This window comes from Corallococcus sp. CA053C (assembly GCF_003611675.1).
Lineage (GTDB): Bacteria > Myxococcota > Myxococcia > Myxococcales > Myxococcaceae > Corallococcus.
Map to the genome: position 1 here is coordinate 1 of NZ_RAWA01000004.1, position 81,957 is coordinate 81,957.

General features: G+C 70.3%; 68 protein-coding genes. 32 read left to right on the forward strand and 36 right to left on the reverse strand.

Translation table 11 applies throughout. The features are described 5' to 3' along the window. The 4 genes from hrpA to D7V97_RS01075 form a co-directional block, all read left to right on the forward strand. The coding region (hrpA, locus tag D7V97_RS01060) for an ATP-dependent RNA helicase HrpA (RefSeq protein ID WP_233582442.1) at positions 1–3,669 on the forward strand (3,669 nt) is incomplete at its 5' end. Positions 3,670–3,830: 161 nt separating this feature from the next. Continuing rightward, on the forward strand, positions 3,831–4,658 hold the full coding sequence (locus D7V97_RS01065) for a hypothetical protein (RefSeq protein WP_120608701.1): 828 nt from the start codon (positions 3,831–3,833) through the stop codon (positions 4,656–4,658). A 332-nt stretch (positions 4,659–4,990) separates the two neighbouring features. Beyond that, positions 4,991–5,368: a hypothetical protein gene (locus D7V97_RS01070; RefSeq protein WP_147444629.1), complete on the forward strand. Its 378-nt coding sequence runs from the start codon at positions 4,991–4,993 to the stop codon at positions 5,366–5,368. A 93-nt stretch (positions 5,369–5,461) separates the two neighbouring features. Further along, positions 5,462–6,274, forward strand: a complete 813-nt coding sequence (locus tag D7V97_RS01075) for a hypothetical protein (RefSeq protein WP_147444630.1) — start codon at positions 5,462–5,464, stop codon at positions 6,272–6,274. Between the two features lie 58 nt (positions 6,275–6,332). Here D7V97_RS01075 and D7V97_RS01080 read toward each other — a convergent pair whose 3' ends face one another. Next, positions 6,333–6,740 carry a WD40 repeat domain-containing protein gene (locus tag D7V97_RS01080; protein ID WP_368668861.1) on the reverse strand — a complete coding sequence of 136 codons (408 nt, stop codon included), beginning with the start codon at positions 6,738–6,740 and terminating at the stop codon, positions 6,333–6,335. Here D7V97_RS01080 and D7V97_RS01085 point away from each other — a divergent pair. Next, entirely contained in the window at positions 6,654–7,448 is a 795-nt protein-coding gene (locus tag D7V97_RS01085) for a hypothetical protein (RefSeq protein WP_120608704.1), read from the forward strand. The two genes, D7V97_RS01080 and D7V97_RS01085, sit on opposite strands and share 87 nt — an antisense overlap. Positions 7,449–7,540: 92 nt before the next feature. On the opposite strand, the gene D7V97_RS01090 is transcribed toward D7V97_RS01085, so the two are convergent. Further along, positions 7,541–8,062: a hypothetical protein gene (locus tag D7V97_RS01090; protein WP_233582443.1), complete on the reverse strand. Its 522-nt coding sequence runs from the start codon at positions 8,060–8,062 to the stop codon at positions 7,541–7,543. A gap of 486 nt (positions 8,063–8,548) precedes the next feature. Between D7V97_RS01090 and D7V97_RS01095 the strand changes: the two genes are divergently transcribed. Continuing rightward, positions 8,549–9,175 (forward strand): TetR/AcrR family transcriptional regulator, encoded by a 627-nt coding sequence (locus D7V97_RS01095; RefSeq protein ID WP_233582444.1) that lies wholly within the window; start codon positions 8,549–8,551, stop codon positions 9,173–9,175. Positions 9,176–9,218: 43 nt separating this feature from the next. Here the strand turns inward: D7V97_RS01095 and D7V97_RS01100 are convergent, their stop codons facing one another. The 7 genes from D7V97_RS01100 to D7V97_RS01140 form a co-directional block, all read right to left on the reverse strand. Then, entirely contained in the window at positions 9,219–10,001 is a 783-nt protein-coding gene (locus D7V97_RS01100; protein WP_158623236.1) for an SDR family oxidoreductase, read from the reverse strand. A gap of 135 nt (positions 10,002–10,136) precedes the next feature. Continuing rightward, positions 10,137–10,964, reverse strand: coding sequence for a hypothetical protein (locus D7V97_RS01105; RefSeq protein ID WP_120608707.1), 828 nt, complete (start codon positions 10,962–10,964; stop codon positions 10,137–10,139). Between the two features lie 1,075 nt (positions 10,965–12,039). Then, positions 12,040–12,729, reverse strand: coding sequence for a tyrosine-protein phosphatase (locus D7V97_RS01120; RefSeq protein ID WP_120608709.1), 690 nt, complete (start codon positions 12,727–12,729; stop codon positions 12,040–12,042). Positions 12,730–12,745: 16 nt separating this feature from the next. Beyond that, positions 12,746–13,129, reverse strand: a complete 384-nt coding sequence (locus tag D7V97_RS01125) for a hypothetical protein (RefSeq protein ID WP_147444631.1) — start codon at positions 13,127–13,129, stop codon at positions 12,746–12,748. 89 nt (positions 13,130–13,218) lie between these two features. Next, entirely contained in the window at positions 13,219–13,992 is a 774-nt protein-coding gene (locus D7V97_RS01130; RefSeq protein WP_120608711.1) for a M57 family metalloprotease, read from the reverse strand. A gap of 10 nt (positions 13,993–14,002) precedes the next feature. Beyond that, positions 14,003–14,785: a serine protease gene (locus D7V97_RS01135; RefSeq protein WP_120608712.1), complete on the reverse strand. Its 783-nt coding sequence runs from the start codon at positions 14,783–14,785 to the stop codon at positions 14,003–14,005. Positions 14,786–14,788: 3 nt separating this feature from the next. After that, on the reverse strand, positions 14,789–15,559 hold the full coding sequence (locus tag D7V97_RS01140) for a zinc-dependent metalloprotease (protein WP_120608713.1): 771 nt from the start codon (positions 15,557–15,559) through the stop codon (positions 14,789–14,791). A 366-nt stretch (positions 15,560–15,925) separates the two neighbouring features. Here D7V97_RS01140 and D7V97_RS01145 point away from each other — a divergent pair, with 366 nt between their 5' ends. The 8 genes from D7V97_RS01145 (at position 15,926) to D7V97_RS01180 (ending at position 23,785) form a co-directional block, all read left to right on the forward strand. Next, the gene (locus D7V97_RS01145) at positions 15,926–17,104 is read left to right on the forward strand and encodes a DUF6068 family protein (protein ID WP_304988496.1); all 1,179 of its coding nucleotides are present in this window, start codon (positions 15,926–15,928) and stop codon (positions 17,102–17,104) included. Between the two features lie 135 nt (positions 17,105–17,239). Further along, complete coding sequence (locus tag D7V97_RS01150; protein ID WP_120608715.1) at positions 17,240–17,455, forward strand: hypothetical protein; 216 nt, start codon at positions 17,240–17,242, stop codon at positions 17,453–17,455. 45 nt (positions 17,456–17,500) lie between these two features. Further along, a complete protein-coding gene (locus tag D7V97_RS01155) occupies positions 17,501–17,722 on the forward strand; it encodes a hypothetical protein (protein WP_120608716.1) in 222 nt (73 codons plus the stop codon). A 36-nt stretch (positions 17,723–17,758) separates the two neighbouring features. After that, the gene (locus D7V97_RS01160) at positions 17,759–17,980 is read left to right on the forward strand and encodes a hypothetical protein (RefSeq protein ID WP_120608717.1); all 222 of its coding nucleotides are present in this window, start codon (positions 17,759–17,761) and stop codon (positions 17,978–17,980) included. 48 nt (positions 17,981–18,028) lie between these two features. Beyond that, positions 18,029–21,016 carry a DUF1611 domain-containing protein gene (locus D7V97_RS01165; protein ID WP_120608718.1) on the forward strand — a complete coding sequence of 996 codons (2,988 nt, stop codon included), beginning with the start codon at positions 18,029–18,031 and terminating at the stop codon, positions 21,014–21,016. Next, on the forward strand, positions 21,016–22,815 hold the full coding sequence (locus D7V97_RS01170; RefSeq protein WP_120608719.1) for a peptidase domain-containing ABC transporter: 1,800 nt from the start codon (positions 21,016–21,018) through the stop codon (positions 22,813–22,815). The genes D7V97_RS01165 and D7V97_RS01170 overlap by 1 nt, the downstream gene beginning before the upstream one ends. After that, entirely contained in the window at positions 22,812–23,099 is a 288-nt protein-coding gene (locus tag D7V97_RS01175) for a hypothetical protein (protein ID WP_147444633.1), read from the forward strand. Before D7V97_RS01170 ends, D7V97_RS01175 begins: the two co-directional genes overlap by 4 nt. A 5-nt stretch (positions 23,100–23,104) precedes the next feature. Further along, complete coding sequence (locus D7V97_RS01180) at positions 23,105–23,785, forward strand: S8/S53 family peptidase (protein ID WP_233582448.1); 681 nt, start codon at positions 23,105–23,107, stop codon at positions 23,783–23,785. Between the two features lie 16 nt (positions 23,786–23,801). On the opposite strand, the gene D7V97_RS01185 is transcribed toward D7V97_RS01180, so the two are convergent. Together D7V97_RS01185 and D7V97_RS01190 are read right to left on the reverse strand one after the other, a co-directional pair. Beyond that, complete coding sequence (locus D7V97_RS01185) at positions 23,802–26,432, reverse strand: carboxypeptidase regulatory-like domain-containing protein (protein ID WP_120608722.1); 2,631 nt, start codon at positions 26,430–26,432, stop codon at positions 23,802–23,804. A gap of 104 nt (positions 26,433–26,536) precedes the next feature. Beyond that, complete coding sequence (locus D7V97_RS01190) at positions 26,537–27,436, reverse strand: hypothetical protein (RefSeq protein ID WP_120608723.1); 900 nt, start codon at positions 27,434–27,436, stop codon at positions 26,537–26,539. A gap of 132 nt (positions 27,437–27,568) precedes the next feature. Here D7V97_RS01190 and D7V97_RS01195 point away from each other — a divergent pair, with 132 nt between their 5' ends. Continuing rightward, positions 27,569–27,757 (forward strand): hypothetical protein, encoded by a 189-nt coding sequence (locus D7V97_RS01195; protein ID WP_120608724.1) that lies wholly within the window; start codon positions 27,569–27,571, stop codon positions 27,755–27,757. Between the two features lie 85 nt (positions 27,758–27,842). On the opposite strand, the gene D7V97_RS01200 is transcribed toward D7V97_RS01195, so the two are convergent. After that, positions 27,843–28,607, reverse strand: a complete 765-nt coding sequence (locus D7V97_RS01200) for a hypothetical protein (RefSeq protein WP_147444634.1) — start codon at positions 28,605–28,607, stop codon at positions 27,843–27,845. Between the two features lie 175 nt (positions 28,608–28,782). Beyond that, positions 28,783–30,705 carry an SPFH domain-containing protein gene (locus D7V97_RS01205; RefSeq protein WP_199728664.1) on the reverse strand — a complete coding sequence of 641 codons (1,923 nt, stop codon included), beginning with the start codon at positions 30,703–30,705 and terminating at the stop codon, positions 28,783–28,785. Between the two features lie 52 nt (positions 30,706–30,757). Between D7V97_RS01205 and D7V97_RS01210 the strand changes: the two genes are divergently transcribed. Continuing rightward, positions 30,758–32,194: a sigma 54-interacting transcriptional regulator gene (locus D7V97_RS01210; RefSeq protein WP_158623237.1), complete on the forward strand. Its 1,437-nt coding sequence runs from the start codon at positions 30,758–30,760 to the stop codon at positions 32,192–32,194. Between the two features lie 9 nt (positions 32,195–32,203). Here the strand turns inward: D7V97_RS01210 and tam are convergent, their stop codons facing one another. From tam to D7V97_RS45250, 3 genes are read right to left on the reverse strand one after another with little or no spacing between them, the layout of a single operon-like run. Beyond that, positions 32,204–32,974 (reverse strand): trans-aconitate 2-methyltransferase, encoded by a 771-nt coding sequence (gene tam / locus D7V97_RS01215; RefSeq protein ID WP_120608727.1) that lies wholly within the window; start codon positions 32,972–32,974, stop codon positions 32,204–32,206. Positions 32,975–33,030: 56 nt separating this feature from the next. Then, positions 33,031–33,513 (reverse strand): hypothetical protein, encoded by a 483-nt coding sequence (locus D7V97_RS45245; protein WP_199728665.1) that lies wholly within the window; start codon positions 33,511–33,513, stop codon positions 33,031–33,033. Further along, positions 33,510–33,917, reverse strand: coding sequence for an NAD(P)H-binding protein (locus D7V97_RS45250; RefSeq protein ID WP_199728666.1), 408 nt, complete (start codon positions 33,915–33,917; stop codon positions 33,510–33,512). Before D7V97_RS45250 ends, D7V97_RS45245 begins: the two co-directional genes overlap by 4 nt. A gap of 147 nt (positions 33,918–34,064) precedes the next feature. On the opposite strand from D7V97_RS45250, the gene D7V97_RS01225 reads away from it, so the two are divergent. Beyond that, positions 34,065–34,637, forward strand: a complete 573-nt coding sequence (locus D7V97_RS01225; protein ID WP_120608728.1) for a cupin domain-containing protein — start codon at positions 34,065–34,067, stop codon at positions 34,635–34,637. 15 nt (positions 34,638–34,652) lie between these two features. Next, the gene (locus D7V97_RS01230) at positions 34,653–35,117 is read left to right on the forward strand and encodes a GyrI-like domain-containing protein (protein ID WP_120608729.1); all 465 of its coding nucleotides are present in this window, start codon (positions 34,653–34,655) and stop codon (positions 35,115–35,117) included. 32 nt (positions 35,118–35,149) lie between these two features. Here the strand turns inward: D7V97_RS01230 and D7V97_RS01235 are convergent, their stop codons facing one another. From D7V97_RS01235 to D7V97_RS01250, 4 genes are all read right to left on the reverse strand, one after another. Further along, positions 35,150–36,607: an ADYC domain-containing protein gene (locus D7V97_RS01235; protein ID WP_233582445.1), complete on the reverse strand. Its 1,458-nt coding sequence runs from the start codon at positions 36,605–36,607 to the stop codon at positions 35,150–35,152. 191 nt (positions 36,608–36,798) lie between these two features. Beyond that, positions 36,799–41,172, reverse strand: a complete 4,374-nt coding sequence (locus D7V97_RS01240; protein WP_120608731.1) for an SUMF1/EgtB/PvdO family nonheme iron enzyme — start codon at positions 41,170–41,172, stop codon at positions 36,799–36,801. Beyond that, the gene (locus D7V97_RS01245) at positions 41,169–43,010 is read right to left on the reverse strand and encodes a sigma 54-interacting transcriptional regulator (RefSeq protein ID WP_199728667.1); all 1,842 of its coding nucleotides are present in this window, start codon (positions 43,008–43,010) and stop codon (positions 41,169–41,171) included. The genes D7V97_RS01240 and D7V97_RS01245 overlap by 4 nt, the downstream gene beginning before the upstream one ends. A gap of 309 nt (positions 43,011–43,319) precedes the next feature. Continuing rightward, on the reverse strand, positions 43,320–45,026 hold the full coding sequence (locus D7V97_RS01250; protein WP_120608732.1) for a PA14 domain-containing protein: 1,707 nt from the start codon (positions 45,024–45,026) through the stop codon (positions 43,320–43,322). A gap of 101 nt (positions 45,027–45,127) precedes the next feature. Between D7V97_RS01250 and D7V97_RS01255 the strand changes: the two genes are divergently transcribed. Both D7V97_RS01255 and queD read left to right on the forward strand, forming a co-directional pair. Beyond that, positions 45,128–45,658 carry a hypothetical protein gene (locus D7V97_RS01255; protein ID WP_120608733.1) on the forward strand — a complete coding sequence of 177 codons (531 nt, stop codon included), beginning with the start codon at positions 45,128–45,130 and terminating at the stop codon, positions 45,656–45,658. An 87-nt stretch (positions 45,659–45,745) separates the two neighbouring features. Then, positions 45,746–46,129 carry a 6-carboxytetrahydropterin synthase QueD gene (gene queD / locus D7V97_RS01260; protein ID WP_120608734.1) on the forward strand — a complete coding sequence of 128 codons (384 nt, stop codon included), beginning with the start codon at positions 45,746–45,748 and terminating at the stop codon, positions 46,127–46,129. Positions 46,130–46,133: 4 nt separating this feature from the next. On the opposite strand, the gene D7V97_RS01265 is transcribed toward queD, so the two are convergent. The 3 genes from D7V97_RS01265 to D7V97_RS01275 all read right to left on the reverse strand — a co-directional run bounded on the left by D7V97_RS01265 (position 46,134) and on the right by D7V97_RS01275 (position 49,023). After that, positions 46,134–46,841: an SDR family oxidoreductase gene (locus D7V97_RS01265; RefSeq protein ID WP_120608735.1), complete on the reverse strand. Its 708-nt coding sequence runs from the start codon at positions 46,839–46,841 to the stop codon at positions 46,134–46,136. Further along, entirely contained in the window at positions 46,834–47,331 is a 498-nt protein-coding gene (locus D7V97_RS01270) for a 6-carboxytetrahydropterin synthase (RefSeq protein ID WP_120608736.1), read from the reverse strand. The genes D7V97_RS01265 and D7V97_RS01270 overlap by 8 nt, the downstream gene beginning before the upstream one ends. A gap of 72 nt (positions 47,332–47,403) precedes the next feature. Further along, positions 47,404–49,023 carry an NADP-dependent glyceraldehyde-3-phosphate dehydrogenase gene (locus tag D7V97_RS01275; RefSeq protein WP_120608737.1) on the reverse strand — a complete coding sequence of 540 codons (1,620 nt, stop codon included), beginning with the start codon at positions 49,021–49,023 and terminating at the stop codon, positions 47,404–47,406. A 209-nt stretch (positions 49,024–49,232) separates the two neighbouring features. Between D7V97_RS01275 and D7V97_RS01280 the strand changes: the two genes are divergently transcribed. From D7V97_RS01280 to D7V97_RS01295, 4 genes are all read left to right on the forward strand, one after another. After that, on the forward strand, positions 49,233–51,362 hold the full coding sequence (locus D7V97_RS01280; RefSeq protein ID WP_120608738.1) for a von Willebrand factor type A domain-containing protein: 2,130 nt from the start codon (positions 49,233–49,235) through the stop codon (positions 51,360–51,362). A 12-nt stretch (positions 51,363–51,374) separates the two neighbouring features. Further along, positions 51,375–53,225 (forward strand): HAMP domain-containing sensor histidine kinase, encoded by a 1,851-nt coding sequence (locus D7V97_RS01285; protein ID WP_120608739.1) that lies wholly within the window; start codon positions 51,375–51,377, stop codon positions 53,223–53,225. Continuing rightward, positions 53,222–53,929, forward strand: coding sequence for a response regulator transcription factor (locus D7V97_RS01290; RefSeq protein ID WP_120608740.1), 708 nt, complete (start codon positions 53,222–53,224; stop codon positions 53,927–53,929). The genes D7V97_RS01285 and D7V97_RS01290 overlap by 4 nt, the downstream gene beginning before the upstream one ends. 136 nt (positions 53,930–54,065) lie before the next feature. After that, a complete protein-coding gene (locus D7V97_RS01295; RefSeq protein WP_120608741.1) occupies positions 54,066–55,931 on the forward strand; it encodes an SBBP repeat-containing protein in 1,866 nt (621 codons plus the stop codon). 45 nt (positions 55,932–55,976) lie between these two features. Here the strand turns inward: D7V97_RS01295 and D7V97_RS01300 are convergent, their stop codons facing one another. Further along, positions 55,977–56,756, reverse strand: a complete 780-nt coding sequence (locus D7V97_RS01300) for a hypothetical protein (protein ID WP_147444635.1) — start codon at positions 56,754–56,756, stop codon at positions 55,977–55,979. Positions 56,757–57,352: 596 nt separating this feature from the next. On the opposite strand from D7V97_RS01300, the gene D7V97_RS01305 reads away from it, so the two are divergent. The 4 genes from D7V97_RS01305 to D7V97_RS01320 all read left to right on the forward strand — a co-directional run bounded on the left by D7V97_RS01305 (position 57,353) and on the right by D7V97_RS01320 (position 63,449). Continuing rightward, on the forward strand, positions 57,353–58,480 hold the full coding sequence (locus tag D7V97_RS01305) for a sensor histidine kinase (RefSeq protein WP_147444636.1): 1,128 nt from the start codon (positions 57,353–57,355) through the stop codon (positions 58,478–58,480). Next, on the forward strand, positions 58,473–59,294 hold the full coding sequence (locus D7V97_RS01310) for a LytTR family DNA-binding domain-containing protein (RefSeq protein WP_120608744.1): 822 nt from the start codon (positions 58,473–58,475) through the stop codon (positions 59,292–59,294). Before D7V97_RS01305 ends, D7V97_RS01310 begins: the two co-directional genes overlap by 8 nt. A gap of 168 nt (positions 59,295–59,462) precedes the next feature. Next, positions 59,463–62,645 carry an Ig-like domain-containing protein gene (locus D7V97_RS01315; protein WP_147444637.1) on the forward strand — a complete coding sequence of 1,061 codons (3,183 nt, stop codon included), beginning with the start codon at positions 59,463–59,465 and terminating at the stop codon, positions 62,643–62,645. A 57-nt stretch (positions 62,646–62,702) separates the two neighbouring features. Continuing rightward, positions 62,703–63,449, forward strand: a complete 747-nt coding sequence (locus tag D7V97_RS01320) for a type 1 glutamine amidotransferase domain-containing protein (RefSeq protein WP_120608746.1) — start codon at positions 62,703–62,705, stop codon at positions 63,447–63,449. 58 nt (positions 63,450–63,507) lie between these two features. Here the strand turns inward: D7V97_RS01320 and D7V97_RS01325 are convergent, their stop codons facing one another. Genes D7V97_RS01325 through D7V97_RS01335 form a run of 3 tightly spaced genes read right to left on the reverse strand, consistent with a single transcriptional unit; the run spans position 63,508 to position 64,760 of the window. Continuing rightward, positions 63,508–63,876: a hypothetical protein gene (locus tag D7V97_RS01325; protein WP_120608747.1), complete on the reverse strand. Its 369-nt coding sequence runs from the start codon at positions 63,874–63,876 to the stop codon at positions 63,508–63,510. Then, positions 63,873–64,109, reverse strand: a complete 237-nt coding sequence (locus tag D7V97_RS01330; protein ID WP_120608748.1) for a hypothetical protein — start codon at positions 64,107–64,109, stop codon at positions 63,873–63,875. The genes D7V97_RS01325 and D7V97_RS01330 overlap by 4 nt, the downstream gene beginning before the upstream one ends. A gap of 3 nt (positions 64,110–64,112) precedes the next feature. Beyond that, positions 64,113–64,760, reverse strand: a complete 648-nt coding sequence (locus D7V97_RS01335; protein ID WP_120608749.1) for a hypothetical protein — start codon at positions 64,758–64,760, stop codon at positions 64,113–64,115. 215 nt (positions 64,761–64,975) lie between these two features. Between D7V97_RS01335 and D7V97_RS01340 the strand changes: the two genes are divergently transcribed. Continuing rightward, positions 64,976–66,178: an RICIN domain-containing protein gene (locus D7V97_RS01340; RefSeq protein ID WP_120608750.1), complete on the forward strand. Its 1,203-nt coding sequence runs from the start codon at positions 64,976–64,978 to the stop codon at positions 66,176–66,178. Between the two features lie 112 nt (positions 66,179–66,290). Further along, positions 66,291–70,451: an Ig-like domain-containing protein gene (locus D7V97_RS01345; protein ID WP_147444638.1), complete on the forward strand. Its 4,161-nt coding sequence runs from the start codon at positions 66,291–66,293 to the stop codon at positions 70,449–70,451. Positions 70,452–70,459: 8 nt separating this feature from the next. Here D7V97_RS01345 and D7V97_RS01350 read toward each other — a convergent pair whose 3' ends face one another. The 7 genes from D7V97_RS01350 to D7V97_RS01380 all read right to left on the reverse strand — a co-directional run bounded on the left by D7V97_RS01350 (position 70,460) and on the right by D7V97_RS01380 (position 76,882). Then, positions 70,460–71,524 (reverse strand): HEAT repeat domain-containing protein, encoded by a 1,065-nt coding sequence (locus D7V97_RS01350; RefSeq protein ID WP_147444639.1) that lies wholly within the window; start codon positions 71,522–71,524, stop codon positions 70,460–70,462. Positions 71,525–71,579: 55 nt separating this feature from the next. After that, entirely contained in the window at positions 71,580–71,993 is a 414-nt protein-coding gene (locus tag D7V97_RS01355) for a hypothetical protein (protein WP_120608753.1), read from the reverse strand. A gap of 3 nt (positions 71,994–71,996) precedes the next feature. Then, positions 71,997–73,562 carry a hypothetical protein gene (locus tag D7V97_RS45255; RefSeq protein ID WP_199728668.1) on the reverse strand — a complete coding sequence of 522 codons (1,566 nt, stop codon included), beginning with the start codon at positions 73,560–73,562 and terminating at the stop codon, positions 71,997–71,999. A gap of 82 nt (positions 73,563–73,644) precedes the next feature. Next, positions 73,645–74,028, reverse strand: coding sequence for a VOC family protein (locus D7V97_RS01365; protein ID WP_120608754.1), 384 nt, complete (start codon positions 74,026–74,028; stop codon positions 73,645–73,647). A gap of 34 nt (positions 74,029–74,062) precedes the next feature. Beyond that, on the reverse strand, positions 74,063–75,550 hold the full coding sequence (locus D7V97_RS01370; protein WP_158623238.1) for an alpha/beta fold hydrolase: 1,488 nt from the start codon (positions 75,548–75,550) through the stop codon (positions 74,063–74,065). A gap of 49 nt (positions 75,551–75,599) precedes the next feature. After that, entirely contained in the window at positions 75,600–76,166 is a 567-nt protein-coding gene (locus D7V97_RS01375; RefSeq protein WP_120608756.1) for a DNA-3-methyladenine glycosylase I, read from the reverse strand. A gap of 11 nt (positions 76,167–76,177) precedes the next feature. Beyond that, positions 76,178–76,882, reverse strand: coding sequence for a bifunctional 2-polyprenyl-6-hydroxyphenol methylase/3-demethylubiquinol 3-O-methyltransferase UbiG (locus D7V97_RS01380; RefSeq protein WP_158623239.1), 705 nt, complete (start codon positions 76,880–76,882; stop codon positions 76,178–76,180). Between the two features lie 116 nt (positions 76,883–76,998). Between D7V97_RS01380 and D7V97_RS01385 the strand changes: the two genes are divergently transcribed. After that, positions 76,999–78,654, forward strand: coding sequence for an FAD-binding dehydrogenase (locus D7V97_RS01385; RefSeq protein ID WP_120608758.1), 1,656 nt, complete (start codon positions 76,999–77,001; stop codon positions 78,652–78,654). Between the two features lie 23 nt (positions 78,655–78,677). On the opposite strand, the gene D7V97_RS01390 is transcribed toward D7V97_RS01385, so the two are convergent. Beyond that, on the reverse strand, positions 78,678–79,145 hold the full coding sequence (locus D7V97_RS01390) for a GFA family protein (protein ID WP_120608759.1): 468 nt from the start codon (positions 79,143–79,145) through the stop codon (positions 78,678–78,680). A 156-nt stretch (positions 79,146–79,301) separates the two neighbouring features. Here D7V97_RS01390 and D7V97_RS01395 point away from each other — a divergent pair, with 156 nt between their 5' ends. Continuing rightward, positions 79,302–81,239, forward strand: a complete 1,938-nt coding sequence (locus D7V97_RS01395; RefSeq protein ID WP_120608760.1) for an alpha/beta fold hydrolase — start codon at positions 79,302–79,304, stop codon at positions 81,237–81,239. 18 nt (positions 81,240–81,257) lie between these two features. Here D7V97_RS01395 and D7V97_RS46580 read toward each other — a convergent pair. Further along, positions 81,258–81,957 (reverse strand): zinc-binding dehydrogenase (locus D7V97_RS46580; protein WP_120608761.1); only part of this gene is annotated, 700 nt, incomplete at its 5' end.

Sequence of the window (81,957 nt, forward strand, 5' to 3'; positions counted from 1 at the left end):
ACCCTGCACTTCCCCCCCGAGCTCCCCATCTCGAGCCGGGTGGAGGACATCACCGCGGCCATCACCGCCCATCAGGTGGTCATTGTCGCGGGGGCCACCGGATCGGGGAAGACGACGCAGCTGCCGAAAGTCCTGCTCGCCATGGGACGCGGCCGCCCGCGCCAGATTGCCGTCACCCAGCCCCGGCGCATCGCCGCGACGAGCGTGGCGGCGCGCGTGGCTCGCGAGCTCGGCACGGAGCTGGGCACGGACGTCGGCTACCAGATTCGCTTCGAGGACCGCTCGTCCCGGCGGACGGCCGTGAAGTTCATGACCGACGGGGTCCTGCTCGCGCAGATTCACAGCGACCCGCTCCTGAGCCGCTACGACACGGTCGTGCTCGACGAAGCCCACGAGCGCAGCCTCACCATCGACTTCCTGCTCGGGTGGCTCAAGCGCATCCTCCCCAGGCGCCCCGACCTCAAGGTCGTGGTGAGCTCGGCCACCATCGAGACCGAGCGCTTCTCCCAGTTCTTCGGCGGGGCTCCGGTCATCCAGGTGGAGGGCCGTACCTTCCCGGTGGACGTGCTCTACGAGCCGCCCCCCGAGGACGCCGAGCTCGCCGACGCCGTCGCCGATTCGGTGGCGAACGTGCTCTCACTCGACCCGGACGGCGACGTCCTCGTGTTCCTCCCCGGGGAGCGGGAGATCCGCGAGACCGAGAACGCCCTGAACGCGCGCAAGCTGCGCGGCACGGTGGTGCAGCCCCTGTATTCGCGCCTGTCGGCCTCCGAGCAGTCGCGCGTCTTCGCCACCCTCCCCGAGCGCCGGGTCATCCTCGCCACCAACGTCGCGGAGACGTCCGTCACCATCCCCGGCATCGTGTACGTCGTGGACACGGGGGTGGCGCGCCTGTCGCGCTACGACCCGCGCTCGGGCACCACGCGCCTGCACATCGAGCCGGTCTCCCAGGCCAGCGCCGACCAGCGCAAGGGGCGCTGCGGCCGCGTGCGCGAGGGCATCTGCGTGCGCCTCTACGACGAGCCAGGCTTCACCACGCGGCCCGCCTTCACCGACCCGGAGATCAAACGCACCGGGCTCGCGGGGGTCATCCTGCGGATGAAGTCCCTCGGCCTCGGTGACGTCGAGGACTTCCCCTTCCTCGACCCGCCCCAGCCGAAGGCCATCGCCGAGGGCTGGCGGGTGCTCGAGGAGCTCGGGGCCGTCGAGGGCAAGGAGCGCACCTTGACGCCGCTCGGGCACCAGCTCGCGCGCTTCCCGGTGGACCCGCGCATCGCGCGGATGATTCTGGCCGGCGCCGAGTACGGGTGCCTGGACGAGGTGCTCATCGTCGCCGCGGCGCTCAACCTGCAGGACCCGCGCGAGCGGCCCCGGGAGCTCGCGCAGAAGGCGGACGAGTTGCACCGGCGCTTCCGTGACGAGCACTCGGACTTCACGGGGCTGCTCAAGCTGTGGGCGTTCGTGAGCGAGGCCGAGGGCCGGGGGACGTCCCATCTGCGGCGCGTGTGCCGGGACAACTTCCTGTCCTTCCTGCGGGTGCGCGAGTGGCGGGACGTCCAGCGCCAGCTCGAGGAGACCGTCCGCGAGCTGCGCCTGCCGCGCAAGGGCCGGGGCGCCCCGGCGCGCGGGGAAGTCCTGCACCAGGCGCTCCTCACCGGGCTGCTGTCCCGCATCGGCCAGTGGAATCCAGAGCAGCGCCACTTTACAGGCGCGAAGCAGACGCGCTTCATGGTCCACCCCTCGTCGGCACTCGGGAAGAAGCCCCCTGCCTGGGTGATGGCGTTCGAGCTCGTGGAGACGTCCCAGCTGTTCGCGCGCACCGTGGCGAAGCTCGACCCGGAGTGGCTCGCGGCGGCGGCCCCCCACCTGCTCAAGCGCAGCTACTCCGACCCGCACTGGTCGGAGAAGTCCGCGCGCGCCATCGTGAAGGAGAACGCGACCCTCTTCGGGCTCCAGGTCTTCAAGGAGCGCCCCGTACCCCTGGCCAACACGGACCCCGCCGAGGCACGGCTGATGTTCCTCGAGCATGCCCTGGTGCGCGGCGAGTACCGCACCCGGGGGGCGTTCCAGGAGGAGAACCGCGAGGTGCTCGAGCGCGTGGCGCGCCTGCGGGACAAGGCCCGGCGCAGCGAGCTGCTCGACAGCGAGGCGCTGCTGACGTTCTTCGACGAGCGCGTCCCGGCGGACGTGACGGACGGAGCGGGCTTCGAGGCCTGGCGCCGCAAGGCCGAGGCGGCCGACCCCGACGTGCTCATCCTCACGATGGAGGATGCCCTCTCGCACGACCCGGGCCTGTCCCCGGCGCACTACCCGGATGCCATCACCCTGCACGGCGCGTCCGTGCCGGTGACGTACACCTTCGACCCCTCGGCCGACGACGACGGCATCACCCTGAGCGTGCCGCTGCTGCTGCTCGCCCAGCTGGTCCCGGGTGAGCTCGACTGGACCATCCCCGGGTGGCAGCGGGAGAAACTCACCGCCCTGCTCGAGCAGGTCCCCCGCGCGCAACGCAAACAGCTGGGACCATTGCCGGACCTGGTCGACCGTCTCGAGAAGGAACTGGTGCCCTTCCGCGGGCCGATGCTCCCAGCGCTCGCGCGTGCGGTGTCCCGGCTGTGCGGCGTGGACGTGCCCGAGGAGTCCTTCCGGGCGGATGTCGTGGCGCCGTACCTGCGCATCACGCTCCGGGTACTCGACGAGCGGGGAAAGGAGCTCGCGCGCAGCCGCGACGCCGACGCGCTGCTGGAGCAGCACGGGGGACGTGCACGGGCGGCGCTGCGCAGCGTGGCACCGACTTCGGACTGGGAGCGCAAGGGGCTGACCGCCTGGACCTTCGGCGAGCTGCCCCCCGTGGTCACCCGGCGGGTCGGCGGGCTCGAGGTGCGCAGCTACCCCGCGCTCGTCGACCGGGGCGCTGCCGTGGACCTGGTGCTGCTCGAGACCTCCTCCGCTGCCGACGCGGCCACGCGCACGGGGGTCCGCCGGCTCCTGATGCTCGCCGCGCGCGGACACGTGGCCGTCAGCGCCGCGCGCATGCCGCTGCCCTTCCCGTCCCTGGACGGCGCGCCGCCCGCGCGGGGCCAGGCCGATGCCTTCCGGGCGCTCGTCCTCGCACGCAGCGTCGACGATGCGTTCAAGCTCGCACCGGGTGCGCCGCTGCCCCGCACGAAGGCGGCCTTCGAGGCCCTGGTCCAGGAGGGCTCACCGCGCATCGAGCAGGCGGCCCGGGACTGGGCGAACGCCGTCGTCGTCACCTCCGCGGAGCTCGCGGAGACGCTCGCTGCACTCAAGGCAGCATCCAAGGGACCGAGCGGCGCGGCGGCCGTGCGGGACATCCGCTCGCAGCTCGGGCAGCTGTTCCCCGCGAAGCTCATCGAGTGGATCCCCTTGATGCGCCTGCTGAACTACTCGCGCTACCTCCGCGCGGCCCAGGCACGGCTGTCGCGTGCGGTGGCGAACCCCGCCAAGGACGCAGGGAAGGCCGCGCCCTTCACCCCCCTGTGGGAGGCCTTCCTCGCCAGGTGCGCCACCGTGCGTGACCAGGAGGCGGCGCAGGAGCTGCGGTGGGCCTTCGAGGAGCTCCGCGTGGCCATCTTCGCTCCAGAGGTGACGACGCCCGTGTCGGTGACGGTGGCGAAGGTCGGCGCTGCCCTCGCGGCGCTGCGCTAGAAGCGGGTAACTGCGCGTCCTGATCAAGGGTTTCCCATCTCCCTGCCTGCGGGTTCGAGTCCCGCTCCCGGCACACCCTGCATCCGATGCCCTCCAGACGACGGCCCCACCCCTTGCCACCGGGTGGCCGGCAGGGGGATGACTGTCGGCAGGAGTGCCCCATGTCCCAGCAAGCCCACCGCCCCGCGCCACCCACCGCCGACGAGACGACCGACGCGCCCGAGCCCGTGGCCGCGGAGACGGCGGAGGCGTTTCCCCCACTCGCGGCCCTGCTGGCCCAGGTGAAATCACCTGGGATGGTGCGCGCGGACATCGACGCGCTCATCGCGGCGATGGGCCGTGCTCCCACCGCGGACGAGTCGCTCCGGGAGCGGGCGGACCTGCTGCTGGGATTGATGTCGCGCGACAATCCCGTGGGCAAGTACCGGGGGGAGAACTGGACGACGGTGCGTCAGGCGGCCAAGGCCGCCCTGCTGGCCCTGGGGTATCCGTACGCGCTGGAGCTGCCGCCCGAAATGGTGGAGTCGTACCCATCCGCGCCCCCCGTCGACGACAGCACACGTCCGGGACCGGGCCCCGGTGCAGGAAGCGTCGTCGTCACGTTGCTGTCCTCGCTGTACCAGACGGGCCTCTTCAGCCTGCTCGTGACGTTCACCGGCGCCAGGCGGATCGACTGGGACTCCCCACTGGAGCAATCCCTCATCCTCGGGATGGTGGGGGTGTGGCTTCCCGCGCTGTGCTCCTTCCTTGGCCACAGCCTGGGGAAGCGATGGCTGCAAGTCATTGGCGCGGTGGGGCTGTGGTTGCTGTTCGCCGGATGGGGACTGGCGAGCCTCGCGGGCACGGCCTCCTTGGGCCCCGGCAGCCTCCTGCTGCTGCCCTGGCACCTGGCACTGTGGGCCGCCATCGTGATGCGCCCGGTCCCGGAGAAGACGGAGACCGGGGAAGCAGTTCCCACGGATCCTCCAGCGCCCACGCCTGAATCCTGACCGCGGCCCCAGGTGCGTCACGCGGCCCGGGCCGCGCTGTGCTCACTGTTCGGCCGCTCGAGTGCGGTAGAAGGCGGACATGCCGCCTCCGTGGACGCCTGACCGGCGTATTCCACATCCCGCCCTGGAGCACCTGGAGCGAAGACGCCGTGGAACCTCGTGAGGTTTGCCCGAGGCACCAGGCACCAGGGACGCCAGGCGACGCAGCAACTCCAACCCGGTGAAGAGCAGGTGCGTGGTGCCGTCCGGCAGCGGGCGCTTCATCGAACTACACCGCCGCCAACAATGTCTTCGATGCCTGGAGCGCCGCGGTGTACCCGGGAGGCAACAACGTGGGGCTTCTCTTCACCGATCCGACCCTGCCGGGCATCAACCTGCCCTACTCCCCTTACGTCCTGCCGAACAACGCGCAGTATGGAGGCAGCACGTGTGTCAACGTCGGCGCGGGCACCACGGGCCAGTTGTTCAAAGGCCCGGTCTCGAACTTCAACGGGACGCCGCCCGCCGGGTACGTCGACACGTACGCCGTCTCACCGGTGCTGTTCGAGGTGGGCGATGAAGGCGGTCCGGCATTCCTGAGCCCAACCACGGGAATGACGCACTACCTCATCGGCGTCAATGCGCGCGGTCCCAATGGCGAGAGCCTCATTTCAAGGACCGACGCTGGCGTGGCCACCTGGATTGCCAGCCAGGTCGCCGCCCACCCGTAAGCGTGCATGGAGGAAGGGAGCCGAGAGCCACAATGGGTCGCTCACCTCCGCGCCGGCTTGACTTCGCAGCAGGCGTGCGTTTCGGTCCGCGCCATGCTCCCTTCATCCCCAACGCCCAGCTGGCCCGCCTGGGCCGAGAGCCTCCCAACCGAGGAAGGCGAGCAGGTGCTTGCGACCGGTGGCCCGTGGTTCATGGCGTATTTCGCCACGGTCATGTTGTCCTTGATGCTGCTGCCGACCGTGGTGGTTCCACTGTTGGCGGTCTGGTTCATCTGGGGACGGTCCGGAAAGTTCCTGCTCACGAGCCACCGCCTCATCTGGAAGCCGAATCTGGGCAAGACGGTCATCGTTCCCCGTGAGGCGCTGCGGACGTTGGAGATCAGCATCGGGACGCGATTCAAGAGCGTGCGTCTGCGGGGCGCGCAGAAGATTTCGATGCCACTGCTGTGGAAGTACAAGCAGCTCTGGGGTGGGCTGGTCCTGCTCCAGCACTGGACACCGCCTGCCGCGACGACTTCAACCGCGGCCTTCCAGGTAGGCTCGGCGTGGCTCGTGTCCGGACTCCACGTGCAGCCCGGTGCAGTGGTGATTCAGCCGAACGCCGTTCGTTTCTTCCCGGCGGAGTCCTCCGCGAACGTTGCGTCGGAGACGGGCGCCGCGCTGGCCGGGCTGGCGTTGGGCGCCATGCTCCGGACCCACCGGGCCCACTTTCCGGTGGAAGCCGCGTTGATGCTCGTTGCCAGGGCGAAGGCTGTCGAGCCCGAGCTCGACACGTTGAGCCACATCCTGCGGGGCGAGACCTGGCAGGGGCCACCCACCACACAAAAGCCCGCGGGAGCCGGTCGCACGCGGATGACCTACCAGCAGGGCAGTCGGAAGTTGACGTTCATGATGCCTGCGACATGAAACACATGCCTCAGGGTTCAACCCGCCAGGGGAATCACCTGAAGCTCTCGCTGGCAGGTCACGTAGAGCGCTCCGTCGTGCACGAGCAGCCCCCCCGATGTTGGCGTGCCCCAGGTCGTAGACGGCGAGACACTCGGTCGAATGGAGCGACGTCGCCGCGCACCGTGCTCTCGGCGAGCGCGTAGAGCGGCGCGGTCTCGAGCGTGCGCAGGTGCTCGCCGGTCCACGCGTTCCACAGTTGCACGGTGCTGTCGCAGCTGATGGAGACAATGCGTTCATCCGCGACGAAGGCGGCGGTGCCTACCGGCTCGCCGTGCCCGACGAAGGTCTGGAGGCAGCGCCAGTCGCCGGAGTCCCAAAGGGCGAAGTCGCGAATCTTGTGGCCTTCCAGAACGCGCCCGAGCCCGAGCCCGTGGCCGCGGAGACGGCGGAGGCATTTCCCCCGCTCACGGCCCTGCTGGCCCAGGTGAAATCACCTGGGATGGTGCGTGCGGACATCGACGCGCTCATCGCGGCGATGGGCCGTGCTCCCACCGCGGACGAGTCGCTCCGGGAGCGGGCGGACCTGCTGCTGGGATTGATGTCGCGCGACAATCCCGTGGGCAAGTACCGGGGGGAGAACTGGACGACGGTGCGTCAGGCGGCCAAGGCCGCCCTGCTGGCCCTGGGGTATCCGTACGCGCTGGAGCTGCCGCCCGACATGGTGGAGTCGTACCCATCCGCGCCCCCCGTCGACGACAGCACACGTCCGGGACCGGGCCCCGGGGCAGGAAGCGTCGTCGTCACGTTGCTGTCCTCGCTGTACCAGACGGGCCTCTTCAGCCTGGTCGCGACGTTCACCGGCGCCAGGCGGATCGACTGGGACTCCCCACTGGAGCAATCCCTCATCCTCGGGATGGTGGGGGTGTGGCTTCCCGCGCTGTGCTCCTTCCTTGGCCACACCCTGGGGAAGCGATGGCTGCAAGTCATTGGCGCGGTGGGGCTGTGGTTGCTGTTCGCCGGATGGGGACTGGCGAGCCTCGCGGGCACGGCCTCCTTGGGCCCCGGCAGCCTCCTGCTGCTGCCCTGGCACCTGGCACTGTGGGCCGCCATCGTGATGCGCCCGGTCCCGGAGAAGACGGAGACCGGGGAAGCAGCTCCCACGGATCCTCAAGCGCCCACGCCCGAATCCTGACTGCGGCCCCACGACCCACGGCGGAGGACGGGCGCGCGGGCACAGTGCGCAGGCTGCTCACACGAGTGTCGCAAGGGGTCTTCTGTCAACGGTCATCGCTTGCAGACCCTACAACCGAGGCCGCAGGACGTGGAGATGGTGCAGCAATAACCAGGGCTGGGCGTGCAGCAGTACTGCCACCTCCCGCACGTCACACAGCAGGTGATGCCCTGTTCGGAGGGCTCCGGGGCGGCCAGCGGATTGACGTCCAGGGCGCGCTCCTCGATGGTCGTCACCGCCACGTTGAAGGAGGCGCGGAAACCGCGGTGCAGCTGACCGTCGGCTTGCGCCTCGATGACCTCGATGGGGGCGGCCGAGTCCACGTCATAGGCGTTGTAGACCTTGTAGCGGACCGTCTCCGGCCCGATGACTTCCGGGACGATGCGGTAGGAGAGTTTCAGCGTCTCATGGGTGGCGCTGATCGCCTGGCCCTCCACGGCGCGAACGACGGCGCTTTCCCCCGTCTCGCTGTAGACCGTCATGTGGATGATCTTCTTGTGGATGGACGCCTCCGCATTGCCCATCACGAAGAACAGCGACACCAGCCCCACGAGCCTTGCAGTAGCCTTGAACATGGACGTCTCCTTATTGCCTGTTGCCGTGCTCAAGACGCTGGCCGCGTCCCTTTCTTTGGCGGGGGGCTTCCGGGGACGCGTCCGCTGGAATTTCCGCTGGCATGCAGATCCGCGTTGAAGGGACTCCGCCCCTGCTTGAGCGCGCTCAACCACTCCTCTCGAAGTGCAATGTCGTCGGGCGTCATCGCCCGTCGCGAGGCCTCCCGTCACGTACGCCAAGACCCTCAAGCCAGCGTGAACACCTCACTCAGGCGTACACGCCGAAGGTGTGTCAGCAGCCGACGGAAGTGTTGCAACAGGTGCCGCGCCTGTAATGGATTCAAGCGTGGAGCGCGCCAGCTTGAAGTCGTTCGTGCTGGCGCCAGCGACGACCGCTCGTCGAGCGAGCTGCGCTCAAGGCCCTGAGCACGAACGGCGTGATCCGCTGGTGCTCCAGCGTGACCTGGCACTACACTGTCAGCGCTGCTGGACGACATGAAACCATCCGTGAGAGCCAAGAAGCCCAATGCGCCTGCGGCACGCAGCGTGCGCGCCGACGCCCAGCGCAACCTCGACGCGCTGCTTGAGGCGGCCAAGGCCGTCTTCAGCGTCTCCGGTGTGGATGCGCCCGTGCGTGAGATCGCCGCGCGGGCAGGTGTCGGTGTCGCGACCGTCTACCGTCACTTCCCGCAGCGCTCCGACCTGGTCGCGGCCGTGTTCCGGCGTGAGGTCGACGCCTGCGCGGCCGCCGCTCCCGCACTGGCGCGCGAGCACGAGCCGGGCGAAGCGCTGGCACGGTGGCTGCGGCGATACACCGGTTTCATCGCGACCAAGCGCGGGCTCGCCGCGGCCCTGCACTCCGGCGACTCGGCTTTCGATGCGCTGCCTGGGTACTTCCAGCAGAACCTCGAGCCCGCCCTTCAATCGCTGCTCGACGCCGCGGTGACAGCCGGTCAGATCCGCGACGACGTCAAGCCGGGCGAACTGTTGCGCGCAGTCGCCAACCTCTCCATCGCCACCGACGAGGCCGAAGCGCTCCACAGCCGACGCATGGTGGACCTGCTGATCGACGGACTGCGCTACGGCGCACCCGGGGCGGGTCCCGCTCCGAAGGGGCAACGCCGCTCGCGCTGACCAGCGACGACGAACACGCGCGTCGCCGCACCAGCGTTCAACCTCAGCCCGGCTGCTTCTCCAGGTACGCCCGCACGCCAGCGAACGCGTTCGGCTGCGTATAGACGTCCCCGCGGCCGCTCAGGGCTGCGTCGCACAGCACATGCGCGACCTCCTCCGCCGTCTGCGTCGCGCCTCCGATGGCGGCGAGGACCTCAGCGGGAAGCTTGCCGCTATCCCCCATGCGCTGCCCCAGCGCGTTCTGACCGAAGTCGGTCGCGATCCGGCCGGGGTAGACGACCACCACGCGGAGCTGGGGGTGCGAGCCCGCCAGCTCGATGCGGAACGCCTCCGAGAGCGACATCATCGCTGCTTTTGACGCAGCGTAGGCAGCGCGCGGAGGGAGCGCGACGCGGCCGAGGAGCGACGACACGTTCACGATCGCGCCCGTGCCGCGAGCCTGGAGGTGCGGCGTCACGACCTGCATGCCGTAGAGCACCGACTTCAGGTTGTCGCGGATCATCGCGTCGACATCGTCGTCGGTGATCTCCAGCAGGGGTCGGCCGATGCCTCGACCCACGTTGTTGATCCAGATGTCGACGCGACCGAACTTCGCGATGGCCTCGTCGAAGATGCGCTGCACGTCGTCGCGCTTCGTCACGTCGGCGACGACGGCGTGGGCCTGGTTCCCACAGCGACGGGCCACTTCGCCGAGGGGGCCGGCGCGGCGCGCGGCCAGCACGACCGATGCCCCACGTCGCGCGAGTTCCTCGGCGGCGGCGGCTCCGACACCCCCGCTCGCTCCGGTGACAACAACGACCTTGTCTGAAAAGTCTCGGTTGCTCATGAGGTTCCCCTGGCGCATTCGGAACAACGTTCCGCTTCCAGTCCATGGAATACGGATCACTGTTCCGTTTGTCAAGGCAGAGACGCTCACGTGATTGACGGCGCTGGAGCGACCCAGGCCGACCGGGCGACGGGCTCAGTCCCGCCCGGCAAACCAGTCGTGAAAGCGCTGGGTGGAGGGCGGAACCTGGGCGGCCCGGCACCAGTCGACGAGGCACAGCTGATACCGGGCAGCGAGGGCCGCGAGCATGCGGGCAACCCTTTCGTGGTTGGCACTGGCGCCAGTTCGATGGAGGCCCAGCGCGGTGACGTGTCCCGCGTGCTCGGTGCCGTAGAGCCACAGGGCGGAGGACAGTTGGACCGCGAAGCCGCCCGCGACGAGCCCCGCGACACCTCGGAACGAAAGGCCGTCCTGCCACGCGGCCGCCTCATCCAGCGCACCCCGGAGGTCCGCGAGCGTGAGTCGCACCCCTTCCAAGGGGGACGGCACGCCCCCGCGAATGTGGAGCGCGTCGAATCCGGGACCCTTGCGATGCCCGGTATGGATCCGCTGGATGGCTTCCAGCTCCGCTTCGACGGGGGCCTGAAGCGTGAGCGCCACGAACTCCACCTGCCGCCAGTCATCCTCGTGGAGCTCCAGCACCTGCCGGCCCTGCTTCGTGGAACCCTCCGAGGTGGCCGGCAGGTCTCCGTGGATCGTGGGCAGCGAATAGAGAAGGGCTTTGGGGTCCACCATGGCCACCTTCACCTCCCGCAGCTCGAGCCGCAGGGTGCCCGTCGCCTGGAACTCCCGGGCCGTCATGGGCGCGGCGGAGACGACCTCGTAGGACCGGCCGCCCAGTTCGAGCTTCGTCGCGGCCTCGAAGCTCGCGGGGAGATTCTCGACGGGGAGCTTCACCTCGCCGAGAGGGCGGTTCGTCTCCGCATCGATGAACGAGACCTGGATGGTGGCGTGTCCTGACATCCGCGCAGTCTACGCTGGCGACGGGAGGCCTTGCGCCGCCAGCAAACGCTAGATTGCGCGCATGGATGGAATCCCACCGTTCAAAGAAGCCTTGGTGCCCTTGCGTGATTCGCTGGCCCGAGACGGGGATCCAACGCACCTCTCCTGGGTCTTCCGAGAGGACCTTCCTCCGCGGATTGCGATTCGAACGCCGCCTCTGCTGGTTCGGGTCGACGACGGATTGCTACGTCTGGGGGCCTGAGGATGAGGCCGCTCAACAGGCGATGATGCTGTGGAAGGACAAGGTGAAATACGCCCGTCGCCTCCCGTTCGAAGACGCGGTACAGGTCGAGAGCTCCGTTGTCTGGGCCTTGAGGAAGCTTCCCACGGTGCTCATGCGCCGGAGAGGCACCTGGCTCGATGGGATTCCGAGCCGACGTGACGCCGAGACGGGCCGCAAGTGACCCGGTCGTACGCGCCCCGGGATTGAGTCCGTCCGGCGAGGCTCAAAGCCAGCGTCAGTGTTGGCAGGGACAAGGCAGGGGTTGCCGGGACCCAAGCATCTGTCTTTTGCCGGCGGAAGAATCCTCACCTGGCGAAATGGCTCATCTCATGAAGCATCGCTGGAGAGGCGTCCACTAACGGACACCGCTGGCCTCAAAGCCTGTCATGGCCCCACTGAAACAATGTTTATTCAAGAGTGCCCTGGTTCGGCCGGGCAGGGTTCCTCTCCCCCGAAGGAGCTTCAATGAATGCGCTGAAGAAGTCCCTGATGTCCGTTGCCGCTGCCCTTGCCGTGGCCCCCGCCGCGGCCTTTGCCTATCCGCCGCAGTGCTACGATGTCTGTATCGATGACTGCAGTGGGCCCTGTTACGAGGGGACCCATCGCACCACGTGTGAGGACGCGGGCTACTGCTTCGCGCCGGCCCCCGGGCCGCAGGTCACGACCGCCTCCGTTTCGGAGGGGGAGGCCACCGCGCCTGTCTGCAGTGACGCGCACCCGGACGCGGAGCAGACCGCGTCTGTCGAGAGCTGAGTCGTCCTGGCTTCCAGCGGGGCCCGGCATCGCGGCCGGGTCTCGCTTCTCCTTTGCCGCCTACTCGCGGACCGTGCGCGGCTGGAGCTCAGCAGCCAGTGCGTCGAGCGCGAGCGCCTGCGTGGCGGAGAGGCGCACCGCGGGACGTACGCGTTGGATCCAATCCAGGGCCGTCCGCGCGTCCAGTGCCTCCCCTCGCGCGACGAGCAGCGCGGCAGCGATCATCCCGGTGCGCCCGTGCCCCTGGGCACAGTGGACGTACACGGTGCCGGTCAGCGTGACCAACTCGCGGAGGACCGGGGCCACGCGCTCCACTGGCAGCGTCGAGGCATCCAGGATGGGCAGGGAGACGTAACGGCAGGACTGCCGGATCCCCACGGGCTCGGCGAACTCGGAGGTCAGGTCGAGCACGGCTGTGACTCCGGCGGGGAGCTCGCCCGGCAGCAACCGGCGTCCCAGCCGCAGCCCCGGCACCACTTCATCGTGTGGCCGCTCGCGCGAGAACCGGCGTGCCAGGTGCCAGGTGGTCCACGTGAGCAGGAGGTAGGGCAGGAGCGCGAGCACCGCACCGGGCCGCATCCGTCCATCCGGCTGTTTCCCGAAGACGCGAGGACCGACGCCTGCGTAGGCGAGCGCCACGAGGGCGAAGCTCGCCGCGGGCCACAGCAGGAGCCACGCGGCGCCCTGGAGGCGTTGGGCCAGGAAGCCGAGGAGCACCGTCGCGGCGGTAAAGACAAACGTGTACTTCATCGGGCGGCAGGCCCGGTCACGGAAGCGGCCTCAGGTCGGGTTCGACGAACCGGGCCCGCGCAGCGGCTCCGAAGAGGACCTCGCGTGAGTAGTAATCCTCGAGGAGGTCCTTGCGATGGAACTGGGGGTTGTGTTCGAGGAACTCGGCGAAGTCCTGGCCCGGCCCGGTCTCCGCCCTCTCGCCGACGAGTCGGGCCCACGCGACCGTCACGGTCTCATGGTACTTCTCCGGCACTCCGAGCTGACGGGTCAGGCGCTGCAGTCCATCGCGGGCGAACTCGACGGCGGCATCCCTCCCGACCCTGCGGGTGTGGAGGTAGACGACGCGCACATGGTCGAGGTGGGGGAACTCGCTCAGCTCACCTCGTGAGAAGCGTTCCAGAAGGGTGCTGTCGTTCATGGCCATCCGAACGTCACGCACGGGCCATCCAGGAGCAAGTCCTTTCCAGCCAACTCCTCCCCGAACGGGTCCCCCTCAACCTCCCGTGCTCAGCACTTGTAGAGGGCGTTCAACGCGATGATATCCGTGCTGGTGAACTCGCCGGTCTCGGTCGCCCGGGGGCAGGAGTTCATGATCGAGCCGCCCACCGTGGCCGTGCTCGGCGTCCCGGGGATGAGGATGGCGCCAATGCCCGCGGTGCCTTCGTTCCCGGCGGAGGCGCAGCTGATGTGAGAGTAGAAGTCCGAGTGACGCAGGCCGAGCGCGTGGCCCAGCTCGTGGGTGATGACGTACTCGGCCATGTCGACGCCGGAGGCCTGCAACCCGGTGCCGATGTTGATGGTCCCATAGGGACGCCCACCCGAGGGGAACCCGGACGAGCCGCTGATGCCGGGAATGGTCGCCGCGGTGATGTTCGCGCTGCAGCCGGTGGTCGGTCCCCTCGCCATGGTGAAGCAGAGCCCCAGGGCATTGTAATTCGCGATGGCCAGGTTGAGCCCCTGGCTGAGCACGCTGTAGCTGTTGAACGTGGCCGTGGGGTTGATGCAGATCTTCGTCACCACGCTGGTGCTGACGAGATTGGTCGTCCGGTACTGCTCCTGGCTCCCCTCGCCGGACTGGAGCATCTCGCGGGACGCCGTGAGGGACACGTGCGCGTCGTTCCCCACGTACACGGCCTCCTCGACGACCCGGATGTCCTCGGCTCGAAAGCCGGCCTCGACCAGGTTGGAGACGATCTCCTCGTTCTCGAGTTGCGGGTCGGTCCCGCAGCCCGCCAGGAACGCGCCACAGCTCACCGCGAGGACTGCCGCTCTCTTGAACATGGGGATTCCCTCAGCGTTCGACGATGTCAGCGGGCTGCAGATACTCGGACGCTTCGACAATCGCATCCACGGTCCAGCCCCGGTTGGACCCTCGGCCGGTTTCGTCGCAGTCGCCGTCGGTGTGGATGCCCAGCAGGTGTCCCTGGCGGTTCAGCACGCCCGCGCCGGAGCTCCCCACCAGGGTGTCCAGGTCCGAGTAATAGACAAGCCGATTACAGGAATCCAGGTACCTGCCTTCGGCGACGACCTTGGGCTTTCCCCGGGGGTGCTGGATGATGGCCAGCTGCTCGCTCGCCACGGTTGACAGCAGCACCGGCGTCACCGCGGGCAGCTTGTCCAGCGTGATGAGCGCATAGTCCGGTTCGAGCGCCTGCTCGATGACCGTGCCCTCGGTGACCAGCGGGTCCCCGTCAGGCGCGTCCTCGAAGTTGAAGACCAGCAGCACCCGGTCTCCCACGCCGACACAGTGCCCCGCGGTCACCACCACCGGTCCCGCGCTCGCTTCAATCAGCGTTCCGGTGCAGCGTCCTTCGATGAGCACGACGGCGTCTTCGCTGACCTGGACGGCGTCCACCAGCGCGCCCTGGTAGCTGTTGACGGGTGTGAAATCAGGGGTGGGTCCGCACTGCGACTGGCTGCCCACCTCCGGCACCGTCGGAGTCCCACAGACGGGCGGATCCTCGGGCACCACCGCGGGCACCGTCTTGCCACAGGCCGCAAGGCCCAGGAGCACGGTGCCCGCGAGGATGCGGCCCCACAGCGTCAGGAATGGAGCTGGGGGCCGGGTTGCCATGACTTAGTAGATGGTGGTCAGCGCGGTGCGGTCAGAGCTGGTCCACTCGCCGGACTCGGTCGAACGGAAGCAGGAGTTCATGATCGACCCGCCCACGGTGGCCGTGCTCGGCGTGCCGGAGATGAGGATGGCGCCCACGGTGGACGGACCCTCGTTGGTGGCCGCGCCGCCGCAGCTGATGGACCGGTTGTAGTAGTCCGAGTGGCGGAAGCCGATCGTGTGACCGATCTCGTGGGTGATGACGTGCTCGTTCACGTCAACGCTGTAGCTCTGCAGGTCGGTGCCGATGTTGATGGTGCCGTAGGGGTTGCCGCCCGAGGGGAAGCCCGACGAGCCGCCGGCGCCCGACGTGATGGTCGCCGTGATGTTCGCGCTGCAGCCCGTGGTGGGGCCACGCGCCATGCTGAAGGTGAGCCCCAGGCCGTTGTAGTTCGCGATGGCCAGGTCGAGGCCCTGGCTCAGGCGGGTGTAGGTGTTGAACGTGGAGGTGGGGTTGATGCAGATCTTCGTCTTGGTGGAGCTGACGAGATTCGTCGTGCGGTACTGCTCCTGGGTCCCCTTGTCCGTCTGGAGCATCTCGCGGGACGCCTCGAGCGTCACGAGGGCGTCGCGGCCCACATAGACGTCACCGTCGACGACCATGATGTCGTTCTCGGGGAAGCCGGCCTCGATCAGGTTGGAGACGATCTCCTGGTTCTCGATCTGCGGGTCGCTACCGCAGCCGGACAGCAACGCGCCACAGCTCGCAACCAGGACTGCCGCTTTCTTGAACATGTCTTTTCTCCACTGAGTCGGGGGATACGCCGCCGCCTGACCTTGCCGTCAGCCGCGGTCCGCGTGCCCGGCCACTGAGCAACTGTCGGGCCATCCCGCCCTCCAGAGGGGAATAGCTGGCAATTGTTGAATTAACTGGAGCCACAACACACCATGCGAAAATGGGAGTCCTGTAAAGGAACGTGACACTCGGAAGTCTAACCTGCTGTCCCGCCAGTGATTTTACCCCCCATGGGCAGACACCCCGATTTCAGGACAGGGGTGTCCTTGAATCGGTCACCCGCTCCGGAGCCGCCATCCGCGATCAACGCGGTGGGCCAGCGGACCCCGTGGATGCACTCCCGGTGTATCCCTTCCTCCATGCCAATGCGCCACTCCCCCCTCCCCCTCGCCGCGCTGCTGGGCGCGGCCTTGTCGTTCCTCCCTGGCTGCGAGAGCGCGAAATCGCGGGGCCCCTCTCCTTCGGACACGCAGGTCCAGAAGCCCGCGCCCGTGCAGGACGCTGACGCGTGGAAGCGCGCCCGGGTGGGCGACCGCGTCACCTACACCTTCTCCGCGACGCAGGGCACCGAGCCCCGCGGCGGCGGCACCGCGCGCACCGTGGAGGGGCTGCTGACGCTGGAGGTGGTCGCCGTGCAGCAGCCGTGGGTCTGGGTGCGCGTGGCGTATACGGATGCGGCCGGCAAGCCCCTGGCCCAGACGCGGCTGGCGCAGGACCTGCTCGTCCCCGTGCGCGCGGACACGACGCGCCCCATCGACGTGCCCCACGGGGGCGAGGCCACGGCGGAGCTTCCCTCCAGCGCGGGTCGCACCTGGGAGGCCCTGCGCTACGTGAGCGATCAGCGCCCCGTGGACGGCCCCCTGCGCACGCGCGTGTATGCCAATACGCCGGGCCCGCTCTACCTCACGCACGGCCTGATTGACGCGAGCACGGAGACGGCCGGCTTCCACATCCCGGGCGGCTTCAGCCTGAAGCTGCGCGAGTTCCGCGAGGGCTCGGAGGGTGCCAGCGCCCCCGTGCCCGCGCTGGACCGGCCCCTGGGCGCGGGTGCGTACTACGAGCGGCGCGTGGACGTGGGCCCCGCCCCTGGCGTGCAGCGCGTGTGCTTCGCCGCCGAGCGCGGGTACCTCCTGCGCACCGAGGGCCCCGTCAACCCCGACACCGACGTCGCCCCCTGCTCCGACTTCTCCGAGGCCGAGCCGGAGGCCCTCGAGGAGGTGTTGATGGGCCTGCCGTGGGAGGCGCTCGCCTCGGCGCCCGGGCCCTCCGCCGCCGCGCCCGGCACCCGGGGCACCTTCACCGTGCAGGACCGCGCCGTGCCCGCCCTCACCCTCCAGAGCCGCGAGGACGTGGAGGGCACCCAGCGCGTCTTCGCCGAGACCTACGCGGCCGACCCGTGGACCCCGGCGCTCGTGGGCCTGCCCTACGAGGCGCGCTTCCAGCCGCTCTCCAGCAGCACCGAGCGTGTGGTGGCCGGAGGCAAGCTCGAGTCCGAGGGTGGCACACGGATTGTGCGATGGGGCGCGTGGATGGGCGCGAAGTAGCGCCCGCGCTGGCCCGGCAATCTCCAGGGGTTGCCGGGCTTCCTCCATTCCGCCCGGTCACCGGCTTGCCCCCTCCGGCGACCTTTTCTAGGATTCCGATTTTCGCGCTCCCCCCTCATCCCCCCGAGAGCCCCCATGCGATACACGCGCAAGAACATCTCCGAGCTGCTCGACACGGTTCAGGGCAGCCCCGACGTCACGGGCTTCGCCACGTCGAACATTGGTGGCTACACGTACAGCCTGGTCCCCTCCGCGGGCGCGATGATCTGGCAGGACATCTACTACGCCAACCACAGGCTCTGCGAGGACAGTGGCCAGATCCCCAGCGAGGACGCGGGGGGCAGCTGCTAGCGCCCTCGCCATCCCATCCCATACGTGCAGCACACGGAGTTCCCCATGCGATACACGCGCAAGAACGTCAGCGAGTTGTTGGACTCGGTCAAGGGCGGCCCGGATGTCACGGGCTTCTCCACGTCGAACTTTGGCGGCTCCTACTGGACGCTCGTTTCTTCGTTCGGCGGCGGAGTGGTGTGGCAGGACACCTACGGCACCCGCTGGGTCTGCGAGGACGGAGGCCACGTCACCGCCGAGGATGCCTCCACCTTCCACTGCTACTAGCGCCGCAATCCCTCACCCGTCGTACGGAGGTCATGAATGCGTTACACGCGCAAGGATGTCTCGGAGCTGCTGGAACAGGTGAACGGAGGGCCGGACGTCGCGGGCTTCGCCACGTCGAACTTCTCTTCCACCACGTACACGCTCGTCGCGTCGGGGCCGGGGACCGTGTGGCAGGACCTCTACAACTCGGCCCACCGGGTATGCTCGGAGGACGGCGCCACGTCCCCCTACGAGGACTGCAGCGGCGGCAGATCCTAGCCTTCCGCCCCTCTCGCACCCCCGCTTCCGCCGTCTCGCGGTCCCACCATGAATACCCGCCTCACGCTGATCCTCAACACCCACATGCCGCAGGTGTTGGGCGAGGGACCCCTCTTCGATGAGCCCGAGAACTGGCTCTTCGAAGCGCTGACGGAGACATACATCCCGCTGTTCCGGATGTTGGAGCGCTGGGACGCCCGGCGCTTCGCCGGCACGCTGGTGATGTCCTTCACCCCGTGCCTCGTGGACCAGCTCATCGCCTGCGAGGAGCGCTACACGGGCTACCTGCGCCTGCTCGGGCGCATCGCCACGCGCGAGCTGGAGCGCACGTCGCGGTTGGAGCTCTACAACCGCTACGAGAAGTTCCCGCAATCCCTCTCCGACGAGGCGCTCGCCCGGGTGCACCACACCGCGGGCATGTACCTGCGGCGCGTGGAGGACAGCCTGGCGTTCCTGCGGGAGCACAGCCTGCGCGACGTGTTCGCCTGGCTGGGGCGCTCGCGGCTGCCGGGCGTGCAGCTGTGGACGTCCTCGCCGCAGCACAACTTCCTGCCCTTCTTCGAGCCCGCCATCGCGGACCGGCTGGTGGCGCGGGGCGTGGAGTCGTTCCAGGACGTCTTCGGCCGCGAGCCGGACGGCTTCTGGCTGCCCGAGTGCGCCTTCCAACCAGGGCTCGAGCGCGTGCTCACGCGCCATGGCATCCGCCGCACCGCGCTCAGCCTGAATGGCATTGGCGCGTCCCAGCCCCAGGACCCGAGCGGGGTGTTCCGCCACGAGGGCCTGGAGGTGCTCGTCCACGACTACCGCATCGGCTTGCACCTGTGGAAGTCGCCCGACTCCACGTTCCCGGCCCATCCTGTCTACCGCGAGTTCTTCCGCGACGTGGGCTTCGACGTCCGGCCCGAGTACTTCGACGAGCTGGGCGTGCCCGTGCCCGCGAACAAGCGGGGGCACGTTTGGACGGGCCTCAAGTACCACGCGGTCAGCGGCCAGAAGGTGGGGCTGGGCGAGAAGGGGCTCTACGACGGCGAGGCCGCCCGCGCCCAGGTGCCCCACCACGTGCGCGCGTTCTGGGACCTGCTGGAGTCCCGCCGCTCGCTCGTGCAGGACGGGCAGACGTTCGTGCTGGCCTTCGACACGGAGCTGTTCGGCCACTGGTGGCACGAGGGCATCGAGTGGCTCGACGGCGTGATGCAGCCCGCCGTGCCCCGTGAGCCGGCCCTCACCGTGTCGTCGCCGACGCCCGTGCCGTCGCTGCCGCGGCTCTACTATTCGACGTGGGGGCGCGACTTCTACAGCGAGCACTGGCTGACGCCGGGCAACTGCTGGATGTACGCGCTGATCAAGCTCGCGGAGGCCCACGTCCCGGAGCCGGTGGACGCGGAGACGCGGGAGACGTGGCGCCGCTTCGAGGTCCTCAGCGGCAGCGACCTGCTCTTCATGATGCCGGACCCGTCACAGCGGGAGCGGGCGCGGGCGCTGTTCCTCGCTCGCTTCGCGGACGTCGTCTCGCGCCTGCCGGCCTTCACGCCCGAGTTGCTCACGGCCTTCCCGGTGGACCCCTTCAAGTGCGTGCTCGTGCACGTGGGGAAGCCCGGCGAGGAGGCGCCGCCGCCGTTCCTCCTGCGCCGGCTGTCCCGCGAGGGTTCGAACAGCGAAGCGCGCCGGGAGCTTACGCTCGACCCCGAGGTGGTGGACGTCGCGGGGCTGCGCGTCTGCTTCCAGTACTTCCTCTTGCACCCGCAGGGCCGCTACGCGCTGCGCGTGGAGGGCTCCGAGCGCGAGCACACCTTCCAGATGCCGGACTACGGCGTGCCCCTGCTCATCGCGCCGGATACGCGGGCGTATCCCAAGTACGACCCGGAGGTGCTCTACCGGAAGCTGGGCGAAATCTGGGAGGGCGACCAGCGGCTGCCCATCCAGCAGGCGCCCACGCTGCGCAGCCGCCACCTGTACACGCGCGCGATGGTGACGGAGGTGCTCGCGGGGAAGCGCACCGCCGTCTTCAAGTACAACAAGGAGGGCTACGCGCTGCTGCGCTTCCGCGACCAGAGCCTCGCGCCGGCCTCGGTCGTCTTCGACGACACCGTGTCGCTGAGCGACGCGGGCGCGTACATCCAGGCCGGGGAGCTGTCCGTGCCGGTGTGCAGCGACCCGGCGGAGATCGCGAAGCATGACTTCGACGCGGTCATCTTCACCTGCTCGCTCAACTTCGAGTCCGAGGTGCCGCACGTGCGGGCGCTGCTCGAAGTGGCCACGCGCAAGCGCCTGCCGGTGGTGTCGCTGTACGACGACATCCTCTATTACGACCTGTTCGACGGGCTGGAGCCGGATCCGTCCCTCTTCTTCCGCGTGGCCGTGCCTGAACAGGACGCGCTCGCCCAACCGGGTCCGGTGGACTACGGGCCGCGCAACCTGCTGGGCGTCTTCGGCACGGACACGGTGCAGGGCAAGTTCACCACGCAGGTCTACCTGCGCGAGGCGCTGGCGCGACACGTGCGCGTGCGCCACCACGCCACGGAGCCCACGGGCATCCTGCTGGGCGCGGACACCGGCTACTCGCGCGTGCTGCGCGTGGAGCCCCCGCAACGGCTGGCGTTCGAGCGGCGGCTGATGGCGGACCTGGCCCGGGGCTGCGACCTGGTCATCACCGGCGGGCAGAACGGGCTGCTCTACTCGCCGGCCGGCGCGGACCGCCGGACCAATGCCTCCACGCTCATCTACGAGACGTTCCTGCCCCGGCTGGTGGTGCTGAGCGTGGCGGTGGACACGCGGGCGGAGGACGTGCTCGCGACGCGCGAGTACCTGGAGACGCTGGCCCGGGAGCACGGCGTGCCCTGCACGGTGGTGGGTCTGGCGATGATGGGCGGGCGCAAGCTGCTCGGTAGCCGGTGGACCGAGACGTGGTTCCTGGGCGTCCGCGATGAGGTGCTGGAGGACGCGCGGCGGCGGCTGGAGCAGCAGACCGGGCTGCGCGTCTTCGCCATCCCCGAGGACGTGGACGCGCTGGCGCGGAGTGTGCTCACGCACCTGTGATGGGACCGGACGGCGCGATGCAGGAGGCCCCGCCGGGGCTGCGGCAGTCCGCGCGCTACCTGCTCGCGCTGCTGCGGCTCTTGCGGCCCGCGTGGGGCTCGCTCGCCCGGGGCGCGCTGCTGGGCCCCGTCATCACGCTGCTCTGCCTGATTCCTCCGTTCCTCACGCGGTTGCTGTTCGACCACGTCTCGTCGCTGCGGGACCTGGAGCTGCTCCACGTCCTGGTGATCAGCATCTTCGCGGCGTCGGTGGCGGCGGCGCTCGCGGACTCGCTCCTGGGCTACTACTCGTCCTACCTGAGCATCAAGCTGGAGAGCTCCGCCGCGCTCTACCTCTTCAACCACCTGCAACACCTGCCGGACCGCTTCTTCTCGCGGCGGCAGGTGGGGGAGCTCACCAGCCGCTTCGAGGACGCGAAGGCCGGGATGTCGCTGGTGCTGGGGCTGCTGCGGCTGGTCTTCTCGCAGTGCACCTTCGTGATTGTCATTCCCTTCACCCTGGCGTCCCTCCATTGGGAGCTGGCACTGGCGGCGCTGGCCACGCTGCCGTTCGTGGTGGCGGTGCCGCTCATCATGGGGCGCGCCATGGGGAGCGCGTGGCAGGAGGTGATGGGCGTCCATGGCTCGCTCAATGCCTTGCAGGTGGAGACGCTCCGGCAGAGCCGCACGACGAAGGTGCTGGCGCTGGAGCCGTTCGTCTACCAGCGCGCTTCGGGGCTCATGCGGTCGGTGCTGCGCGCGCACCTGCGGGCGCATGGAGTGGAGGGACGGCTGCGGATGTTCGAGCGCACCGTGGAGGCAGCCCAGACGGCCCTGTTCACGTGGCTGGGCTGGCGGCTCATCCTCCAGGGAAAGCTGACGCTCGGCGGGTTCGTGGCGTTCGTGGCCTATGCCGCGTACCTGCGCGGTCCGGTCATCGAGGTCATCGCCTTCGTCACCAGCCTGCACCAGCGCGGCGTGCATCTGCGGCGCTTCTTCGAGTACCTGCACGAGACGCCGGAGCAGGATCCGAATCGCTCGCTTCAGCTCCCGGCACCACTGGCGCGGCGGCTGGGCGGCGGTGTGGAGCTGGAGGGCGTGTCGTTCGGCTACGCGCCGGAGCAGGACGTGCTGCGCGAGGTGAGCGCTCGCGTGGAGCCCGGGGCGGTGGTGACCATCGTCGGGGCGAGCGGTTCGGGGAAGACGACGCTGGCGCGGCTGCTGACGCGGCTGGAGGAGCCCGGCCGGGGGCGCGTGCTGTACGACGGGCAGGACGCTCGGACGCTGGAGCTCTCCGAGCTGCGCCGTCAGCTCGCCGTGGTGTGGCAGGACGTGGAGCTGTACCACGGCACGCTGCGCGAGAACCTCACCCTGGGCCTTCACGACGTGCCCGACGAGGACCTGCGGCACGCGGTGCGGCTGTGCGGGTTGGAGCCCGTCATCGCCGCGCTGCCCCGGGGTTACGACACGCCGGTGGCCGAGGCGGGAGCGAGCCTCTCTGGCGGACAGCGGCAGCGGCTGGCGCTGGCCCGGGCGGTGCTGCGCGATGCGCCCGTGCTGCTGTTGGATGAGGCGACCTCCCAGCTCGACGTGGAGACCGAGGCCGCCATCGTCCGCGCGTTGCTGGCTCGGGCCCGGGAGCGAGGACAGACGGTGCTGTTCATCACGCACCGGCTGGTCAACGCTCCGCTGGCGGATGAGGTGTGGATGCTCGTGGGAGGCAGGCTGGTGGGACGGGGCCCGCATGCGGAGCTGCTCGCGCGCTGTGCTCCCTATCAACGGCTCTACCGCGCGGGCGTGGGCGAGGCGGACGCCGCATGACGCCTGAGCCTTCACGTCCCACCGCACCACCGCTCCCCGCGCGGCTGCCGTTGTTGGAGGACCCGGCGCACCCGGGCCTCTTCATCGTGCGGCGGATTGGGACCCTCACGCTCCTGCTCGTCGTGGGGTTGTGCGCGGCGATGCTGCTCGCGGGTTCGCTCGTCCAGATGACCGTGCTCGTTCCGGGTGAGGACCCACCGCGCAGGGAGTCCGTGTCCCTGGGCGCCTATGTGTTCCGGCAGCTGGGACACTGGAGGCTTCCGGGGCCTGGAGGTGCGCCTTGAAGAAGGTGGGCATCATCGACAGCGGCGTGGAGGTGGCCTTCCTTCGCGAGCATGCGATTGCCCTGGAGGGAGCGGCCTGCTTCACGCTCGACCTGGACGCACAGGTGCTGGAGACGCGCAGCTACGAGCGCCCGGAGTTGGACGCGTGGCGTGCCGGTGAGAGCGCGCTGGACCTGGAGGACACGCATGGGCACGGCACGGCCATCCTGAGCATCCTCTACGATCAGGTCCGTCCCTGGCCGGACGTGGAGCTCTACGTGGCCCGTGTCCTTGATCAGGGCGTGCGCGGGCACTCGCTGTGCCTCGTGGAGGCGTTGGGGTGGATGCTCGACGAGGTGGGCGTGGACCTGCTCAACCTGAGCCTCGGCACGACGCTCCGCGCGCTGGAGGTGCCGATGCGCGAGGTGATTGATCGCGCGGTGGCGCGCGGCGCGGTCATCGCCTGCGCAGCGGGCGGGGTGCCCACGCTGCCCGCGCAGCTGGAATCGGTGGTGTCGGTGGGGGATCCCGCGCTCATGGAGCGGGCCAACCCCGACGTGAAGGTCGACCATGTCGTGCAGGAGCGCGAGGTGAAGCTCTACATGGGGGGACGCTGGATGCAGGCGCCCATGACGACCAGCTTCGCCTGCGCGGTGGCGGTGGCCGGGGTGCTGCGCGATGGCTGCCCACCCGGCTGGCGGCGCTGAGCACTGCGCGCGGCATTCACGGCGAGGGCGGGCCCGGAGGAGGCGACACCGCCCCCAACGTCAGGTCGCCCACGTCGATGACCTCGCCCTCCTTCACCTTCAACACACGGCGCACGCGTCCCTGGGATGGCCCTCCCATGGCGACGAGGACACGCTCGCCCACGCGCACGCCGCTGATGGAGAAGCGCCCCTCCGCATCCACCCCCGTGTCCTCCGGCATGGCCGGCTCACCCTCGATGAAGATGAACGCGTCGCGGATGGGCGCCTTCGTGGTCGCATCCACCACCCGGCCGCGCACGGTGGCCGAGGCCTTCAGGGGGATTTCCACTTCGAGCGCCGCGCCCATGCCGGGAGAGGCCAGGACCTCGCCGCTTGATCCGTCGGGCGTCCTCGCCACCAACCTCACGGGCTCGGCCGGCACGTCTTTCAGGTCGAAGCGCTCTCCCGCGAACTCCCACGCTCCCTGTCCCTGGGGAAGGTAGCCCTTCTGCAACTGGAGCGACAACGTGAAGCCCTTCACGGGCTCGCCGTCGCGCACCACCCGGCCTCGGAGGGCGGCCGCGGGCCGCAGCTTCACCACCACTTCCTGTTCGGCAATCACAGGCACGGTGTCGCTGGAGCGCCCTCCGTTGCGCGCGGTCAGCATCACCCGGCGCGTGGCGGGGCCTACACGCGAGAGGGGGACAGCGAAGCGCCCCTCCTCATCCGCGGAGGCCATCATCAGCGGGATGCCCCTTCCCTCCGCGGCCGTGAGGGTGATGACGGCCCCCGGCGACGGCGCGCCATCCGGTTCGAGCACGGTGCCCCGGTACTCGTTCTCGTTCTGCGCGTCCTCCCAGGTGAGCTCGACGTGGACCGTCCTCCCCTCCTCCACGTGCACCTGCTTGTAATTGCCCGGGGAGACACGATGGCTCGCCGTGAGCAGCAGCACGTAGACGCCCGGTGGGAGACTCATCCGGAAGCCACCCTCCGCCCCGACGCCGACCCGGCCCACATCCGGGGTCCCATACGGGGTCGTTCCCTCCGCCAGGGCCGTCACCTCCATCGGCCCTTCGGGGAGCGCCCCCCGGGCCGCGCGCACCACGCCGTCCACCGTGCCCGTCCCCTCCAGCGTGAAGTCCGCTCGGGCCGCGCCGTTCTCTCCCACGTCCACCAGCTGGCGGACGCCCACCGTCGAGTCCTCACGGCGGGCGGTGAGGGATGCGCGGCCCGTGGAGAGCCCTTCGAGCCGGTAGTGTCCCGTGGCGTCCGTGCGGGCCTCCACCGGAGCGGACTCCACGTCATCGATCCAGCGGTTGACGCTCGACACCCGGGCCCCGACCACGGGCACTCCCGCGCTGTCGCGCACCTGGCCCTCCACCGCTCCGGTGCGTGAGAGCACCAGGTCCACGGGGAAGCGCTCGCCCTGCCCCACCGTCAGCCCGTGCCGCGCGGTGGGCGAGTAACCCTGCGCGCTCACCTTCGCGTCGTAGCTGCCGGGAGCGAGCCCTCGCACCACGAAGTGGCCCTCCGCGTCCGACAGGGCAAGGCCGGAATTGCCATTGCCCTCCGAAAGGCTCACGTCGATGCGGGCCCCCACCACCGGGCTTCCCGAGGACTGCTCCACCACGCGGCCCTCCAGCACCGCGCCGGGCCCCAGTCGGATCCGCACATCGCGCACGGTGCTGCCCGCGGTGGAGATGACGGGCTTGTCGAGCGCTCCCGATTCGTCACCGCGCCGCGCGGACACGGTGTGGGCGCCGGGCTCCACCTCCACGGAGAAGCCTCCTTCAGCGCCTGTCGTCACCACCTGCGCGGGACTGCCGCCCACCTGCACCTCGGCGTCCGCGACCGGAAGGCCTCGCGCGTCCACGACGAAGCCCTCGATGACGCCCGCCACCCGGAGCGCCACCGTGAGCGGTCCCTTCACGGGGATCCGCAGTCGGCTCTCCACCGCGCGCGCGTGCCCGAGCGCCCGCGCCTCCAGCAGGTAGGCCCCGGGCGCGAGCCCCTCCACGCGGAAGTTCCCGCGCGCGTCGCTCGTGGCATAGACGCGCTCCTCGTCGGGGGCCTCGGCACGCTGCCAGTGCTCCAGGTCGCGGGCGTGCGCCGTGAGGACCAGCTCCACGAGCGGCAGCGGTTCATTCGTTCCATGCACCACCGTGCGGCCCGTGAGCACCTGCCCGGGCTCCAGCGAGACACGCAGCGCCGTGCGCAGCTCACCGTAGGGGCGCACCACGTCCCGCAGCAGCGGTGCCTGCCCCGGGGCGCGCACCGCCACCAGGTAGCTCCCGGGGCCGGACGCGAGCCGGACGTGCCCCTTCGCATCCGTGACACCGGAGCCCGCCAGCCGCCACGCGGACTCCCCGGGTTCGCCATGCCAGTAGAGCCGCACGTTGGCCCCGGGTGAGGGCTGCCCGCCTGCGAGCACCTCCACGTCCAGGACGCCCTCCGACTCACTGGGGGCCTGCTCCAGGGGCGGTGTGCTGCCCGCCTCCGCGCCGTCCGGTCCCTTCGGAACGGGAGGACGCACCGGGCCCTCCCTGGCGACCGTGGCGGCTCCAGTGCTGTCGTCCGAGGCGCCCGGTCCGCCGGAATGCAGGCCCCAGAACAACGCGAGGCCGCACCCGACGAGGACCGCCAACACCACGATGAGCCGCCTGCGCATGACCGTCGTCCCTGGCCCGCCGCCACACCCGGGCCCCGGCAGCAGTATCACCCGAAGCAGCCGGGGCCGGTGCGTCCGCCGCCAACGAAGCTCCCGCGCAATGACTAGCGGCGGCGCTTGGCCGGGGGCTTGGGCGGCCGGAGATCATCCCGGCTCTTGGGCAGCTGCGGGCCCGACGCGAGGTCGAACTCGTAGGTGGCACCGAGCAGCAGGCGGAACTGGTAGATCTCCCGCAGTTGCTCGGTGACGGCGATGCCCGCCACGGCCTCCAGCACCAGCCCGGGGAACGCCTCGTGGCGGATCACCGGGAGGATCTCCACCTGGTTGGCATTGTCCCGCCAGACCGGCGTGATGGCGTCCTCGAAGTAGAAGCGGCTCACCACCTCCAGCCCGAGCATCGTGAACTTGTCCAGGTTGTACGTGCCCGCGAGCGCCAGCTGCACCGCGTCCGGGACGTCGAAGTCGGGCCGGGGGTCCCGGTCTCGCGTGCCCTGGTGGAAGTAGCCGGCGTTGAGCATGAAGCGCAGGTCCTTGCTCGCGCGCAGCTCGCCCACGAGCGTGCCCTCCCAGTCCCACGTCCCGTCGGACAGGCTGGGGATGATGCCGTCCTCGTCGCTGGGGCCCGTGGGCAGCGTGACGCGCCCGTAGGCCGCCAGCGCCGCCTGGCTCGTCTCCAGGAATGTCCACTGCAACCCCAGGGGGATGTCACCGAAGGCGACCTTGAACTCCTCGTCTCCGGGGAGCCCCAGCGCGAGCAGCTCCAGGTAGAGGTTCGCCTCCAGGTTGTCGGTGATGCCGAAGCGCAGGCTGGGGGAGAGCTGCTGGTAGGGCTGCGATTCATCCAGGTCGAGCGCGAAGAAGCCCTGGTAGCGCAGGCCCAGCTCCAGGTTGCCGCTCTTCGTGGTGGTCGCGGTGCGCGTCACCATGGCGCGGTAGGGCTTCGCCTCCGCGCTGGCGACGGCGATGCAGGTCGTGAGGAGGAAGCAGGCGAGCCGGCTGTTCATGCGGCGTGACGCTAGTCGACGCCACGGCGACGGAGCACGGAAACCATGTGCAACCAGCGCGCGTTGAATTCACTGTCACGGTGAAACTTCCGCGCCACTTTCCATCCCGCAGGACGACTCCTGGGAGCCCCGATGCTGCTGCGCCGTGGGGTGATGTTGTTGATGCTGTGGGCCGTGCCGGCACTGGCGGACGTGCCGCCCGTGATTCCGCGGGAGCAGTTGTTCGGCAACCCCGTCCGCAGCTCCCCGGCGCTGTCGCCGGACGGAGAGAACGGCACCTCGGAGGCCGGCTCGAACCGCTTCCGAAGGAAGGGCGCGTGACGGGCTCCAGCGCTGTCGTCCGTCAGTCCGCCGGCACGGCGAAGGAGGGCTGCGCGCCGCTCAAGGTGGATGGGAACGGCGGCCGTCACCGCAGCAGCGCTTCGAGTGATGGCGGTCCCAGCGTGACGCGCGGCGCGGCTCCGGCCAGGGAGCGCTCCAGCGGCGACAGCGACTTCTGGGGCAGCAACCGGGGGCGGACCGTGCGCAGCCGCTCCAGCAGCAGGGGCCAGCCGGGCGTGTCCCGCTCCGCGTCCGCCCTGCGCGCGAGCGCCCGGAGCGCTTCGAGGTCGGGCCCGGCCAGCGGCGCGCGGCGGCAGAAGTCATCCAGGCCGCGAGCCAGCTCCAGCACCGCCGTGCCCCTGAGTGGTGGCCCGTCTCCGAACAACCAGCGCGCGGTAGGGAGCGCCTCCCCGGCCATGATGGGAACCGGGGCATGAAGCAGGGAGAGCTCGGCCGCGAGTCGCGCGCACAGGGTTGTCAGGGCGGCCTCCAGCTCCTCGCGGGTCCGCAGCACCGGAGCCGTCTGGAGTAACGCTTCCGCTCGCGACAGCACCCCGACGGCCTCGCGCGTGAAACACACCTTCAACCCGCGCACTTGCGCGAGCACCGCTCGAAGCGTCGGCAGCATGGCGACGAGCACCTTCGCATCCACGCCCGTCGCGCACGCCGCCGCATCCTCCACCGTCACCGGCGTGTCCTCGCCCATCACCGGGCCGAGGACGCGGATCAGCTCATCCCGGAAGCAGAGGTCGACGTCATCATCCGCATCGACCGCTGCTTCAAGGAGCGTGGTGAGGTCGCGCAACGCACCCGGCCCGGCACCCCGGGGCAGCGCCCGGAGTGACTGCAAGAGCGCCGTCCTTGCTGCCTCGACCACCCGACCTCCCAATGCTGAACCTGCTGGAAACAGGCCGTGCACCCACGGGTGCACGGCCTTCACGCCAAGGGCCTCAGACCTGCTTGTGGCTGAACCGGCTCGCAACAGGCCGTGCACCCGAAGGTGCACGGCCTTCACGCTACGAACTTCAGGCCTGCTTGTGATTGTTCTCCACGACGTTCCCGTGCGGCGGCTTCGCCGGACGCTGCAACACCTGGGGCGTGGCCCCGTTCTGGAGCATCCGCCCCATCAGCGCGCCGAGCAGCCCCTGCCCTCCACCCTGGTCCTGGCCGAGCGCGATCTCCGGCACGAGCTTCACGCCGTGCTGCGCCAGGACCGTGGCCAGCTGCACCGCGGTGAAGGCCTGGCCGCCGAGCGCCGCCACGCCGGTGCGGTACGCCTCCGCCTTGGCTTCACCCACGAGCCGCGTCGCTTCGGCTTCGGCACTGCCGTGCAACCGCTTCGACTCCGCCTCCGCCTCCGCGCGCTGCCGCAGGCCGTGCGCCTCCGCGTCCGCGCGCTGCCGCAGGCCGTGCGCCTCCGCGTCCGCGTGCAGGCGCGTGCGGGCCGCTTCGCCCTTGGCCGTCTCCTCCGCCGCGAGCGCGCCCTTCTCACTGATGGCAACCATCTGCTCGCTTCGCACCACCTCCGTCTGCATGTTCGCCACCGCCGTCGCGCGCTCCAGTTCGCGGCGACGCACCTGGGCCTCGCGCTGCACCTCGTACGTGCGCTGGAGCTCCTCCGCGATCTTCCGGTCCGTCTGCGTCTTCATCAGCTCGGCCGGCGGCTGGATGTCACCAACGAGCGTGTCGATGCACTCCACGTCGTACGCCCCCAGCGCGCCGCGGATGGCCTCGTACGCCTCGCGCTGGCGGTCGGTGCGCGCGGAGAGGAACTCCAGCACGGACACCTGCTGCGCGGAGTTGCGGAAGTAGTTCGCCACCGTGGGTTGCAGCACGTGGTCCACCAGGTTCTGCATGGAGCCCACGCGCGAAATCACGCGCGGCGCCTGCTTCATGCTGATGTGGATGATCTGCGACACGTCGAGCATGAAGCTGAAGCCGTCCCGCGAGCGCACCGTGATGGGGCTGAGCTTCTCGTCGTACTTGTGCTGCTCCGTGCGCTGCGCCCAGTTGAGGACGATGTTCGTCGTGGGCACCAGCTCCACCTTCATCACCCGCGCGTTCAGCGGGTGCTTGCCGGGCAGCAGCGGCTCAATCCACACGCCCTTGCGCCCGCGCTCCACGAGGTCGCCGTGGGTGAACTCGTCGCCCGACACGTCCAGGTGCTCGCGCCCCACGTAGCTGACCACGACGCCCACGTAGCCGATGGGCACCTCCGTCATGGGGATCTGCTCCACCTTCACGAACCACGGGTTGAGGTTCCACGAGCCCGACAGCAGCACCTGCTCCTGCAAGCCGCGGCAGCCGCCCGCGTCCAGGAACTGCTGGGCGCTCTGGAACGAGTCATGCCCCTCCACCGGCACACCCGCGAGGTCGCCCGCGGGAATGGGCCGGCCGTCGAGCGTCGTCACGATGCCCACCTTGTCGGGCCCCACGCTGAAGATCTCCAGGTCCTCCACGGCCATGTCGAACACCTCGGCGTTCTCCGGCGTGATGACGGTGAACAGCGCGGGGTTGATGCGATAGGTGCCCGCCGTCAGGAACGCGAGCTGACGGCCCTTCTGGCCCTCGCCCTCGAGGAACGCACGCGCATCCTGGAAGCTGTCACACGCCACCTCGCGGCCGAGGATGCAGCCGGGCGGAATGGACGCACCACCATTGGCGACGACGAGCGCGATGTGCCCGTGGCGCACCACCACCACCGCGACGCGCGACACCTTGAAGCGCCAGAACGGGTAGCCGAAGTGCCACCCCGGCGGCAGCAGCTCCGCCTGGTAGCCGGCCTCGCCCTCCAGCGCGACCAGCCGTCCGGGCGGGAGCGGCGCGCCGTACTTCTTGATGACCAGCCCCGACTCGTCCTCACCGATCACCTGCACACCGCTGAGTACGTAGGCCAATCCCAGGCCCAGCAGCAGTGCGACTCCGGCCAGCACCACGATGTAATCCATGAGGCCCTTCTCCTGCGGCCCGCGAGAATGCGGGGATGCCCCCCTCCACTGCATGCCCCCTGCCACGGCCAAGTGGCTGGAACTGCTGGAGTCGCCCCGCCCGGACCTGATTCAAATCGTGAGGGTTCCGTGTTTGATTCGCGGGATGCACACGTTCCACTGGAAGGGCCCTGCTCCGAGCCGGCCCCTGAAGCAGCGTTTGGATGCCGCCGGCTGGCAGCCCGGAGGGCCCGGCGCGCGAGTGACGGTGGTGTGCTCCGCGCAGCCACGGCTGACGGGCTCGCCGAAGTCGGGGCCCTGGGTATGGCTGTGCGAGCAGCCGGTGCCGGTGGACGCGCTCCGGCTCGCGGTGGAGCAGGGGGCCATGGACGTGCTCTGCACGGGCACGCTGGATTGGGAGTCACGGCTGCTGCGGCGGCTGGAGGAGAGCCTGGTCGAGACTCCGGCGCCTCGCGTGTCGGGGACGCTCATCGCGCACAGTGCGGCGGCGAAGGCGCTGCTCGCCCAACTCGTGCAGGCCGCCCGCACGTCGATGCCGGTGCTGCTCACCGGCGAGACGGGGACGGGCAAGGAGGTCGCCGCGCGGCTCATCCACGACTGGTCCGAGCGGCGCTCGCGCACCTTCGTGCCCATCAACTGCGCGGCCATCCCCAACGAGCTCATGGAGGGCGAGCTCTTCGGCTACGCGAAGGGCGCCTTCTCCGGCGCGGTGCACGGCTACGACGGCCTGGTGTCCGCGGCCGAGGGCGGCACGGTGCTGCTGGACGAGATTGACGACACGCCGCACGCGCTCCAGTCGAAGCTGCTGCGCGTGCTGGAGGACCGGGTCATCTCGCGCCTGGGCGAGAACGCGTGGCGCAAGGTGGACTTCCGCATCCTCGCGGCGACCAACCGGGACCTGAAGCAGCTCATCGACCGCGAGCTGTTCGGCGAGGACCTGTACGAGCGCCTCTCCACGGTGCAGATCCACCTGCCGCCCCTGCGCGAGCGGCAGGAGGACGTGGCGCCGCTCGTGCTGCACTGGCTGGAGCGCTACTACACCGTGGAGGAGCCGGCGCCCGACAGCCCGCGCGTGCGCAGCGCCACGCCCGAGGCGCTCGACGTGCTGCGCGCCTACCCGTGGCCCGGCAACATCCGCGAGCTGCGCAACGTCATCTACGGCGCGCTCGTGGCCAAGCGCGCCGGAGACGAGCTGCTCGTGTCGGACCTGCCGCGCCGGCTGTGGAAGCGGGAGCACGCGAGCTCGTCCCAGCTCGTGTCCGCGCAGGAGGTGGAGCGCCGCGTGGCGTCCGGGACGATGAACCTGCGCGCCGAGCTGGAGCGGTTGGAGCGACTGGCCCTCCAGGCCGCGCTGCGGCGCGCGGACGGCAATGCCGCGGAGGCCGCACGGCTGCTGGGCGAGGTCGGCCGGGGCACGGCCAAGGACCCCGGCGGCACGGTGCGCACGATGATGAAACGGCTGGGCGTGACGACTCGCGGCGGTGCGTGAGGACCGCGCTCAGCGCGTCGCGACGAAGAACAGCCGGGGGAACGGCAACAGCACCGTGCCATCGGGCAGCGCGGGATGGGCTTTGGCCACCGCGGCCTGATACCGGGTGAGAAAGTCCGCCCGTTCCGCCTCATCGAGCGGTTCGAGGAAGGGACGCAGGCCCGAACCCTTGAACCACTCCACCACGGCCGCCGCGCCCCCAGCCAATGGGTGGTGATAGGTCGTGCGCCAGACGTCCACCGTGGCGCCGGCATCGCGCAGCGTCCGGTAGTACCACTCAGCACCATGGCGGGGAACGCGCGCGCCCAGGGCCCCCGTCATCCTCGCGGCCCACGGGCCGTCACCGGCAAGCTCACGCATCAGGCGATGCGCCGGCTCATCCAGGTTGTCGGGCATCTGCACGGCCAGACTTCCCCCTGGCGCCAGCTTGCCCAGGAGCGCCGGCAGCAGCGAGGCATGGTCCGGCACCCATTGCAGCACGGCGTTCGCCAGGATGACGTCGAAGGGCCCGGGGTGGCTCCAGGTCGTGATGTCTTCAATGTCGAAGTGGAGGTCCGGCAGACGCTTGCGCGCCGCCTGGATCATGTCCGCCGAACCATCCATCCCGGTGATGACAGCCTTCGGAAATCGCAGGCGCAGCAGCTCCGTCGAGTTGCCGGGCCCGCACCCGAGGTCCACCGCGGTCCCCACCTCCGCCGTGGGGATCCGCGCGAGCAGATCGTGGATGGGCCGGTTCCGCTCATCCTCGAAGCGGGTGTACTGCGCCGCGGACCAGCTCATGGAATGCACCTCTCACCGCCAGCGTCCCCCATCCCCCTCGGGTCGTCCAGGGCGCCTCACATCGCCGCGTAGGCGCGGGCCAGCTCGTCGGCGAAGTCCTCGAAGCGCGTGGGCGTCGTGTTCGCTTGCGTGCGGCCCTCCAGCGAGCGGACCCGGCCGTCGTTGATGGCCTGGGCCAGCTCCACGTAGAGGCGCGCCAGGTCCTGGGAGAAGCCGCCCTCGACGAGCGCCCCCGCCATGTCGTCCGGGGGAAGCTTCACATACGGCAGCTCCGGCTGGCCGATGCGCTCCCCCAGGATGCGCGTGGCCTCGTCGTAGGTGAGGTCGCGGGGGCCCAGCAGTTCGCGCACCACGAACCCCTTCCAGTCCCTCGCGCGCAGCGCCGTCACCGCCGCGTCGGCGATGTCGCGCGTCGCGATCATCGGGACGGGGCGCCCGGGCTCGACGACGTCCGCGTTGAGCCCCTGGTGGCGGATGACCGGCAGCACGTCGAAGAAGTTCTCGAAGAACGAACCCGCCCGCAGCACCAGCACGTTCACGCCCGTGAGCCCGCGCAGCCGCGCCTCCTGCGCGTGCAGGCTGTCGATGGGGCCCGTGCCCCCCCCTGCTCCGCGCCCACGCTGCTCAGCGCGACCACGTGGCCCACGCCGCTCTCCCGCACGGCGGTGACGACGGCCTCACCCATCCGGGCCTGCTGCGCGCGGTAGTCCTCCACCCGCACGTCATACGGCAAGAGGGTGTAGGCCCCGCTGGCGCCCCGGAACGCCTCCGCCAGGAAGCCCGCGTCGCTGGAGTCCCCGACCCGGATCTCCGCGCCGGCCCCGGCCAGCGCGGCCAGCGACGCCTCCGAACGTCCGATGGCGCGCACCTGCTCGCCCGCGTGCAACAGCCCCTCCACGACCCTCCTCCCGGTACGACCGGTGGCTCCCATGACGACGATCATTCCGCGACCTCCCTGTGAACGGGTGACTTGCATGCCGTCCAATATCGGCGCGACGCAGTGGTCTCTCAATGACAGCAGGTCCAGGATTCATGCCCGAACGTCCATCCCGCTGGACGCTGTGCGCCCGCGTCCCCCACACTCACCGGCATGGATGAACGGGACGTCTGGCGCTCGGTGGATCCGCTCGGCGAAGCGCTGCACCTGCTGCGCATGCGCGGGGCGTTCTGCTGCAGCTCGGAGCTCTCCGCGCCCTGGGGGCTCGCGCTGCCGGCCATCCCCGAGTGCCTGATGTTCCACGTCGTGACGTCGGGCCAGTGCTGGCTGGAGGTCGAGGGCCACGACCGCGTCCTGCTCCAGCCCGGCGACCTCGCGCTGGTGCGCCAGGGCCTCTGCCACCGGCTGGTGAGCGAACCCGGCACCACCGCCGCCCCGCTGTTCGACCTGCCGCGCGAGGCCGTCAGCGAGCGCTATGAAATCCTCCGCCACGGCGGTGCGGGCGCCGCGACGAAGATGATCTGCGGCGCGGTCCGCTTCGACCATCCGACCGCGCGCCACTTCGTCGGCCTGCTGCCCCAGGTCATCCGCGTCAGCCGGGCATTCAAGCGCTGTCTCGGCGTCGCCCCTGGTACGTTCCGCCGCGACGCGGAGGCCCGCGAATGGGTGCTCCCCGGAGGCCTGGAGAAGGCCGGGGCCACCGGTTACGACACCCTCGAGGAATGACAGAGGAGCTTCACCATGATTGAAACACCTCGCATCGTCCAGACCGTCGCCCAGCTCACCGCCATCGTCCCCGTGACCGTTGCCCGGAGCGAGATCCGGACCGTCATGGGCCCGGGCATCTCCGAGTTGATGGCCACCGTGGCCTCCCAGCACATCGCCCCCGCGGGCCCCTGGTTCACGCACCACCTGCGCACCGACCCGCAGGTGTTCGAGTTCGAGATCAGCGTCCCCGTCACGGCGCCCATCCAGGACCGGGGGCGCGTCCGGCCCGGCCTGTGGCCCGCCATGAAGGTCGTGCGCACCGTCTACCAGGGCCCCTATGAGGGCATGGGGCAGGCCTGGGGCGAGTTCGATGCCTGGATTTCCGCCCAGGGGCTCAAGGCGAGCCAGGACTTCTGGGAGGTCTATGCCGTGGGCCCGGAGTCCGGCTCCGACCCCACGCTGTGGCGCACGGAGTTCAGCCGGCGACTGCTCGACTGAGCCAGCCCCCTCCCACCGCAATCCCTCTCACCTCAGTGGCTGGCGGACTCGTTGAAGACGTTCGCGCCGTAGATCAGGGCCGCCTCCCTCGCGTCGTCGCAGATGGCCGCGCACCCCTCCCCCGGGTGGTAACGACAGTCGTTGGTGACCTGGCCGGAGCTGCCATAGATGGGCCAGGACAGGCCGATGCAGCTCGCCTCCAGGGTCTTCCACCGCCAGTGGCTCAGGCACGCGGGGCCGGTCGGCTTCCACCCCGCCTCGAACTCCACCCCTGCCGGAGGGATGGGATTGGCGGGAGGCGCGTTGATGGTGGGGGACAGGCCGTCCCACAGGCGGATGGGCGTGCCGTCGTGCGTGTACGAGGTGCCCTTGCCGCAGTAGTCGGCGCGGGCCATGCGGGTGCAGCTCCAGTGCGCCTTCGTCGTGGGCCCGGCCTGCGCTCCGTCCAGCCAGGGCTTGTAGCCCCAGCGGTAGCACTTGGCGATGACCGCGTAATCACAGCCGAACGTGAAGGCGTCGGTGCTCTCCGTGCGGTTGCCCGCGGTGTCATAGAGCCCCCGCACCGGCACGGCCAGCGCCGAGCCCGCGGTCGGATCCGGGTTGCTTCCGCACAGCCGCCCGAGCGGCTGGGCGTCCGAGTCCAGCACCTTCACGCCGTAGAGGAAGGTCGCGCCGCTCGGGTCCCACGTGCCAGGGGACTCCGTGATGGCGACCTGCGAGGCGTTGGTGACCGTCTCCACCTCCAGCTGGGGCCCCGTCATGGCGCCCGAGTTCGTCTGCAACCGGAGCCCCACGAGCTTGTCCGCGCGCAGCTCCTGGGTCGTCGCGGGGAAGACCCCCATGTCGCTGGCCAGGTCCAGGTTCCAGGCGTTGCCCGGCGTGGAGGCTCCGGCGAGCACGGTGTAGATGCCGCTGGCCGGGCACGTGAAGTAGGCGGACGGGCACGCCGAGATGCCGCAGCTCGGGGCCCCCGTGGTGAGATACCCCGCCCCCTGGTATTCGCAGGGCCGTTCGCCCGAGCAGATCCGCATCACCGGTTCACCCGCGCAGCTCCCGGGAATGTCGCGGTGACAGATGCCTCCGCTGGTCATCGTCACCCGCGTGCCTGGAGTACAGGTGCCCTGCCCCTCCACCCCCAGCCCACACGCACGGGTGGCCCCCTGCGCGCCCGACGCCGTGCACGGCTGGAGGCTGGCGGTGGTGCCGTCCACCTGGAGCGTCATGTCCGCGACGAGCTCCCCCTTCTCCAGCCGCGACGCCGCCCTCCGGCGACGGCCCTCGAACAGGACGGTGGAGTTCGCGAAGTACGCGGCCAGGTACGCGGTGCCGTGCAGCAGCGTGCCCTGCGAGTGGTAGCCGTCATTCCCGTCGGCGAAGTCCTGGGTGATCAGCCGCGGTGACGGCAGGTCCTCCCCCGGGGCGGACACCCCGCAGGCGACGAGGAACCAGACGGAGAGACACGCTGGGAGCAGGCGGGGAACGGACTTCACGGGATGCACCTCGTTCATGGAGTTGGAGGACCCTAGAGCAGCCGCCGTGCCAGGACCCTCTCCAGGCCCTTCGCGGCGTGAAGGAGGCCCGGCGAAGGTGGCAGGTGGCCTTTGCTGGCAGGACCGGCCGGCAAGTCTTGCCGGGGTCCGGCAAGGACTGCCGCTGGGAGTGGCGCGTGGGGCGGTTTGGGTCAGAAGCGCGGCGTCGCGCAGACGCGCAGGCCCAGGAGTGCTTCGCGCAGCGTGCGCTCCACCACGTCCCGGTTCGCGGCATGCGCGGTCAGGTCGCTCTGGTACCAGCTCCCGCCCTGCGCGGAGGGCTGGTCGGGGACCACGTCCGAGCGCGTCCACTCCCACACGTTGCCGGCCAGGTCGTCCACGCCGAAGGGGCTGCGCGAGCGCGGGTGGCTGCCCACCTCGTCCGGGCCGAAGCCCAGGGGTTCACGGCCGTAGGTCAGATCGACGTTGGCGTCGTCCGGCCCCAGCCAGTCACCGCCGGGGTAGCGGCGTCCGTCCGCGCCCCGGGCCGCCCGCTCCCACTCGCGCTCCGTGCACAGGCGCGCGAGGGGCACCCGGCCGGTGCGGTCCAGCCATGCGACGTAGGCCAGCGCGTCGTCGTAGGAGATGGCGGACACCGGGAAGCGCCGCCAGTCCTGCACCGCGCGCCGGTTCCGCTTCCCGTAGCGCACGGGCTCGCCTTCCTTCGCGCTGTAGTGCGCCGAGGCCGGGCTCAACTCCAGACGCCAGTGGCCGTTCGCCTCCTCCACCAGGTCCACCACGGTGATGCGCTGGCGGTTGCCGGGCCGGCGCGCGTTGCGCTCCTTCGCGGGCAGGGACTCGAGGAAGGCGATGTAGTCGCCGAACGTCACCTCGTGTCGGGCGATGAGATAGGCGCCGGTCTCCACCTCGTGCAGGGGCGGCGCGTAGAAGAAGGCCCGGCGCAGGTATTCGCTCTCCGACGCGCCCTGGAGGAAGCGGCCGGGCGGCACGTAGACGAAGCCCTCGGGGACCGCGGCGGTCGGCGGCAGCTTCAGGTCCAGCGTCAGGGCCTCACCGGGACGCAGCATCACGGGGGCGCGCACGGGGACGTGGCCGGGGGCCTCCAGCACGAGCACGTGCGAGCCCGGTGGCACCGATGCCTCGCGCAGGGGCGCGGTCCCGAGTTCGCGCCCTGGCAACGCCGGGTCCTCCGGTCCTGGACCGAGCAGGCGCACCCGCGTCCCCGGCGCGGAGGCCGCGAGGGTGATGCGCGCTGGCGCGGACAGCCCCGCCCTTCGCGCACCGGAGACGTCGTAGGCGGCGAGGCGCGTCAGCCACTGGGCGCGGACCTCGGGCTGCTGGTGGAGCGTGGCCCGTGACACGCGCTCCGCGAGGAGGTCCACGAGGAGGTCCCGTACGGTGGTGCGTCCGGGGGCCAGGCCCCACGCGGTCTCCAGCGAGGCCAGGGCGCGCAGCGAGTCCGTCTCGCCGTCCTGTTCGACCGCGAGGGCGCGGGACCAGACCTCCTCCGCGGCCTCGCGGTTCTGGCGCCCGGGCGCATCGAAGTGCGCGAAGGCCTCCTTGCGCAGCCGCTCCGCCTCCGCGTCCTCCGTGCGCGCGGTGTCGGCGTGGCTCCGGGCCTCGGCGAGCTGGCGGGTGATGCGCGCTTCCAATTGCGCCCTCGCCTGGAGGCGCGTGACGCCCACCGCGCCCAGCAGGGCCAGGGGTACGGCGATGGCGCCCGTCCAGCGCACGGCGCGGCGACGGCGGGCGACCTGCCGCGAGCGGGCGAGGAAGTCCGCCTCTTGCGACCGACCGGGCCGCGTTCCCGCGAGGGTGGCCTCCGTGAGCTGCCGTCCCGCGTAGAGCAGCTCCACCGGGCGGCCCAGGCGTTGCCACTCGGCGGCGGCGCGCTCCAGGCGGTGACGGACGGCGCGCCGTTGTTCGTCCTCGCCCATCCATCCGCGCAGCGTGTCCCAGCCGGTGAGCAGGCTTTCGTGGGCGAGCGTGTAGCTGGCCTCGCCGCCCTCGGCCTCGCCCGCGGTGAGGAGCCGGCCCTGGACCAGCCCCTCCAGCACCGCGCGTCCCTCGCCGTCGTCCGGGCCTCGCAGCAGCTCCGTGACGGTGCGGCGCAGGCGCGTGCCTTCGGGGGTGACGAGCTCCAGGAACAGCTCACGCGCGCGGGGGCGCTGCTCCGGCCGCAGCCGCGCCACGACCGCGTCCGCGTGGCGGGCCAGCGCGCCTTCGACGCCGCCCAGGGTCTCCAGCGCGGAGGCGGGGATGAGGCCCCGCTCCCGGTCGCGGGCGTCCCAGAGCGCGGCGAGCGTGAACTGCAACAGCGGCAGGCCGCCTTCGGTGCGCGCGGCGGCGGTGACGAGCGCGTGCTCCAGCTCCGCCGACTCGAAGCGCACGCCGAGCGCACGGGCCGGGCCGACCACCGCTTCGCGCAGGCCCTGCTCCGAGAGGGCGCGCAGCAGGTGCAGCGCGCGGGGCACCTCGTCGCCCAGGCCGGGCAGCGCCACCAGCCGGGTGAGACAGTCGCTGCGCGCGGTGGCCAGCACGCGTGTCCGGGGAGCGCGGCGCACCACGAGGGTCAGCTCCTCGGAGAGTCGCGCCGCCTGGGCGGGCTCCGAGAAGGTGACCAGCTCTTCGAGTTGATCCACGAAGAGCAACACCTGGGGCGCGCTGGCGGGACGGCGTCGCAGGGCTCGCGCCAGCACCCCGCTCTCTTCCGTCTCCAGCTCCGCGAGCAGGGCTTCCGCGGACCTGTCGAGCAGCGGGGCCAGGGCCTCCACCAGCGACTCCAGCGGACGCCGGCCCGGCGTGCAGGAGACGACGGCCCACGACGTTCCGCGCTCCCCCGGCTCCGCCCCGGCGATGAGCGCGGGCAATACCCCGGCGCGGCACAGCGACGACTTGCCCACGCCCGAGTCGCCCGCGAGCAGGACGAAGGCATCACCGCGCAGGCGGTCCAGCACCTCGCGCACTTCGCTCTCGCGGCCGAAGAAGACGCCCCGGTGCGCGGCTTCAAAGGGCTGGAGCCCACGATAGGGATTGCCGGTGGGCAGCGCGCCCGCGCGGTCGGGGAGGCTCAGCGCCTCCAGGGCCTCGCGCAATGCATCGCCGGACGCGAAGCGGTGGGCTGGATTCCGCGACAGGCACCGATCCACCACGGTCGCCAGCCCGGGAGGAAGCGAAGAGGCCACTTCGGCGAGCGGACGTGGAGGCTGCTCCTGCACCGCGCGGCCTAGGTCCACCACGGGCACGCCGTCGTGGGGCGCGACGCCCGCGCACAGCTCGTAGAGCAGCACGCCCATCGCGTAAACGTCACTCGCGCGACTCGCGGCTTCACCGCGCCAGAGTTCAGGCGCCAGGTAGAGCGGCGTGCCCACGAGCGCGACGTGCTCCGGAACAGGGGTGCCGTCACCAGCGGTCGCACGGGCTCCAGCGTGCGCTTGCGCCACGTCACCAGGCGTGGACTGTGGCGTGGGCAGCGGCCGGAGGTCTTGCGTCGCGCGTGCTCCCGCGACGGCGTGCGGAGGCTGAGTGTCGACGGCAGGAGCCACGGGTCGAGCATCCACGGTGGCGCGCGAGGGTCGCGTGTCATCAGCGGGCAGAGCCCCGGGTCGAGCATCCGCGGTGGCGTTCGGGGAGCGCGCGTCAGCAGGCAGAGCTACGGGTCGAGCATCCGCGGTGGCGTTCGGGGAGCGCGCGTCAGCAGGCAGAGCTACGGGTCGAGCATCCGCGGTGGCGTTAGGGGAGCGCGCGTCAGCGGGCAGAGCTACGGGTCGAGCATCCGCGGTGGCGTTAGGGGAGCGCGCGTCAGCAGGCAGAGCTACGGGGCGAGCATCCGCGGTGGCGTTCGGGGAGCGCGCGTCAGCGGGCAGAGCCACGGGTCGCGCATCCACAGTGGCGCGCGAGGGTCGCATGTCGGCGTCTGGAGCCACGAGTCCGGCACCTGCGACGACCTGCGGCGGACGCGTGTCATCAGAGGGCAGAGCGACGGGTCGAGCATCCGCGGTGGCTCGCGCCGTGCCAGCAACGGCCTCCGGAGCGGGCACCGCTGGCGGGCCCACGGGATCCGCACCCACGCTCCACTCGGCGAGCCCGAAGTCGAGCAGCTTCACCTCGCCGTCCTCCGACAGCACGGCGTTCGCGGGCTTGAGGTCGCGGTGGAGGATGCCTCGACGGTGCGCGGCGGCCAGGCCCCGCGCCAGGTCGATGCCGAGCCGCAGCACCCGTCCCCCCTCCACCGGCCGCGACAGCCGGTCCAGCGACTCGCCCCGGATCAGCTCGGACACGAGATACGGCTGGCCTCGCACCTCGCCCACACGGTGGATGGCCACCACGTTCGGGTGCTGGAGCCGGGCGATGGCGCGCGCCTCCTGGAAGAAGCGCGCACGCGCCGTCGGGCCCGGAAGCCCTCCCGCGGGCGTGGCGATGAACTTCACCGCCACCTGCCGGTCCAACAGCGTGTCGTGCGCCAGGAACACCCGCCCCATGGCACCGTGCCCCAGGGGGCGCAGCAGGCGGTACTCCTCGAACTCCCGCGGAGGATCCAGCTGCGGCCCGGGGGGCTGGCTCATTCGGGCGTCGGCCCTCTGCGTCCGGGGCGGACCTGCACGCCCAGCTGCTTCAACTTGAACGAGAACGTCCGGATGGGCATGCCGATGCGCGCCGCCGCCCGCGTCTGCACGCCGTCCTCCGCGTCCAGCGCCTCCATCATCCGGCGACGCTCCAGCTCACGCAGCTCCTGCGCCAACGGCAACCGTGAGTCCGTCGCCCCCACCCCGGGCGAGGGCGAAGCAGCCCCGGCTTCGGCCACGGCTTCCGTCCTGGCCGGGACCGCGGCCCCCTTGCGCCCCTGCATGCGCGGAGGCAGGTGGTGCGGATCCACCACGTCCCCCGCCACCGCCGCGGCGACGAAGTCCATCAGGTTGCGCAGCTCCCGCACGTTGCCGGGCCACGTGTCGCGCGACAGCGCCTGCAGCGTGTCCGACGCCAGCACCAGCTCCTTGCGGCCAAGCGCCTGACACGCACGCGCCAGGAAGTCGCGCGCCAGCAGGGGCACTTCCCGGGGCCGCTCGCGCAGGGGCGGCAGCAACACCGTGGCCGCGCCCAGGCGGAAGTACAGGTCCTGCCGGAACCGCCCGGCCACCACCTCCGCCTCCAGGTCGCGGTGCGTGGCGGCCACCACGCGCAGGTCAATGGGCCGCTCTCGCGTATCGCCCACGCGGGTGATGCGCCGCACCTCCAGGGCCCGCAGCAGCTTCGCCTGCGCGGACAGCGGCAGCTCCCCCACTTCGTCGAGGAAGACGGTGCCGCCCTGCGCGCTCTCCAGCAGGCCCGCGCGCGACGTGGTGGCGCCCGTGAAGGCCCCCTTCTCGTTGCCGAACAGCTCGCTCTCCACGAGCCCTTCCGGGAGCGCGGCGCAGTTCACGGCGATGAACGGCCCGGCGCTGCGGCGCGACCAGTGATGCACCGCGAAGGCCGCGTTCTCCTTGCCCACGCCTGTCTCGCCACACACCAGCACGGGCAGCTCGCTGGCCGCCAACCTGCGCAGCAGCGCGTAGAGCTGGGACATGGCGGGGTCCGCCACCAGCACCATCCGCCCGGCCAGGTCCAGCCGCGTCGCCCCGTCGGCCGCGGCCGCCGCACGCCCCGGCTTCGCCGCCTGCGCCGCCGTGCGCGCGACCGCCACCAGCGTGTCCGCGTCACAGCCATCCGTGGGACAGGCCGCCGTACCCAGCCGAGCCCGGGGGTGCGCCGCCAGCAGCGCCTCCACGCGCTCGCCCAGCCCGTCCTCGCCCGCCTCGCCGGACACCTCGGGCAGCACGCACAACAGGTGCGCGGCATCCAGCCAGCCCATCGCCTCCGCCGGACCCGCTTCCGCCGTCAGCAGCGCCTCCACCGCGTCCCGGCCTCCGGTGAGCGGCTCCGGCAGCGCCAGCACCAGCACCGACAGCGGTCGGCTGTAGCGCAGCGCGCGGTCCACCTCCTCGCGCAGGTGCGCCATCAGCCGCTCGGTCTCCAGCGTGCGCCGGGCCGCCACGGGGCGCACGCGGGCGCGCACCACCGCCAACACCGCGCCGAAGGACAGCACGTCCCCGGACAGCAGCAGGTGCGCCCCCTCCACCGGACGGCCGTTGATCAGCGTCCCGTTGTGGCTGCCCAGGTCCACCACGCGCGCCCCCTCCTCCGTGACGAGGATGCGGGCATGGCGGCGGGAGACGCTCTCGTCCCGCAGGAGCAGGTCCGCCGGCTCATCCCGGCCCACCAGCACCGTGCCCTCGGCGGGCAACGAGAAGCGCCACGAGGAGTCCCCCTCCATCACCAGGAGGTAGGCGGCACCGGAGTCCGGAGACTCCGCCCCGCCCATTCCGAGGGGACGGGTGTCACGGGCATTGGGAACGGGGGAGGACATCCGGCGACCTGCCATGCTGTCACGTTCACGCCGGGGGGGACAGCCCGGCGGAGGGCTCGCGGTAATTCCTCCCCGGAGCCCCAGCAGGGGATGGATGCTCACAGGGGTCTTCGGCATGGGAAGGGAGCCTCGATATGTGCCCCCGCGTGGCGCCGTTTCCTGCGGACCGGCGAGGACTGACAGGGCCCCGACAAAGCAACACGGATGCCAGCACCGCATGCCCTCTGAAGGCATGCGGGGCCGGCAAGCCTTGCCGTGTCCCGGAACGGCAAGCCTTGCCATCGCCGGTAACGTTTGCCGTTCAGCCACCTACCGCGGGCTGCACACCGTGGCGCCTTCGTTCCAGATGGTCACGTTGCCCACCGGGGACACGGAGCAGTAGGCGCCGCAGCAGTCCTCGTTGGAGCGGCACTGCGAGCCCAGCGGCCGGCACGTGAAGGTCGGCGGCGTGGTGAGCCCCGTGGTGACGGTCTGCCAGGGAAGGCCCGGGCCCGTCCACGAGAGCTGCGCGTGGGCGTTGCCGTAGCCCTCGAAGAACTCCATCACCAGCGCGTGCGTGCTGTTGGCCGTCAGCGACACCGCGACGTCGTGCGTCTGCCCACCCTCCTGTTCCAGCCAGTGGTCCACGAGCAGCGCGCCGTCCAACCACAGCCGCACGCCGTCCTCGGTGTTGGTGCGCAGCGTGTACGTGCCGGTGGCCGGCGGCGTGAGCGTGGCGGACCAGCGCGCGGACCAGCGATCCGCGGGCACGCCCGGCGCGGGAGCCGTGGCGCCCCAGAAGGTCCCCACGAAGTTCTCCTGCCGCACCACGGCGCGGTTGTAGAGGAACTCGGAGGTGAAGTACTCGGCCTTCACACCGGTCTGCCCTTCGAACACTTCGGGCGTGCACACGGCGTCGCCTTCGTTCCAGACGGTGACGTTGCCCACCGGGTACACGCTGCACCGGTTGGAGCGGCACTGCGTGTCCACCGTGCAGTGGGCCCCCAGCGGCCGCGACAGGGGCAGCGCCGGCGTCTGCAGGCGCGACACGGGCACGGTCTGCAGGGGCTGGCTCGCGCTCTGCCACTGGAGCAGCACCGACGCCGCGGCCTCCGCGTCGAAGAACTCCAGCACCAGGTTGGCGGGCACCTCCGCCGCGAGCGGGATGCTGCCGGAGTGCTGCTCCACGGCGTGCTCGAACCAGTCATCCACGACGAGCCGGCCGTTCACCCACAGGCGCACGCCACCGCTGGCGGAGGTGCGGAAGGTGTACGTCTGCGTGAAGGCGGGCGTGACGGTGCCTTCAATGCGCACGCCGAAGAAGTCCGCGGGGATGCCGGGCACGGGCGCGGCCGTCCCGGGGTTCAGGTCCACGGTGGACAGGGAGCGCAGCACCGGCACGCCCTGCATCCGGAGGTTGGGGAAGTAACGCGCCACCACGCCAGGCTCCGGCGTGGCGTACTTCACGACGACGGCGTACTGCGCGTTGGTGCCCTGCGCCGGGGAGGCCATGCCGCCGCCCAGCACCAGCGTCCCGGTGGGCACGGACTTCACGTACACCTTCATCGGGGTGGAGGCGCTGGACGTGGTGGCGGACGGATCATTGGTGGCGAACACCTCGTCGGTGAGCGCCCAGGTGCCGTCGCCCAGCCACGCGGGCAGCACCGTGTTGCGCCGGTCCATGGCCACGTAGACGGTGGCGGCGGAGTTCAATCGCAGCTGCACCTGCGACGCGCCGGTGTAGAGCTTGTCGTCATTCGCCGCCTGGAGCAGCACCCCGCCCTGGAGCCGCGAGGACAGGCCGGTGATGGAATACGTCCGGTCGATGTAGAGCTGCGTGCCCGTCTGCGCCGTGGCGAAGGTGTAGGGCCGGCCGGTGCCCACGGCCTCCAGCGTGACGAGCCCGTTGGACGAGGTCAGCAGCCCCTGCGCCTGCGACTCCACGGGCGCCCCGGGTTCGGACGAAGGACCGCACGCCATCAGGGCGCCAAGCACCATGGTGCCCAGCAGGGCACGTGAAACAAAAGAAAGACGCATCAGGACTCCATGGAAGAAAGGAGCCGGCAGCCTGTGCCGCGGCCTTCTCCGGGAAAAGGGCCCTGACACCCAATCATGTGATTCCGGGTAATCTTGCGCCCATGAGCGACGTGTCCACCGGCAGTGCCCGTCCCCCGAGCCCCTTCAAGTACCTGCGCATCCCGCTGCTGCTGGCGGTGGGCGTGATGACCATGGGAAGCGGTCTGGGCAACCCGGGATGTGGAAGCAGCGGGGTTCCGGACTGCGAGGAGAACTGCAACATCCAGGGCACGTACCCCCTTGTCTTCCAGGACAGCAGCGCCCTGCAGACAGGCTGCGCGGACCTGGGCCTGACGCTGCCCACGGAGCTGATCATCCAGCGCGAAGGCAACAGCGGCTACATCACCGGACAGCTCCTCGGGCAGCCGCTGTACGGCTCCCTGTATGAGTCCACCAACACGAGCCTCCAGCTCTCCACCGAGACGTTCGCGCCGGACGGCACCGGGTACGCCCTCATCGTGTCAGGCCGCTTCTCGGAGGAGGCGAGGACGGACACCCAGCCGCTGACCTTCTCGGGCGAGTTCCAGATCTTCAGCCGGGACACGGCGGAGAAGTGCAAGGTGGACCGGCTGTTCACCTCGACCCGCCAGTAGGCGGCCCGGCGTCCAGGGGCACCAGCTCCGTCCCATGGACGGGGGCGGGGATCGCGGATACAAGGCCGCCGTCTAGGAGGCCGTACCTTGAAGAAGATCCCCCTCATCACCGAAATCTCGAAGGAATACACCTTCGAGGCCGCGCACCACCTGCCCCACGTCGAAAAGGGGCACAAGTGCTCCCGCGTGCACGGGCACAGCTACCGCATTGAAATCACCCTCCAGGGACCCATCCACCCGCAGCTCGGATGGCTCGTCGACTTCGCGGAGCTGAACGCGGCCTGGGAGCCGCTCAACGAGCAGCTGGACCACCGGCTGCTCAACGACGTGCCCGGCCTGGAGAACCCCACGAGCGAGCTGCTGGCCGCGTGGATCTACGAGCGCCTGGACATCCCCGGCGCCCGCGTCTCCCGCCTCAAGGTCGCGGAGACGTGCATGTCGTCCTGCACCGTCTTCCCGGCGCCGGGCTGACGCGTCAGGTCTCCACCTGCCCCAGGTTGGCGTGGAGGACCGCGCCATTCAGGACGGGCGTGTTGGCGCAGGTGTAGAGGAAGTCCGCGATCTCCTCGGGCGTGATGATGCGCCCGAACGTCGTCCGCGCCGCCACGCTCGCGCGGGCCGCCGCGTCCCCGCCCAGGTGCTCCCGGAGGATCTCCGTGTCGGTGAACCCCGGGCAGACGCAGGCCGTATGGATTTGCGTCCCGACCAGCTCCTGGCAGGTCGCCCGCATCATCCCCACGAGCGCGTGCTTGGTCGTCACGTACGACGCGATGCCCTTGACGGCCTTCTCGGAGAGCGTGGAGCCCACGTAGAGGATGGACGACCCATCCGTGAGCAGTGGGCGCACCAGGCGGTTGAGCACCGCAGGGGCGACGAGGTTGACCTCCAGCACGTGGCGGAAGTGATCCGCCTCCATCGCCAGCGCCTCGTCATGCACGTAGCGGGCGGCGTTGTGCACCAGGCACACGCGCCCGCCCCCCTGGCCGGGACCTTCGCGCAGCGCGGGGATGAACGTGGCCTCCCACCCCGGGACGGACAGGTCCACTTCCACGTTCACGACGTCCGGCACCGAGCACGGGTGGCGGGACACGTTCATCACGCGCCAGCCTTCGTCGCGGAAGCGAGCGGCCGTCGCGCGTCCAATGCCCCGGCTGGCGCCGGTGATGAGGGCCCAATCAGCCATGGGGGTTCCACTCCCAGGTGGCCCACTGTCCGGGGCCCGAAGCGCACTTCACCACCAGCCGCGTGATGCCGTCGCGCGCCATCGCGGCGCCGTCCCCCACCAGCCCCTCGCCGAAGACGCGCGCCAGCTCCTCCAGCGTCACGTTGGCCGCGGGCAGCAGCGTCACGTCGCGCGCGAGGAAGTGCAGCTCCTCCCCGTTGAAGTACGCCCGGTGGTTTCCGTTCGCGTCCCGCTCCAGGCGCAGGTGCCGCGAGCGCTCGGGCAGGAAGAAGGTCTCATTCCAGGCCTTGCACCGGGCAATCACCGCCTGCTTGAGCGGACCGTAGTCCGCCATCAGGCCATCGTCGCCCACCTCGCCCGTCAGCGCGACATGGACGGTGAAGTTGTGCCCGTGCAGGTTCTCGCGGTGTGTAGCGGAGAAGATGGTGAAGTGCCCCGCGGAGAACTTCATCTCTTCTTTGTGCAGCTCGATGGTCGTTGTGCGCGCCATGGGATGGCGCACGGCTTAGCACCAAGAGCGGAGGGAGCGGAACCGCTCCGGCACCCTCCGTCTCCGGGATGACTAGAAGAGGAAGTCGGTGGTGAGGAAGTCCGACTCACGCCGGGTGAGGATGGATTGCACCAGGGTGGTGTTGTCCGGCGTCGTCTTCGTCGCCACCAGCGTGCGGATGGAGAACACGCGCAGCGCGTCCGCCACGGACAGGGTGCCCTCCGCGGAGTCCTTGCGGCCGTTGAACGGGAACGTGTCCGGCCCGCGCTGGCACTGGCAGTTCAGGTTGATGCGCCCCACCTGGTTGGAGAACGCGTCGATGAACCGGCCGATGCGCGCCGAGTCCTTGCCGAAGAGGCTGAGCTGCTGGCCGAACTGGGACTCCACCACCAGCCGCACGGCCTCCTCGTCCTCGTCGAACACCATCACCGGCACCACCGGGCCGAACTGCTCCTCGCCCGCGAGCCGCATGTCCTTCGTCACCGGGTACACCACGGTGGGCGCGTAGAACGACCGCGACGACTGGCCGCCCGTCTTGTTCACCACGCGGGCGCCCTTGGACACCGCGTCGTCCACCAGCCCCTGGAGGTATGCCGCCTTGCCCGGCTCCGGCAGGGGCGTGATGGCGACGCCCGGGTCCCACGGCATGCCGGGCTTGAGCTTGTCCACGGCGGCGGTGAACTTCTCCAGGAACGCGTCCACGATGCGCCGGTGCACCACCAGCAGCTTGAGCGCCGTGCACCGCTGGCCGTTGAAGGACAGCGTGCCGGTGATGCACTCCTTCACCGCGTTATCCAGGTCCGCGTCCTCCAGGATGATGGCCGGGTTCTTCGCATCCAACCCCAGCACGGACTTGAGGCGGTGCGGGTGCGGGTGCATGCGCTTGAGCTCGCTCGCCCCCTTGTTGGTGCCGATGAAGGCGAACAGGTCCACCTTGCCGCTCTCCATCAGCGCGCCCACCGTCTCACGGCCCCGGCCGTAGATGATGTTGATGACGCCGGGAGGGAAGCAGTCGCGGAACGCCTCCAAGAGCGGACGCACCAGCAGCACGCCGAACTTCGCCGGCTTGAACACCACCGTGTTGCCCATCAGCAGCGCGGGGAACAGCGTGCTGAAGGTCTCGTTGAGCGGGTAGTTGTACGGGCCCATGCACAGCGCCACGCCCATGGGCGCCCGGCGGATCTGCGCCATGATGCCCTGGTCCTGGATGAAGCGGGACGAGGTGCGATCCAACTCCTTGAGCGCGCGGATGGTCTCCACGATGAGGTCGACGGTGCGGTCGAACTCCTTCTCCGAGTCCGGCTGCGGCTTGCCAATCTCCCACATGAGGAGGTTCACCACCGCCGTGCGCTGGGCGCGCATCGCCACCAGGAAGCGCTCCACGTGCTCGATGCGCTCGGCCACCCGCAGGGTCGGCCACACGCCCCGGCCCAGGTCGTAGGCCTTCACCGCCGCCGCGAGCGCGTCCAGGGACTCGCGCGAGGTGAGCAGCGGGGTCGCGCCAATGACCTTCTGCTTCAGCCCCTCCGGGGTCCGGACGAACACCGGGCTCTGCACCGGGTTGAGCTCGCCCGGCCAGATGCGCAGCTCGCCTCCGACCAGGTACTCGCGCTGCTCGAGGTACGCGGGGAGCCGCACGCCGGGAGGAACCTGCGCGTCGGTGGGGAAGAGGTCGTCGAGTGCCGTCGTCATGGGCGCCCTTTTAACGAAGCCCCCCGACACCGGCACGACATCCCGCAGGCGACGCGTGCGGGATGTGGGTGCGGGCGCCCCGGACGCTCGCGCCCGGGCCCCGGTTCCCGTCATGATGAAACCATGATGAGGAGACGAGCCCCCCGTGCGGTTCGATGCGGGGTGCATCGGGATGATGGCCTCACCCTGATGCACCGAGGTGGCCCACGATGAAGTCCCTCCTTCGCAGCTCCCTGTCCGCGCTCCTGATGCTCTTCGCCGCGCCCGTCCTGGCCCAGCCCGACGCGGGCACCGCGAGCCTGAGCGTCATCATCGGGACGGTCATCGACACCGACACGAAGAAGCCCCTGGCCGACGTGGTCATCACCGCGACCTCCCCCGCCTTGCAGGGGGAGCAGACCGTGGTCACGGACACGCAGGGGAACTACCGCATCCCCCAGCTCCCCGCGGGCACCTATACGCTGCGCTTCGAGAAGGAGTCGTTCAGGCCGTACGCACGGCCGGAGATCCAGCTGCACCCCAACCGCACCATCCGTGTGAACGTGGAGCTGCTGCCTGACAGCTTCACGCAGTCCGTCGAAGTCGTGGGCAGTCCGCCCACCATCGACGTGGGTTCCACGAACACCGGGGTGAACATCGACCAGGAGTTCATCAGGCGCATCGCAGGGGGGCGTCCGGGGCTCCAGGGGTTCGACAGGGTTCCGGCCCCGCCCGTCGGCACGTCCGGGGGATATGTGGTGGAGGGCCCGAGCCCGAACGACTTCGAGACCATCACCCGGTATCAACACATCGCCGGGGCTCTCCGCTGGGCCATGCCCTACATGCACATCATTCCGGACGGCACTCCACACACCGTGTACCAGGCGCCCATTTCGCGTCCGGAGCGCGTCGCCGCCCCCCCGGGGGATCGGTTCTTCGACATGTACTTCAAGGGCCACGGCGTGAACCCCACGGTGGACACCGAGGAGGAGCGCTTCTCCACCTTCTCCGTGGACACGGACACGGCCTCGTACACGATGACCCGGGCCTACCTGGAGCGCGGCGCGCTTCCGGATGAGCAGGCCGTGCGCGTGGAGGAGTTCGTCAACAGCTTCGACTACGACTACGCGAGCGCCCCGGACGTGCCCTTCAGCGTGAACGTGGAGGGCTTCCCGTCCCCGGCGCGCAAGGGCTACCACGTGGTGCACATCGGCGTGAAGGCGCGGGAGGTGTCGCGGGCCCAGCGCAAAGCCAGCCACCTGGTGTTCGTCATCGACGTGTCCGGGTCCATGGACGTGGAGAACCGGCTCGGGCTGGTGAAGCAGTCGCTGCGGCTGCTCGTGGATGCGCTGGATGAGCGGGACCGGGTGTCCATCGTGGTCTACGGCAGCGAGGCCCGGCAGGTGCTCGCGCCCACCAACGCCACCCGGAAGCAGGAGCTGCTGGCGGCCATCGACAGCCTCCACCCGGAGGGCGCCACCAACGCGCAGGCTGGGATTGAAATGGGCTACGCGCTGGCGGCGAGCAATCTTGTGGAGGGCGGCATCAACCGCATCGTCCTCTGCTCGGACGGCGTGGCGAACAACGGCATCACCCAGGCGGATGGCATCTGGGACCGGGTGAAGGCGCAGGCGGCGGCGGGAATCACCCTGTCCACCGTGGGCTTCGGCATGGGCAACTACAACGACGTGCTGATGGAGCGGCTCGCCCAGGTGGGCGAAGGCAACTACGCCTACGTGGACAAGCTGGACGAAGCCCGCCGCATCTTCGTGCAGAACCTCACCGGCACGCTCCAGGTGGTGGCCAAGGACGTGAAGCTCCAGGTCGAGTTCGACCGGAAGACCGTGTCGCGCTACCGCCTGCTCGGCTACGAGAACCGGCTGCTCACCAAGCAGCAGTTCGCGGACGACACCGTGGACGCGGGCGAGGTGGGCGCGGGCCACGCCGTCACCGCCCTCTACGAGGTGAAGCTGCGCGACCCGTCCCAGCTCTCCTTCGGCACGCTGCGCATCCGTTACAAGGCGCCCGAAGGCGGCAAGTCGCAGCTCATTGAGAAGGCGCTGCCCTCCGTGCTGCTGCGCCCGGCCTATGCGCAGGCGGCGGCCCAAACGCGCCTGTCCTACGTCGCCGCCGCCTTCGCGGAGAAGCTGCGCGGGTCCTACTGGGCGCGGCCGCTCACCTACGATGCGCTCGTGTCGCTGTGGGAGGAATTGGGCACGCCGCTGAAGGCCCGGCCGGACGTGGTGGAGCTGGGGACGCTCATCCGTTCGGCCCGGACGCTGGACCGACGCACGGACCGCTTCGAGTCCATCGCGCCGGTGCGCACGATGGACGCCGACCGCGTCCCCACCATCAAGTAGGACTTCGCCCGAATGATCCGCAGGCTGCTGCCCACCCTCGTCGCCCTCGTGCTCGGCCTTGCCGGGCTCGGGGTCGGTCTGGGCCAGCTCCACCGCATCTTCGCCGCCGAGCGCGAGGATGCACGGGCCTCGCTCCAGTCCCGGCGCGAGGCCCTGGAGCAGTACGCCCGCGTCTCGCTGGGACAGGCGCTGCGTGAAGGACTGGAGGCCGCGCGCCCCACCCTGGAGGCGGCGAAGGAGGATCCGCTGATGGCCGCGCCGGGGCTGTACCTGCGCGAGCAGGGCGAACAACTGCTGCCCCGGCTGGCCCTCTTCGACACGGCCGGGGACTCGCCCGCGAAGGACCGCTACGCGAGGCTGCGCGCGGACACGGAGGTCGCGGACGAGGACGAGGGACCGTGGAAGGAGCGGCTGGAGCAGATGGTCAGCGTGGAGCGGGCGCTGGCGGCGCAGGACCGCAAGGGCACGCTGCTGGCATTGATGGCGCTGTTGCAGCACCGCACCCGCTTCGTGCTCGCGTCCACGCGCGACCTGCCGTCGCTGCTGGTGGTGCTGGAGGACGTGGCGGCGCGAGGCGACGTGGTGCCGGACCTGATGCGGGGACTGGTGCGCGACGGCCTGTTGGATGGTCAGGGCGGGGGACGGCTGGAGGGAATGCAGCGGTGGGTGCTGCTCAAGCGCTCGCGCTTCACGCGCGAGGACTTCGACTTCCTGCGCGGCCGGGTGGCGGCGCTCTCCCTGCGCGTGGGCGTGCCGGTGGCGGACTTCGAGACGCGGTCCCGGGAGCTGGCCGCCACGCCGCTGGACCTGCCGGAGGCCGTCGTGGAGCCCGTGCTGGTGCGCGCCGGCTGGTACCTGGAGCCCACCGAACAGCGCGGCGTGCGCGGCGTGGCGTTGGACCTGCCGGGCCTGCTGGAGGGACTCACCCGCGAGATGCGGGAGCGCGGGTTGCTGGAGGCGGATGGGCGCGTGGTGCTGCCGGGGAGCGCGCCGGTGCTGTCGCTCGCATCGCTGCCGGTCGCGGTGGAGTCGGCCGCCTGGGCGCAAGGCGAGGCGGCGCTGGCCAACCGCTACCGGCTCAAGTCGCTGATGCTGGCGCTGTGCGCGGCGCTGGCGCTCACCATCGCGGCGCTGGCCTTCGTGGCGCAGCACCGCAAGTACCGCTTCCTGGAGCTGAAGAGCGACTTCGTGGCCACGGTGTCGCACGAGCTGCGCACGCCGCTGGCCTCCATCCGCCTGCTCGCGGAGACGCTGGAGTGGCGGGTGGCGGAGGGCGCGGACGCGAAGGACTACCCGGCGCGCATCATCCGCGAGGCGGACGGGCTGGGCTTCCTGGTGGAGAACCTGCTGTCCTTCAACCGCATCGACAAGGGCCGCTGGGTGCCCCGGCTCGCGCCGGTGCGGCTGGACGAGCTGGTGTCCGGGCTGCGCCGCGACCTGGAGTCCGGCGCCCCGGTGCCGGTGGAGCTGACGGCGGACGTGGACGAGCGCGAATTGAACGCGGACGCGCAGCTCTTGAAGCTGCTCCTCGCGAACCTGGCGCGCAACGCCTGCGCGTACAACACCCGCAGCCCCGTGCGCCTGCACGTGGCGACGCTGCCGGGCGGCCGGGTGCGCTTCACGGACAACGGCACCGGCATCCCGGAGGCCGAGTGGGAGCGCGTCTTCGGCGAGTTCTACCGGCTGTCCGGCCGCAGTGGCCGCGAGGTGCCCGGCAGCGGACTGGGGCTCGCGCTGTGCCGGCGCATCGCCCGGCTGCACGGGGGCACGCTGCGCGTGGCGGCCTCCAGCGCGGAGGGCACCACCTTCGAATTGACCCTTCCTGAGTACCCCTCCGCAGCACGGAGCCCGAGCCCCGCATGAGCGCCACCGCCCCCACCCTCCTCGTCGTGGAGGACGACCCGAACCTGCGGCTCGCGCTGCGGGACAACCTGGAGCACCAGGGTGGCTACACCGTGGAGGAGGCCGCCACGGTGAAGGAGGCGCGCGAGCACCTGGCCCGCCGCGACTTCCAGCTCATCCTCCTGGACGTGATGCTCCCGGACGGCGACGGCTATGCGCTGTGCCGCGCGCTGCGCGAGGAGGGCGTGAGCGTGCCGGTGCTGATGCTCACCGCGCGCACGCTGGAGGAGGACGTGGTGCGCGGCTTCGAGGTGGGGGCGCAGGACTACCTGGGCAAGCCCTACCGGCTGCGCGAATTGCTGGCGCGGGTGGGCGCGCAGGTGAAGCGCGCGGGCGCCGTGCCTCCTTCGAAGCTGCTGCGCTTCGCGGGCTACAGCGTGGACCTGGACCGGCGACGGGTGGAGACGCCGGAGGGCGCGGAGGTGGACCTGACGCGCAAGGAGTTCGACCTGCTGGCCTTCTTCGTGCGCGAGCGCGAGCGGGCGCTGCGGCGCGACGAAATCCTGGATGCAGTCTGGGGCACGGACGTGGTGGTGGATCCGCACACGGTGGACAACTTCGTCTCCAGCCTGAAGCGCAAGCTGAAGTGGACCAGCGCGTCGCGCTTCTCCCTCCAGACGGTGCGCGGCGTGGGCTACCGGCTGGAGGTAGAGAAGGGCTCCTGAGGCCCGGTCCACCCCACCGCCTGCCGCTTTCGTCCCGCGCTCCGGAGGGTTCGTCACATAACGCCCCGTCGCCCTGAAGCGGACGGCTACTCCTTCGAACGCCCTGCACCCTTCGCACGGCTTCCGAGGAGTCACCGTGAAAGTCTTCCGCACCGTCCGAAGCACCTTCCTTGCGAGCGCGCTCGTCCTGACGTCCCTTCCCGGCTGCCAGGGCGAGGACGTCCCGGCCCCCGCGCCCGGGGAGGAAATCCAGTCCACCCCCCAGGCGCTCACCTGCGCCATCGCGGTGCCGGCCATGACGGGCTCCACGACCCCTTCGGGCAGCGTGACGCGTTCGGGGGTCTACAGCGCCTCCTACGAGGCCTGGCAGGCGTTCGACGCGAACAACGGCTCGCTGTGGATCTCCGCGGTGAACCAGACGCCCGCATGGATCGGCTATCAGGTGCCCGCCGGCACCGCCGCGATCCACCGCTATGCCCTGGCCTTCGCCAACGGCCCCAGCCTCGTCACCCGCGCGCCGAAGGACTGGACGTTCCAGGGATGGAATGGTTCGTCATGGGTGGTGCTGGATACGCGCACGAACCAGACCGGCTGGGGCGGTTTCGAGCGGCGTGAGTTCACGCTGGCCGCGCCCGCGTCCTACAGCCAGTACCGCCTGCACGTGACGGATGACAACGACACCCGTGCGGGCGTGGTCGTCATCTCCCTCAACCGTCTGGAGTTGATCAGCTGCGTGAACGACGGAATCACGAATCCCGTCACGGCCCTGTGGACGCGGACCTCCGGCGTGGCGGGGGTCCCCGTGCGCGTGCACGACCTCGTGGGAGACCCGGCCGGGCGCTCCTACGTCACGGGCTTCACGACGGGCGGCCTGGACGGCAACCCGCTCATCGGGGGAATGGATGCCTTCCTCCACGCGCGCGACTGGAACGGCGACCGCATCTGGTCGCTCCAGCTCGGCGCGCCGGAGAGCGTCACCCTGGGGTACGGCATCGCGACGAACCGGACCTGGGAGGAGATCTACGTGGGCGGGTTCACGGACGGGTCCATGGACGGCACGCCGAAGGTCGGCGTCCGGGAGGCCTTCGTGACGAAGTACCGCTACACCGGCGTCCGGCAGTGGACCCGGCAGCTTGGCGCGGCAGGTGCCTCCGTGGAGGGCTATGACGTCGCGGTCGACATCGCGGACAATGCCTTCCTCGTGGGCTCCGTGGATGGCGGCCTGGATGGGAACACGCGCGTCGGCACCCACGATGCCTTCGTGACGAAGTACGACGCCGCGGGGAACAAGCTGTGGACCCGGCAGACGGGCGCGGGGGGCCAGACGACGATGGGACGGCGGGCGGCCACCGACGCGTCCGGCAATGTCTATGTTTCAGGTTGGACGACGGGCGGGCTGGACGGGAATGTCCGCATGGGCGCGCAGGACTTCTTCGTCATGAAGTACGACGGCGCCGGCAACAAGCTGTGGACCCGGCAGCTCGGGTCCGCCGGCAACAATGTCTGGCTTTATGGCGCCGCGACGGATGCGGCGGGCAATGTCTACCTCACGGGCCAGAGCGGCGGCGGTCTGGATGGGAATCCGAATCCCACCCCGGGAGGGGATGCCTACCTGGCCAAGTACGACCCTTCGGGCAACCGGCTGTGGACCCGGGAGTTCAGCGCGGCGAATGGCATCTGGGCCTCGGGCATCTTCATCGACACGACGGGTGTCTATGTGAGCGGCGGCGCGCAGGGAGACGTGGGCAACCTGTCCAACGCCACGTTCATCAAGGGGCACAACTACGTCGCGAAGTTCGACACGGCGGGCAACCGGCTGTGGGTGGTCCAGCAGAATCCGGCGGTGTTGGCGGCGGGAGGGCAGGCCCCCGTCTACAGCAATGGCGTGAACCGGGAGGCCAACGGCAACCTCTACCTGGGCGGCTATACGGAGGGGAACTTCGGCGGCAACACGCTCGTGGGGCAGTCCGACGCGTTCGTGACGAAGCTTCCGGCGCCCTGAGTTGAAGTGGAGAGGACAGCGCGGTGGCGGGGGCCCGCCGCGCTGTCACTCCTCCGCTTCGGCGGGGATGCCCATGACAATGGCGCGGGAGCGGGTGCGCTGCTCGCCCTCGGGGTCGGAGGCGAGGAACGCGGCCAGCCGCGCGCGGGCCTCGGTGTAGCGACGCAGGGCGACGAGGGAGGCGATCTCCAGGCCCCGCGCATCCCGATACTCATTGAGCTCCTGGGAGGTGTTCCCCGCGCCCCAGTTCGCGATGAAGGCACGGCAGGGGGCGAGTGCCTCCGGGTAGAACCTCCCGGTTCCCGGCAGGTCGCAGCGCCGGAAGTCGAGGCTCCGGCGGACCTTCGCGGTGGGCTGGCCAAGACCTTCGAGTCGGGCCATCTCCCGCGCGGCTGTTTCCTCCTCCTTTCGGAGTTCGGCCTGCATCTCCCGCCGGCCCTGCTCCACCGAGGCGCGGTGGACGACGGTGCTCCGCACGAGGCTGTCCACCGCGGGTGCCAGGGCGCTGTCCGGATACGTCCGCAGGAAGGCAGGGCCGTCACCCAGCACGGCGTCCCACTGGTTCAGGTTCCGCAGGGCGGAGAGCCGCAACCAGGCGGCCTGCTCGGCCGGAAGGCGTCCCTCGTGACGGGGCAGGTCCAGACGGGAGACGAGGTCCGCGTCCCGGACGAGTGAGCGCCAGCGCTCCCGGGTGGAATGGGCATCGAGCAGCACCAGCGCCGCCGCGGATCGCTCCGCGGGAGGGAGACTCGCGTCTTCGATGACCGCGCGCAGTCGCTCGACCTGGGCTGACGGAGCCGGAAGGGGCTGGCGCACGAGGGCCACGGGCCGTGGCTCCACACGGGCCAGGGCGCCCTGCAACCGCGACGGGGAAGGCAACGAACGCGCGTCCGCCTTCGCGGGTGGGGAGGGCACCGAAGGCGATACGGAGCGCGCCGTCATGCTTTCGGATGCGGCCTGAGCGGACAGCAAGTCAGGACGTGGCTCAACTCCTTCGGATGCGGCCTGCGCGGTGGGCAAGCCAGGGCGTGCATTCGCACCTGCCGGTTCACCCTGCACTGCGAGCGAAGTCGGGGCCTGCGCGGGTGGAGCGGCCGGGCGCCGCAGGAAGACCGCGACCCCGGGCAGCGCGAGCCCCACGGCCACCAGCAGGGCGGTGAGCACCGTGGACGCACGGCGCCCCCTCGCCTCGCGACCCTCGGCGGACGTCTCGGGCTCATCCTCGCCCTGCACGTACAGCGTGCCGTCCCGTGGCTCGGGCGGACGGGCGGGCAGGTCGTCATCGGGGTCAGGCCCCGGGGGGCTTCGGGTCACGGCGCGGCGGGACGTTAGCCGAAGCGCCCCACCCTTTCCCGTCAGCCTCCCCGCACCCGACACGGTTCCTCCGCTACGCTGCGAACCCTGGGGGTGTCAGGAACACCATGCCGCACGGGGGAGTGCTGGAGGCAGTGGAACGCCGGGCCTCGATGCGGCGGGTCTGGCTGTGGGGCATGGCCGCGGGCTTCCTCGGCGCGGTCCCCCATGCCCTGCGCGCCTACGCCGAGGAGCCCCAGGACTTCTTCTTGAAGCTCGCGCTCGCGCTGGTGCCCTACAGCGCGTGGGCATTGCTCGGGCCGCTGGTCCTCGCCGTCTTCCAACGCATTCCCCCCGAACCTCCCCGGCTGGCGCGTCACCTGGGCGTGCTGCTGGTCGCGGGAGCAGGCTTCGTCCAGGTGCACCTGCTGCTGCTCGCGCCCGTCCTCGCGGCGCTCCAGCAATGGAGCGCGCACGGGGTGTCGTTCACGCAAGGCGTGTGGCGACTGCTCCTCGAGCGCGGCGCGCTGGGCTACTTCGAATACCTGCTCTTCCTCGCCGCCTGGTCCGCGCTGCGCACGACGCGGCGCCTGCGGGAGCGCGAGCTGGCGGAGTCGCGCCTCGCGGTCCAGCTCGCGGAGGCCCGGCTCCAGGCGTTGAGGGCGCAGCTGGATCCGCACTTCCTCTTCAACACGCTGAACGCGGTGGCGGGGTTGGTCCGCCAGCAGCGCAACCCGGAGGCGGTGGAGGCCCTGGCGGAGCTGGGACACCTGCTGCGCGCGAGCCTGGAGGGCCGGGGGGACCACGAGGTGCTGCTGGAGGACGAGCTGGAGCTGGTGCGGCGCTTCCTGGGCATCGAACAGCTCCGCTTCGGCGGACACCTGGAAGTCCACCTGACGCCCGCGCCGGACACGCTGCGGGCCCGGGTGCCCGCCCTCATCCTCCAGCCGCTGGTGGAGAACGCCATCAAGCACGGCATCGCCCGCCGCGCGGGCCGGGGCCACCTGCACGTGAGCACCACGCGGCAGGGCCCCCGCCTGCTGCTCGAAGTGCGGGACGACGGGCCGGGCCTGCGGGCGGGAGGCGCCGGAGGCACGGGCATCGGCGTGGCCAACACCCGCGCCCGCATCCGGCAGCTCTACGGCGAGCGCTATGGTCTGACGCTGGAGGACCTGCCCGGCGGTGGCGTGCTGGCGAAGGTGGAGCTGCCATTCGTGGAGGAAAGGCCAGACATGACGCGGGGTCCTCGTGCTTGAAGCAGACCGTCGGGAAGGCTGGCGCGTGCTGGTGGTGGACGACGAGCAGCTGGCCCGGGACAGCGTGAAACACCTGCTCGCCCAGGCGCCGGAAGTCACCGCCGTGCACGAATGCCAGGGAGGCCGCGAGGCCGTGGACTTCATCCTGCGGGAGCGTCCGGACCTGGTGTTCCTGGACGTGCAGATGCCGGAGGTGGATGGCTTCGACGTGCTGCGCGAAGTGGGCGTGGAGCGGATGCCGCCCGTCATCTTCGTGACGGCCTTCGACCGGTACGCGGTGCGTGCCTTCGAGGCGAACGCGCTGGACTACCTGCTCAAGCCCTACAGCGACCAGCGCTTCCGGGACGCGCTGGAGCGAGCCCGTCAACAGCGCGCCCAGGGACAGGACCGGGAGCTGTTGAAACACCTCTCAGCCCTGCTCGAACAGCACCGGGCGCCCCCGCCCCCTCCCGAACCCTCGCGGACGTCCGGCGGCGGTCCGGTGGAGCGCATCGCGGTGAAGACGGGCGGCAAGGTGTTGCTCATCCCCGTCGAGGAGCTGGACTGGTGCGAGGCGGAGGGCAACTACGTGGTGCTGCACGCGGGGGCCCGCAAGCCCATGCTCCGCGAGACGCTGGCCCAGGTGGAGCAGTGGTTGGATCCGCGCCGCTTCGTGCGCGTCCACCGCTCCGTGCTGGTCAACGTGGACCGCATCCGTGAGCTGGAGCCGGACGTGGACAAGGGCTGGGTGGTGGTGCTCCGCGACGGGACCCGGCTCCGATTGAGCCCCGGACGCAAGGCCGCGGTGGAGGCCCTGCTGCGCCAGTCGTTCTGACTTCGTCCCAACCGGCGGACGTTTCATCCCGCGCTCCAGCGGTTCCGACACATCACTTCACGGTGCGCACGGACGCGCCCGTACAACGACGGCACGGCCCAACGCTCGCGCAGCCCGCGCGAGAGCGCCCGGGCCGTCACCTGAAGCGATGGCTGCAAGGAGCACCGCATGCGCGTTCCCACCTCCAGAACAGGCCTCTTCCTGGCCGCCGCCCTGACCCTGGCCAGCGTGCCGGGATGTCAGGGGGAAGCCACCCCGCCCCCACCCCCAGAGACGCGCACCGGCGAACAGGGGCTCGCCTGTGGAAACAACCTCGTCCCCCAGATGACCAGCGCCACCCTTCCCTCCGGCACGGTGACCCGCTCCGGCGCCTACGGCGGCACCTACGAGGCCTGGGGGGCCTTCGACAACACCAACAGCACGATGTGGATCTCCAGCCTGGGCACCGTCCCCGCCTGGATTGCCTATGAATGGGCGGACGGCCCGAAGACGGTCACCCACTACGCCATCAACTACATCAACGGCAGCATCACTTCCCGCGCCCCCCGGACCTTCACCCTCCAGGGCTGGAATGGCACCGCGTGGGTGGTCGTGGATACGCGCGCCAATGAAATCAACTGGGCGGGCTTCGAGCGGCGCGAGTACCTGGTCGCCACCCCGGGCGCCTACGTCAAATACAGACTGAACGTCACGGAGGACAACGACAGCCGCACGGGCATCGAGGTCATCTCCATGGGCCGGCTCGAACTCCTCCAATGCCAGACGGACGTGGTTCCGCCCGTGGTCCCGGTGCTGACGGGCTTCACGCCCACGTCGCCGTCGAACACCAACACGCACCCCGTGCTCGCCGGGACGACGGAGGCGGGAGCCACCGTGAAGCTCTTCCTGGGTCCGTCCTGCCAGGGCACGCCGCTGGCCACCGTGACGGCCGCGACGGACGGCAGCTTCTCCTCGACGTTCTCCCTGGCCTCCAACACCACCGTCACCTTCACCGCCACCGCGACGGACGCCGCGAACAATGTCTCCGCGTGCTCGCCGGGCATCACCTACCAGCACGACAGCCTCGCGCCCTCGCCGCCGACCCTCACGGGGTTCACGCCCGTCTCCCCGTCCAACAGCACGCAGCCCCTGCTGTCCGGCACGGCGGAAGCCAACGCCAGCGTGCGCCTCTTCGCGGGGTCGTCCTGCCAGGGCACGCCGCTCGCCACCCTGACGGCGGCCGCCAATGGCACCTTCTCGCGGGCGGTCTCCGTCGCGGCCAACACGCAGGTCTTCTTCAGCAGCACCGCCACCGACGCGGCGGGCAACACGTCCACCTGCTCCAATGCCCCCGTCTACCGGCATGACAGCGTCGCCCCCGCCGCACCGACGCTCACGGGCTTCAGCCCCGCGTCCCCTGGCTCCAGCACGCAGCCCTCGCTGACCGGCACGACGGAGGCCGCCGCCACCGTGCGCCTCTTCGCGGCCGCGGGCTGCGTGGGCACGCCGCTCACCACCGTCAGCGCGAACGCTTCCACAGGGGCCTTCACGCTCGCCCGCACGGTCGCCGCCAATGCCTCCGCGACCTTCTCCGTGCGGGCCGTGGACGCAGCGGGCAACCTCTCCGTCTGCTCCGCGACCGCCACCTATGTGAATGACAGCCTCGCCCCCGCGCTGCCCACGTTCCTTCCGGGAGTCATTCCCTTCACGGTGTCGCCGTTCGTCGCGGCGGTGCAGGTCCAGACCGAGTCCGGCGCCCGGGTGACGCTGTTCTCGGACGCCGCCTGCACCGTGCCGTCTCCTTCGACGCCCGAAATCACCGCGGGGACCAACGGCATCGCCCAGATGCCCCTGGTGCCCGCCCAGCTCAACGTGCAGCTCTTCGGCGCGGCCCGAGACGCGGCGGGCAACCGCTCCGCCTGCGCGTCCTTCCAGCCGGGCTGTGGGATGGGCACCGCGGACTGCGATGGCAACCCGGCGAACGGCTGCGAAGCGAACCTGCTGAGCGACGAAGCGAACTGTGGCGCCTGTGGCACGACGTGCGGCGGGGCCGCTTCCGCCAACGCCGTCTGCGGCGCGGGCACCTGCGGCCTGGGCTGCGCGGTGGGCACCTTCGACTGTGATGGGAGCGCGACCAACGGCTGCGAGTCCGCCACCGCCTGCGACCCGCTGACGTGTCAGGTGGATCCGTTCGAAGAGCTGCTCATCACCGACCTGTCCGTGGTGGAGGACCCCGCGCGGACCACCGGGAGCGGGGCCTGGACCTTCGGCACGCTGCTGCGCGAGATGAACGGCGGCGTGGACCCGTCCAACCTGGTGCGCACCTGGCTGCGGACCTGGGAGCAGCCCCAGTTCATCGCGGCGTCCGTCATCCCGCCCCGCCCCGACATCCGCAATCTGGTGACGAACGCCTGGGAGGCGCGCAGCGGCGGCGCGAACCAGCCGCTGGACTTCAACACCGCGCCGTTCCGGTTGCTCGCCATCGTCAACCGCATGGACCTGCGACAGGAGGGAGCCATCGCGGGCGAAGGGCGCTTCGTGTTCGGCGTGCTCGACCCGTCCGGCAATCCCACACCGTTCACCGTCATCCTGGAGTACGTGCTCCCGGGTGGCTCGCCGGAAGAGCTCCAGCGCTGGGCGCGGGACTGGCATGAGCCGGGGCGGGTGGGCGTGGGCAGCCCGGGCTACAACGCGAAGCTCCAGGCCGTGACGGACCGCTTCACCAAGGCCTTCGTGGCACCGGACCGCTTCCTTGGCAGCGCCATCAGCCAGGTGCGCACCAACGAGAACGCGCTCGACTTCGAGTGGGAGCTGCGCGAGTTCCACCTCGGCCCCACCGGCCTCGCCCCGGCGGCGGTGGCGCTCACGCCCGAGTTCTTCCTCAGCGGCTCCCCCCTGCTCGCGAACTACATCCAGCAGAACGAGGCCGCCATCCTGGCGGGGACGCACACCCTGCCCCCGCTCTTCAACGGCCAGGTGTTCCAGGCGGGCTCGGCGCTCACGCCCTTCGGCTTCCTCTTCAGTGCTCCCGGCGTGAACCCCGAAGCGCGCCACCAGTTCTCGGTGAACACGTGCAACGGCTGCCACGCGGGGGAGACCAACACGTTCTTCCTCCACGTCGGACCGCGCTCCACGGGCCAGACGTCCTTCCTGTCCCCCTTCCTCACGAACGCGTCTCCCATGCCGGATCCCACGGGCGCGGGACCGTCCCACGTCTTCAACGACCTGGGGCGCCGCCAGGACGACCTGAGCGCGATGGTGTGCGGCGAGCCGCCCGCCCAGCTGGCGGCCTCACGCAAGGAGGGCGCGCGCAGGCCCGCCGTCCCGGGCTTCCCGCCGCGCTCCAACCTGCCCGCGGGCCGCGTCCACTGAGTCCGTGAAAGGGCGACGCGGCTTGTCAGGACCCGGGCATGCGGAAAGACTGACCGCATGTCCCCTGCCCGCCGCGTCCTCGTCCCACTGCCCGACCGCGACTTCGACGTCACCGAGGTCGCGGTGCCCTGGCGCAAGCTCACCGACGCCGGCCACGAGGTGGTGTTCGCCACGGAGCAGGGCCACATGCCCGCCGCGGATCCGCTGCTGCTCACGGGCGTGCTCTTCGGAAAGCTGGGCGCGGATCCGGAGCCCCGGCGCTTCTACGGCGACCTCACCCTCACCGAGGGCTTCCAGAAGCCGCTGACCTGGGACGCGGTGGTGCCGGAGGACTTCGACGCGCTGCTGCTCCCCGGAGGCCACGCGCCGGGCATGCGGCAGTACCTGGGCAGCGAGGCGCTCCAGGCGAAGGTGGCGGCGTTCTGGGCGCTTCAGCGGCCCGTCGCGGCCATCTGCCACGGCGTGCTGGTGCTCGCGCGGACGAAGGACCCCGCCACCGGCAAGAGCGTGCTGCACGGCAAGCGCACCACCTGCCTGCCCAAGTACATGGAGCGCTCCGCGTACCTGCTCACGGCCTGGAAGCTGGGGCGCTACTACCGCACCTATCCCGCCTACGTGGAGGAGGAGGTGGTGGCCGCCCTCGCGGAAGCCACCCACTTCGAGCGCGGCCCCCGCGTCGTCGCGAAGCGGGGCACCGCGACGGACCACACCCCGGCCTTCGTGGTGGAGGACGGCCGCTACGTCTCCGCCCGGTGGCCCGGCGACGCGTACCTCTTCGCGGAGCGCTTCCTTACGCGGCTGTGAGCCCCTGCGCTTGCGGACCGTGGCGCGGACGCCACGGCCCGGAGCAGCTCTTCCGACGTCAGGACGGGGGCGGCACGGCCTGGTTCCGGAGGACCAGCAACACCTGGTTGATGCTGTTCACCCAGATCTGCGCCGCGACCGCGTCCTCGTAGATGGCGTCCTTCATGAGCTTGAAGACGAAGTCATTGCCGCTGCGCAGGATGAGCCGGACGCCCGCGCCCTTCCAGAAGCTCTTGCGGATCTCCGCCCGGTCGATGTCCTTGATGTAGAAGTTGAAGATCAAGGTCCCCAGCTCGTCCTCGGCGAAGACCCGCTTCGTCGTCAGCGTCCCCAGGAAGATGCCGTAGAGCGTGTCATCCGCCCGGCGCGTTGAAACCAGACACTGCTTCTGGACCTTCTCCTGCGGCCCGAGGATGACCCGCGTCATTTGCCACCTGCCTCTTCCTTGGTGGCCTGGAAGAGGAGCCCTTCCTTGTACAGCTCCATGTATCCACAATCAGGGCAGATCGCCGTCAGCATGGTCAGGACCTCTTGATTGCCAAAGCCCTTCTCGGGCTTGAGCTGGAATCGGCTGAGCTGCATGGTGAGCATGACCTCCGGGCAGTTGATACAGAGGACAGCCTTCTCGCCCTTGCGAACCGGATCCGGTCGGATGGGCATGGCTCACTTCACGATCTTGGGAGCACCCTTGGGGGTGTTCTTGTTGATCTTGTCGACCGCGGCCTTGTCCTTCAGGCGGTCGAGGTCCTTCTTCGCCTGGTCGGCCTTGTTGGCGTCGTCACGGTCATAGACGTCATCCACGAGCTTCCCCACCCCGCGCCCCACCGTGTTCACGAGGCGCATGCCGCCGCCCACCGCGCCCAGGCCCACGCCCACCGCCGGGTTCCTGACGCCCGCCACGCCCGCTGCGGCGGAGATGCTGTCCGCGATGCCATCGAGCGTGTCGTAGATCTTGTCCCGCCGCACCTGATGGGGCTCCCGGTCTCCGTTGGCCTCGATGCCCGCCATGCCGTCCCCCTCTTCGTCCACCGCTTCCGGCTCCTCCCCGGAGGAGGTGGCGTCGAAGTCGGCCGGCTCCTTGCCCGCGGGCTCGCTGAAGGGGTCCTCCGTGGCGTCGCGGCCCCCCTGGTTGAAGCCCCAGTCATCCGCGGGCGGCGGAGCCTGCGGCGGCCTCCGGATGGCCCTCGGCGGCTCCGGGGGACGGAATTCGTGATCAGTAATGCCTCCGACCTCGGGCCTCCGGGCGACGGGCTGCTGGGCGGACTCCACCTTCGCTTCACCGGACGACTCGTCGTCAAACCAGCCAGACATGTTTCCCCCTCATGGGAAAATTCCCACGGTGCTGTCACAATCCTGGCTTACTTGGAGTGAACCCGTCAAGAAGGCGGGAAAATGAAACCCATCAGGTAGGCGGTGAAACCAGGAAACATGCGACCCGGGCGTGGAAGCGACCGCGCTAATCTTAAATTCCTTGATTTGCAGCTAATCAGAATATGTTGGCCGGACCTCGCTTCACAGGAGTCGTCATGGCCAACACGCTGGGGTTCCGCTGTCTGTCATTGCTGGGCATCGTGGGTGCGCTGAGCGGCTGTTCCGGGGCGGAGCCGTCCGGGGAGTCCCCCGAGGCGACCGGGCAGGTGGAGGGCGCCGCGGTCGTGTCGTCCATCACGGAGGGCGACTACGTCATCCGCTCGGCGATGACGAACAAGTGCATCGACGTGGCCTCGTCCAGCACGGCGGACGGCGCCAAGGTGCAGGAGTGGGACTGCAACGGCACCAACGCGCAGAAGTTCCACATCTCCCCGACGTCGGACGGGTTCTTCAAGATCATCAACGTGAACAGCGGCAAGGGGCTGGACATCCAGGGTGTCAGCACCGCGCAGAACGCGCTCGTCCACCAGTGGAGCTACGTCGGCGGCGCCAACCAGCAGTTCCGGTTCGTGAACCGGGGTGGCACGCAGTTCAGCATGCAGCTGCGGCACACGGACATGGCGGTGGATCTGTACTGGGGCTCCGCGGAGAACGGCACGTCGCTGGTGCAGTACCCCTACACGGGCGGCGCGAACCAGCACTGGACGTTCGACCTGGTCTCCGGCGGCGGCGGGACGGGCTTCGGCGGCATCCTCACGCGCGAGACGTTCAACGCCATGTTCCCCAACCGCACCGCCTTCTACAGCTACGACGCGCTGGTGGCCGCGGCGGCGGGCTTCCCGGGGCTCGCGACGACGGGCGACACCGACACCCGCAAGCGCGAGGTGGCCGCGTTCCTGGCCAATGTCTCTCATGAGACGGGCGGGCTCGTGTACATCGAGGAGATCAACAAGGCGGACTACTGCGACACGTCGTGGGGGCCTCCGGGCTGCACCTGCGCCGCGGGCAAGCGGTACTACGGCCGCGGCCCCATGCAGCTGTCGTGGAATGGCAACTACTGCGCGGCGGGCAACGCGCTCGGCCTGCCCCTCCAGGCCAACCCGGACCTGCTGGCGCAGGACGCGAACGCGGCGTGGCGCACGGGCTTCTGGTTCTGGACCACGCAGACGGGCGCGGGCTCCATGACGGCGCACAACGCCATGGTGAACGGCGCGGGCTTCGGTGAGACCATCCGCACCATCAACGGCTCGCTGGAGTGCAACGGCCGCAACCCCGGCCAGGTGCAGAGCCGCATCGACGCCTACGTGCGCTTCACCGGCATGCTCGGCGTGAGCCCCGGCAACAACCTGGGCTGCTAGCCCGGGCCTGACGCAACCGGCGAACGGTCGCGGGCGATAATGCGCCGGCCCTGGAGAGAGCCATCTCCAGGGCCGTTGCTGTTTTGTGCGCTCCCCCAAGGACACCCCCCTCATGCATTCCCCCCTTCCGGAGCGGACCGTCCGCTCCCTTCTTGCGTCGCGCCCGGGCCTCATCGGCGCGCTCACCTGCATGCTGCTCACTGGCTGTGTCGCGCCCTCCGACGCGCCCGCGCCCACCACCGTGCGCCAGGCGCTCGCGTGCAGCGGCGGTGGCAGCATCGACCAGCACGCCGCGCAGTGCGACGGCACGGGGAAGCTGCTGTCCTGGGCGCCTCCCACGAACCCGGGCAGCTCCGCCGCGTATGACTACGTGCTGGACCTGAACCAGAACTACCTGCTCGCGCTCCCCAACCTGTCCAACCTCACGAACCCGTCGGTGGCCAAGCCTGCTTATTACGCGCACTCGTACCTGTGCAGCGGCACGGCTCCCGGGTGTTCTCCCGCCGGTGAGCCGGTGGGCTGGCCGCACAACCCCGCCGGCCTGAACGCGATGCTCATTGAGTCCGGCCTCGCGTATTCGCCCTACAAGAACGACCCGCGCCTGCGGAACGCCGCGCTGGCGCTGCTGGACTGGCACCTGGCGCACGGCATGACGGCCGTGGGGGACCACTGGTCGCAGGTGCCCTACGCGAGCGGCGCCAGCGGCACGCTGACGTACGCCGGCGCGCAGGCGGGCGGGTCGGTGGGCGTGGGCGACGGCGTGGGCTACCTCCAGCCGGAGAAGGTCGGCGCGCTCGCGTGGGCCGCCGTCCAGGCCTTCAAGTTCAATGGCAACACGGCCTACCGCGACATGGCCATCAACGCGGCCAACCAGCTCACCAGCCACCTGCGCACGCCAAGCGCCACCGTGTCGCCATGGCCGTACCGCGTGCGTGCCTCCGACAACGCCGTGCGCACCGGCGCGAACATCGTCGACAACTTCGCGTCCAACGTCGTGGAGCCCCTCAAGTTGTTCCAGGAGCTCATCAAGCTGGGACAGGCGGGCACGCTGAACGGCGCGCCCGGCTACTCGAGTACGCAGCTGTCCCAATGGCAGAGCACCCAGGCCACCGTCCTCGCGTGGCTGCTCGGCACCAACGGCCCCATCGCGACGCAGAACTGGACCCAGTACTTCGAGGACGTGGGCTCGGACGCCACCAACAACCTGAACCAGCTCGTGCCCGGGGAGACGGCCAAGTTCCTGATGGACAACCCCGGCCTGGACCCGAGCTGGCAGGCGCACGTGCAGAACATCATCGCCTTCATCGAGACGAACTTCGGGGACACACTGGAGTTCGGCGCGCGCCCCATCAAGGAGCAGTACGCCTTCCACTACAAGATGGGCAGCCACACCTCGCGCTACGCCGCCGTGAACGCGCGCTACGCGGAGCTCACCGGGGATGCGACGGCGAAGGACAAGGCCTTCCGCGCGTTCAACTGGGCCACGTACATGGTGCGCAACAGCGGACTCACCATCGACGGGCCGTATCCCAACAACGTCTGGTTCACGGATGGCTGGGGTGACTTCATCCGCCACTTCGTCATCGGCATGGGCGCGCAGCCGGACTGGGCACCCGCCGGACAGAACCACCTGCTGCGCTCCACCTCCGTGGTGAAGAGCGTCACCTACGGGCCCGGCAACGAGGTCCGCTACACCACCTACGACGCCAGCGCCACGGAGGTGCTGCGCCTCGCCTTCGTCCCCTCGGCGGTGACGGCGGGCGGCACCGCCCTGTCGCAGCGCACGGACCTGGCCGCGGACGGGTGGACCTTCGACACCGGGAACAACGCGCTCCGCATCCGCCACTCGACCAGCGGGGTCATCGTCATCTCCGGGGCGCCTCCCACCGCCCCCGCCGTCGCCATCACCGCGCCCTCGGCCGGGCAGAACTTCACCGCGCCCGCGACGCTCAGCCTGGGCGCCACGGCCACGCCCACCACGGGCCGCACGCTTGCCAGCGTCACGTTCCGCGCGGGCGCCACCGTGCTCTGCACCGTGAACGCCCCCGTCACCAACCCTGTCACCTGCACGGCCACGAGCAGCCTGGGCAATGGCAGCCACACCGTGAGCGCGGAGGCGGTGGACAACCTGGGCGAGAGCGGCTCCGCGTCGGTGGCCATCACGGTCGCCGGCCCGCCCACGGTCAGCATCCTGAGTCCCGCCTCCGGCGCCACGCTGCCCACGGGGCCCACGACCCTCAGCGCTTCGGCCAGCGCGGGCGCGGGGCGGACCCTCACGCGCGTGGAGTTCTTCCAGGGCACCACGTCGCTCTGCTTCACGACGACCGGCACGGGCTGCACCTGGAACGCGACGGCCGGCACGTACTCCAATGTCCTTGCCCGCGCGACGGACAGTGGCAGCCCGGCGCTCGTCACGAACTCCGCGCCCGTGAGCTTCACGGTGAGCCCCTCCGTGGGCGGCGTGCGGCTCGTGGGCATCGACACCGTGGGGACGCAGAACGACTCCGACAACGGCGGCTCGGTGAACGCCTTCCAGTACACCGCCGTCGCGACGGGGACGCTGGGGACGCTCAAGGTCTTCGCGGCGCCGGGCAATGCCAATGCGTCGCTGTCCATTGGCGTCTACAGCGATGCCTCGGGCGCTCCGGGCACCCTGCTCTCCTCCTGCACCACCACGGTGGTGGATCCGCTGCCGCTGGTGACGGGCCAGTGGTACGGCTGCACCGCCGCGCCGCAGGTGACGGTCACGTCGGGCACCGTCTACTGGCTGGCCCTGCTGGGCGCGAACGGGGGCGGCGTGTTCCGCTACATGGACCTGCCCACCGGCTCCATGCGCTACTCCCCCACGGGCCTCTCCGCGCTGCCGGGCCCCACGTTCGGCACCTCCACCGTGTACACGGGCGCGTCCAGCGCTTCGATGTATGGGCTCTCCGCGGGCAGCTCCACCGCGCCCACGGTGTCCATCACCCAGCCGGCCGCCAACGCCAACTTCACCGTGCCCGCCAACCTGAACCTCCAGGCCACCGCCACGGCGGGCCCGGGCCGCACGCTCACGAAGGTGGAGTTCTTCGACAACGGCACCGCGCTGCTCTGCACCGTGAACGCGCCCACCACGACGTCGGTGAGCTGCGGCGTCAGCTCGCTCCAGGACGGCGCGCACAGCGTGACGGCGAAGGCCACCGACGACACGCTCCAGGCCACCACCTCCGCCGCGGTGCCCCTCACGCTGTCCAATCCGCCCACGGTGAGTCTCACCTCCCCCGCCGCCAACGCCACGTACACGGCGCCGGCCTCCGTGCCGCTGGCCGCGACCGCCAGCGCGGGTTTCAGCCGGAGCATCGCGCGGGTGGACTTCTACGCGGACGGCACGTCGCTCATCTGCTCCAGCACCACCAGCCCCTACGGCTGCACCTGGAGCAATCCCTCTCAGGGAAGCCACACGGTGCGCGCCGTGGCCGTGGACAATGGCAACCCCGCCGCCAGCACCAACTCCGCCACGGTCTCCATCACCGTGAACAGCGCCACCACCGCACCTGCGGCGCCCTCGGGCCTGACGGCCACGGCGGTGTCGTCGGGGCAGATCGACCTGGCGTGGACCGATGCCTCCAACAACGAGAGCGGCTTCCAGGTGGAGCGGGCGCCGGACGTCTCCGGGGCCCCGGGCACCTTCGCCCAGGTCGGGACGCCGGGCGCCAACGTGACGACGTTCAGTGACACGGGCCGGGCCGCGAGCACCCGCTACTGGTACCGGGTCCGCGCGACCAATGCCGCGGGAAGCTCGGCCTACACGGCCAACGCCAGCGCGACGACCCCCGCAGCGCCCACCGCCCTCGTCGGCAACAGCACCGTGCTGACGACGTCCGACTTCGAGAACGCGGGCGTCGCGGCGGCCTTCAGCTACGCCGCGAGCGCCACCGGCAACGTCACGCGGCTGAACCTCTATGTGGATGCACAGACGACGGCCACCACGCTCCACCTGGGCCTGTATGCGAATGGGAGCGGGACGCCCGGCGCGCAGCTGCGCGGGTGCACCGTCACGCCCGTCACGCCCGGCGCGTGGAACGTCTGCACCATCACGTCACAAGCGGTGACGTCCGGCACGACGTACTGGATTGCCGTCCTCAGCCCCACGGGCGGGGGCAACATCTACTGGCGTCACACCAGCGGCACCGGTTCCTACAAGGTGCAGCCGGGCCTGACGACGCTGCCCGCCACGTGGTCCGGCACCGGCGGCTACCCGGGCAGCAATATGTCCGCCTGCGCCGGCAACTGAGCCACCGCTCAGCGGATGGAATCCAGCAGCTCGCGGAGGGCATCCCGGGTCGGCCCGGTCGAATCGCGGACCACCGACTCCAAGATGCCCTTCGCGCGGAACAGGGTGGAGGGCTCCACCTCCACCAGCGCGGACAGCGCGGCGCCCTGAAGCTCGGGCGCCGCCGCCGGGCCCAGCTGGCCCTTCAGCAGGAAGAGGGCCTCCGCCGGTGGCGCCCCCAGCCGCAGCAGCGCCACGGCGGCATGGGCCGCCACGGAGGGGCTCGGATCCTTCAGCGAGTCCCGCAGGGCCGTGAGCGCGTCCTCCGACACGGGGCCCGTCAATCCCAGCAGGGCCACGGCCTCCAGGCGACTGGGCGGCTCCGGCTCCTCCAGCGTGCGCAGCAGCGCGGGCTCCAGGTCGGTCAGCCTTGGGAGGGATTGGCCTCCCTGGCGACGCTCCTCCACCAGACTTCGCAGCGACACGATGGCCAGGTAGAGGCGCGCGCCCTCCGCCTTCCGCACCTGCTCCACCAGCCGGGGCGCCGTGACCTCCGGCGCCAGCGGGGCGAGTGAGCCCAACGACTCCACGGCCGCGATGGCCACCGGCTCCTCGTCCTCCAGCAGGGCGAACAGCCGGGGCAACCACGGCAGCGCGGCCTGACCCACCCGTCCCACCACGCGCGCCATCGCGCTCCGCACGGAGGCGTGGGGATGCTCGAATGCGCCGTCCAGGACGGAGAGCCGCGAGGGGTCCACGCGGCACACGTTGGCCAGCACCTGCGCCGCGTGCTCCACGTCCTGCCCTTCGGCCTCCACCCGCGTCACCGCTTCCAGGACGGCCTGGACGGCGGTGCTGGCGAGGCCCGCCTGCGGAGGCCACCAGCAGGCCTGCAACAGGGACAGGAGCGGCGCGACGACCTTGGACCCGGGCCGGCCCAGCTCCTCCAGCAGCGCGCGGGCAGTCCGCTCCCGCGCATCCACATCCCCGGTGCCGAGCAACTCGCCCAGGGCCTCCTGCGCCTCCTCCCGCGCCCCGGCATCGCGCGAGGCGAGGCGGACAAGCCATTCAGCAACGGTCGGGACACGACTCAAGCGGGGCTCCTCACGGCGCGGGGTCGAGGGATCATCCCGCGACACCCACGGCCCGTCACGGAGGAACAGCGGTGACGTGGCCCTCCGCGTCCACGTCGAAGTGGAGGGTGCCCCGGTTCTTGCCCACCACGTAGAGGGCGTAGCGCCCCCCGGGTTGGAGCGCCCGGGGCTCCTCCACCGCCATGAACCCCGTGGGAGGCTCCCCGTAGGTGAGCGTTCCCACGCTGTTGAGGTCGCCGAAGGGTTCCGCCCGCAGGTGCCAGAAGACCTCTCCGGCCCGGTCCAACACCTGGACGGTGTTGTAGCGGGGACGGTCCGGATGCTCGGGGTCCTCCACCTCGAAGCGAGGGGCGGGCAGCTGCTGCGCGCCCGCCGCCAGGGTCACCTGGATGACCGGACGGCAGGCGGTGAGCAGCAGCAGCAACAGCGCCGAACACCACCACGGACTGGCCCCACGCGGCGACGTCATGGACTAGGGCGCTCCCTTGCCGGCCCGCACCTGCGCGAGCGCGTCGTTCAGCTGGGCCGTGTAGTCCTTGCCGTTGTAGCGGAAGGTCGCGCCGGGGTTGTCGAAGAACCCCGAGAGCTGGGCCTGCTGGAGGAACTCCGCCTGCTGCTCCGGGTTCAAGTCCTTCCAGGCCTTGCCCGCGTCCAGGCCCTTCTCGAAGTCGTAGCCGTCCCCGATGTACTGGGCCACGAGCGCCTCGCTCATGTAGTCCGTGCCGCCGTTCTGGTGCTGCCAGACGTGCGCCGACTCGTGCACCAGCAGGTCCGGCGTCAGCGGCATGTTCTCCGGCGGGATGTAGATGGTGTTGCCGTGCGTGAACGCGCGCCCGGTGGTGCTGAACAGGCCGGAGCTGCCTTCCTTGATGCGCATGGCCGAGTAGTCGATCTTGTCCCCGTACACCTTGCGCAGCGTCTCAATCTCCGTGGAGCTGAGCTTGCGCGCCGGAGGCTCCAGGCCAATCAGCGTCTGGATGCCGCTGACCGCGCGGCCCGCGAGCATCAGGAAGGCATCCACGGGCGTCTGCACGAACGTCTTCAGCAACCCCAGGCCCATCTGTTTGAAGCCTTCCCCGAACTTCCCCTGGAAGAGCTTCCCGATGCCGCCGAAGAAGGTCCCGATCCCTTCCCCGATGTTGCGCACCGCGCCCTTCGCGGCGCTGACGATGCCCGTGGCCATGCTGCGAACACCGTCGAACACGCGCACGGCGACCGTCTTCACCGCGCCGCCCACCGCCTTCGCCGCGGTGCTGATCGCGCCGCCCACGGCGGTCGCGGCGCTCCCCACGGCCTTCACCGCGGTGCTGACCGCGCTGCCCACCGCGTTCGCCGCGGTGCTGATGGCGCCACCCACGGCCTTGCCCACGGTGGAGACCGCGTCGCCAATCGCCTTGAACGGGTTCCAGAACTCGACCTGCGTGTCCTTGCCGTCGACCTTGATGATGCCCTTGTCGTTCTCCGCGCGGATGTCCGCCACCTGCTTGGGGGACAGCTTCTCGCCGGACAGGATGCGGCGGAACAGCTCGCCCTCGTCGCCCTGGGTGTCCTGGGTGTTGAGCTTCGTGTCCAGGTGGTGGCCCGCCTCCTCCACGAAGGTGGAGGCCGCCAGCGACGGATCCAACGACTCGTTGATCAACACCGTGCCGGACGCGGCGTCATACGCGCCGTTGGCGCCCTGGAGCGTCTCCGCGGAGACGAGCTTCACCGGGGGAAGCCAGCCGAAGTCACCCTTCTGCGCCTGCTGCCGGAACTGTTCGGCCTGCGCGGCGTTGTAGCCCTCGCCGTACACGGTGCGCATCGTGTCGTGGAACTTCTGCTTGTCCGACGACAGCGCTCCGAACTCCCGCTGGAACGTGGCCGTCAGGTCGGGCGACTTGCCGACGAACGCACTCTGTTCGGAGAAACCGGCCCGGCGCGCGGTGGCGCCGGAGGTCGTCGTGGTGGCGGCATTGCCCGCCGTGCGCGCTGGAGCACTTCCCGCCGGCGTGAGCGCCTTGCGAGGCTCCAGCGGCGGAAGCTTCGTCTGAATCCGCATGATGTTCTCCCCCTCTTCTGGTGCAGCTGAGAAAGCCCAGCATACATCGGAAGCCTGGAGACACATCAAGCCGGGGAGGCTTTCAGACCTGGGCCATCTGGATGAGGTTGCCGCAGGTGTCCTCGAACACGACGGCGGTGACGGGCCCCAGCAGCGTGGGCTTGCCCCGGAACACCACGCCCAGCTTCAGCATCCGCTCATATTCCGCGTGGCAGTCATCGACGGCGAACGACGCCAGGGGGATGCCCGCGTCGAACAGCGCCTTCTGGAACACGCGGGCGGCGGGCAGGCCCAGGGGCTCCAGGAGGAGCTGGGTCCCCTCCTGTTCATCGGGCGACACGACGGTCAGCCAGCGGAACTCCCCCATGGGGATGTCCACCTTGGTCACGAAGCCCAGCACCTCCGTGTAGAACTGATGGGCCCGGGCCTGGTCGTCCACCATCACGCTCGTCAGGTTGATTCGCATTCCATGTCTCCAGCTGGCTACATCGGGTGGATCTTCAATCAACAGGGTGCGCGCTCAGCGAGAAGTCCGCACCGCGCAGCTTGAGCGCGCAGTCCACGGCGGGCGCACGCGTGGGGTCGCGCAGGAAGGCCATGGCGATGCCCAGGCCGCACGGGTGGAACGAGGCCCCGTGGCTGCGGCCCCGCATCTCCACGGAGTACGCCCGCGGCATGGCCGACAGCAGCCGGCGGCTCCACTCTGGCGGCGTGTCCGGGTCGAACTCTCCCGCGAAGATGAGCGTGGGCACGTCGCTGTTCACCGGCGTGTTCTCCACGGGCGAGGCGGCGGTGACGTTCCAGGCGCGGCACTCCTCGGGCGAGGCCGCCGCCTCGTCCACGCCGCCCAGCCCCAGGGCGGGAGCATGCTGGGCGGCCATGCGGGCCGGGTTCTCGAAGGGAAGCTCCTCCGCGCACCACACCGAGTAGCGCAGGCCAAAAGCGAAGGTCGCCGGCCCCTGGTTGTCCTGCACCAGGCGCGTCAGGCGTTCGAAGCGCCCCTCCGACGCGTCTCCAATGACCTTCGGGATGAGCGGAATCGCAGCGGGGTCATGCAGCGCCGAATAGAGCGCCTCCACCACCTGCGCGCCCCGGACCTCCACCGGCCTGCCCCCCGTCGCCGCGGCGTCCAGCTTGAGCGGCAGGGGCCGGCGGTCCGCGGCGGCCACCAGCTTCGCGAAGCGCGCGGGCAGGTCGGGATACAGCGTCCCGCATTCGCGGTCCACGGCACACCCGTCGAACACCAGGTGGAGCGAGCGGAGCAGGTTGACCCCCGCGACCTCGTCGAAGTTCACCTCCGGCGGCAGCACCGAATCCAGAAGCACGCTGCGGACCCCGGCGGGATGCCGGCGCAGCACCGTCAACATCAGCCGCGTGCTGTACGACATGCCGAAGAGGTTCCACGTCTTCAATTGCAGCAGCTTGCGCAGGTCCTCGATGTCGTCCGCGGTGGCTTCGGTGGTGTAGCCGTCCAGGTCCACGCCCGAGGCCGTCAACGTCTCACGGCAGCGTCCCAGGGCCTTCGCCAGCGCGGTGGTCGCCGCGGCTCCACGCAACCGGCCCGCGGCCTGCTCCCCCTTGAGGGCGTTGATCTCGGGACACTCGAGCGCCGGCTGCGCGAACTTCGCGCCGCGCTGCTCCAGCAGGATGTAGTCGCGCTCGTCCAGGAACGGGTTCCCCTTGCCGGAGTTGCGGTGCTGGACCGCGCTGCCTCCGGGGCCTCCGGGCATGAACAGCACCGGGTCCGTCGCGGGCTTCGCGGCGCGGCTGCGGAAGATCATCACGGGGAGGAGGATGGAGCGGCTGTCCGTCTTGTGTCGGTTCTCGGGCACCACCAGCAGGCCGCAGTCGATGCGCTCCCCGGCAACCACCTCCACCGGGCAGGCGCCGCGCTCGAAGCGGGGGACGGACGGGGGCGGAGTGGCCTGGGCCCAGGCTCCCCACGACAGACACCCCATCACGACGACACAGCTCCAGGGCACGCGCATGCGGTCCGTTAAACCAAGCGGACCCGTATCAGGTCCACCCGTCTCTCGCTCAGCGGTGCCGCGCGCCGTGCCGGAAGCAGTCGACCACGTGGTCGTCCACGAGCCCCGTCGCCTGCATCCACGCATAGACGATGACCGGCCCCACGAACTTGAAGCCGCGCTTCTTGAAGGCCTTGGAGAAGTCCTCCGACAGCGCCGTCTTCGCCGGCACATCGCCCTTCCCCGTCCAGGTGTTCTTGAGGGGCTTTCCGCCCGCCCGGGTCCAGACGAACGTGGAGAAGTCCTCGCCCGCCTCCGCCATGGCCAGGTACGCGCGGGCGTTGCCGATGGTCGCTTCAATCTTGGCGCGCGAGCGGATGATGCCCGCGTCGCCCATCATCCGCGTGACGTCCTTCTCGCCGAACCTCGCCACGACGGCCGGGTCGAAGCCCTGGAACGCCTTCCGGAAGGCCTCGCGCTTGCGCAGGATGGTGATCCACGCGAGTCCCGCCTGGAAGCCCTCCAGCATCAACATCTCCCAGAGCGTGCGGCTGTCGCGCAGCGGCACGCCCCACTCCTCGTCATGGTAGGCCTGATACAGCGGATCGCTTCCGGCCCAGGCGCAACGCTGTTGCATCGGTGGGGTCCTCATGCGGGTCGGGTCAGCAGCGCGAACAGGCCATCACTCCACAAGCGACCGCGCAGCCCGGGCACCAGGCGCTGCCAGTAGACACTGCTGCGCGGGATGCGGCCGGGCAACGGATAGTCGAAGTCGATGGACTGGAAGCCCGCCTCCTTCGCCATGCGCCGCGCGTCCAGCTCCGTGATGGGCGTGATGTGCCCCGAGTCCCGGTAGTCCTGCTCGCAGAACGCGGGGAAGTAGCCCCGCACCAGGAAGGACAGGCGCGCGGTCAGGCTGTCGTTGTTGGGCGTGGTGAGGAACAGGTGGCCTCCGGGACGCAGCACCCGGAAGGCCTCCTTCACGAAGTGGCGGGGGTTGGCCAGGTGCTCCAGCACCTCGATGGCGAACACCCAGTCCACCGACGCGTCCGCGCAGGGCAGCGCGTCCCGGGACACGTCGCACAGGTGGAACTCCACGCCGGGCAGGCGGCTGGCTCCCGCATCGTGGATGTCCGTGCTGAGCACGCGGTCGATGTTGGGGTTGTGTTGCAACCTGCGAATCCAGCCGCCCTGGCCCGAGCCCACGTCGAGCACCACGCCTGACGCGCGCTGTCCCGCCACGACCCAGGCCGCGTCCCGCAGCGGCTCCGGGGACAGCCCCTCCTGCCGTTGGGCATAGGCGGCGGCATCATGGCCCAGCGGTCCCGTGTTGCTCCTTGCGTCCGAATCCATGCGCGCAAGCTTGCCCTGAGTCCCGGGGCGCGGGAAGCAACCCGGGAGAGAGGCGACCGTCCGCCGTGGAAGGTCGACTATCATCCGCGCGCGCAGCGTCACCAGGAGGCAACCGCATGGGACAGGAAGTGGATGTCATCGTCGTGGGCGGCGGGCTCGCGGGCCTCGTCGCCGCGACCGAGCTGGCGGATGCCGGCAAGCGCGTCGCCGTCGTGGACCAGGAGGCCGAGCAGAACCTGGGCGGACAGGCGTTCTGGTCCTTTGGCGGCCTGTTCCTGGTGGACTCGCCCGAGCAGCGGCGCATGGGCATCAAGGACTCGTACGCGCTGGCCCTGGAGGACTGGATGGGCACCGCGGGCTTCGACCGCGAGGAGGACCACTGGCCGCGCAAGTGGGCGGAGGCCTTCGTCGGCTTCGCCGCGGGCGAGATGCGCTCCTGGCTGCACCAGCAGGGCATGACCTGGTTCCCGGTGGTGGGCTGGGCGGAGCGCGGCGGCTACGGCGCGGTGGGCCACGGCAACTCCGTCCCCCGCTTCCACGTCACCTGGGGCACGGGCCCCGGCGTGCTGGAGCCCTTCGTGCGCCGCGCGAAGGCCGCGCAGGCCGCGGGCAAGCTCACGTTCCTGTTCCGCCACCGCGTGGACGAGCTGCTCGTCACCGCGGGCGCCGTCGTCGGCGTGCGGGGCATGAGGCTGGAGGCCACGGACGTTCCGCGCGGCGTCACCAGCTCCCGCAAGACGGAGGGTGACTTCGAGCTGCGCGCGCAGGCGGTCATCGTCACGTCCGGCGGCATCGGCGGCAACCACGAGCTCGTGCGCAAGAGCTGGCCGAAGAGCCTGGGCACCGCGCCCAAGTTCATGGTCCAGGGCGTCCCCGACCACGTGGACGGCCGGATGATCGCCATCACCGAGGCGGCGGGAGGACGGCTCATCAACCGCGACCGCATGTGGCACTACACGGAGGGGCTGCGCAACTGGAACCCCATCTGGCCGCGCCACGGCATCCGCATCCTGCCGGGCCCCAGCTCGCTGTGGCTGGACGCCACCGGCAAGCGCCTGCCGCCGCCGCTGTACCCCGGGTTCGACACGCTGGGGACGCTCGAGCACATCATGAAGACGGGCCATGAACACACCTGGTTCCTGCTCAACCAGCAGATCATCAAGAAGGAGTTCGCGCTCTCCGGTTCGGAGCAGAACCCGGACCTCACCGGCAAGGACTGGCGGGGCGTGCTCAACCGCGCCATCGGCAAGAAGGCCATGGGCCCGGTGGAGGCGTTCAAGGAGAAGGGCGAGGACTTCGTCGTCGCCGGGAACCTGCGCGATCTGGTCGCCGGCATGAACGCGAAGACGGAGACACCGCTGCTGGACTACGCCACCGTGGAGCGCGAGGTGCTGGCGCGCGACGGCCAGCTGGCCAACCCGTTCGGCAAGGACCTGCAGATCGCCGCCATCCGCCAGGCGCGCAACTACCGGGGCGACCAGCTGGTGCGCACCGCGAAGCTGCACCCCATCCTCGACCCCAAGTCGGGGCCGCTCATCGGCGTGAAGCTGAACATCCTCACGCGCAAGACGCTGGGCGGCTTCGAGACCGACCTCGCCGGCCGCGTCTTCAACGCCCAGGGAGAGACCATCCCCGGGCTCTACGCGGCGGGCGAGGTGGCCGGCTTCGGAGGCGGCGGCGTCCATGGCTACCGCGCGCTGGAGGGGACGTTCCTCGGCGGCTGCATCTTCTCCGGCCGCGCCGCGGGCCGCGACGCCGCGAGCCGCGTGTAGCCGCTCCCGGCGGGCCGTGGCCCTCAGGACTTGAAGGGCCACGGCGAAGGACGCATCCCCGCCTGCCAGTTGTCGTTCCGGCCGTCCCAGTACCCGATGGTGAGGTGGGTGGGGTCCACGTCATCCAGCGTGTTGATGTTGACCGAGCAGAACACCCCGCCGAGCTCGGGAAGGTCCCCCTCACTGAAGCAGTGGACGCCGCAGCGCTTGCAGAAGCTGCGGTGGTTGGGGGTGCCCTCGCGCCCGTACTGGCTCAGCTGCTCCTTGCCCGCCAGCAGCCGGAAGGCAGCCGGCTTGATGATCGTCCCCGTCGTGCCGTACTTCGTGCAGAACGTGCAGTTGCAGCGGCCCACGTTGGAGAGGTCCAGGTCGGCCTCGTAACGCACGGCGCCACAGCTGCAGCCGCCCTGGTAGGTCTGCACGCCGCTGTAGCTGCGCGCGCCGTTCTGGCCCGGGGTCTTCTGAACGTCGTTCTGGGTCTGGGTCGTCATGGCGAAATCTCCTGTGCCGCGTTGAAGGAACCCGACCCTTATCCCCCCAGGCAGTGACAGCCTTATGTCAGGTTTCTGGGGGCCCCTTTCCAGGGCTCCGCTTGAACCGCCGAGCGGATGGGACAGAGTCCCGCCTTCGCCAACCCTGGAGGACGGATGAACGCCTGGAAGTTCCTGCCCCCCCTGCTCGCCGTGACGCTGCTGGGTCCCCTGCTGATGGGGGCAGCCGCGCCCAAGCCCGTGCAGCGGCCCTCGAAGCAGTACACGATGAAGCAGTTCATGGGGACGACGGTGGTGAGCGGCCCCGTGTTCGCCTCGGACGAGCAGCGGATCCTCTTCTCGTCGAACGCCACGGGCATCTTCAATGTCGCCAGCGTGCCGGTGGGCGGCGGCAAGCCTGACGCGCTCACGCGCTCCAAGACAGACGGGGTGCGCGTGGTGGCCACGTTCCCGGGCGACAACCGCTTCCTCTTCGAGCGCGACCGGGGCGGCGATGAGCAGACGCACGTGTACGTGCGCACACCGGACGGCAAGGAGCGCGACCTCACCCCCCTGAAGAAGGGCGTGGCCCACTTCCTGGGCTTCAGCAAGGACGAGACCGCCTTCTACGTCACCACCAACGAGCGCGACGAAGGCGCCATGGACGTGTACCGCCATGACGCGAAGACCTACGCGCGCACGCTCCTGATGCAGAACGACAAGGGCTTCAGCGTGGTCGCCGTCGCCCCCGACGAATCGTGGGTGGCCCTGGACGAGGCGCTCACCACGTCCGACGGCAACGTGTGGCGCTACGACGTCGCGACGAAGACGCTGAAGAACCTCACGCCCCACCAGGGCGTCGCGAGCTATTCGGTGGCGGACGTCGACCCCGCGTCCGGGCAGCTGTACCTGCTCACGGACGACGGCTCGGAGTTCACCCGCCTGGTGCGGCTGTCGAAGGACGGCGCGAAGCTGGAGGAGGTGGAGAAGGCGGACTGGGACATCGTCGCGTCCACCTTCTCGCGCACCGGCGCCTATCGCGTGAGCATCCTCAACGTGGATGCGGGCACCGAGGTGCGGCTGCACGACATGAAGACGGGCACCCAGGTCGTCCTGCCCCAGCTCCCCGACGGGATGATCTCCGAACTCGTCTTCGCGCGCGGAGAGAAGCAGCTCGCCTTCCTGCACGAGGGGGACCGCTCGTCCGCGAACCTGTATGTCTATGACCTGGCCATGAAGAAGGCCACGCGCCTGACGGACACGATGAGCAAGGAGCTGGATCCGGAGGACCTGGTGGACTCGCAGGTGGTGCGCTTCAAGTCCTTCGACGGGATGGAGATCCCCAACCTGCTGCTCAAGCCGCACCAGGCCACGCCCGAACACAAGGCGCCCGCGCTCGTCTGGGTGCACGGCGGGCCCGGGGACCAGACGCGCAAGGGCTACGCCGACTTCATGCAGTACCTGGTGAATCAGGGGTACGTGGTGCTGGCCATCAACAACCGGGGCAGCACCGGGTACGGCAAGACGTTCCAGCGCGCGGATGACCAGAAGCACGGCAAGGAGCCGCTGCGCGACGTCGTGGAGTCCCGGAAGTACCTGGCGAGCCTGCCGTACGTGGACGGCTCGCGCGTGGGCATCATCGGCGGCAGCTACGGCGGCTACATGGTGCTGGCGGCGCTCGCCTTCCACCCGGACGCCTTCGACGTGGGCGTGGACGCCTTCGGCATCTCCAACTGGCTGCGCACCCTGAAGAGCATGCCGCCGGAGTGGGGCGCCTTCCGTCAGGCCATGTTCCAGGAGGTGGGTGACCCGGAGAAGCAGGAGGCGATGCTCAAGGAGATCTCCCCCCTGTTCCACGCGGAGAAGATCCGCAAGCCGCTGTTCGTCATCCAGGGCGCCAATGATCCGCGCGTCCCCAAGGCGGAGTCGGACGAAATCGTCGCCGCCGTGAAGAAGACCGGCACCCCCGTCGAGTACCTCCTCCTCCCCGACGAGGGCCACGGCTTCAAGAAGAAGAAGAACGAGCTGCTGGTGAACGAGCGCGCCCGGAAGTTCTTCGACCGCTACCTGAAGCCGGCGGTGGCCCCGGCGGTGGCCCCGGCCCCGAAGCCCTGAGCCCCGGGGCGGCGATCTTCACTCCGCCCCGAGCAGCACGACCTTGCCCACCGTGTCCCGGCCCTCCAGCCGACGGTGGGCCTCCTCGGCCTGGGACAGCGGCAGCGCAAGGCCCACCACCATGCGCAGCCGCTTCGCCAGCACCTCCTGCAACAGCGCCTCACGCGCCCGGCGCTCCACGTCCGGCGGCGTGGGCGTGCGCAGCCAGTAGGCGCTCACGGTGAGCGACTTCGCGTAGAGCGAATCCACCTCCAGGTGCGGCGGCGGGCCGCTGGCGTTGCCGTAGCTCACCAGGTGGCCGAAGGGCGCCAGCGCCTCCATGCTGGCCTTCCACGTGCTCGCGCCCACCGAATCCAGCACCCGCTCCACGCCGCGTCCCTGTGTCAGCGCCTGGACCCGCGCCGCGACGTCCTCGTGGTCGTAGCGGATGATCTCGTCCGCGCCCACGTCCCGCGCGAGCTTCGCCTTCGCCTCGCCCGACACCGTGCCGATGACCCGCGCCCCCGCCGCCTTCGCGAGCTGCACCGCGAGCAGCCCCACGCCTCCGGCCGCCGCGTGGACGAGCACCGTCTGCCCCGCCTCCACCCGTCCCACGGTGTGCACCACGTGGTACGCCGTCAGCCCCTGCACCAGCAGCGCCGCCGCCTCCACGAACGACACCTCCGGCGGCAGGGCGAGCAGCCCGGACACCGGCGCGAGCGCCGCCTCCGCGTAGGCC

What these genes read in the sequence shown, in the direction of transcription:
- D7V97_RS01065 (WP_120608701.1), top strand. Translation starts at nt 3,831, where the DNA reads ATGTCCCAGCAAGCCCACCGCCCCGCGCCACCCACCGCCGACGAGACG.
- D7V97_RS01130 (WP_120608711.1), bottom strand. Translation starts at nt 13,992, where the DNA reads ATGTTCAAGAGAGCGGCAGTCCTCGCGGTGAGCTGTGGCGCGTTCCTG.
- D7V97_RS01165 (WP_120608718.1), top strand. Translation starts at nt 18,029, where the DNA reads ATGAATACCCGCCTCACGCTGATCCTCAACACCCACATGCCGCAGGTG.
- tam (WP_120608727.1), bottom strand. Translation starts at nt 32,974, where the DNA reads ATGAGCTGGTCCGCGGCGCAGTACACCCGCTTCGAGGATGAGCGGAAC.
- D7V97_RS01240 (WP_120608731.1), bottom strand. Translation starts at nt 41,172, where the DNA reads ATGAGCCAGCCCCCCGGGCCGCAGCTGGATCCTCCGCGGGAGTTCGAG.
- D7V97_RS01210 (WP_158623237.1), top strand. Translation starts at nt 30,758, where the DNA reads ATGCCCCCTGCCACGGCCAAGTGGCTGGAACTGCTGGAGTCGCCCCGC.
- D7V97_RS01315 (WP_147444637.1), top strand. Translation starts at nt 59,463, where the DNA reads ATGCGCGTTCCCACCTCCAGAACAGGCCTCTTCCTGGCCGCCGCCCTG.
- D7V97_RS01335 (WP_120608749.1), bottom strand. Translation starts at nt 64,760, where the DNA reads ATGTCTGGCTGGTTTGACGACGAGTCGTCCGGTGAAGCGAAGGTGGAG.
- D7V97_RS01290 (WP_120608740.1), top strand. Translation starts at nt 53,222, where the DNA reads ATGAGCGCCACCGCCCCCACCCTCCTCGTCGTGGAGGACGACCCGAAC.
- D7V97_RS01275 (WP_120608737.1), bottom strand. Translation starts at nt 49,023, where the DNA reads ATGACGACGGCACTCGACGACCTCTTCCCCACCGACGCGCAGGTTCCT.
- D7V97_RS45250 (WP_199728666.1), bottom strand. Translation starts at nt 33,917, where the DNA reads ATGATCGTCGTCATGGGAGCCACCGGTCGTACCGGGAGGAGGGTCGTG.
- D7V97_RS01380 (WP_158623239.1), bottom strand. Translation starts at nt 76,882, where the DNA reads ATGGATTCGGACGCAAGGAGCAACACGGGACCGCTGGGCCATGATGCC.
- D7V97_RS01280 (WP_120608738.1), top strand. Translation starts at nt 49,233, where the DNA reads ATGAAGTCCCTCCTTCGCAGCTCCCTGTCCGCGCTCCTGATGCTCTTC.
- D7V97_RS01075 (WP_147444630.1), top strand. Translation starts at nt 5,462, where the DNA reads ATGCTCCCTTCATCCCCAACGCCCAGCTGGCCCGCCTGGGCCGAGAGC.
- D7V97_RS01230 (WP_120608729.1), top strand. Translation starts at nt 34,653, where the DNA reads ATGATTGAAACACCTCGCATCGTCCAGACCGTCGCCCAGCTCACCGCC.
- D7V97_RS01225 (WP_120608728.1), top strand. Translation starts at nt 34,065, where the DNA reads ATGGATGAACGGGACGTCTGGCGCTCGGTGGATCCGCTCGGCGAAGCG.
- D7V97_RS01270 (WP_120608736.1), bottom strand. Translation starts at nt 47,331, where the DNA reads ATGGCGCGCACAACGACCATCGAGCTGCACAAAGAAGAGATGAAGTTC.
- D7V97_RS01255 (WP_120608733.1), top strand. Translation starts at nt 45,128, where the DNA reads ATGAGCGACGTGTCCACCGGCAGTGCCCGTCCCCCGAGCCCCTTCAAG.
- D7V97_RS01170 (WP_120608719.1), top strand. Translation starts at nt 21,016, where the DNA reads ATGGGACCGGACGGCGCGATGCAGGAGGCCCCGCCGGGGCTGCGGCAG.
- D7V97_RS01155 (WP_120608716.1), top strand. Translation starts at nt 17,501, where the DNA reads ATGCGATACACGCGCAAGAACGTCAGCGAGTTGTTGGACTCGGTCAAG.
- D7V97_RS01250 (WP_120608732.1), bottom strand. Translation starts at nt 45,026, where the DNA reads ATGCGTCTTTCTTTTGTTTCACGTGCCCTGCTGGGCACCATGGTGCTT.
- D7V97_RS01375 (WP_120608756.1), bottom strand. Translation starts at nt 76,166, where the DNA reads ATGCAACAGCGTTGCGCCTGGGCCGGAAGCGATCCGCTGTATCAGGCC.
- D7V97_RS01140 (WP_120608713.1), bottom strand. Translation starts at nt 15,559, where the DNA reads ATGTTCAAGAAAGCGGCAGTCCTGGTTGCGAGCTGTGGCGCGTTGCTG.
- D7V97_RS01325 (WP_120608747.1), bottom strand. Translation starts at nt 63,876, where the DNA reads ATGACGCGGGTCATCCTCGGGCCGCAGGAGAAGGTCCAGAAGCAGTGT.
- D7V97_RS01120 (WP_120608709.1), bottom strand. Translation starts at nt 12,729, where the DNA reads ATGAAGTACACGTTTGTCTTTACCGCCGCGACGGTGCTCCTCGGCTTC.
- D7V97_RS01145 (WP_304988496.1), top strand. Translation starts at nt 15,926, where the DNA reads ATGCGCCACTCCCCCCTCCCCCTCGCCGCGCTGCTGGGCGCGGCCTTG.
- D7V97_RS01090 (WP_233582443.1), bottom strand. Translation starts at nt 8,062, where the DNA reads ATGTTCAAGGCTACTGCAAGGCTCGTGGGGCTGGTGTCGCTGTTCTTC.
- D7V97_RS01345 (WP_147444638.1), top strand. Translation starts at nt 66,291, where the DNA reads ATGCATTCCCCCCTTCCGGAGCGGACCGTCCGCTCCCTTCTTGCGTCG.
- D7V97_RS01195 (WP_120608724.1), top strand. Translation starts at nt 27,569, where the DNA reads ATGCTGCTGCGCCGTGGGGTGATGTTGTTGATGCTGTGGGCCGTGCCG.
- D7V97_RS01285 (WP_120608739.1), top strand. Translation starts at nt 51,375, where the DNA reads ATGATCCGCAGGCTGCTGCCCACCCTCGTCGCCCTCGTGCTCGGCCTT.
- D7V97_RS01190 (WP_120608723.1), bottom strand. Translation starts at nt 27,436, where the DNA reads ATGAACAGCCGGCTCGCCTGCTTCCTCCTCACGACCTGCATCGCCGTC.
- D7V97_RS01370 (WP_158623238.1), bottom strand. Translation starts at nt 75,550, where the DNA reads ATGCGCGTGCCCTGGAGCTGTGTCGTCGTGATGGGGTGTCTGTCGTGG.
- D7V97_RS01340 (WP_120608750.1), top strand. Translation starts at nt 64,976, where the DNA reads ATGGCCAACACGCTGGGGTTCCGCTGTCTGTCATTGCTGGGCATCGTG.
- D7V97_RS01135 (WP_120608712.1), bottom strand. Translation starts at nt 14,785, where the DNA reads ATGGCAACCCGGCCCCCAGCTCCATTCCTGACGCTGTGGGGCCGCATC.
- D7V97_RS01150 (WP_120608715.1), top strand. Translation starts at nt 17,240, where the DNA reads ATGCGATACACGCGCAAGAACATCTCCGAGCTGCTCGACACGGTTCAG.
- D7V97_RS01330 (WP_120608748.1), bottom strand. Translation starts at nt 64,109, where the DNA reads ATGCCCATCCGACCGGATCCGGTTCGCAAGGGCGAGAAGGCTGTCCTC.
- D7V97_RS45255 (WP_199728668.1), bottom strand. Translation starts at nt 73,562, where the DNA reads ATGCGGATTCAGACGAAGCTTCCGCCGCTGGAGCCTCGCAAGGCGCTC.
- D7V97_RS01265 (WP_120608735.1), bottom strand. Translation starts at nt 46,841, where the DNA reads ATGGCTGATTGGGCCCTCATCACCGGCGCCAGCCGGGGCATTGGACGC.
- D7V97_RS01395 (WP_120608760.1), top strand. Translation starts at nt 79,302, where the DNA reads ATGAACGCCTGGAAGTTCCTGCCCCCCCTGCTCGCCGTGACGCTGCTG.
- D7V97_RS01365 (WP_120608754.1), bottom strand. Translation starts at nt 74,028, where the DNA reads ATGCGAATCAACCTGACGAGCGTGATGGTGGACGACCAGGCCCGGGCC.
- D7V97_RS01320 (WP_120608746.1), top strand. Translation starts at nt 62,703, where the DNA reads ATGTCCCCTGCCCGCCGCGTCCTCGTCCCACTGCCCGACCGCGACTTC.
- D7V97_RS01125 (WP_147444631.1), bottom strand. Translation starts at nt 13,129, where the DNA reads ATGAACGACAGCACCCTTCTGGAACGCTTCTCACGAGGTGAGCTGAGC.
- D7V97_RS01305 (WP_147444636.1), top strand. Translation starts at nt 57,353, where the DNA reads ATGCCGCACGGGGGAGTGCTGGAGGCAGTGGAACGCCGGGCCTCGATG.
- D7V97_RS01160 (WP_120608717.1), top strand. Translation starts at nt 17,759, where the DNA reads ATGCGTTACACGCGCAAGGATGTCTCGGAGCTGCTGGAACAGGTGAAC.
- D7V97_RS01205 (WP_199728664.1), bottom strand. Translation starts at nt 30,705, where the DNA reads ATGGATTACATCGTGGTGCTGGCCGGAGTCGCACTGCTGCTGGGCCTG.
- D7V97_RS01175 (WP_147444633.1), top strand. Translation starts at nt 22,812, where the DNA reads ATGACGCCTGAGCCTTCACGTCCCACCGCACCACCGCTCCCCGCGCGG.
- D7V97_RS01100 (WP_158623236.1), bottom strand. Translation starts at nt 10,001, where the DNA reads ATGAGCAACCGAGACTTTTCAGACAAGGTCGTTGTTGTCACCGGAGCG.
- D7V97_RS01390 (WP_120608759.1), bottom strand. Translation starts at nt 79,145, where the DNA reads ATGACGACCCAGACCCAGAACGACGTTCAGAAGACCCCGGGCCAGAAC.
- D7V97_RS01185 (WP_120608722.1), bottom strand. Translation starts at nt 26,432, where the DNA reads ATGCGCAGGCGGCTCATCGTGGTGTTGGCGGTCCTCGTCGGGTGCGGC.
- D7V97_RS01105 (WP_120608707.1), bottom strand. Translation starts at nt 10,964, where the DNA reads ATGTCAGGACACGCCACCATCCAGGTCTCGTTCATCGATGCGGAGACG.
- D7V97_RS01245 (WP_199728667.1), bottom strand. Translation starts at nt 43,010, where the DNA reads ATGTCCTCCCCCGTTCCCAATGCCCGTGACACCCGTCCCCTCGGAATG.
- D7V97_RS01385 (WP_120608758.1), top strand. Translation starts at nt 76,999, where the DNA reads ATGGGACAGGAAGTGGATGTCATCGTCGTGGGCGGCGGGCTCGCGGGC.
- D7V97_RS01355 (WP_120608753.1), bottom strand. Translation starts at nt 71,993, where the DNA reads ATGACGTCGCCGCGTGGGGCCAGTCCGTGGTGGTGTTCGGCGCTGTTG.